This is a genomic window from Nioella nitratireducens (genome assembly GCF_001879715.1).
Classification (GTDB): Bacteria; Pseudomonadota; Alphaproteobacteria; order Rhodobacterales; family Rhodobacteraceae; genus Nioella; species Nioella nitratireducens.
In genome coordinates, this window is sequence record NZ_MNBW01000008.1 from 1 (window position 1) to 112,853 (window position 112,853).

At 61.8% G+C, this 112,853-nt stretch carries 109 protein-coding genes, 1 tRNA gene and 1 riboswitch (1 of these 111 running past the window's edge); of the genes, 57 read left to right on the forward strand and 53 right to left on the reverse strand.

Annotated elements, in window-relative coordinates; all coding sequences use genetic code 11:
- Positions 1-276 precede the first annotated feature (276 nt).
- From ilvD (BKY27_RS09235) to BKY27_RS09245, 3 genes are all read left to right on the forward strand, one after another.
- Complete coding sequence (gene ilvD / locus BKY27_RS09235) at positions 277-2,109, forward strand: dihydroxy-acid dehydratase (RefSeq protein ID WP_071674189.1); 1,833 nt, start codon at positions 277-279, stop codon at positions 2,107-2,109.
- A 15-nt stretch (positions 2,110-2,124) separates the two neighbouring features.
- Positions 2,125-2,988, forward strand: coding sequence for a D-amino-acid transaminase (locus BKY27_RS09240; RefSeq protein WP_071674190.1), 864 nt, complete (start codon positions 2,125-2,127; stop codon positions 2,986-2,988).
- Positions 2,989-3,170: 182 nt separating this feature from the next.
- Positions 3,171-4,193: an aspartate-semialdehyde dehydrogenase gene (locus tag BKY27_RS09245; RefSeq protein WP_071674191.1), complete on the forward strand. Its 1,023-nt coding sequence runs from the start codon at positions 3,171-3,173 to the stop codon at positions 4,191-4,193.
- Here the strand turns inward: BKY27_RS09245 and BKY27_RS19740 are convergent.
- Both BKY27_RS19740 and BKY27_RS09255 read right to left on the reverse strand, forming a co-directional pair.
- Positions 4,190-4,663, reverse strand: coding sequence for a relaxase family protein (locus BKY27_RS19740; RefSeq protein ID WP_084667914.1), 474 nt, complete (start codon positions 4,661-4,663; stop codon positions 4,190-4,192). The genes BKY27_RS09245 and BKY27_RS19740 overlap by 4 nt on opposite strands.
- Positions 4,664-4,698: 35 nt before the next feature.
- Positions 4,699-5,349 carry a carbonic anhydrase gene (locus BKY27_RS09255; protein ID WP_071674192.1) on the reverse strand — a complete coding sequence of 217 codons (651 nt, stop codon included), beginning with the start codon at positions 5,347-5,349 and terminating at the stop codon, positions 4,699-4,701.
- 143 nt (positions 5,350-5,492) lie between these two features.
- On the opposite strand from BKY27_RS09255, the gene BKY27_RS09260 reads away from it, so the two are divergent.
- The 3 genes from BKY27_RS09260 to BKY27_RS09270 all read left to right on the forward strand — a co-directional run bounded on the left by BKY27_RS09260 (position 5,493) and on the right by BKY27_RS09270 (position 8,147).
- The gene (locus tag BKY27_RS09260) at positions 5,493-5,876 is read left to right on the forward strand and encodes a hypothetical protein (RefSeq protein WP_071674193.1); all 384 of its coding nucleotides are present in this window, start codon (positions 5,493-5,495) and stop codon (positions 5,874-5,876) included.
- A 61-nt stretch (positions 5,877-5,937) separates the two neighbouring features.
- Positions 5,938-7,323, forward strand: a complete 1,386-nt coding sequence (locus BKY27_RS09265; RefSeq protein WP_071674194.1) for a leucyl aminopeptidase family protein — start codon at positions 5,938-5,940, stop codon at positions 7,321-7,323.
- Positions 7,320-8,147, forward strand: coding sequence for a C40 family peptidase (locus BKY27_RS09270; RefSeq protein WP_071674195.1), 828 nt, complete (start codon positions 7,320-7,322; stop codon positions 8,145-8,147). The genes BKY27_RS09265 and BKY27_RS09270 overlap by 4 nt, the downstream gene beginning before the upstream one ends.
- A gap of 5 nt (positions 8,148-8,152) precedes the next feature.
- On the opposite strand, the gene BKY27_RS09275 is transcribed toward BKY27_RS09270, so the two are convergent.
- Positions 8,153-8,488 (reverse strand): DUF2794 domain-containing protein, encoded by a 336-nt coding sequence (locus BKY27_RS09275; protein WP_071674383.1) that lies wholly within the window; start codon positions 8,486-8,488, stop codon positions 8,153-8,155.
- Between the two features lie 347 nt (positions 8,489-8,835).
- Between BKY27_RS09275 and BKY27_RS09280 the strand changes: the two genes are divergently transcribed.
- Positions 8,836-9,804 (forward strand): zinc-binding alcohol dehydrogenase family protein, encoded by a 969-nt coding sequence (locus BKY27_RS09280; RefSeq protein ID WP_071674196.1) that lies wholly within the window; start codon positions 8,836-8,838, stop codon positions 9,802-9,804.
- Positions 9,805-9,893: 89 nt separating this feature from the next.
- Here the strand turns inward: BKY27_RS09280 and BKY27_RS09285 are convergent, their stop codons facing one another.
- On the reverse strand, positions 9,894-10,760 hold the full coding sequence (locus BKY27_RS09285; RefSeq protein ID WP_071674197.1) for a branched-chain amino acid aminotransferase: 867 nt from the start codon (positions 10,758-10,760) through the stop codon (positions 9,894-9,896).
- Positions 10,761-10,936: 176 nt separating this feature from the next.
- Here BKY27_RS09285 and BKY27_RS09290 point away from each other — a divergent pair, with 176 nt between their 5' ends.
- From BKY27_RS09290 to dxs, 7 genes are read left to right on the forward strand one after another with little or no spacing between them, the layout of a single operon-like run.
- The gene (locus BKY27_RS09290; protein WP_071674198.1) at positions 10,937-11,452 is read left to right on the forward strand and encodes a MarR family winged helix-turn-helix transcriptional regulator; all 516 of its coding nucleotides are present in this window, start codon (positions 10,937-10,939) and stop codon (positions 11,450-11,452) included.
- Positions 11,449-12,162, forward strand: a complete 714-nt coding sequence (locus tag BKY27_RS09295) for a response regulator (RefSeq protein ID WP_071674199.1) — start codon at positions 11,449-11,451, stop codon at positions 12,160-12,162. The genes BKY27_RS09290 and BKY27_RS09295 overlap by 4 nt, the downstream gene beginning before the upstream one ends.
- Positions 12,163-12,169: 7 nt before the next feature.
- Positions 12,170-13,096 carry a histone deacetylase family protein gene (locus BKY27_RS09300; protein WP_071674200.1) on the forward strand — a complete coding sequence of 309 codons (927 nt, stop codon included), beginning with the start codon at positions 12,170-12,172 and terminating at the stop codon, positions 13,094-13,096.
- Positions 13,097-14,035 (forward strand): histone deacetylase family protein, encoded by a 939-nt coding sequence (locus BKY27_RS09305; protein ID WP_071674201.1) that lies wholly within the window; start codon positions 13,097-13,099, stop codon positions 14,033-14,035.
- Positions 14,032-14,277, forward strand: coding sequence for an exodeoxyribonuclease VII small subunit (locus BKY27_RS09310; protein ID WP_071674202.1), 246 nt, complete (start codon positions 14,032-14,034; stop codon positions 14,275-14,277). Before BKY27_RS09305 ends, BKY27_RS09310 begins: the two co-directional genes overlap by 4 nt.
- Before the next feature lie 3 nt (positions 14,278-14,280).
- A complete protein-coding gene (locus BKY27_RS09315) occupies positions 14,281-15,147 on the forward strand; it encodes a polyprenyl synthetase family protein (protein WP_071674203.1) in 867 nt (288 codons plus the stop codon).
- 28 nt (positions 15,148-15,175) lie between these two features.
- Positions 15,176-17,101: a 1-deoxy-D-xylulose-5-phosphate synthase gene (gene dxs, locus BKY27_RS09320; protein ID WP_071674204.1), complete on the forward strand. Its 1,926-nt coding sequence runs from the start codon at positions 15,176-15,178 to the stop codon at positions 17,099-17,101.
- 63 nt (positions 17,102-17,164) lie between these two features.
- On the opposite strand, the gene radC is transcribed toward dxs, so the two are convergent.
- The 3 genes from radC to map form a co-directional block, all read right to left on the reverse strand.
- The gene (radC, locus tag BKY27_RS09325; protein WP_071674384.1) at positions 17,165-17,866 is read right to left on the reverse strand and encodes a RadC family protein; all 702 of its coding nucleotides are present in this window, start codon (positions 17,864-17,866) and stop codon (positions 17,165-17,167) included.
- Between the two features lie 127 nt (positions 17,867-17,993).
- Positions 17,994-18,680 (reverse strand): hypothetical protein, encoded by a 687-nt coding sequence (locus BKY27_RS09330; protein ID WP_071674205.1) that lies wholly within the window; start codon positions 18,678-18,680, stop codon positions 17,994-17,996.
- A 67-nt stretch (positions 18,681-18,747) separates the two neighbouring features.
- Complete coding sequence (map, locus tag BKY27_RS09335) at positions 18,748-19,578, reverse strand: type I methionyl aminopeptidase (RefSeq protein WP_071674206.1); 831 nt, start codon at positions 19,576-19,578, stop codon at positions 18,748-18,750.
- Between the two features lie 117 nt (positions 19,579-19,695).
- Here map and BKY27_RS09340 point away from each other — a divergent pair, with 117 nt between their 5' ends.
- On the forward strand, positions 19,696-20,550 hold the full coding sequence (locus BKY27_RS09340; protein WP_071674207.1) for a mechanosensitive ion channel family protein: 855 nt from the start codon (positions 19,696-19,698) through the stop codon (positions 20,548-20,550).
- A gap of 15 nt (positions 20,551-20,565) precedes the next feature.
- Here BKY27_RS09340 and sfsA read toward each other — a convergent pair whose 3' ends face one another.
- On the reverse strand, positions 20,566-21,264 hold the full coding sequence (sfsA, locus tag BKY27_RS09345; protein WP_071674208.1) for a DNA/RNA nuclease SfsA: 699 nt from the start codon (positions 21,262-21,264) through the stop codon (positions 20,566-20,568).
- Between the two features lie 47 nt (positions 21,265-21,311).
- On the opposite strand from sfsA, the gene BKY27_RS09350 reads away from it, so the two are divergent.
- Genes BKY27_RS09350 through BKY27_RS09365 form a run of 4 tightly spaced genes read left to right on the forward strand, consistent with a single transcriptional unit; the run spans position 21,312 to position 24,258 of the window.
- Entirely contained in the window at positions 21,312-22,040 is a 729-nt protein-coding gene (locus BKY27_RS09350) for a competence/damage-inducible protein A (RefSeq protein ID WP_071674209.1), read from the forward strand.
- On the forward strand, positions 22,037-22,756 hold the full coding sequence (locus tag BKY27_RS09355; RefSeq protein WP_071674210.1) for a GNAT family N-acetyltransferase: 720 nt from the start codon (positions 22,037-22,039) through the stop codon (positions 22,754-22,756). Before BKY27_RS09350 ends, BKY27_RS09355 begins: the two co-directional genes overlap by 4 nt.
- 3 nt (positions 22,757-22,759) lie before the next feature.
- Positions 22,760-23,335, forward strand: coding sequence for a peroxidase-related enzyme (locus BKY27_RS09360; protein ID WP_071674211.1), 576 nt, complete (start codon positions 22,760-22,762; stop codon positions 23,333-23,335).
- The gene (locus BKY27_RS09365) at positions 23,332-24,258 is read left to right on the forward strand and encodes an OmpA family protein (protein WP_071674212.1); all 927 of its coding nucleotides are present in this window, start codon (positions 23,332-23,334) and stop codon (positions 24,256-24,258) included. Before BKY27_RS09360 ends, BKY27_RS09365 begins: the two co-directional genes overlap by 4 nt.
- Before the next feature lie 65 nt (positions 24,259-24,323).
- On the opposite strand, the gene BKY27_RS09370 is transcribed toward BKY27_RS09365, so the two are convergent.
- The 6 genes from BKY27_RS09370 to ilvD (BKY27_RS09395) form a co-directional block, all read right to left on the reverse strand.
- The gene (locus BKY27_RS09370; RefSeq protein WP_071674213.1) at positions 24,324-25,229 is read right to left on the reverse strand and encodes a LysR family transcriptional regulator; all 906 of its coding nucleotides are present in this window, start codon (positions 25,227-25,229) and stop codon (positions 24,324-24,326) included.
- 261 nt (positions 25,230-25,490) lie between these two features.
- Positions 25,491-27,521 (reverse strand): NADPH-dependent 2,4-dienoyl-CoA reductase, encoded by a 2,031-nt coding sequence (locus BKY27_RS09375; protein ID WP_071674214.1) that lies wholly within the window; start codon positions 27,519-27,521, stop codon positions 25,491-25,493.
- 87 nt (positions 27,522-27,608) lie between these two features.
- Positions 27,609-27,986, reverse strand: a complete 378-nt coding sequence (locus tag BKY27_RS09380) for a hypothetical protein (RefSeq protein WP_071674215.1) — start codon at positions 27,984-27,986, stop codon at positions 27,609-27,611.
- 13 nt (positions 27,987-27,999) lie between these two features.
- Entirely contained in the window at positions 28,000-28,752 is a 753-nt protein-coding gene (locus BKY27_RS09385; RefSeq protein WP_071674216.1) for a DUF6478 family protein, read from the reverse strand.
- 52 nt (positions 28,753-28,804) lie between these two features.
- Positions 28,805-29,566, reverse strand: a complete 762-nt coding sequence (locus BKY27_RS20240) for a hypothetical protein (RefSeq protein ID WP_071674217.1) — start codon at positions 29,564-29,566, stop codon at positions 28,805-28,807.
- Positions 29,547-31,280 (reverse strand): dihydroxy-acid dehydratase, encoded by a 1,734-nt coding sequence (gene ilvD / locus BKY27_RS09395; RefSeq protein ID WP_071674218.1) that lies wholly within the window; start codon positions 31,278-31,280, stop codon positions 29,547-29,549. The genes BKY27_RS20240 and ilvD (BKY27_RS09395) overlap by 20 nt, the downstream gene beginning before the upstream one ends.
- Before the next feature lie 126 nt (positions 31,281-31,406).
- Between ilvD (BKY27_RS09395) and BKY27_RS09400 the strand changes: the two genes are divergently transcribed.
- From BKY27_RS09400 to BKY27_RS09410, 3 genes are all read left to right on the forward strand, one after another.
- The gene (locus tag BKY27_RS09400; protein WP_071674219.1) at positions 31,407-32,297 is read left to right on the forward strand and encodes a CPBP family intramembrane glutamic endopeptidase; all 891 of its coding nucleotides are present in this window, start codon (positions 31,407-31,409) and stop codon (positions 32,295-32,297) included.
- 73 nt (positions 32,298-32,370) lie between these two features.
- Positions 32,371-33,330 (forward strand): acetyl-CoA carboxylase, carboxyltransferase subunit beta, encoded by a 960-nt coding sequence (gene accD / locus BKY27_RS09405; protein ID WP_071674220.1) that lies wholly within the window; start codon positions 32,371-32,373, stop codon positions 33,328-33,330.
- On the forward strand, positions 33,323-34,603 hold the full coding sequence (locus tag BKY27_RS09410) for a bifunctional folylpolyglutamate synthase/dihydrofolate synthase (protein WP_071674221.1): 1,281 nt from the start codon (positions 33,323-33,325) through the stop codon (positions 34,601-34,603). Before accD ends, BKY27_RS09410 begins: the two co-directional genes overlap by 8 nt.
- 117 nt (positions 34,604-34,720) lie before the next feature.
- Here the strand turns inward: BKY27_RS09410 and BKY27_RS09415 are convergent, their stop codons facing one another.
- The 3 genes from BKY27_RS09415 to BKY27_RS09425 are packed head-to-tail and all read right to left on the reverse strand — an operon-like array spanning position 34,721 to position 38,804.
- Complete coding sequence (locus BKY27_RS09415; protein ID WP_071674222.1) at positions 34,721-35,758, reverse strand: lipocalin-like domain-containing protein; 1,038 nt, start codon at positions 35,756-35,758, stop codon at positions 34,721-34,723.
- Positions 35,748-38,144 (reverse strand): ABC transporter permease, encoded by a 2,397-nt coding sequence (locus BKY27_RS09420; RefSeq protein WP_071674223.1) that lies wholly within the window; start codon positions 38,142-38,144, stop codon positions 35,748-35,750. The genes BKY27_RS09415 and BKY27_RS09420 overlap by 11 nt, the downstream gene beginning before the upstream one ends.
- Complete coding sequence (locus tag BKY27_RS09425) at positions 38,145-38,804, reverse strand: ABC transporter ATP-binding protein (protein WP_071674224.1); 660 nt, start codon at positions 38,802-38,804, stop codon at positions 38,145-38,147.
- Between the two features lie 73 nt (positions 38,805-38,877).
- A riboswitch (cobalamin riboswitch) is annotated at positions 38,878-39,093 on the forward strand.
- A 68-nt stretch (positions 39,094-39,161) separates the two neighbouring features.
- On the opposite strand from BKY27_RS09425, the gene BKY27_RS09430 reads away from it, so the two are divergent.
- Together BKY27_RS09430 and BKY27_RS09435 are read left to right on the forward strand one after the other, a co-directional pair.
- A complete protein-coding gene (locus tag BKY27_RS09430; RefSeq protein ID WP_071674225.1) occupies positions 39,162-39,542 on the forward strand; it encodes a hypothetical protein in 381 nt (126 codons plus the stop codon).
- Positions 39,543-39,605: 63 nt separating this feature from the next.
- The gene (locus BKY27_RS09435) at positions 39,606-40,304 is read left to right on the forward strand and encodes an IclR family transcriptional regulator (protein ID WP_071674226.1); all 699 of its coding nucleotides are present in this window, start codon (positions 39,606-39,608) and stop codon (positions 40,302-40,304) included.
- Positions 40,305-40,319: 15 nt separating this feature from the next.
- Here BKY27_RS09435 and zapE read toward each other — a convergent pair whose 3' ends face one another.
- On the reverse strand, positions 40,320-41,405 hold the full coding sequence (gene zapE, locus BKY27_RS09440; protein WP_071674227.1) for a cell division protein ZapE: 1,086 nt from the start codon (positions 41,403-41,405) through the stop codon (positions 40,320-40,322).
- Between the two features lie 127 nt (positions 41,406-41,532).
- On the opposite strand from zapE, the gene BKY27_RS09445 reads away from it, so the two are divergent.
- Positions 41,533-42,777, forward strand: coding sequence for an MFS transporter (locus BKY27_RS09445; RefSeq protein ID WP_071674228.1), 1,245 nt, complete (start codon positions 41,533-41,535; stop codon positions 42,775-42,777).
- 3 nt (positions 42,778-42,780) lie between these two features.
- Here the strand turns inward: BKY27_RS09445 and BKY27_RS09450 are convergent, their stop codons facing one another.
- The 4 genes from BKY27_RS09450 to BKY27_RS09465 form a co-directional block, all read right to left on the reverse strand.
- Entirely contained in the window at positions 42,781-43,698 is a 918-nt protein-coding gene (locus BKY27_RS09450; RefSeq protein ID WP_071674229.1) for an ornithine cyclodeaminase family protein, read from the reverse strand.
- Positions 43,695-44,318 carry an HAD family hydrolase gene (locus BKY27_RS09455; protein WP_071674230.1) on the reverse strand — a complete coding sequence of 208 codons (624 nt, stop codon included), beginning with the start codon at positions 44,316-44,318 and terminating at the stop codon, positions 43,695-43,697. Before BKY27_RS09455 ends, BKY27_RS09450 begins: the two co-directional genes overlap by 4 nt.
- A complete protein-coding gene (fghA, locus tag BKY27_RS09460; RefSeq protein WP_071674231.1) occupies positions 44,315-45,154 on the reverse strand; it encodes an S-formylglutathione hydrolase in 840 nt (279 codons plus the stop codon). Before fghA ends, BKY27_RS09455 begins: the two co-directional genes overlap by 4 nt.
- Before the next feature lie 66 nt (positions 45,155-45,220).
- Complete coding sequence (locus BKY27_RS09465) at positions 45,221-46,153, reverse strand: AEC family transporter (RefSeq protein ID WP_071674232.1); 933 nt, start codon at positions 46,151-46,153, stop codon at positions 45,221-45,223.
- 100 nt (positions 46,154-46,253) lie between these two features.
- Here BKY27_RS09465 and BKY27_RS09470 point away from each other — a divergent pair, with 100 nt between their 5' ends.
- Complete coding sequence (locus BKY27_RS09470) at positions 46,254-46,868, forward strand: TetR/AcrR family transcriptional regulator (protein WP_071674233.1); 615 nt, start codon at positions 46,254-46,256, stop codon at positions 46,866-46,868.
- Between the two features lie 3 nt (positions 46,869-46,871).
- Here the strand turns inward: BKY27_RS09470 and BKY27_RS09475 are convergent, their stop codons facing one another.
- The 3 genes from BKY27_RS09475 to BKY27_RS09485 form a co-directional block, all read right to left on the reverse strand.
- Positions 46,872-47,579, reverse strand: a complete 708-nt coding sequence (locus BKY27_RS09475) for an NYN domain-containing protein (protein ID WP_233491812.1) — start codon at positions 47,577-47,579, stop codon at positions 46,872-46,874.
- A 164-nt stretch (positions 47,580-47,743) separates the two neighbouring features.
- Positions 47,744-48,148 (reverse strand): hypothetical protein, encoded by a 405-nt coding sequence (locus BKY27_RS09480; RefSeq protein WP_071674235.1) that lies wholly within the window; start codon positions 48,146-48,148, stop codon positions 47,744-47,746.
- A 53-nt stretch (positions 48,149-48,201) separates the two neighbouring features.
- Positions 48,202-49,314: an S-(hydroxymethyl)glutathione dehydrogenase/class III alcohol dehydrogenase gene (locus BKY27_RS09485; protein ID WP_071674236.1), complete on the reverse strand. Its 1,113-nt coding sequence runs from the start codon at positions 49,312-49,314 to the stop codon at positions 48,202-48,204.
- Positions 49,315-49,580: 266 nt separating this feature from the next.
- Between BKY27_RS09485 and rimP the strand changes: the two genes are divergently transcribed.
- From rimP to infB, 4 genes are read left to right on the forward strand one after another with little or no spacing between them, the layout of a single operon-like run.
- Positions 49,581-50,171: a ribosome maturation factor RimP gene (rimP, locus tag BKY27_RS09490; RefSeq protein WP_071674237.1), complete on the forward strand. Its 591-nt coding sequence runs from the start codon at positions 49,581-49,583 to the stop codon at positions 50,169-50,171.
- Between the two features lie 3 nt (positions 50,172-50,174).
- Positions 50,175-51,803: a transcription termination factor NusA gene (nusA, locus tag BKY27_RS09495; protein WP_071674238.1), complete on the forward strand. Its 1,629-nt coding sequence runs from the start codon at positions 50,175-50,177 to the stop codon at positions 51,801-51,803.
- Between the two features lie 25 nt (positions 51,804-51,828).
- Positions 51,829-52,458: an RNA-binding protein gene (locus BKY27_RS09500; protein WP_071674239.1), complete on the forward strand. Its 630-nt coding sequence runs from the start codon at positions 51,829-51,831 to the stop codon at positions 52,456-52,458.
- Positions 52,455-54,953 (forward strand): translation initiation factor IF-2, encoded by a 2,499-nt coding sequence (gene infB, locus BKY27_RS09505; protein ID WP_071674240.1) that lies wholly within the window; start codon positions 52,455-52,457, stop codon positions 54,951-54,953. The genes BKY27_RS09500 and infB overlap by 4 nt, the downstream gene beginning before the upstream one ends.
- Before the next feature lie 75 nt (positions 54,954-55,028).
- Here the strand turns inward: infB and BKY27_RS09510 are convergent, their stop codons facing one another.
- A complete protein-coding gene (locus tag BKY27_RS09510) occupies positions 55,029-55,484 on the reverse strand; it encodes a c-type cytochrome (protein WP_084667918.1) in 456 nt (151 codons plus the stop codon).
- Between the two features lie 148 nt (positions 55,485-55,632).
- Here BKY27_RS09510 and hslV point away from each other — a divergent pair, with 148 nt between their 5' ends.
- The 4 genes from hslV (at position 55,633) to BKY27_RS09530 (ending at position 59,894) form a co-directional block, all read left to right on the forward strand.
- Positions 55,633-56,190 (forward strand): ATP-dependent protease subunit HslV, encoded by a 558-nt coding sequence (gene hslV, locus BKY27_RS09515; protein WP_071674241.1) that lies wholly within the window; start codon positions 55,633-55,635, stop codon positions 56,188-56,190.
- A 41-nt stretch (positions 56,191-56,231) separates the two neighbouring features.
- Positions 56,232-57,545 (forward strand): ATP-dependent protease ATPase subunit HslU, encoded by a 1,314-nt coding sequence (gene hslU, locus BKY27_RS09520; RefSeq protein WP_071674242.1) that lies wholly within the window; start codon positions 56,232-56,234, stop codon positions 57,543-57,545.
- Between the two features lie 103 nt (positions 57,546-57,648).
- Positions 57,649-58,671: an alpha/beta hydrolase gene (locus BKY27_RS09525; RefSeq protein ID WP_146636219.1), complete on the forward strand. Its 1,023-nt coding sequence runs from the start codon at positions 57,649-57,651 to the stop codon at positions 58,669-58,671.
- Positions 58,668-59,894: an MFS transporter gene (locus BKY27_RS09530; protein WP_071674244.1), complete on the forward strand. Its 1,227-nt coding sequence runs from the start codon at positions 58,668-58,670 to the stop codon at positions 59,892-59,894. The genes BKY27_RS09525 and BKY27_RS09530 overlap by 4 nt, the downstream gene beginning before the upstream one ends.
- Here the strand turns inward: BKY27_RS09530 and BKY27_RS09535 are convergent.
- From BKY27_RS09535 to BKY27_RS09545, 3 genes are read right to left on the reverse strand one after another with little or no spacing between them, the layout of a single operon-like run.
- Entirely contained in the window at positions 59,877-60,476 is a 600-nt protein-coding gene (locus BKY27_RS09535; RefSeq protein WP_071674245.1) for a Smr/MutS family protein, read from the reverse strand. The genes BKY27_RS09530 and BKY27_RS09535 overlap by 18 nt on opposite strands.
- 1 nt (position 60,477) lies before the next feature.
- Positions 60,478-61,500 (reverse strand): murein transglycosylase A, encoded by a 1,023-nt coding sequence (gene mltA, locus BKY27_RS09540; protein WP_071674246.1) that lies wholly within the window; start codon positions 61,498-61,500, stop codon positions 60,478-60,480.
- A 6-nt stretch (positions 61,501-61,506) separates the two neighbouring features.
- Positions 61,507-62,166, reverse strand: coding sequence for a Tim44/TimA family putative adaptor protein (locus BKY27_RS09545; RefSeq protein ID WP_071674247.1), 660 nt, complete (start codon positions 62,164-62,166; stop codon positions 61,507-61,509).
- A gap of 119 nt (positions 62,167-62,285) precedes the next feature.
- Here BKY27_RS09545 and BKY27_RS09550 point away from each other — a divergent pair, with 119 nt between their 5' ends.
- The gene (locus tag BKY27_RS09550; RefSeq protein WP_071674248.1) at positions 62,286-62,762 is read left to right on the forward strand and encodes an FxsA family protein; all 477 of its coding nucleotides are present in this window, start codon (positions 62,286-62,288) and stop codon (positions 62,760-62,762) included.
- A gap of 55 nt (positions 62,763-62,817) precedes the next feature.
- Positions 62,818-63,330 carry a protein-export chaperone SecB gene (gene secB, locus BKY27_RS09555; RefSeq protein WP_071674249.1) on the forward strand — a complete coding sequence of 171 codons (513 nt, stop codon included), beginning with the start codon at positions 62,818-62,820 and terminating at the stop codon, positions 63,328-63,330.
- On the opposite strand, the gene dnaQ is transcribed toward secB, so the two are convergent.
- Genes dnaQ through BKY27_RS09575 form a run of 4 tightly spaced genes read right to left on the reverse strand, consistent with a single transcriptional unit; the run spans position 63,331 to position 66,077 of the window.
- Positions 63,331-64,068, reverse strand: coding sequence for a DNA polymerase III subunit epsilon (gene dnaQ / locus BKY27_RS09560; protein ID WP_071674250.1), 738 nt, complete (start codon positions 64,066-64,068; stop codon positions 63,331-63,333).
- Entirely contained in the window at positions 64,061-64,654 is a 594-nt protein-coding gene (coaE, locus tag BKY27_RS09565) for a dephospho-CoA kinase (RefSeq protein ID WP_071674251.1), read from the reverse strand. Before coaE ends, dnaQ begins: the two co-directional genes overlap by 8 nt.
- Positions 64,651-65,484 (reverse strand): shikimate dehydrogenase, encoded by an 834-nt coding sequence (locus BKY27_RS09570; RefSeq protein WP_071674252.1) that lies wholly within the window; start codon positions 65,482-65,484, stop codon positions 64,651-64,653. The genes coaE and BKY27_RS09570 overlap by 4 nt, the downstream gene beginning before the upstream one ends.
- A complete protein-coding gene (locus BKY27_RS09575) occupies positions 65,481-66,077 on the reverse strand; it encodes a Maf family protein (RefSeq protein ID WP_071674253.1) in 597 nt (198 codons plus the stop codon). Before BKY27_RS09575 ends, BKY27_RS09570 begins: the two co-directional genes overlap by 4 nt.
- A 416-nt stretch (positions 66,078-66,493) precedes the next feature.
- Here BKY27_RS09575 and hemJ point away from each other — a divergent pair, with 416 nt between their 5' ends.
- From hemJ to BKY27_RS09610, 7 genes are all read left to right on the forward strand, one after another.
- On the forward strand, positions 66,494-66,952 hold the full coding sequence (hemJ, locus tag BKY27_RS09580; RefSeq protein WP_071674254.1) for a protoporphyrinogen oxidase HemJ: 459 nt from the start codon (positions 66,494-66,496) through the stop codon (positions 66,950-66,952).
- A 136-nt stretch (positions 66,953-67,088) separates the two neighbouring features.
- Complete coding sequence (gene rho, locus BKY27_RS09585) at positions 67,089-68,360, forward strand: transcription termination factor Rho (RefSeq protein ID WP_071674255.1); 1,272 nt, start codon at positions 67,089-67,091, stop codon at positions 68,358-68,360.
- Positions 68,361-68,375: 15 nt separating this feature from the next.
- On the forward strand, positions 68,376-69,665 hold the full coding sequence (gene mnmE, locus BKY27_RS09590; protein ID WP_071674256.1) for a tRNA uridine-5-carboxymethylaminomethyl(34) synthesis GTPase MnmE: 1,290 nt from the start codon (positions 68,376-68,378) through the stop codon (positions 69,663-69,665).
- A gap of 11 nt (positions 69,666-69,676) precedes the next feature.
- Complete coding sequence (gene mnmG, locus BKY27_RS09595) at positions 69,677-71,542, forward strand: tRNA uridine-5-carboxymethylaminomethyl(34) synthesis enzyme MnmG (protein WP_071674386.1); 1,866 nt, start codon at positions 69,677-69,679, stop codon at positions 71,540-71,542.
- Positions 71,539-72,165 (forward strand): 16S rRNA (guanine(527)-N(7))-methyltransferase RsmG, encoded by a 627-nt coding sequence (rsmG, locus tag BKY27_RS09600; RefSeq protein WP_071674257.1) that lies wholly within the window; start codon positions 71,539-71,541, stop codon positions 72,163-72,165. The genes mnmG and rsmG overlap by 4 nt, the downstream gene beginning before the upstream one ends.
- Positions 72,158-72,949, forward strand: a complete 792-nt coding sequence (locus tag BKY27_RS09605) for a ParA family protein (protein WP_071674258.1) — start codon at positions 72,158-72,160, stop codon at positions 72,947-72,949. The genes rsmG and BKY27_RS09605 overlap by 8 nt, the downstream gene beginning before the upstream one ends.
- Positions 72,950-72,963: 14 nt before the next feature.
- A complete protein-coding gene (locus tag BKY27_RS09610) occupies positions 72,964-73,866 on the forward strand; it encodes a ParB/RepB/Spo0J family partition protein (protein ID WP_071674259.1) in 903 nt (300 codons plus the stop codon).
- Here the strand turns inward: BKY27_RS09610 and hemW are convergent.
- Genes hemW through rph form a run of 3 tightly spaced genes read right to left on the reverse strand, consistent with a single transcriptional unit; the run spans position 73,863 to position 76,334 of the window.
- Positions 73,863-75,020, reverse strand: coding sequence for a radical SAM family heme chaperone HemW (hemW, locus tag BKY27_RS09615; protein ID WP_071674387.1), 1,158 nt, complete (start codon positions 75,018-75,020; stop codon positions 73,863-73,865). The two genes, BKY27_RS09610 and hemW, sit on opposite strands and share 4 nt — an antisense overlap.
- Positions 75,013-75,621 (reverse strand): RdgB/HAM1 family non-canonical purine NTP pyrophosphatase, encoded by a 609-nt coding sequence (rdgB, locus tag BKY27_RS09620; protein WP_071674260.1) that lies wholly within the window; start codon positions 75,619-75,621, stop codon positions 75,013-75,015. Before rdgB ends, hemW begins: the two co-directional genes overlap by 8 nt.
- Entirely contained in the window at positions 75,621-76,334 is a 714-nt protein-coding gene (gene rph / locus BKY27_RS09625) for a ribonuclease PH (RefSeq protein WP_071674261.1), read from the reverse strand. Before rph ends, rdgB begins: the two co-directional genes overlap by 1 nt.
- Before the next feature lie 120 nt (positions 76,335-76,454).
- Between rph and hrcA the strand changes: the two genes are divergently transcribed.
- Positions 76,455-77,519: a heat-inducible transcriptional repressor HrcA gene (gene hrcA / locus BKY27_RS09630; RefSeq protein ID WP_071674262.1), complete on the forward strand. Its 1,065-nt coding sequence runs from the start codon at positions 76,455-76,457 to the stop codon at positions 77,517-77,519.
- 10 nt (positions 77,520-77,529) lie between these two features.
- Positions 77,530-78,105, forward strand: coding sequence for a nucleotide exchange factor GrpE (locus BKY27_RS09635; RefSeq protein WP_071674263.1), 576 nt, complete (start codon positions 77,530-77,532; stop codon positions 78,103-78,105).
- 76 nt (positions 78,106-78,181) lie between these two features.
- Here BKY27_RS09635 and mutS read toward each other — a convergent pair whose 3' ends face one another.
- Positions 78,182-80,839 carry a DNA mismatch repair protein MutS gene (gene mutS, locus BKY27_RS09640; RefSeq protein WP_071674264.1) on the reverse strand — a complete coding sequence of 886 codons (2,658 nt, stop codon included), beginning with the start codon at positions 80,837-80,839 and terminating at the stop codon, positions 78,182-78,184.
- Between the two features lie 128 nt (positions 80,840-80,967).
- On the opposite strand from mutS, the gene BKY27_RS09645 reads away from it, so the two are divergent.
- Positions 80,968-83,229, forward strand: a complete 2,262-nt coding sequence (locus BKY27_RS09645; RefSeq protein ID WP_071674265.1) for an NADP-dependent malic enzyme — start codon at positions 80,968-80,970, stop codon at positions 83,227-83,229.
- Positions 83,230-83,287: 58 nt separating this feature from the next.
- Here the strand turns inward: BKY27_RS09645 and dnaJ are convergent, their stop codons facing one another.
- Both dnaJ and dnaK read right to left on the reverse strand, forming a co-directional pair.
- Positions 83,288-84,451 carry a molecular chaperone DnaJ gene (gene dnaJ, locus BKY27_RS09650; protein WP_071674266.1) on the reverse strand — a complete coding sequence of 388 codons (1,164 nt, stop codon included), beginning with the start codon at positions 84,449-84,451 and terminating at the stop codon, positions 83,288-83,290.
- 79 nt (positions 84,452-84,530) lie between these two features.
- Entirely contained in the window at positions 84,531-86,447 is a 1,917-nt protein-coding gene (gene dnaK, locus BKY27_RS09655) for a molecular chaperone DnaK (protein ID WP_071674267.1), read from the reverse strand.
- 190 nt (positions 86,448-86,637) lie between these two features.
- Between dnaK and BKY27_RS09660 the strand changes: the two genes are divergently transcribed.
- On the forward strand, positions 86,638-87,261 hold the full coding sequence (locus BKY27_RS09660; RefSeq protein WP_407668415.1) for an alpha-ketoglutarate-dependent dioxygenase AlkB family protein: 624 nt from the start codon (positions 86,638-86,640) through the stop codon (positions 87,259-87,261).
- Here the strand turns inward: BKY27_RS09660 and BKY27_RS09665 are convergent.
- Positions 87,258-87,842, reverse strand: coding sequence for an SH3 domain-containing protein (locus BKY27_RS09665; protein WP_199559094.1), 585 nt, complete (start codon positions 87,840-87,842; stop codon positions 87,258-87,260). The genes BKY27_RS09660 and BKY27_RS09665 overlap by 4 nt on opposite strands.
- A gap of 32 nt (positions 87,843-87,874) precedes the next feature.
- Positions 87,875-88,699 carry an ABC transporter permease gene (locus BKY27_RS09670; protein WP_071674270.1) on the reverse strand — a complete coding sequence of 275 codons (825 nt, stop codon included), beginning with the start codon at positions 88,697-88,699 and terminating at the stop codon, positions 87,875-87,877.
- A gap of 148 nt (positions 88,700-88,847) precedes the next feature.
- Here BKY27_RS09670 and cysQ point away from each other — a divergent pair, with 148 nt between their 5' ends.
- From cysQ to BKY27_RS09710, 8 genes are all read left to right on the forward strand, one after another.
- Positions 88,848-89,630, forward strand: coding sequence for a 3'(2'),5'-bisphosphate nucleotidase CysQ (gene cysQ, locus BKY27_RS09675; protein WP_407668416.1), 783 nt, complete (start codon positions 88,848-88,850; stop codon positions 89,628-89,630).
- A complete protein-coding gene (locus BKY27_RS09680; RefSeq protein ID WP_071674271.1) occupies positions 89,631-90,431 on the forward strand; it encodes a 3-deoxy-manno-octulosonate cytidylyltransferase in 801 nt (266 codons plus the stop codon). It abuts the gene before it with no gap.
- The gene (locus BKY27_RS09685; RefSeq protein WP_071674272.1) at positions 90,428-91,630 is read left to right on the forward strand and encodes a glycosyltransferase family 2 protein; all 1,203 of its coding nucleotides are present in this window, start codon (positions 90,428-90,430) and stop codon (positions 91,628-91,630) included. The genes BKY27_RS09680 and BKY27_RS09685 overlap by 4 nt, the downstream gene beginning before the upstream one ends.
- 129 nt (positions 91,631-91,759) lie before the next feature.
- Complete coding sequence (gene galU, locus BKY27_RS09690) at positions 91,760-92,653, forward strand: UTP--glucose-1-phosphate uridylyltransferase GalU (protein WP_071674273.1); 894 nt, start codon at positions 91,760-91,762, stop codon at positions 92,651-92,653.
- Positions 92,654-92,656: 3 nt separating this feature from the next.
- Entirely contained in the window at positions 92,657-93,883 is a 1,227-nt protein-coding gene (locus tag BKY27_RS09695) for a glycosyltransferase family 4 protein (protein ID WP_071674274.1), read from the forward strand.
- Positions 93,880-94,890: a glycosyltransferase family 2 protein gene (locus BKY27_RS09700; RefSeq protein ID WP_071674275.1), complete on the forward strand. Its 1,011-nt coding sequence runs from the start codon at positions 93,880-93,882 to the stop codon at positions 94,888-94,890. The genes BKY27_RS09695 and BKY27_RS09700 overlap by 4 nt, the downstream gene beginning before the upstream one ends.
- Entirely contained in the window at positions 94,887-96,587 is a 1,701-nt protein-coding gene (locus BKY27_RS09705) for a DUF5927 domain-containing protein (RefSeq protein ID WP_071674276.1), read from the forward strand. Before BKY27_RS09700 ends, BKY27_RS09705 begins: the two co-directional genes overlap by 4 nt.
- Before the next feature lie 3 nt (positions 96,588-96,590).
- Positions 96,591-98,021, forward strand: coding sequence for a hypothetical protein (locus BKY27_RS09710; RefSeq protein ID WP_071674277.1), 1,431 nt, complete (start codon positions 96,591-96,593; stop codon positions 98,019-98,021).
- On the opposite strand, the gene BKY27_RS09715 is transcribed toward BKY27_RS09710, so the two are convergent.
- The 11 genes from BKY27_RS09715 to BKY27_RS09765 all read right to left on the reverse strand — a co-directional run bounded on the left by BKY27_RS09715 (position 98,018) and on the right by BKY27_RS09765 (position 109,678).
- Complete coding sequence (locus BKY27_RS09715; RefSeq protein WP_071674278.1) at positions 98,018-98,482, reverse strand: PTS sugar transporter subunit IIA; 465 nt, start codon at positions 98,480-98,482, stop codon at positions 98,018-98,020. The two genes, BKY27_RS09710 and BKY27_RS09715, sit on opposite strands and share 4 nt — an antisense overlap.
- A 52-nt stretch (positions 98,483-98,534) precedes the next feature.
- On the reverse strand, positions 98,535-99,101 hold the full coding sequence (gene hpf / locus BKY27_RS09720) for a ribosome hibernation-promoting factor, HPF/YfiA family (RefSeq protein WP_071674279.1): 567 nt from the start codon (positions 99,099-99,101) through the stop codon (positions 98,535-98,537).
- Positions 99,102-99,333: 232 nt separating this feature from the next.
- The gene (gene lptB / locus BKY27_RS09725; RefSeq protein WP_071674280.1) at positions 99,334-100,098 is read right to left on the reverse strand and encodes an LPS export ABC transporter ATP-binding protein; all 765 of its coding nucleotides are present in this window, start codon (positions 100,096-100,098) and stop codon (positions 99,334-99,336) included.
- Positions 100,099-100,101: 3 nt separating this feature from the next.
- Positions 100,102-100,587 (reverse strand): LptA/OstA family protein, encoded by a 486-nt coding sequence (locus BKY27_RS09730; RefSeq protein ID WP_084667920.1) that lies wholly within the window; start codon positions 100,585-100,587, stop codon positions 100,102-100,104.
- A gap of 10 nt (positions 100,588-100,597) precedes the next feature.
- Positions 100,598-101,194, reverse strand: a complete 597-nt coding sequence (gene lptC, locus BKY27_RS09735; RefSeq protein WP_071674282.1) for an LPS export ABC transporter periplasmic protein LptC — start codon at positions 101,192-101,194, stop codon at positions 100,598-100,600.
- A 9-nt stretch (positions 101,195-101,203) separates the two neighbouring features.
- Positions 101,204-101,815, reverse strand: a complete 612-nt coding sequence (locus BKY27_RS09740; RefSeq protein WP_071674283.1) for a ribonuclease D — start codon at positions 101,813-101,815, stop codon at positions 101,204-101,206.
- A gap of 320 nt (positions 101,816-102,135) precedes the next feature.
- Positions 102,136-104,988, reverse strand: coding sequence for a glycosyltransferase (locus tag BKY27_RS09745; protein WP_158514971.1), 2,853 nt, complete (start codon positions 104,986-104,988; stop codon positions 102,136-102,138).
- Entirely contained in the window at positions 104,985-107,123 is a 2,139-nt protein-coding gene (locus BKY27_RS09750; protein ID WP_084667922.1) for a glycosyltransferase family 2 protein, read from the reverse strand. Before BKY27_RS09750 ends, BKY27_RS09745 begins: the two co-directional genes overlap by 4 nt.
- Positions 107,120-107,620, reverse strand: a complete 501-nt coding sequence (locus tag BKY27_RS19920; protein WP_146636220.1) for a hypothetical protein — start codon at positions 107,618-107,620, stop codon at positions 107,120-107,122. Before BKY27_RS19920 ends, BKY27_RS09750 begins: the two co-directional genes overlap by 4 nt.
- A 140-nt stretch (positions 107,621-107,760) precedes the next feature.
- Positions 107,761-109,218 carry a mannose-1-phosphate guanylyltransferase/mannose-6-phosphate isomerase gene (locus tag BKY27_RS09760; protein WP_071674286.1) on the reverse strand — a complete coding sequence of 486 codons (1,458 nt, stop codon included), beginning with the start codon at positions 109,216-109,218 and terminating at the stop codon, positions 107,761-107,763.
- Between the two features lie 373 nt (positions 109,219-109,591).
- Positions 109,592-109,678, reverse strand: a tRNA-Leu gene (locus BKY27_RS09765).
- A gap of 179 nt (positions 109,679-109,857) precedes the next feature.
- Here BKY27_RS09765 and BKY27_RS09770 point away from each other — a divergent pair.
- Positions 109,858-110,844 carry a complex I NDUFA9 subunit family protein gene (locus BKY27_RS09770; protein WP_071674287.1) on the forward strand — a complete coding sequence of 329 codons (987 nt, stop codon included), beginning with the start codon at positions 109,858-109,860 and terminating at the stop codon, positions 110,842-110,844.
- Between the two features lie 9 nt (positions 110,845-110,853).
- On the opposite strand, the gene BKY27_RS09775 is transcribed toward BKY27_RS09770, so the two are convergent.
- Positions 110,854-111,657: an undecaprenyl-diphosphate phosphatase gene (locus BKY27_RS09775; RefSeq protein WP_071674288.1), complete on the reverse strand. Its 804-nt coding sequence runs from the start codon at positions 111,655-111,657 to the stop codon at positions 110,854-110,856.
- Positions 111,658-111,885: 228 nt separating this feature from the next.
- On the opposite strand from BKY27_RS09775, the gene BKY27_RS09780 reads away from it, so the two are divergent.
- Positions 111,886-112,853, forward strand: partial view of an NAD(P)-dependent oxidoreductase gene (locus BKY27_RS09780; RefSeq protein WP_071674289.1) — the 5' portion only. The gene runs 466 nt beyond the window's last position; only the first 968 of its 1,434 coding nucleotides appear in the window; its start codon is at positions 111,886-111,888; its stop codon lies off the right edge, out of view.

A 112,853-nucleotide genomic window follows, 5' to 3' on the forward strand; every position in this document is an offset into this window, starting at 1 on the left:
CGACCTTCGCCTTGAACTCGGGCGCGTGCTGCTTGCGTTTCGACATCTCTGATCTCCTTCTCGTCGAAGATCAGCAAACTGCAATTCGTAGCTTATGTCAGTGTCCGAAATTCGGGGGGTAGCTCAGGGTGTTTGAATGATTTCCGACATACCTGTCAGAAATATCCGACAAAGGTGTCGGAAACCCTAACGGCAGCACCCGGAAATATCCGCCGCCGCATATGGCCCTCGCCAGCCTCATGCGCTAAGCAATCCCCGCTCGACAGGAGGACCGACATGCCCAGATACCGTTCCCGCACGACCACCCATGGCCGCAACATGGCCGGCGCCCGTGGCCTTTGGCGCGCCACCGGCATGACCGAAGGCGATTGGGACAAGCCCATCATCGCCATCGTCAACAGCTTTACACAGTTCGTGCCGGGCCATGTGCATCTGAAAGACCTCGGCCAGATGGTCGCGCGAGAGGTTGAGGCGGCGGGCGGTGTTGCCAAGGAATTCAATACGATAGCCGTTGATGACGGCATTGCCATGGGCCATGATGGAATGCTCTATTCCCTGCCCTCGCGCGAGGTGATTGCCGACAGCGTCGAATACATGGTCAACGCCCATTGCGCCGACGCGATGGTCTGCATTTCGAACTGCGACAAGATCACACCGGGCATGCTGATGGCCGCGATGCGGTTGAATATCCCGGTGATTTTCGTCTCTGGCGGGCCGATGGAAGCGGGCAAGATCGACATTGCTGATCTGGAAATGACCAAGGTCGACCTCGTCGATGCCATGGTCGCCGCCGCGAATGACAGCTTCACCGACGCTCAGGTGCAGCATATCGAGGAAAACGCCTGCCCGACCTGCGGGTCGTGTTCGGGCATGTTCACGGCTAACTCTATGAATTGCCTGGCAGAAGCACTCGGGTTGGCGCTTCCGGGCAACGGCTCCACGCTCGCCACCCATGCCGACCGCAAGGGGTTGTTCCTGGAGGCAGGACGCAAGATCGTCGAGATCGCAAAGCGCCATTACGAGGACGAGGAAAAAGGCCTGCTGCCGCGCGAGATTGCCACATACGAGGCGTTCGAGAACGCCATGAGCCTCGACATCGCCATGGGCGGGTCCACCAACACCGTGCTGCACCTGCTGGCTATTGCCCATGAAGGCGAGGTCGATTTCACCATGACCGACATGGATCGCCTCAGCCGCAAGGTGCCCTGCCTGTGCAAGGTCGCGCCCAACACCGCCAATGTCCATATGGAGGATATCCACCGCGCCGGCGGCATCTTCTCAATTCTCGGCGAACTCAGCCGTGCGGGCCTGTTGCACAACGACGTCAGCACCGTGCATTCCCAAACCATGGGCGAAGCCATCGCCAAGTGGGACATCGCCGTAGCCAACAACCCCGAGGCCGAGCAACTGTTCAAGGCCGCGCCCGGTGGTGTGCGCACCACGCAGGCCTTCAGCCAGTCGAACCGCTACAAGGAACTGGACACCGACCGCACCAACGGTGTGATCCGCGACAAGGAAAACGCCTTCAGCCAAGACGGTGGCCTTGCGGTGTTGTTCGGCAATATCGCCGAAGATGGCTGCATCGTGAAAACCGCCGGGGTCGATTCCAGCATCCTGCAATTCACCGGCACCGCCCATGTCTGCGAAAGCCAGGACGAGGCGGTCAGCAACATCCTGACCGGCAAGGTCAAGGAAGGCGACGTGGTCGTCATCCGCTACGAGGGGCCGCGCGGCGGGCCGGGGATGCAGGAAATGCTCTACCCGACCTCCTACCTCAAGTCGAAGGGGCTGGGCAAAGCCTGCGCGTTGTTGACCGATGGGCGCTTTTCTGGCGGCACCTCGGGTCTTTCAATCGGCCATGTCTCGCCCGAGGCGGCAGAGGGTGGCGCGATCGGTCTTGTCCAGGACGGCGACACGATCGAAATCGACATCCCGAACCGCACCATCAACCTCGCCGTGTCGGATGCGGAACTGGCCGAGCGCCGCGCCGCACAGGACGCCGCCGGATGGCAACCCGCCAAGCCGCGCAGGCGCCAGGTGTCGACCGCGCTCAAGGCCTATGCCGCCCTGACCACCAGCGCCGCCAAGGGCGCCGTTCGCCAAGTCTGAAAAGGAACCACGCCCATGACTCGTACCGTCTATGTGAACGGAGAATATCTGCCCGAGACCGAGGCCAAGGTGTCGATCTTCGACCGTGGCTTCCTGATGGCCGATGGCGTCTACGAAGTGACAAGCGTGCTTGGCGGCAAGCTTATCGACTTCGACGGACACGCCGCGCGTCTGGCCCGGTCGTTGGCCGAGCTGGACATGAAGCAATCGGTCACCCACGAAGAGTTGTTGGAAATTCACCGCGAACTGGTGACGCGGAACGAGATCACCGACGGGTTGATCTATCTGCAAATCACCCGTGGCGCGCCGGGCGACCGTGATTTCGCCTTCCCGCCCGAGGACACCGAGCCGACCATCGTGCTGTTCACCCAGAACAAGCCGGGTCTGGCCGATGCGCCGCAGGCCAAGACCGGGATCAAGGTCATCTCGATCGAGGATCTGCGCTGGCATCGCCGCGATATCAAGACGGTGCAACTGCTCTACCCCTCGATGGGCAAGATGATGGCCAAGAAGGCGGGCTGCGACGATGCGTGGATGGTCGAAGAAGGCTTCGTGACCGAAGGCACCTCGAACAACGCCTATATCGTCACCAAGGACGGCACCATCGTCACCCGGCACCTTTCCAACGACATCCTTCACGGCATCACCCGTGCCGCCGTGCTGCGCTTTGCCAAAGAAGCGCAGGTGAAGGTGGAAGAACGCCCCTTCACCATCGAAGAGGCGCAGAACGCGGCAGAGGCGTTCATCACCTCGGCCTCGGCCTTCGTGATGCCGGTTGTCGAGATCGACGGCCAACCCGTGGGCGACGGCAAGGTCGGCCCCCTCGCCCCGCGCATCCGCGAGATCTATCTTGAGGAAATGCGCAAGGCCGCAATCTGAACCACGGCACATGGATCAAGACGGGGCGGCCTTGCGGGGTCGCCTTTTTTCATGAGCGCGTGCGGCTTTGCCCGAATGACACAAAACCGCGCCCCGGGGGCCTGTTTCAGCAGACTCCCTTTTACTTTCCCCTTGGCTGCGATATGTGCCGCGCTGTTCCCAGCAAAGAGGACAAGATCATTATGGGTTACAAAGTTGCCGTTGTCGGCGCCACGGGTAACGTGGGCCGCGAAATGCTGAACATCCTGGCCGAGCGCCAGTTCCCGGTGGACGAGCTTGCCGCGCTGGCATCCCGTCGTTCCCTTGGGACCGAGTGCAGCTTCGGTGACAAAACCGTCAAGACCCAGGACCTTGCCACATTCGACTTCACCGGGTGGGATATCGCGCTGTTCGCCATCGGCTCGGACGCGACCAAGGAATATGCGCCCAAGGCCGCAAAGGCGGGCTGCATCGTGATCGACAATTCGTCGCTCTACCGCTACGACCCGGACGTTCCGCTGGTGGTGCCGGAGTGTAACCCCGAGGCGGTTGACGGCTATTCCAAGAAGAACATCATCGCGAACCCCAACTGCTCGACCGCGCAGATGGTGGTGGCGCTGAAACCGCTGCATGACCGCGCCAAGATCAAGCGCGTGGTAGTTTCGACCTACCAGTCGGTATCCGGTTCCGGCAAAGAGGCCATCGACGAGCTGTGGGACCAGACCAAGGGCATGTATGTGCCGGGTCAGGAAGTGGCACCGTCCGTCTACCCCAAGCAGATCGCTTTCAACGTGATCCCGCATATCGACGTGTTCCTTGAAGACGGCTCGACCAAGGAAGAATGGAAGATGGTCGCCGAGACCAAGAAGATCATCGACCCGTCGATCAAGGTCACGGCCACCTGCGTGCGCGTGCCGGTCTTCGTCGGCCACTCGGAATCGATCAATATCGAGTTCGAAGAGCATCTCGACGAGGAAGAGGCGCGCGACATCCTGCGGTCGGCGCCGGGGATTCTGGTGGTCGATAAACGCGAGGATGGCGGCTACGTCACGCCGGTGGAATGCGTGGGCGACTTCGCCACCTTCATCAGCCGTATCCGTCAGGATTCGACCATCGACAACGGCATCAACCTGTGGTGCGTGTCCGACAACCTGCGCAAGGGCGCGGCGCTGAACGCGGTTCAGATCGCCGAAACGCTTGGAAAGCGGGTGTTGAAGAAGGGCTAATCTTCTTCGATCACCTCGAAATCTTCCTCCATGTCCTCGGGCGCCAGTCGTTCGAGGACATGTTGCATTTTGCGGGGATGACCCGGCATCGGCGCACGGAAACGTTTGACCAGCCGCGTATAGGCAAAGCCGAGATCAGAGCTCTTGCACAACCGCTCGTCCCCCGAAAGGCGATGCACGGTCAAGCCACCGCCCGAAGGGCGCAGCTCGTAGCCGAGATCAGACAGGCGGCGATGCAGATCTTGCCAACTGCGGGCTTCGGCCATGGCCCCCGCCAAAAGGCGCTGAAGCCGTGCCACAAGCCGCCCATCGGCGCAATTGCGCGCCTTGGTATTTGCCTGGCGCTTCAACTCGGACGCGATGAGACCCCGCACGATGAACCCAACGGTTACATCCTGACGGCGCGCCAGCGCGTCCAGAGCCTGCAAATCCCGCGGCGCAAGGCGAATGGTAAGTGATTCTCCGAACATGGTTCGCAGTGTGGCAAACCACGGTTGACGACCGGTTAAACCTGCACAAAGGCCCGGTGCGCCGGGTCATACATCTCTAACCCGCCCGAGCGGATCTCGGTCCACAGCCCATGTAGGCTAAGCTGCCCTTCATGGACCGCCTCGGACACGAAGGGGAAGGTCATCAGGTTTTCAAGCGACACCAGAACACTTTGCTTTTCCAAGACTTTCTGGCGCTCGTCCTTGTCCGTGATATGCGCGGTCGCTTCGCAGGCCGGGCGCAGCATTTCCATCCAGCGGCCGACGAAGCTGGTCGATTTCTCCAGCTCCGGCGCCTCGCCCGAGCACATCTGGATGCACCCGTTCACACCGCCGCAGCTCGAATGCCCCAGCACCACGATATGCGCCACCTTCAGCGAAGAAACCGCGAATTCGACCGCCGCCGAGGTGCCGTGATGGTCGCCATCGGGCGCATAGGGCGGCACGAGGTTGGCGATATTGCGGTGAATGAAGAACTCGCCGGTTTCCGCCCCGAATATCGAGGTCACGTGCACGCGGCTGTCACAGCAGGAAATCACCATCGCCCGAGGATGCTGGCCCTCGTCGGCCAGACGCCGGAACCAAGCCTGGTTCTCGGCATAGTCGGTGGATTTCCATGCATGGTAGCGACGAACAAGGTAGGCTGGCAGGGGGGTTGCAGTCGTCATCCAAGGTCCTCATCTGTCCCGATCCCCCTGATAGGCAGGATTTCTCGAAAGTTCGAGGTTTTTTTCCAAACGCGCCGCAACGGTTTCTTCAGCATGGTCGGGCAAGGTCGCCTCATTCCGTGGGGGCGGAAGGGAAGTGAGTGATGGAGCAACATGTAACCGCTTTGCGGCCAGAAGAACCTGCGCGGTTCAACCCCGACCGGTTGGAACGCCTGTGCGATGAAATAGGAGAGGTGCGCGCCGAGCACGAGGTGGCGCGCGCGCTGGAAACAATCAGCCGTCATATCCGGACCCTCGGCAGTATCACTCCGCTGGACGACGCCGGCGCCTGTTGCGCGCCATTGCGGGCCCTGACCGCCACCTCGGACCGAATCGGCATGGCCACGTTGGCGCGGGTCGCACGCGATGTGCTGGCCTGTATCGAACGGCGCGATCCGGTTGCGCTCTCGGCCACCTACGCAAGGCTCTTGCGGGTTGGAGAACGGTCGCTGCACGCGATTTGGGATCTGGAGGACGTGTCTGGCTGAACCTCCTTGCAGCCGCCACTGGCCACGTTAGGCTGACCCCATACCGAGGTGATGGAGTCCCATGTCCAGACAATTTGCCCCTACCGACCCCGCCGCGATCCCCGTGACCTGCATCGACAGCGACGCGATGGAGGCCGCGCTGGCCAACCTGCCACCGGATCAGGCGGGGTGGGCCGAAACCAGCGGTTTTTCCGGCGCCTTGGGCGAGGTCTGCCCCCTGCCCAATGGCGCAGGCGGCATGTCGCGGGTGTTGCTGGGCCGGGGCGATGTGCCCGCGCGGGCCCGACAGCGCTTTGCCCTTGGCGCGGCGATTGCAGCCCTGCCGGACGGCACTTATCGGCTCGATACCGCCTTGCCAGAAGACGAGATGCGGGAAGCCGCGCTCGGCTATCTCCTGGCTGGTTATCGGTTTGGACGCTACAAGGAAGCCTCTACCCCCAAGGCGCGTCTGGTCGCCCCCGAGGGGCTGGACGCCACCCTGCTGGAAACCATCGCTGCGGGCGAGGTGCTGACTCGCGACCTGATCAACACGCCCGCCAATGACATGGGGCCGGACGCGTTGGAACTGGCTGTGCGCGATCTGGCCAACGCGTTCGGCGCCGCCGTGGACGTGACCTTGGGCGACACGCTGATCGAGGCGAATTTTCCCCTGATCCACGCCGTGGGGCGCGCTTCGGACACTGCGCCGCGCCTGATCGAGATGACATGGGGCACCACCGGCCCGACCCTGACGCTGGTCGGCAAGGGGGTGTGCTTCGACACCGGCGGGTTGAACCTCAAGCCCGGCGCCTCGATGGGGTTGATGAAAAAGGATATGGGCGGGTCGGCCACGGTCCTTGGTCTTGCGCGGATGATCATGGGCGCGGGTCTGCCCGTGCGGCTGCGCGTGCTGATCCCGGCGGTGGAAAATGCTGTCTCGGGCAACGCCTTTCGCCCCGGCGACATCCTGACCGCGCGCAACGGGCTCACGGTCGAGATCAACAATACCGACGCCGAGGGGAGGCTGGTTCTGGCCGACGCTCTGGCGTTTGCCACCGAAACCCCATCCGACCTGCTGATTTGCATGGCGACCCTGACCGGGGCCGCGCGCGTGGCCGTCGGGCCGGACCTTGCGCCGTTCTACACCGATGACGAGCAGGTCGCCGCTGCCCTGTCCGCCAGCGGCGCGGCGCAGGCCGACCCGGTCTGGCGGATGCCCTTTCACGCCCCCTACGAGACGATGATTCAACCGACGATCGCCGATCTCGACAATGCGCCCAAGGGCGGGTTTGCCGGGTCGATCACCGCCGCGCTGTTCCTGCGCCGCTTTGCACGGGCCGCACCGCGGTTTGCACATTTCGACATTTACGGATGGCAGCCCGTTGATGCCCCCGCCCGCCCCAAGGGTGGTGTCGGGCAGGGCGCACGCGCCATCTTCGCCACTTTGCCGGAGGTGCTGAACCTATGAGCCACGACCCCCGCACGACCCTGTCCAACGGAAACGTCGCCCATTTGTCCCTGCGCGGCAAAGTGTCGGCTGACCGCTATGTCGAAGGCCGCCGCCTGATGGTCACACAACCGATGGCCAACATCACCGATGAACCGCGCGGGCGCCGCGTCAGCCAGTTGTTGTTCGGCGAGGTGTTCCACGTCCTCGACACCTATGACGGTTTTTCCTTTGGCCAGGCGGAACGAGACGGGCAGGTTGGCTATGTGTTGTCGGGGGCACTGGTGTCGCCGGAATTGCCGACGCATTGGGTTGCGGCCCCCGCCACGCATCTTTACCCCAAGCCCGACCTCAAGGCCCCGCCCGAGGTGGCAATCTTTTTTGGCTCACCCGTGCGGGTGGTGGGCGAAAGCGGCAATTACCGACGTATCCATACCGGCCACTTTATCCCCAAACCCCATCTGCAACCGATCAAGGCCCGCTTCGGCGACCCCGTGGGCGTGGCGGATTTGTTCCTGGGCTCGCCTTACTTGTGGGGCGGCAGCAGCCGATGGGGCCTTGATTGTTCTGGCCTGATCCAGATGGCGCTGCTGGCCTGCGGCATTCCCTGCCCGCGCGACTCGGATCAACAGATGACGCTTGGACAAGAACTGCCGCAGGGCGACTCGCTCCGGCGCGGGGACATCGTGTTCTGGAAAGGGCATGTCGGTTTCATGGCCAATGACCGGATGCTGCTGCACGCCAATGCCACGCATATGGCCGTGGCCTATGAACCACTGAAAGATGCGGCCGCCCGGATCGAAGAGGCTGGCGAAGGCCCGATCATGGCGCGCCGTCGGCTGTAGGGGCGCTACTCGACGGCGCGGATCAGCTTGCGTTCCAGAACCCGCAGCACGGTTTTCAGGTCGTGGCCGCGTTTCAGGATTTGGCCATCCATGCCGATGACCGAATATTGCCCTTGCCGGTCGCGCAGCTTGGGGCGTTTCTCGATGCGGTAAATCGGATGTTCGGCGGTGCGCCGGAAGATCGAAAAGACCGCCACCTCGCGCAGGCACGATATCCCGTAATCGCGCCATTCCCCCGCCGCCACCATGCGGCCATACAGCCCGAGGATCACCCCCAACTCGGTGCGGTGGAAGGCAACTTGGTCCTGCTGCGGGACGGGGCCGGTCGGCTGAAACTGCATCACCATTATCCAAGATTGGCGCGGTGCAGGGCGTATTTCAAGCGCCGCCATGGAATTGACGCAAAAGAGCCGTGCAGAAACCGTCGCTGTTCCCTCAATTTGCCCGGTGCCGCGGTCAGGTTGGTTGCCGTAGTGATGAGCATTGTCTCACCCCGGCGACGCGGAATTCTTGCCCCCACCCAGTTCGCGTCGTCGGGACTACACCGGATAAGAAAGGCCCCGCGCAAGAATGCCGGGGCCTTTTCTGTTCATATTCGCACAGATCACGTAAAATTCTACCTAATCGTGCGTTCTGAGAGATGAACCTACTTTTTCTCCACGTCAAATTTCATCACAGGAGACAGACGATGAAAGCTGCTGTCATCCGCGTTCCGGGCGCGCCGGGAGTACTGAAAATTGAAGACCGGGAGATTCCAGACAGCCGGGACGGCTGGGTGCGGATCAGGGTGAAAGCCTTTGGACTGAACCGCTCGGAACTTTTCACCAGACAAGGGCATTCCCCCAACGTGTCTTTCCCCCGCATTCTGGGGATTGAGGCCGTGGGAAAGGTTGATGATGACCCGTCTGGCAGGCTGGCCAAGGGCCAGATCGTTGCAACGGCGATGGGCGGTATGGGTCGGATTTTTGACGGCGGATATGCAGAGTACACGTCGGTCCCGGCGTCGCAGGTCATGCCGCTGACCACGTCGCTTGACTGGCGCGTTCTCGGGGCGCTCCCGGAGATGGTTCAAACTGCACATGGTGCCCTGAACACCGGCCTTGGATTGAAGGCGGGCGATAGCCTGTTGATCCGTGGCGGAACGACCTCGGTCGGTCTGACAGCAGCGGGTCTGGCAAAAATGGCCGGGGCCGAGGTGATTGCGACAACACGCAAACCAGACCGCACCGACATGCTTAAAGCCAACGGCGCGGATCATGTCGTGATTGATACCGGAGAAATCGCGGACGCGGTTCGGGCGATCAAACCCGGCGGTGTTTCAAAGGTCCTGGAATTGGTTGGAACCATGACATTGCTGGACAGCCTGCAAGCAACCGGCATTCATGGGACCGTCGCTATGGTCGGGATGGTCGGTAACGCATGGGAACTGGAACGGTTCAGCCCGATGGGTTCAATTCCAACCGGTGTCAACCTGACCACCTACGCAGGCGGGTCAGAGGATTTCATTGCAACGCCTTTGCAAGCGTTTATCGACAAGGTCGAATCTGGAGAGATCAAACCGCCCTTGGGCCCGGTGTTCACGCTTGGTCAGATTGCTCAGGCGCATGAGACGATGGAAAACGATCGGGCTGGTGGGAAGATTGTTGTATTGACCTGAACCCGTCTGCGGGACCGGACGTTGATCTTTTACAAAGGGCAGGCCCCGCGACATACTGCGGGGCTTGCCATTGGTTCCAGACATCCAGACTACACGCGCACCAACTTTTCATATCCTTCCGCGATCTCTCGCGTCAGCGCGCCAACCTCGAAGGTGTCGTCGCCGATCTGGCCAACTGGCGTGACCTCGGCGGCGGAGCCGGTCAGCCAGCACTGTTCGAACCCCTCCAGCTCAGACGGCTCGATATAGCGCTCATGCACGGTGATGCCGCGTTCTTTCAGCATACCGATCACGGTCTGGCGGGTCAGGCCATTCAGGATCGCGTCGGGCAGCGGCGTGTGCACTTCACCATCCTTGACGAAGAAGATATTGGCGCCGGTCGCCTCGGCCACGTAGCCGCGATAATCGAGGAACATCGCGTCCGAGCAGCCTTTGGCCTCGGCTGCGTGTTTCGACATGGTGCAGATCATGTAAAGGCCAGCGGCCTTGGCGGCGGTCGGGATGGTCTCGGGGCTTGGGCGTTTCCACTTGGCGATATCCAGCTTGGCGCCCTTCATCTTGGCGTCGCCGTAGTAATCGCCCCAGGCCCAGGCCGTCACCGCCATGCGCACCTTGTTGCGCGCGGCGGAGACTCCCATATCCTCTCCCGCGCCACGGAAGGCCACGACGCGCACATAGGCGTTGTCCAGCCCGTTGGCCTCTAGCACCGCGCGTTTGGCGGCCTCGATCTCATCCACTGAGTAGGGGATAGGCATATCCATCATCTCGCCCGATTTCAGCAGCCGTTCCGAGTGCTTACGGCTGAGAAATACCTTGCCGTCATAGCACCGCTCGCCTTCGAAAACCGACGAAGCGTAGTGCAGGGCGTGGGTCAGGACGTGCACCTGTGCATCCCGCCACGGCACCAGCATGCCATCCATCCAGATTTGACCGTCGCGATCATCATATGCACTCATCGTCGTACCCTTCCACCGAGCCGCAGGGATAAAATTCCAATTATTGCGCCAAATATGCCCGGTTCGGACATAAAATTTCGCAAAACCGGACTTTCGGTATCAATTGATTCTTGGAAAGTCAATAAGGCTGACATAAACTCGGACCAGAGGCAGAAAACCCAAAGGGGGCCGAGATTATGGCCGAACGCAGCCCGGCGAATAGCGCCAGCAGTGGGGAGAACCTGCTCTTCCTGACAGACGAGCAGTTGCGGCGGGGGATCGAGGCGATGTTCTTCGCCTATCGTGGCTTTACCGCCGATCCAGATCGCATCCTTGAAAACCATGCCTATGGGCGCGCGCATCATCGGGCGATTCACTTCATCAACCGCAGTCCCGGCACCACGGTGAACAACCTTTTGGCGATCCTCGGGGTGACCAAGCAGTCGCTCAACCGGGTTTTGCGCACCTTGGTCGAGGATGGGCTGGTCGAAAGCCGCGTTGGCACGCGCGACAAACGTGAACGCCATCTTTACCTGACTGAAAAGGGCATCGCGCTGGAACGAGAGTTGTCCGAGGCACAGCGCACCCGGATGCGCGCCGCCTATCGTGCCGCCGGGCCCGAGGCGGTGGCGGGTTTTCGCACCGTGCTGGAACATATGATGGACCCGGACCTGCGCCGGCACTACCTTTCTGCCACAGAGGGAGAGAGATGAGCGATCCGGCCGCACACCTGCTGATCGTCGATGATGACGAGCGTATCCGGGGGCTTTTGCAAAAGTTCCTGATCCGCAACAGATTCATCGTGACTGCAGCCCGCGACGCAGCCCATGCGCGGCGCTTGCTGGAGGGGCTGGATTTCGACCTGATCGTGTTGGACGTCATGATGCCGGGCGAAGACGGCATCAGCCTGACCCGATCATTGCGGGAAACGCTCGCTACTCCCATCATGCTGCTGACTGCGCGGGGCGAGGCCAGCGACCGGATTTCGGGGTTGGAGGCCGGGGCGGACGACTACCTGCCAAAGCCTTTCGAACCTCGGGAATTGCTGCTTCGGATCAACGCCATCCTGCGGCGCGTTCCGGCCGTGTCCGAGGACAAATCCGCGCCGAAAATGCTGCATCTGGGGCCAATCCGCTATGACCTCGAACGCGGCGAATTGTGGCAGGGCCAGACCCCCATTCGCCTGACCGCGACCGAGGCCGCCTTGATGCGCATCTTTTCGGCCTGCCCGAACGAACCGGTCAGCCGCACGCAATTGGTGGAAGATCTTGGCCGCGACAAGGGCGCAGGCAGCAGCACCAGCCAGGAACGCGCGGTCGATGTGCAGATTACCCGCCTGCGTCGCAAGATCGAGGCGGACCCGAAACAGCCGCGCTACCTGCAAACAGTGCGCGGCGCAGGCTATATGCTGGCCCCCGATTGAGGTTTCCATGACCATCCTGATGACTAACGACTCGGGCCTTGAACACCAGATGCCGCAAGGCCACCCCGAACAGATTGCGCGGCTGGAATTCGTCAACGCGGCCCTGTCCGCGCCCGGCTTTGACGATCTGGATCGCCGCCCCTCGCCGATGGCGGACGAGACCGACCTGCTGCTGGCCCATCCCGAAGGCCATGTCACCCGCATCCGGGACGCCGCGCCCAAGGCCGGGCTGATCGCACTCGACCCGGATACGTCGATGTCGCCCGGCACATGGCAGGCCGCGTTGCGCGGGGTGGGCGGCTGTCTGGCCGCCGTCGATGCGGTGCTGGCGGGCGAAGCGAAAAACGCTTTCGTCGCCACGCGCCCGCCCGGCCACCATGCCGAAAAAACACGGCCCATGGGCTTTTGCCTGTTCGGCAACGTCGCCATCGCCGCAAAACATGCGTTGGGCCGCCACGGCCTGTCACGCGTCGCCATTGTCGATTTCGACGTGCACCACGGCAACGGCACCCAAGACCTGCTGTGGGATGAAGACCGTGTGCTGTTCATCTCGTCCCACCAGATGCCGCTCTATCCCGGCACCGGGGCCGCGCACGAACGCGGCGCGCATGGCAATATCCTGAACGTGCCGCTGTCGCCCGGATCGGATGGCGAGACAATGCGCTCGATCTACGGCTCGCGCCTGTTGCCGCGTCTACGCGATTACCAGCCAGAGCTTGTCCTTGTTTCAGCCGGGTTCGATGCCCATTCCGATGACCCGCTGGCCAACCTGAATTGGTCCACCGAGGATTTCGCGTGGCTCACGCGGGAATTGTGCAAGGTGGCGGACGAGGTCTGCGAGGGGCGCATCGTCTCGTCCCTCGAAGGTGGCTACAATCTGCCAGCGCTCGCCAATGCGACCGCGGCTCATGTTCTCGCTCTGATGGAGGCATAGGTGGCCACAGGGCTGATCACCCATCCAGATTGCCTGACTCATGTGACGCCCGCGCATGTCCATGAGCAACCCGCCCGGCTGGCCCGTGTGTTGCGCGCGATCGAGGGGCTACCGGTTTTCCATTTTCCCGCTCTCATGGTCGAAGAAGACTACCTGCTGCGCTGTCACAGTCCCGCCTACCTTGCGCGCATCAAGGCCGCGATCCCCGAGACCGGCTTTACCATGATGGACCCGGACACCGACGAAGAAACTTTCCTGTCGCCGACGTCGCTCTATGCCCTTTCCCGCGCCGCGGGGGGCGTGAAGCGGGCGATTGATCTGGTGATGGAGGGCGAGGTCGATAACGCCTTTGCCGCCATCCGCCCGCCCGGCCACCATGCCGAACAGGAATTGCCTATGGGCTTTTGCTTTTACGGCAACGTGGCGCTTGGCGCGAAATATGCGATCCAGCATCACGGCCTGACCCGCGTCGCCATTGTCGATTTCGACGTGCATCATGGCAATGGCACGCAGGCATTGTTGTGGGACGAACCGCGCGCACTGCTTATCACCTCGCAGCAAATGCCGCTCTGGCCCGATACCGGCGACGTGTCAGAGACCGGCGCGCACAACAACGTGCTGAACGTGCCCCTCGCCCCCGGCACGGGCGGCGCCGCGATGCGAGAGGCTTACGAGTCCACGATTTTCCCTCGGCTTGACGCCTACCGGCCCGAATTGCTTCTGGTCTCGGCCGGGTTCGACTGCCACGCCGCCGACCCGCTGTCCGATCTGGCGTGGGTCGAAGAGGATTACGAGTGGCTCACCCACCGGCTTTGCGATATTGCGGAGCGGTATTGCGGCGGTCGGTTGGTCTCGACACTCGAAGGCGGCTATGATCTGGACGCCCTCGCGGCCTCGACTGCCGCCCATGTGCGCGTTTTGACGGAGAGAAGCGGATGAGCGACCAGAAACCGATCGACGACATGAGCTTCGAAGAAGCAATCCGGGAATTGGAAAGCGTGGTCGGCCAGCTAGACCGGGGCGACGTGGCGCTGGAAGATTCAATCAAGCTTTATGAACGCGGTGCCAAGCTGAAAGCCCGCTGCGAGGCCAAGCTGAAGGAAGCCGAGGAAAAGGTCGCCCAGATCACGCTGGATTCCGAAGGCCAGCCCACCGGGGCGAAACCCGTCGAGGGGCTCTGACGCTTGTTCACGGACGCTTTGAAAACAGCGCAGGACGCGATTGCACGCGCCCTGTCGGACCGCATGGCAAAACTCGGACCCGACCGGGTGGCCGAGGGGATGCGCTACGCCACGGCGGGTGGCAAGCGGCTGCGCGGGTTCCTCGTGCTGGAAACGGCGCGGTTGACCGGCGGCGACGCGACGCCGGCAATGCAGGCGGCCTGCGCCGTGGAATGCCTCCATGCCTATAGCCTCGTCCATGACGACCTGCCTTGCATGGATGACGACGACCTGCGCCGGGGCCTGCCGACCGTTCACAAGACCTGGGACGAGGCGACCGCCGTTCTGGTGGGCGACGCGCTGCAAAGTTTCGCATTTGAACTGCTGGCCGACCCCATCACAGGGGACGCCGACCAGCGCGCCGAATTGGTCCTGACGCTGGCGCGCGCCGCCGGGCCGCAAGGCATGGTTCTGGGCCAAGCGCAGGACATTGCAGCCGAAACCGCCGAGAGGCCCCTGACACTTGCCCAGATCACCGAGTTGCAGGCCAACAAGACCGGCGCTTTGCTGGAATGGCCGGCCCATGCCGGGGCCATCCTTGGCCGAGCCGATTCTGCTCCGCTGCGCCACTACGCCCGCGCGCTTGGCCTTGCCTTTCAGATTGCGGATGACATCTTGGATGTAGAGGGCGATGCTGAAAAGGCGGGCAAGGCGCTGCGAAAGGATGCCGAGGCCGGAAAGGCGACCTTTGTGTCGCTGCTCGGGCTGGACGGGGCCAAAACCCGTGCGTCCGCACTGATTGCCGAGGCGGAACAGGCGCTGTCGCCCTATGGGCCGCAGGCCGAGACCTTGAAGCAGCTCGCTCGTTTCGTTATCTCGCGCGATCAATAGGCGCATCGCGCGCGCCCCGGAGAGCCACATGAGCCATCATCCCGACACGCCCCACCTGGACCGGATCCAGTCCCCGGCCGACCTGCGCGGCCTGTCGGATAGCGAGCTGCGCCGCATCGCCGATGAGCTGCGCACCGAAACCATCGCCGCCGTCAGCCAGACCGGCGGACATTTGGGCGCGGGCCTTGGCGTTGTGGAACTGACCGTTGCGTTGCATGCCGTCTTTGACACCCCGCGCGACAAGCTGGTCTGGGACGTGAGCCATCAGTGCTATCCCCACAAAATCCTGACCGGGCGGCGCGACCGGATGCCGACCCTGCGCAAGAGGGGGGGGATTTCGGGCTTCACCAAGCGCAGCGAGTCGCCCTACGACCCGTTCGGAGCTGCGCATTCGTCGACCTCCATTTCCGCCGCGCTCGGGTTTTCCGTGGCCCGCGATCTGGGCGGCGTGCCCGACACTGGCGCAGGCGACGCGATTGCCGTCATCGGTGACGGGGCGATGTCCGGGGGCATGGCGTTCGAAGCGATGAACAACGCGGGCCATCTGGGCAAACGGCTGTTCGTGATCCTCAACGACAACGAGATGAGCATCGCGCCCCCGACCGGGGCCATGTCCTCCTACCTCTCGCGGCTCTATGCGGGGGCACCGTTCCAGGAATTGAAAGCCGCCGCCAAGGGCGCCGTCTCGCTGCTGCCCGGACCGTTTCAGGAAGGCGCCCGCCGGGCCAAGGAACTGCTCAAGGCCGCAACCGTCGGCGGCACCCTGTTCGAGGAACTGGGCTTTTCCTATGTCGGCCCTATCGACGGGCATGACATGGAGCAACTTCTGGCCGTTCTACGCACCGTCAAGGCGCGGGCCGATGGGCCGATCCTGATCCATACGATCACCAAGAAGGGCAAGGGCTTTCGCCACGCGGAAGGCACGCCAGACAGGGGACACGCCCGCGCGCCGTTTGACGTGGTCACAGGCGAACAGCGCAAGGCGCCGTCGAATGCGCCGAGCTATACCAAGGTCTTCGCAAGAAGCCTGATCAAGGAGGCCGAGGCAGACGACAAGATCGTCGCCGTCACCGCCGCGATGCCCGATGGCACCGGGCTGGACCTGTTCGCAGAACGCTTCCCGAAGCGCACCTTCGACGTCGGGATAGCGGAACAGCACGCCGTCACCTTTTGCGCCGGGATGGCGGCGGGCGGGATGAAGCCTTTTGCCGCGATCTATTCGACCTTCCTGCAACGCGGCTACGATCAGGTTGTGCATGATGTGGCGATCCAACGCCTGCCGGTGCGTTTCGCCATCGACCGGGCCGGGCTGGTCGGGGCCGATGGCGCGACCCATGCCGGGTCGTTCGACGTGGCCTATCTGGCCAACCTGCCGGGGTTCGTGGTGATGGCCGCCGCAGACGAGGCGGAGCTTGTGCACATGGTCGCCACTGCTGCCGCGCATAACGATGGCCCAATCGCCTTCCGCTATCCGCGTGGCGAAGGCGTTGGCGTCGAGATGCCGGAGCGTGGTGTTCCACTGGAAATCGGCAAGGGCCGGATGATCCAAGAGGGCAAGGATGTGGCGATCCTGTCCTTCGGCACCCGCCTGTCCGAAGTGCAAAAGGCCGCCGAGGCGCTGTCGGCCAAGGGCATCACCCCCACCATCGCCGATGCCCGCTTTGCCAAGCCGCTGGACCGTGACATGATCCTGCGCCTTGCGGCGGACCACGACGCGCTGATCACCATCGAAGAAGGTGCGGTGGGCGGCTTCGGCAGCCATGTCGCGCACCTGTTGGCGGAAGAGGGCGTGTTCGACCACGGGCTCAAATTCCGCTCGATGGTGCTGCCCGACATCTTCATTGATCAGGCCAGCCCAAGCGACATGTATGCGGTCGCCGCGATGAATGCGGACGATATCGAGGCCAAGGTGCTGGATGTGCTGGGCGTTGCGTCGATGGGCAAGCGCGCCTGAGGTGACGGGGTGTCGCCGCGCTGACGCGCGCCGATCCGGGGGGCCCTGCCGGGCCGCTGGCCGTTACAAATACCCTTCTGACCGGAACGACAGTTCCCGCGCCTTGCCGATGATCAGGTGATCGTGAATCACGATATTCAACACTTCGGCGGCATCGCGGATGGCATAGGTCATATCGACATCCGCTTGGCTCGGCGTCGGGTCGCCAGAGGGGTGGTTATGCACAAGGATGAGTGCCGAGGCATTCAATTCCAAAGCGCGCTTCACCACCTCTCGCGGATAGACGGGCACGTGATCGACGGTTCCTGACTGCTGTTCCTCATCCGCGATCAGCACGTTCTTGCGGTCGAGGAAGAGAATACGGAACTGTTCGATATCGCGGTGGGCCATCGCCGATTGGCAATAGTCCAACAGCGCATCCCATGACGACAGCACCGGTTTGTTCATCACCCGCGCGCGCGCCATGCGATGGCCGATCGCCTCCATCAGCTTGATCTCGAACACCGCGGCATCGCCCACGCCCTTCACCTCCTTCAGCCGGGCAGGCGGGGCGGCCAGCACATGATTCAGGTCTCCGAAGGTTTTGAGCAACCGCTTGGCCAATGGCTTGGTGTCGCCCCGCCGATTGGCCCGGTAGAGCAGCATTTCCAACAATTCGTAATCGGGCACCGCCGCCGCGCCGCCGTTTGTAAAGCGGTCTCGCAATCGTTGACGGTGGAATCGGCGGTGATCTTCTTCGATCTCGTCCAGCGGCTTTGGCGCCATCTTGGGTTGCGGCCCAAGCACAGAAGGCCTGCCGGGATCGAACTCGAATCCCGGCAAGGGTTGTTCACTTAATCGGGTCGCGGCACGGGTCATACCGCAACTCTCGCGCGAAAGGATTAACAGAGGGTTAGGGCTGGCTGGCGCGATACGTCAGGCTGTTGGCCACGCGGGTCGACATGGATTGCAGCAGCGTTTCGCCATTGGTGACCGGCACCATCGACAAATTGATCGCCGAAATGGCGACATAGCTCTGCGCGCCGACCGGGTTGGGATGGGCGGTCAAGCGCAACAGCATCGGCCCAAGCTCTGCGTCCGTGTAGCGCGCGATCAGGTGCGCGCCCATGTATCCCTCGAACGGATAAGCCTCCAGCGCCAGCATCTCGGCCCCCGCCAGACCTTGGGACACCTGCGGGAAAATCACGTCGCGCAGCACGGCCGAGGCGGTTTCGACCCGTGCGCGCACGGGATCTTGCGCATCGTCTGCCGCCATCGGCAGCGGCGTCGGCACGATCAGGACGCTTTCGAGAAACGCGCGCGGGTCGCCCACGGCGAAGGTGAACTTGGCAAGCCCGTTTCCGCCCGGCTCGCCATCCGCGATCACCTCGACAGGGTCTTGCGCCGGGACCGAGACCGAGAAGGGCACCGGCACCTCGACGTCGTGATCCTCGGCATAGACCTCGTCGAACAGGAAGATCCGGTTGGCATAGGCCCCGTCCAACGCGAACAGGTTGAACGGCGCAGGGTCGCTGTCCTGCGCAAGTGCCGCGCCGGACAGGCCGAACGCAGCCAGAGTGAGTGCCAGAATGAACCGCATGATGCCCCCAAGGTTTACAATCAGGCGCACCCTAGGCGCGCCCAAGGGCAGGGTCAAACGGATGGGGTCAGCCGTAGGTCGGGTGGAATTTTCCCGCCGGGGACAGGGTAAAGATCTCGCACCCGTCCGCCGTAACACCGATGGAATGCTCGAATTGTGCAGACAGGCTCTTGTCGCGGGTCACCGCTGTCCAATCATCGGCCAGAACCTTGGTTTCGGGGCGGCCCAGGTTCACCATCGGTTCGATGGTAAAGAACATGCCCTCCTCCAGCACCGGCCCGGTGCCCGCGCGACCGTAGTGCAGAACGTTGGGCGGCGCGTGAAACACCTGCCCCAGACCGTGACCGCAGAAATCGCGGACAACCGACATGCGGTGGCCTTCCACAAAGCTTTGGATGGCAAAGCCGATGTCGCCAAACGTGTTGCCAGGCTTGACCGCCTCGATCCCCTTGAACAGGGCATCATGGGTGATTTCGATCAATCGCTCAGACTTACGGCCCAGTTTGCCCGCCACATACATCCGGCTTGTGTCCCCGAACCAGCCATCGACGATCACGGTGACGTCGATGTTCAGGATGTCACCATCCTTGAGCGTCTTGGGCCCCGGAATGCCATGACAGACAACATGGTTCACGGAAATGCAGGACGCGTGCTGATAGCCCTTGTAGCCGATCGTGGCCGATGTCGCCCCGGCCTCGGTCACACGGCGTTCGATTTCGGCGTCGATGGCCTCGGTCGTCGTGCCCGGTTCGATCATCGGGATGATGTCATCGAGGATGCGCGCAGCCAGCGCCCCGGCCTTGTGCATCCCTGCAAAATCGCCGTCACTATGAATGCGGATGCCGTCCTTGGTCAGACGGCCGTCGAACTTGTCCAACTCAGTCGCTCCTTGGGCCATATCGGGCTGCAACCTAAGACAGGATCGCCCCAGATGCCAGAGGGCGAGCCGATTTGCCGCCGGGGCCGAGTTGGGCTAGCTGTGGGGCCACGCGCATTCGAACAGGACCAAGACCAAATGAACGCTCTATCTACCTTTTTACAAACCGACATCGGCGGGGGCCGCACCGTTGGCGATCTCCTGACACTGGATTTCCTGACGCAGCTGTTCGGCAGTGTCTTTGCCGCGATCCTCATTCTGATCGCGGCCTTCATCATCGGCGGCTGGCTCAAGCGCAAGATCATCAGAATCGCGCTGGCCAGCGAACAGATGGATGACACGCTGTTCACCTTTCTCGGCAATCTCGTCCGCTACATCGTGCTGATCTTCGCGGCGCTGATTGTGCTCAACACCTTCGGCATCCAGACCACCTCGATGATCGCCGCAATCGGTGCTGCCGGTCTGGCGATTGGCCTGGCATTGCAGGGCACGCTGTCGAACCTTGCCGCCGGGGTAATGATCATCATCTTTCGGCCTATCAAGCTGGGCGATTTCGTCACTATTGCGGGGCAATCCGGCACGGTGAAGGACATCACGCTGAACACGACCGAGCTTGCCAGCCTCGACAACGTGCAGATCATCATCCCGAACGCCAGCGTCTGGGGCAGCGTCATCACCAACTACTCGGTCTATGACACCCGCCGGGCGGAATGGACCTTTGGCGTCTCCTACGGCTCGAACCTCGCCACGGCGGAACAGGTGATCCGCGACGCGATCTTGTCCGACCCCCGTGCCCTGACCGACCCTGAACCGTTCTGCCAGGTGAACAACCTCGGCGACAGCTCGGTCGATTTCCTTGTGCGGGTCTGGTGCAAATCCTCCGACAAGTTTTCCTTCGAGGCGGATATGAAGCGCAAGGTGAAGGAAGGGCTGGACAAGGCCGGGATCGACATCCCGTTCCCCACGCAGACGCTCATTCAAGTCTCGGAATAGGCTCTATTCGGCGCTTTAGAGCCTGATTTCACGACCAAGGGTCACCTCTTCGGGGGTGATCCTGCAATCGAAACACAGCGCCTCTACCCCGGCGATCCGGGCCTGTTCAAAGGCCGCCGCATAGACGGGGTCGATGTCCCCGGCGACGGCGAACCGGTCGCAATCGGTGCGCTGGACGAGGTAGAGCATCACGGCCCGGTGCCCTTCTGAAACCATCGCGGACAGCTCGCCCAGATGCTTCGCGCCGCGCGCCGTCTTGCTGTCTGGAAATTCGGCCAGCCCCGGCTCACGGCTCAGCGTCACCGACTTCACCTCGACATAGGCATCCCGCCGGCCGGGGCCGGACAGCAGGAAGTCGATCCGGCTGTTCTGACCGTATTTCACCTCGGGCCGCACGATCTCATACCCGTCCAGCCCCGCGACCTGCCCCGCCTCCAGCGCCGCGCGCAGCATCCGGTTGGGCACCGATGTATCGACGCCGGTGAAATGCCCTTCTCCATGGTCCACCAGCCGCCAGCCGAATTTCAGCTTCTTTTTCGGGTCGTCATTAGGCTCCAGCCAGACGCGCATCCCCGGTTCGGCCAGCCCCAACATGCTGCCGGGATTGGCACAGTGGGCGGTGATCTCGCCGCCGCTTTCCAGGTCGCAATCCGCGAGGAAACGCTTGTAGCGACGGATCAGCCGAGCGGGGACAAGGGGGGTTTGAAAGCGCATGGCCCGGGCCTATACCTGAGGCCAGACTGAGGCAAGGACGAGCGAGAATGACAAACCCAAGCGCCGCCATGCTGGTGATCGGAGACGAAATCCTCTCTGGTCGCACGCGCGATTCCAACATGAACCACCTCGCCAAGCAACTGACCGCCCATGGCATCGACCTGCGCGAGGCGCGGATGATCCCCGATGAGCGGGACGTCATCATTTCGACGGTGCAAACGCTGAGCGCGGCCTACGATCACCTGTTCACATCGGGCGGCATTGGCCCCACCCATGACGACATCACCGCCGAGGCCGTGGCCGCTGCTTTCGACACGCCCATCGGCGTGCGCGACGATGCCCGCGCGATCCTTCAGGCCCATTATGACCGTTCGGGGCGCGAGATGAACGAGGCCCGCCTGCGCATGGCCCGCATCCCCGACGGCGCGATCCTGATCGACAACCCCGTTTCCGCCGCGCCCGGTTTCACGCTGCAAAATGTCCATGTCATGGCCGGGGTGCCCTCGGTCTTCGAGGCGATGGTCGCCTCGATCGTGCCGACACTGGCCGGTGGCGCGCCGGTCATGTCCCAAACCCTCTGCATTCAGCGCGGCGAGGGCGACATCGCGGGGCCGCTGAGCAATCTGGCCGAAGACTACCCGGACCTGTCCATCGGCTCTTATCCCTTTATCCGCGACGGGGCGTATGGGTCCAACATCGTGGTGCGGGGCACGGATGGGGCCCGGATCGACGCGGTGATCACGGCCCTCGCCGCGCTCTTCCCGGGGTCCGAATGACCGTCTCGGCTCAGGCGCTTTTCGATACCGTCGAGGCCACCTGGCCCGCCGCTGAAACCCGGCGGATTGGCCCATGGCTGGTGCGGGATGGCAAGGGCGGCGGCAAGCGTGTGTCTGCCGTCACTCCCCTGCCCGGCTGGACCCCCACGGACATACCGCAGGCCGAGGCCGCTTGCCGCGATCTGGGACAAGACCTGCTGTTCCAACTACGCCCCGAGGAGACCGCGCTTGACTCTGCCCTTGCGGCGCGCGGCTATGAGGTGGTCGACCCGGTCGACCTGCTCGCCTGCCCGGTCGAGGCGCTGACCGCCGATCTGCATCGGCTGGCCGCCATCCCCTGCTGGCCGCCGCTGGCCGTGCAGACGGAAATCTGGGCCACGGGCGGCATCGGCCCCGCGCGTCTTGCCGTGATGCAACGTGCCCAAGGCCCGAAAACAGCCCTGCTCGGTCGCCATGACGACCACGCAGCCGCGACCGCGTTTGTCGCCATTCATGATGGCACCGCCATGCTGCACGGGTTGGAGGTCGCCTCGACAGCCCGGCGTCAGGGCATCGGGCGGGTGATGATGCAGGGCGCGGCCAACTGGGCGGCCCGCCACGGTGCGCGGGATCTTGCCGTTTTGGTTGTCAAAGCAAACAAACCCGCCCAAAGTCTCTACCGAGCTCTGGGAATGACCCCGGTGACTGACTATTTTTATCGCATCAAGAAGGGCTGAGACTTGGCTAAACCGAACCCGAAGAGCACCGCACTCGACCTGCCGCCGATGGACCCGCTGCCAGAGGCGACGCAGAAATATTTTGACATTTGTGACGACAAGCTGGGGCTGATCCCCAACGTGCTGGCCGCCTACGCGTTCGACGCGGACAAGCTCAACGCCTTTACGGCGATGTATAATGACCTGATGCTGGGCGACAGCACCCTGACCAAGCTGGAACGCGAGATGATCGCCGTGGTGGTGTCGGCGGTGAACCGGTGCTTCTACTGCCTCACCGCCCATGGTCAGGCCGTGCGGGCGCTGTCGGGCGACCCGATCCTTGGCGAAATGCTGGTGATGAACTACCGCGTCGCCGATCTGGAGCCCAAGCAACGCGCCATGCTGGATTTCGCGGTCAAGATGACCGAGGCGAGCTACAAGATCGAAGAGGCCGATCGTCAGGAATTGCGCGACGTGGGCTTCTCGGACAAGGATATCTGGGACATCGCCTCGGTCGCGTCCTTTTTCAACATGACCAACCGCCATGCCTCGGCCGTCGATATGCGGCCCAATGACGAGTACCACGGCCAGAACCGGTGATCCGCGCGGCGCTCATATCCCTTTCTCTGCTGGCCGCCCTGCCCGCGCAGGCGCTGCAACTCGACATGCCCGGCGTGGCCGAGCTGTCGCATGAGGAAGATGAGAGCGCCACGAATTACAGCCTGCCGGTCTCGCCATGGGTAGATGGCGGGGCCGAGATGCAGACAGTTCAGGGCGCGCTCAGCCGTTCGGTCTGGCAGATCGCCGACTATGGCGGCAACAGCGCGCAGTTGATGGCCCATCTGCGCAGCCAGTTGGAGGAACAGGGCTACCAGCCCGTCTTTGCCTGTGACGCCACGCTCTGCGGCGGCTTCGATTTCCGCTTTGCCATGGATGTAACGCCGGAACCGACGATGCATGTGGACCTTGGCGACTTCGCCTATCTGGTGGCACGACTGCCGAGCGACGAGGGCGATGAATATATCGGTCTTCTGACCTCTCGCGGCGGCAATCGTGGGTATGTCCACATGGTCCGCATCAGCCCGGCCAGCATGGAACCGGTGGATGTGGCCGTGTCCACCCGCTCGCCCAACGGTGCCGAAATTCAGGATTTGCGCGAAAGCCTTGCGCTTGATGGCCGCGCGACCTTGGGCGATCTCAGCTTTGCCACCGGGTCGGCGACCCTGTCGCTTGGCGAGTATCCGTCACTGGTCGATCTGGCGGGCTATCTGGCCGACAACCCCGATACACGGGTGGTTCTGGTTGGCCACACCGATGCCGAAGGGTCGCTGGACGGCAATATCGCCCTCAGCCGTGCTCGGGCCGAAGCGGTGCGACGCTACATGATCGAGACGCTTGGCGCGGATGGTGCGCAACTGGCAGCGGAAGGCGTGGGTTATCTCGCCCCACGCGCCAACAACAGCAGCGACGAGGGCCGGCAACAAAACAGGCGGGTCGAGGTGGTGATCACCTCAACCCGCTAAGGTGCCCCCGCCCGGACAAGGCAGGGGGGTGGCATGGATATTGAAACGTTGGGAAGGGGTCGGCCTTACCAGTCCTGCGGGCCGACATCCTTGAACTGCTCGACGAGAAAGTCGATGAAAGCGCGCACCTTGGGTTGCGTGTAGCGGCCCGGCGGATAGACCGCGTAAATGCCCTGCACCTCTTCCGGCAGATCTGGAATGGCGTCTTCCAGAAGGCCCTGCCGCATCGGTTCGGCATACAGGAAGCTCGGCAGGTAGGCGATCCCCAGCCCGCCGATGGCGGCGTTGAGCAGCGATTGCCCGTCATTCACCGTCAGCGACCCCGCCGTGCGCACCTGACGCTTTTCGCCAGAGGGGGCCGTGATTTTCCAAACGTTCCCCGCCGCCTGGTTGGAATAGTGCAGCAGCTTGTGGTCGTTCAGATCGTCGATCCGCTCGGGTCGGCCAAATTGCTGGAAATAGCTCGGGCTGGCGATCATCCGCTTGGTGGTTTCCGTCAGCTTGCGGGCCCGCAATGTGCTGTCTTCCAGCTCACCCACCCGGATTGCCATGTCGAAGCCTTCGGAAATCAGCTCTACATAGCGATTGTTAAGCACCATGTTCACGGTGATATCGGGATAGGCATGCAGGAATTCGCCCAAGATTGGCGAGAGGTGATTGACCCCGAAATCGGTGGCCACCGACACTCGCAACATGCCCGAAGGCGCGGATTGCATCGCCGTCACCAGCGCGTCTGCCTCTCCGGCATCGTTCAAGACACGTCGGGCGCGGTCGTAATAGGCCAAACCGATCTCGGTCGGGCTGACCCGCCGCGTCGTGCGGTTCAACAGCCGCGCACCAAGGCGGGTCTCAAGGCTCGACACATGCTTTGACACTGCCGATTTGGAAATGCCCATTTTCTTGGCCGCGTCCGTGAATCCCCCCTGATCCACCACGGTGGCGAAGGCTTCCATTTCCGTCAAACGGTCCATTGGGTCACCTGTATGCTTATACTCATCTCCCCAACGGTATCGTTTCCAAATGCGGCGCGATTGGGGAACGCAACAGGCCAAAGCCGGGTAATACAGCGGATCGTTAAGGGCAGGGAAACAGATGACGCGCCACATTGTCATGCAGTTGTGGACAATGTGGCGATAGCAAAGGTTTTGTTGTCGGCAGGCTTATGAAAGGCGCGGGGTGGGCCATACTCCCTGCGCAGGGATCGCCACCATTCGGCGCCGGTCCCCAACGTGTCAGAGCGCCGCCGCCAGCCGCACCCCCTGGTTGATCGCGCGCTTGGCGTCCAGTTCGGCAGCCACATCCGCGCCGCCGATGACATGCACCGACATACCCGCCGCCTCCAGCGCGTCGCCGAGGCTGCGGTTCGGCACCTGTCCGGCACACAGAACGATTGTATCCGCCTCGATCAATGTCGGGTTTTCCCGCGCCTCGCCAAAGCTCACATGCAGCCCCTTGTCGTCGATCCGCTCGTAGGTCACGCCGCCGATCATCTCGACATCCTTCATCCGCAGCGCCGCGCGGTGAATCCAGCCCGTGGTCTTGCCAAGCCGCTTGCCCACGCGTTCCGCCTTGCGTTGCAACAGCACCACCTTGCGCGCGGGGGCGTCGGGTTGCGGCCCATCGGGCGACAGACCGGCCCGCGCTTGCGCCGGGTCTGCAACGCCCCACTCACGCATCCAGTCGGGCAGGCTTTCGGTCGGGCTGTCCTCTGTCACCAGATACTCGGCCACGTCAAAGCCGATCCCGCCTGCACCGATGATGGCCACGCGATCCCCCACCGGGGCCGCGCCCGACAGGACGTCGACATAGCTCAGCACGTTCGGCCCGTCCTGTCCGTCGATCCGCGGATCGCGCGGCGACACGCCGGTGGCCACGATCACCTCATCGAATGCCGTCAGGTCTTCTGGCCCGACCGTCCGGCCAAGATGCACCGTCACGCCGGTTTCGCGCAGCATGGTGCGGAACCAATCGACCAGCCCGTCGAACTCTTCCTTGCCCGGCACCTTTCGAGCCATGTTCAACTGCCCGCCGATATCGCCCGCCGCGTCGAAAAGGCTGACGTCATGCCCCCGTTCCGCAGCCGTGATCGCGGTCGACAGGCCCGCCGGGCCCGCCCCCACCACGGCAATGCGTTTCGGCGTATCGGTTGGCGTAACCACCAGCTCTGTCTCGTGGCAGGCGCGCGGATTGACGAGGCACGAGGTCAGCTTGCCGCCGAAAGTATGATCCAGACAGGCCTGGTTGCAGGCGATACAGGGCGCAATTTCCTCGGCCCGGCCCTCGGCTGCCTTCTGCACGAAGGCCGCGTCGGCCAGGAACGGGCGCGCCATCGACACCATGTCGGCGCAGCCCGTGGCCAGCACGTCCTCGGCGACCTCGGGCGTGTTGATCCGGTTCGAGGTGATGACCGGTATCCCCACTTTGCCCATCAGCTTCTTGGTGACCCACGCGAAGGCCGCGCGTGGCACACTGGTGGCGATCGTGGGAATGCGCGCCTCGTGCCAACCGATGCCGGTGTTGATGATCGTGGCACCCGCCTTTTCAACTTCCTGCGCCAGATGAATCACCTCGTCCGTGGTCGAGCCATCGGGAACGAGGTCGATCATCGACAACCGGTAGATCAGGATGAACTCCGGCCCAACGGCCTCTCGCACGCGGGCCACCACCGCCAGCGGCAGGCGAATGCGGTTTTCATAGCTGCCGCCCCACCGGTCGGTCCGCTTGTTGGTATGTTTGACGATGAACTGGTTGAGGAAATAGCCCTCTGATCCCATCACCTCGACGCCATCATACCCCGCCTCTTGGGCGCGCACGGCCGCGGTGACGATATCGGCAATCTGCTTCTCGATCCCGTCCTCGTCCAGCTCTTTCGGCGGGAAGGGCGAGATCGGCGATTTGATGGGCGAGGCCGACACACAATCCGGCCCATAGGCATAGCGCCCCGCATGCAGGATCTGCATGGCGATCTTGCCGCCCGCATCGTGCACCGCATCCGTCACCACCCGGTGATTGGCAATGTCCTGTTCCGTATAAAGCCCCGCCGCACCGGGAAAGACGCCACCTTCGTTGTTCGGGGCCATCCCCCCCGTCACGATCAGCGCCGCACCGCCACGCGCCCGTTCGGCATAGAACGCGGCCACGCGCGGCCAGTCCTTGGTTTCTTCCAGCCCGGTATGCATGGACCCCATCAGCACCCGGTTCTTCAGTGTCGTGAAGCCCAGGTCCAGCGGGGCCAGCATATGTGGGTAATGTTCCTGAATCATGCTTGGCGACCTCCCGGCCAGAAAAATGGCGAAGGGCGCAGACCCTGTCACCTGCTACGCCGCGTCATGCGCGAGCCTGCCGAAACGTCAGTCAGTTCCGGTTTCCGTGCAATGACGGCGAAAGGCACGTTTGAGCAGTTCCAGCTCTTCCCGCAAAAACTCCACTTCGGCCCGAATGTCTTCCTCCAGCGGCTCGCCGGTCAGGAATGTCACCCGATCCAACACGTTGCCACTGGCCGCGCTGCGAAATCGGACTGTCTGCACCCCGTCCGACAGCACCGAAACCGGCAGCTCGAAAGACGCAAGGAAATGGCCCGGATGCCCGTCCATCTCGACCAGATCGAGCGTGCCGATCACCTTGTCCACATGCACCGCCTCTACCACCGGCGGCTTGCCCAAGGCGTTCAACAGCCCCTCGTAGCGGCCCGCGGCGAGGCGTGTCTTGCGCAGGGTGGTGTCCGGCATCTGGCTGGTCTCCTTACAGGTCAGCGCGCGGCGCGCGGGTCAAGGTCAGGTCGGAAAGCTCGACCCGGTTCATCGCCGGGTTGTCGAATATCACGTCGATCCACACCTTTTCGACCCGCTTTTCGTTGATGTTGGAATAGGCCAGATCGAACTCGGCCAGCCCGTCCCCATCCCGAATCTCGACCTGCCGCACCATCTGTTCGGTGTTCGGCCCATGCTGCACGTTCAACCGCGCATAAAGCTCGATCGGGTTTTCCCGTTTGATCCGGCACCGCACGCTGTAAAAGTGGTTCCGGGTCAGGCCGGAAATCCCCTCGGGCGGCAAGGACAGCACCAGCGACAGAAACGACCCGTCAAAGCGCAAGACGTCCAGCGCCACGGCATAGGGCGCGGCACTGTCCCATCCGCCACGGGTCTGGCGCAAGGTAATCTCGGATTGGGCGCAGTCGTGAAACAACGTCACGTGGTCCGACAGGTGATAAGGCGAGGCCAGTTCCACGATCCCGCGCGGGTCGCGGCGGTCGATCCATGGCGACGGTCGCCACGCCCAATCACATTGATCGGGGCGCACGATTCCGGCAGCAGGGTCGACGGTATGGGCATTTTCGGCAGCGGCGGAAAACCGGTCAAGCTTGCGCCGCAGCCGCCGCGCCGTGCGATCCAGTTGCTCAAGCTCGCTCGCCGGCAGGCGCTCCGCCCGATCGGCCAGCGCTTGCCAGCGCTGAACGGATCCTTGCAACAACCTCTTTTCAAGAAAACCGCTCATGGCCGTAGGCCACCCCCTGAATACACATGCCGCCGGGCTTATCCGCCGGTCGTTAATTTCCCATTATTCTCCGAAACAGGCCGATATTCCAGAGGGCTCCGCCCGTGGCGGGCGCCGCGGCGGGCGCGGGCGCGGGTCTGGGGCTGGTCGGGGCCGGTCTCGGCTGCGCCGCCGCGACCGGGGGCGCGCCCCCCACGCCATCATTGGCCGCCAGAACCGCATCGGTAAAGGACCGCAAGGTACCAAGGCTGGTCTCGGCGTCGATCGGGCTTTCCTCGGTCCCCAGCACAGTCAGGGTTGCGATGCGGTCGCCCACGTCCAGGTAAGACCGCCAGTAATCATGCGACACGCCCTGCAAGTCGCTGGTGCTGCTGTCGCGGGCACGCAGGAAATACACTTCACCCTGATGAAAACTGTCCAGCAATTCAACCGTGTCAGCCTCGCCCGACCGGCTCAGCAATTGCCGCCCCTCGTCTGAAGAAAAAAAGGCATCCAGTTCAGGGATTGCATCGCGCAGGCTTTGCTCCGGGTCCGCTTCGGAAATCGACGCCGTCAGGACCGCCCGGACCGAGGGCTGCCCGGCACTGCGCCGGTTCGAGATCACCGCGCAATTGCCCAGCAATACAAACGCCGAATCCTCGCTTTCGCGGGTCGAACCGGGGTCGATACAAAATCCGTCCGGTCCGGCCACGATCACCCGGTCCGACGTCACAGCCATCTCGCGCACCGGCGGTGATCCAACGGGGCCAAACCCGCCACATCCCGCCAGCAACAGAACAAGGGCCAGACCGGGCCTAGAGGTCCATATACGCATGTCGTTCCTCTTTTCCGCCGGGATGGGTCACGGCGCCAAACTTTGCCGACCCCACGAGCCGGGCGTATTTCCACAATGCGCCAGAGCCATAAATCGTCTCGCGCGGTCCCGGCCATGCGTCTTTCCGCGCGGCCAGATCCTCGTCGCCCAGCGCCACCGACAATTCGCCCTTGATCGCGTCGATGGTGATCATGTCGCCGTCCTGCAACAGGGCAATCGGCCCGCCATGGGCCGCCTCTGGCCCGACGTGACCAACGCAGAACCCGCGCGTTGCACCGGAAAACCGGCCATCGGTGATCAGGGCAACCTTCTTGCCCATGCCCTGACCGCTCAGCGCCGCCGTGGTGGCCAGCATCTCACGCATCCCCGGCCCGCCTGCGGGGCCTTCGTTGCGGATGACGAGCACGTCGCCTTCCTTGTAGGATCGTGCCTTGACCGCCGCAAAGGCATCTTCTTCGCACTCGAACACGCGGGCCGGACCGGTAAAGACCTGATCCTCGGCACTCATACCGGCCACTTTCACGATGGCCCCATCGGGCGCGATGTTGCCCATCAGCCCAACGACACCGCCGGTTGCGGTCAACGGCGTTTCAATCGGGTGAATCACCTTGCCATCGGCCTGGCGCTCGATCCGGTCCAGCTCTTCGCCCAAGGACCGGCCGCTTGCCGTCATGCAATCCTCATGGATCAGCCCTGCCTTGCGCAGCTCCTTCATGACCACCGGCACGCCGCCGACCTCGTACAGATCCTTGGCCACGTATTCGCCGCCCGGCTTGAGGTTCACGAAATAGGGCGTGTCGTGGAAAATCTCGCACACATCCTGAAGGTTGAAATCAATCCCCGCCTCATGCGCAATCGCAGGCAGGTGCAAACCGGCATTGGTGCTGCCGCCGGTGCAGGCCACGACCCGCGCGGCGTTCTGCAAGGATTTCAACGTCACGATATCCCGCGCGCGGATGTTCTTTTCCAACAGGGTCATCACCGCATCGCCAGAGGCCGTGCCATAAGCATCCCGGCTTTCATAAGGCGCAGGCGCGCCCGAGGAATTCATCAAGGCAAGCCCGATGGCTTCGGACACACAGGCCATCGTGTTGGCGGTAAACTGCCCGCCGCAGGCCCCGGCACTGGGGCAGGCCACCTTTTCCAGCGCGCGCAATTCCTCGTCCGAATTGGCCCCCGCCTGATGGCGGCCCACGGCCTCGAACACATCCTGCACCGTGACGTCCTTGCCCTTGAACCGCCCCGGCAGGATCGACCCACCATAGATGAACACCGACGGCACGTTCAGTCGCACCATTGCCATCATCATCCCCGGCAAGCTCTTGTCACAGCCCGCAAGCCCCACAAGGGCGTCATAGCAATGTCCGCGCATGGTCAACTCCACCGTGTCGGTGATCGCATCGCGGCTGGCCAGCGACGCGCGCATCCCCTCGTGCCCCATGGCGATGCCGTCGGTCACGGTGATGGTGGTAAACTCGCGCGGAGTGCCGCCAGCGTGTTTCACCCCCATCTTCACCGACTGCGCCTGCCGCGACAGCGCGATGTTGCAGGGCGCGGCCTCGTTCCAGCAGGTGGCGACCCCGACGAAGGGCTGCGCGACCTCTTCCTCGCTCAGCCCCATGGCATAGAGAAACGACCGGTGCGGCGCCTTGGCGGGGCCAACTGTGGTGTGCCGACTGGGAAGGCTCGACTTGTCGATCGGGTGTTTCGGCATGGTCAAATCCCTCTGTTCGGTGTCGTTTCCAACAGGAATAGAGACCGCGACTCCACCGCACAAGCGTGATTGCCGCAGACCGCCCGCCGGGTTAGGATGAAAAGAAAAAGCAGGCAGACCCGAGCAATGATCTATCCCGCGCATGACGCCTATGTCGCGCCCGCGCGCGCGCATCCGCAAATCTGGCGGCTCGTTCTGGGCTTTCTTCTGGCGTGCGCGATATCCACGCTCTGGGTGATCGGCCTCTTCGTGCTCGTCTACCTCGTCGCCGGGATCGAGGGCGGCCCGGCCTGGATCAATCGCATGACCATGGCCGACACGCCCACCTCGGCGCTGCTGGTGATCGGCACGCTGTGGGGCCTCGCGCTAGGCGCCATGGCCGCCACCCGCGCCCTGCACCGCCGCAGCGTCTGGACACTTTTCGGCCGTCTGCGCCGGTTGCGCCGGGGCTTTTTCATCGCGGCCCTCGCCTGTGGCGTGGCTCTCGCCCTTTCGTCACTGATCCCGTTCGGCTACACCCCCGTCGCCAATCTCGGCCTCGGCTTGTGGCTCAACTTCCTGCCGCTGGCCCTCGTGGTGATCCTCGGGCAGACGCTGGCGGAAGAACTGTTCTTCCGCGGCTACCTGCAACAACAACTCGCCGCCCGATTCCATTCGCCGCTGGTCTGGATGCTGGTGCCCTCGGCCCTTTTCGGTCTGGCCCATTTCGACCCGTCCAACGGCCCGCTTCTGTCATGGCTCACCGTCGCGGCCACGGGCCTTTTCGGTCTCTGCGCCGCAGACCTGACCGCGCGCACCGGTTCCATCGGTGCCGCCTGGGGCTTTCACTTCGCCAACAACGTCGCCGCGATCCTTGTCGTCGCGCTCAGCGGCTCGCTCTCGGGTCTCGCGCTCTACACCACGCCGTTCGGCCCGGCCGAGGCGGGTATCCTCGCCCCGTTGCTGGCCCGCGACATGGCCACCACCGTGGTGATCTGGGGCGTGATCCGCTTTATCCTGTCCAGAAACGCCCGCTAAGCCACGCCGCAATTGCATTTCCCGGCCATGCGTCATATCTCGCACAGCGAGGACAGACAGCATCGGATCACGCATGAACTGGATCACCAATTACGTCCGCCCGAGGATCAACTCGCTCTTCTCGCGCCGCGAGGTGCCCGAGAATCTGTGGTCGAAATGCCCCGAATGCGGAACGATGCTGTTCCATAGGGAATTGACCAACAACCTCAATGTCTGTCCCAGCTGCGACCACCACATGGCGCTGACCCCGCGCGACCGGTTCACCGCGCTTTTCGACCAAGGCGTGTTCTCCGAGGTGCAGGTGCCAGTGCCGGTGCCCGACCCGCTGCATTTCCGCGATCAAAAGAAATACCCCGACCGCCTGCGCGCAGCGCAGCGCGCCACCGGCGAGCCCGAGGCCATGCTGGTCGCCGAGGGCGAGATCGGTCGCACCCGCATTGTCGCAGCCGCGCAGGACTTTTCCTTCATGGCCGGATCAATGTCGATGTATGTCGGCAATGCCATCCTCGCAGCCGCCGAGCGCGCTGTGGAACGCAAACTGCCGCTGGTGCTGTTCTCGGCCGCGGGCGGTGCCCGGATGCAAGAGGGCATTCTCGGCCTGATGCAGATGCCGCGCACGACAATCGCCGTGCAGATGCTCAAGGAAGCGGGCCTGCCCTACATCGTCGTCCTGACTCACCCGACCACGGGGGGCGTCACCGCCTCTTACGCGATGTTGGGCGATGTCCAGATCGCCGAGCCCAATGCCCTGATCGGCTTTGCCGGGGCCCGCGTGATCGAACAGACCATCCGCGAAACCCTGCCCGAAGGCTTCCAGCGCTCTGAATACCTGTTGGATCACGGCATGTTGGACCGCGTGACACATCGCAAGGACATGAAGGACGAACTCGTCACCATCCTGCGCATGATGCTGGGCGAACCGCCCGCCGTGCGCGGTGACCTGCCGCCGCCCGAACCCGTCGATGACCCCGCTCCGGCCCAAGACGTGACGCCCCCGGCGTCCCAGGATGAGGCGACAGACAAGGATGGCTGAGGCCCGGTCCGACATCCTCCTTGACCGGATGATGTCGCTGCACCCGAAAATCATCGACCTCACCTTGGACAGGATGCACCGGCTTCTGGCAGCGCTTGACCGCCCCGAGGCCAAATTGCCCCCGGTGATACATATCGCGGGCACCAACGGCAAGGGCTCCACCCTCGCCATGCTGCGCGCGGGGATCGAGGGCGCCGGGCAATCGGCCCATGTCTACACCTCGCCCCATCTGGCGCGCTTTCACGAGCGTATCCGGCTGTCGGGCGCCTTGATCGACGAAGACCTGCTGAGTGATATCCTCGACGAATGCCTTGCGGCCAACGGCCCCGATTCGATCACCTATTTCGAAATCACCACCGCTGCAGCCCTGCTGGCATTCACCCGCGCGCCCGCCGACTGGACCCTGCTGGAAACCGGCCTTGGCGGGCGGCTTGACGCGACCAACGTGGTCGACCAGCCGCGCCTGACGATCCTCACGCCCATCGACCTCGACCATCAGCAATACCTGGGCGAGACCCTCGCCGAGATCGCCACCGAGAAAGCCGGGATCATCAAGCGCGGCGTGCCCTGCGTGGTCGGCCCGCAACAGGATGAGGCGCTGGAGGTGATCGAGGCCCGCGCAGAGCGCCTTGGTGCGCCTCTTTTGGCCTTTGGCCAGCATTGGCATGTCTGGGAAGAACGCGGCCGCCTGATCTTTCAGGACGAAACCGGCCTCATCGACCTGCCGCTGCCCAACCTCGTGGGCGGGCACCAGATCGTCAACGCGGGCGCGACGCTTGCCGCGCTGCGCCATCTTGGCTCCGATGAAACAGCCTGCGAGGCCGCCGTCACTCAGGCAGAGTGGCCCGCCCGGATGCAGCGGCTCAAGGCCGGCCCGCTGGTCGAGATCGCACAGGCCGCGGGCAGCGACCTGTGGCTTGACGGCGGCCATAACCCCGCCGCCGCCCTCGCCATCGTCGAATCGCTCTCGCGCCTGCCGGAAAAACCCACGCACCTGATCTGCGGGATGCTCAACACCAAGGACGTGGGCGGCTTCATGCGCCCCCTCGCCGGTGTGGCCGACAGCCTGCACGGCGTGTCGATCCCCGGTCAGGCGGCCACGCTCTCGGGGGCAGAGACCGTGGCCAAGGCCCGAGCCTCCGGCCTGACCGCCGAGACCGCCGATGACCTGGAAAGCGCCCTCCGGGCGATCCTGTCGCAACATCCCGGCGCGCGCGTCCTGATCTGCGGCTCGCTCTACCTCGCCGGAATCGTCCTTCAGCAAAACGGCTGATGTGCCCTTGAACGGGGTGGCGCCCTTACCTGGCGCCCCCGCCGAAACCCGCGTTTTCGGTGTACGCATGGTGTACGGGGGGTGCACAGGGGGTGTACGGGGGGCGACCGCCCATTTTCAGTATCCTGTCATCTCCAGATACCCGCGCCCCGTGTGGCTGCCCGCAATGGAAATCGGCCCTTCCCAATAGGGAAAGCTGACCCCCATCCACGCCTGCGGATTGAGCGCCTCGACAGTCACGTCAACGCCCCTCACCGGCAGTGCGACCCGCCATTCGGTCGGCACCTCTCGTCCCTCTATTTCCACGTGATTCAAGGGGGTTAGCTGCAAAGCCCCGTCCCCGTAAGGCGTCGGTGTGCCGTCCGGTGCGATCCACGTGGCCGAAGTGAACAGCGCCGCCCCGCGCAGCCCGAACCCCATCAACCGCGCGCCCGTGTCAAAGCTGAGCGAGAACCAATCCCACCCGCTCTGATCCTCGGCCAAGGGCTGTGACGACCATTCCCGATCCAACCAGCCCTGCCCTGTCACCGCCACCGGCCCATCCGGCAAAGTCACCACACCGCTAACCTCATAAAAAGGCTGCGAAAAATAGTGGCTTGCCTGCCCGCCCGGTGACTTCACGGAATAGCCCCGGTCGCCCTGCAACACGATGGGCCCGGTCGCGTGCAGCGCCAGGTCATAGGCAAAATCAGCCCCCCGCGCCCGCACCGTCATATCTTCGAGTCCCGCACCCGTTGCGAGCATCTGCCAATCGTCGATAAAGGTTTCAAAAGGCGTGGAAATTACCCCCGCCTGCCCAATCCCCCCGCGCGCCAGACGCTCCGCCACGTGGTGCTCTTCGGCACTCGTTACAGCGGCATGACCCATCCAGACTTGCGGGCTCTGCCACCCCTCTCCCTCACCGGGCCGCATGGCGCTGCGAAACAAGGTCCATTGCACCCCGTATTGCGCCCCGTCGTCGCCCTCTAGCGTCGCGGTCAGATACCACCATTCAATGCGAAAATCCGGGTGCGCACCGTGGTCTTGCGGGAAGCTGATGACATGCTGCGGGTCAGGCATGGCAAAGCCCTCGGCCTCGGTTCCAAGGCCCGAAAACCCCTGTGTCAGAGCCTGATTTGCCCAGAAGATCGCCAGCAGCAGCACCCTAACGTTCATTGGAAAACACCTTCAGCAAATGCGCGGGCGGCATCCGCAAAAGCCCGAGCGCGGGATAGGCCGCCGCCAGCGCCGAAGACAGAACGGCCAGCCCCAGCAACCGCACCCAATCCAGAGGAAACAGCATCATCGGCAACCGCCAGCCAAAGGCCACCACGTTCACCACCGCCAGCAGCACCCACGCCAGCGCCAGCCCCACGGGCAAGGCCACCGCCCAGGTGATCAACACCAACCCAAGGCTGCGCCCCAGTTCGATCCACGCCAACCGCGCCCGTGTCTGCCCAAGCGCCCAAAGCGGTGCGACCTGCGGCAGGCGCATGGTTGCCAAGGTCATCAGGCTCGCCAGCAGTGCAAACCCGGCGACGGCCAAGGTCAGCACGTTCAGCGCGCCGGTGACGCGAAAGGTTTGGTCGAACACATCAATCGACGCCTGTTTGACCCGCTCTTGGTCCACAACGGCCCCATCCGGCAGGTCGAAGCGGTCCTGCAAGGTCGCGATCACCGCGCCACGCCGCTCCGGGTCGATCCGTATCGCGGTGCGCTGCTCTTGCACGTCATCGAACCGATCCCGCAAAAGGGACAGGGCGATCATCGCCTGTCCGGTGGGGTTCCCGTAGTCCGAGTAGACACCGCCAACCGGCAGGGTCAGACCATTCGTCAAGCGCACGGGATCACCCGGCGACAGCCCCTCGCGCAAGGAAAGCTGTTCGTTGATCAGGGCAACCTGTCCGGCTGCCAATGCATCCCAAACATGCGGAACAGAGACTATCATGGGCCAATACTCTCGATAGGTGGCATGATCCGCCACCCCGTAAACACGGCCCGGTGCGCCAGCAATCCGCGACTCGGCGTAGGCGATTGGCAAGGTCGCATCGACCATCGGGGCCAGCATGGCCCGGATCTCCTCGGCCTGCCCGTTGCTGGCGGCGGTGACGTAAAGCTCTGACACCAGCCGCTGGTTGAGCCAACCGAGGAACGTCTGCCGGAACGATCCCACCATCGTGGACACCCCGACATTGGCCGACAGGGCCAGCAGCAGCGCCATAAGCGCCAGCGACAGACCGGGCAATTGTTGGCGCGTATCGGCCAAAATCCACTCTGGCAACGCGCCCCGCACCATCCGCGACAGCCCCGCAAGGATCAAGGACACCACAGGCGGCAACATCAGCGCCGCGCCAAGCAACAGCGCCCCAAGGCAGAGAAACCCAGCGATCAGGCTGCCCCCGGTGGCCCCTGCGACACCGCTTGTTCCGAACAAGGCAAGCGCTCCGGCGACCTGCCAACGCCGCCCCTTGGCGGATGCCATGGCCCAGGCCCGAGGCTGCGCGGGTGCGAGCAGGGGCATTCGCGCCACTTTCCACACGGCCTGCGCCGCTGACAGCCATGCCCCCAACATCGCGATCAGCAGGCCGACCCCGGCCCAAAGTGGCCGGAACGCCAGTGACCCGCCAATATCCGCACCGTATAGGCTGCGCAGCGTGCCCGCCACGTCGGGCAGCAGCGCCGCCGCCACGAAATATCCCAGAAAAACGCCCACCGAACCGGCGATCAGGGCGATACCCGTAACCTCGACCATCAGGGCCCCGACCAGGCGGCCAAGCGGCAGGCCAAGGGCGCGTAGGGTGCGAAAGACCGGGCGGCGCTGCTCAAAGGCCAGCCCGATGGTGGAATGCACGATGAACAGCCCCACGGCAAAGGACAGGAAGCCGAAAGCCGTCAGGTTTAGGTGAAAGCTCTGCGTCAGACGCGAGAGGTCGCGGTCCTCACTTGGTTGCTGTCGGGTCAGGGACGTGACCTCGGCCAGCGCGGGCAGGCCGGCGGGTTGATCGGGCAGGATCGTCAGGAAGGAAGGGTCTTGCTGATCCAAAAGCCGCGCGGCCACCGACAGATCGGTGAGGATGAGGCCCGGCGCGATCCCCTCAACCGGCACGAAATTCGGCATTTCCCGTTGGTCAGAGACGATATTCACCCCCGGCGTGACGAAGGCCTGCCCCGGCCCTGTCAGGAACGCGGTCGGATCGACAAGGCTCTCGCCGGCGGCCTGTGGCAGGATACCCTGCGGCGCCGTCAGCGGGTCGATCCCCAGCAAGCGCCACCGCTCTGCTCCGATCTGCACATGCCCGCCGATCACCGGGGACACCAGCCACCCAGCCCGGCGCAGCGCGATATAATCCGCCATCGGCACGGGCTGGCCATCTGGCGTCACCAACCGGTCATAGCTTTGGGCCGTCACGCTGGCCGCGGCGCGGGCGTAGCTTTGGCGGGCTTCCTCGTTGATCGCTTGCACGCCCGACCAAAGGGCCGTGGCCAGCGCGAGGCCCAGCATCAGTGTGACCAGTTGGCCGGGGTGGCGCCGCCAATGGGACAAGAGCGTGAGCAGCGCCATTCAGGCAGCCTCCAACCGGCCACGGCTGAGATGCACGCGCCGGGAAAACCGCGCGGCGAGGCGGTTGGAGTGGGTTGCCATGATCAGGGCCGCGCCGGACTCGGCCACCAGATCGAGCATCAGGGACATGACCGCATCACCGGTATCCTCGTCGAGGTTTCCGGTCGGCTCATCGGCCAGCACCACCTTGGGATGGTTGGCCAACGTCCGTCCGATGGCGACACGTTGCTGTTGCCCGCCGGAAAGCTGCTCGGGATAGCGCTGTTGCATCCCCGACAGGCCGAGCCGGTCGATCAGCCGTTGCGTCAGGGCGGCGTCAAAACGCCCGGCCAGCCGCGCCTGAAGGGCGATGTTCTGCGCCACGGTCAGCGACGGGACGAGGTTGAATTGCTGAAAGACGAGCCCGACCGTATCGCGCCGCACGGTGGCACGGGCGGTGTCGCCCAGGGCGGTGATCTCTTGCCCGTCGAGGGTGATCGACCCCTTATCCGGCAGGTCCAGACCTCCAATCAGGTGTAACAGCGTGCTTTTCCCAGATCCGCTTTCGCCGGTCAGCGCCACGGTCTCTTTGCTGCCGACGGACAACGACACGTCGCTGAGAACCGCCACCGGGCCCTCGCCCGAGCGGTAGGTCTTGCTCACAGTTTCAACGCGCACCATTGGCCTACCATCCTTTTCCCTGATCTTGGCCGCCGGGCGGCAGTTTCAAGTTGACCAAGCCGAGTGAGAGGCGCAAGGATTCCCCCACGATGGTTTTCCAAAGGGTCAAAGCCCTACGGAAATGAAAAGGGAATGCGGTGCGGGGTCTGCCCCCAAATCCGCAACTGCCCCCGCAACTGTAAGCGGAGAGCGCCCCCACCAATTGCCACTGGCCCCGGGACGGGCCGGGAAGGCACGGGGACCGCATCGACCCGCAAGTCAGGAGACCTGCCATCAGACTGCAAACCCGAGGGCGGGGTGTCCTTCGAGGGGGGTTTCGCACCCTCCCGATCCGTCCATCAAAGCGCGGAGGGCGCGATGATTCTGACTGAACAGGATATGTCCTATAGCTGCACGACCTGCCCCAAGACAGGGCGCCCCTGTCTGGCCGGGCTGAAACTGGCCAAGCAACTGGCCGGGGCGATCCGGGCCAGCGGCGCGATAGTGGATGAGACTTTCGAGATGACCGGCCACGGCGCGTTGGAGGGCTGCGATGGCGGCGCGTGTGATGTGGTTTATCGTCTCTGTAAAATGGAAATCAGTGTCTTTTGCGGTGTCGATCAGGGGGCAGACCCGGATCAGTTGCAGGCGTTTGCCAACGCATTTCTGGGCGGCGGGCCGATCCCATCCAGCCCCATCCCCCGCGCCATGATCGTGGCCGAACGCCGCACGGCAGAGACGGCCCACGCACACGCCTGAACACGGCACTGGACAGCGCGGGCCAAGCTGGCACTCTTTGCGGATCAGCGAAAAGGAGGGCCCATGCCAAACGGACGCATCGATTCAGTCGAACGGGCGATGTCCATCCTGTCGGCCTTTTCAAGCCAACGCCGCCGCATGACGCTGGCGGAACTGGCCGAGGAAACCGGCCTGCACAAAAGCACCGTCTCGCGGCAGGCGCGGTCTATGTTGCTGTACGGGTTTTTGACGCGGGATGCAGACGGGCGGTTCGGAATCGGGGCGTCGGTCTGGCGCTTGGGGCTGATCTTTCGGCAGGATTACCAGAACGGCGCCATCATTCGCCCCGCCTTGCGCGATCTGGTCGCAAAAACCGGGGAAACCGCATCCTTTTACGTCCAGGCGGGTGACGACAGGGTATGCCTCTACCGGGAAAATTCACCCAACCTGATCCGCTATCACCTGGAAGAAGGGATGCGGCTGCCGATGGATCGGGGGTCGGTTGCGATGGTGCTGCGCCGGGCCGCTGGCGAAGAGGTGCCGAAGGGGATCACCTTCACCCCGGCCGGGTCCGTGACGCTTGAAGGCGGACGCAACCCCAACATCGCCTCGGTGGCGACGCCGGTCCATGACGGCGATGGCCGGTTGCTGGGCGCCTTGGCGGTGTCGGGGCTGACCACGCGGTTTACGGCGGACCGTCGGACCGCCGCCCTCGACCTGTTGGAAAGTCACGCGGCCGCGTTGCGGCTACGGTCTGGCGATCTGGGTGAAAACAGTCTCTAAAATGGGGTTTAGAGACTATTCCGCACCCCAATCAGCGCTCTGCATTTCTCTAAGCCGAGAGGCCGTGCGTTCAAATTCGAAACTGCCCGATCCTTCGAGGTAGAGCCTTTCCGGCTCATCCTCGGCCGAGAGGATGACCCGCGTGCGCGCTTCATACAGTGCATCCACGAGGGTCACAAACCGCTTGGCCTCGTTAAATTTTCCACTGTCCAGACGCGGCACGTTTTCCAGCACCAGGAGCTTTACCGCCCCCGCCAGTGCAAGGTAGTCGGCTGGGCCAAGGGGACGCCCGCAAAGATCCCAGAAATCCACCCGCGCCATGCCCGCCCAATAGCTGGGCAGATGCACCTCGCGGCCCTTGACCTCCAGCACCAGTTCCTCGCTCTTGCCGCCGGTCAGGTCGCGCCAGATTTCGTCTATGGCCTTGCGCGCGGCAGCATCGGCGGGGGCGAAATACGTCCGCTCTCCGGCCAGACGGTCTTGGCGGTAGTCCGTCAGGCTGGCGATTTCGTGCACTTCCAGCGTGTCGTTCAGCAGGTCGATGAAGGGCAGGAAAAGCTGCCGGTTCAGCCCATCCTTGTAAAGGTCGGCAGGCGGGCGGTTGGACGTTGTCACCACGACGACCCCGGCCTCGAACAACAGGTCGAACAGGCGGCCCACGATCATCGCGTCGGTGATATCGGTGATCTGCATCTCGTCAAAGCAAAGCAGGCTGACATCCTTGATCACCGCCTCGGCGACCGGTTTCAGCGCATCCTCGACACCCGTTTTGCGGGCCTCGTGCAGGGCCGTCTGGATTTCCTGCATGAAGCCGTGAAAGTGCACGCGGCGTTTGCGGGTGATCCCGGTATGTTGAAAGAACAGGTCCATCAGCATGGATTTGCCGCGCCCGACCCCGCCCCACAGATACAGACCACGCATACCGTCCGGCATCGTCGGTTTGAAGAACCGGCCAAGGAAACCCGTCGGTTTGGCGGGCCTCTCTTCCAGTTTCTCGCGCAGCTCTTCGAGCACCAGAAGAACTTCTCGCTGGCCGGGATCAGGACGCAACAGACCCTCGGCCACGCGGGTATCGTAGATGGCTTGCAAATGCTGTGACATGCCCCGACCTAGCCCGAAGCCCCCGCGCGGTGCCATAGGAAATTGATGACTGCCATCACGCTTTGGCATTTGACAGGACAGAAACCCTGACCGATTGTCACCGCACGCGACAACAGGACCGACGCCGATGCCCGACCGCAGCCCCGTTTTCACGCCCGTCCTGATCGGCGGGTGCCTGATCATCTTGCTGAGCTTTGCCATCCGGGCGAGTTTCGGCGTGTTCCAGATCCCGATTGCCGAAGAATTCGGCTGGCCGCGGGCAGAGTTCAGCCTTGCGATTGCCATCCAGAACCTTGCCTGGGGCATCGGCCAGCCGATCTTTGGCGCGATTGCCGAGAAATTCGGGGATCGCAAGGCCATCATCATGGGGGCGGTGCTTTATGCCCTAGGGCTGGTTCTGTCGGCGGGGGCCACCCTGCCGATCCAGCATCAGGCGCTGGAAATGCTGGTGGGGTTCGGCATCGCGGGCACCGGCTTTGGCGTGATCCTTGCCATCGTGGGCCGCGCCAGTTCCGATGAAAACCGGTCGCTGTCGCTTGGCATCGCCACTGCCGCTGGCTCGGCCGGGCAGATCGTGGGTGCGCCGTTTGCCGAATACCTGCTGACGCAAATGACATGGCAGAGCGTCTTCCTGATTTTCGCGGTCGTCATCCTCGCCACGCTTCTTGTGCTGCCGATGCTGCGGGCCCCGGAAATGGCCAGCAAGGCAGAGATCGAGGAAAGCATGGGTCAGATCCTGCGCAAGGCATTCCGCGACCCATCGTTCACGCTGATCTTTGTCGGGTTCTTTTCCTGCGGCTATCAATTGGCCTTCATCACCGCGCATTTCCCGGCGCTGGTGACCGAGATGTGCGGGGCCATCGTGCCCGGCTCGATGCTGCACAATATCGGCATTACCTCGACCTCGGCGCTTGGGGCCGTGTCCATTGCGCTGATCGGTTTGGCCAATGTGGGGGGGACCGTTCTAGCCGGTTGGCTTGGCACGCGGTTTCCCAAGAAATACCTGCTGGCGCTGATTTATACGGGCCGGACGATCACCGCCTCGATGTTCATCCTGATGCCGATCACGCCCACGACCGTTATCGTGTTTTCCATCGTCATGGGGTCGCTCTGGCTGGCCACCGTGCCGCTGACCAGCGGGCTCTTGGCCTATCTCTACGGCTTGCGCTACATGGGCACGCTTTACGGGATCGTCTTCTTCAGCCACCAGTTGGGCGGCTTCCTCGGCGTGTTGCTTGGGGGGTGGATGTATGACCTATACGGCAATTACACCGCCGTCTGGTGGATTGGCGTCGGCGTGGGGGCACTGTCCGCCGTGGTTCACTTGCCGATCACCGAAAGGCCCCTCAATACCCGAGGGGCCCCGGCGTGATCGTTACCGGCCCTGCCACGCAGACAGGATGTAACGGCTGGTCATCAGATCCAGATGCGCGCCGCCGCCGTTCTTGAAGAAGGTGATTTCCGCGTCGTCCTGGCGGGTCATTTTCCCGGCGGCGAGGTCATAAAAATCCGACACGATATCGGCCTCGGTGATCACGCCCCGATCAAGTGGGATCTGGATCTCGCCAATATGGCCAATGGTGGTGGCGCGGCTGTCGACATGGACCGAGGCACGGCGCAACACCTCGTCATCGACTTCGCGCATGTCGGGGCGGTAGGCACCGATCACGTCAATATGCTGACCGGGACGTAACCATTCGCCCTTGAGCAGCGGTTCCGTGGACATGGTGGCAGAGGTGACGATATCGGCCTGCCCCACGGCCTCGGCCAGATCGGGCGCGGCGCTGGTGTTGGGGTAGTCTGCTGCAAACGCCTCGGCCTTCGCCACGGTCCGGTTCCACACAAGGAACCGCGCGTCGGGGAAGAGCGCGCCATAGGCCTGCCGCAGCGAATGGCCCACGGTGCCCGCGCCGACGATCAGGATCACGTCGCTGTCCTTGCGCGCCAGTTGCGCGGCGCCGAGCAGGCTGTCCCCTGCCGTCTTCCACTTCGTCACGAGATGGAAATCCACAAGCGCGGCGAGCGAGCCGTCTCCATCGTCATAAAGGTTCACCGCCCCCTGGATCATCGCGACGCCCTTGTCAGGGTTGCCGGGAAAGACATTGGCGGTTTTCACCAGCGATCCCATCCCGTCGATCCAGGCCGCGCGCGACAGCAACGTGTCCTTGCCGCGATACAGGAATGTATCGCCGATCTCGGCCTTGGGCAGGCGGTGACCGGCGCGGAAGGACTCGATCAGGTCGAGCCAGTTCAGTTGTGCTTCGGCCTCCTTGCCGATGATCTCGAACGTCATGGGGTGGACTCCTCTTGTGTCAGCAGGCCGTGGGCAACAAGTTGATCCGCCAACCCTTGCGGACCCTCGAACAGATGTCCATGCCAGCCGCGATCCAGCGCGGTGGCGATGTTTTCGGGCCGATCGTCGGTGAAGAACAGCGCCTGCGGGGACAGGCCCGATTCAGTCTCTAACACGGCATAAAACGCAGGGTCCGGCTTGGCCAGGCGACGTTGGCCCGAAATGAATTCGCGGTCAAACTCGGTCAGGAAATCATACTCTCCTTGCGCGATTTCGTAGGTTTCGACACCGAAATTGGACAGGGCGAAGATTGGAATACCCTTGGCACGCAGGGCGCGCAGCAGGTGCACGCTGTGCGGAATCGCGGGGCGGGCCATCTCTATCCAGCGATCATGCCAGAGGCGAATTTCGTCTCTAAACCGGGGGTTTTCGTCTGCAAACGGGTAAATGACCTCTTGGAAGCCGTCCCCCATATCCAGCCGCGCGTTCATTGCGTCGAGGTCGACAGAGGCGAACAACTCTCGCCGCCGGTCCTCTCCGATCTCGCGGTCGTAAAACGCGACCGGATCCCAGTTGATCAGAACCCGGCCAATGTCGAAAACAACTGCCTCGATGGTCATGCACTGACACCGTAGAGCGCCTCGGCATGGAAGCTGACGTGATCTTCCATGAAAGTGGAAACGAAGAAATACGAGTGATCGTACCCCGGCTGCATCCGCAGCGTGGCAGGCTGACGGCGGGCGGCGATGGCCCCGGCCAGAGCCTCGGTTCCCAACAGATCGCCGAATTGATCGGCGGTGCCGGTGTCGATCAGGATCGGGCCGGGAAACCCGGTTTCGCGCATCAGCATGGTGGCGTCATGCGGCTCCCATAGCGCGGTATTTTCACCCAGATAGGCCGTTAGCTGCTTCTGGCCCCAATCGCTTTCCATCGGGTTGCAGATCGGCGCGAAAGCCGAAACGCTGGCAAACCGGTCGGGGAAGTTCATGGCGATGGTCAGCGCGCCGTGGCCGCCCATGGAATGGCCGGTGATGCCCTGCCGCTCGGGGTCCAGTGCAAAGCGTTTGAACAGTTGGGCTGGCAGGTCTTCTGCGATGTAGTCCCACATCTGGAAATGCTCGGCCCACGGGTCTTGCGTGGCGTTCACGTAAAAACCGGCCCCCTGCCCCAGATCATAGGCCTCGTCATTCGGCACACCGGCCCCGCGCGGGCTGGTGTCGGGAAAGACCAGCGCAATGCCCTGCTCGGCGGCCCAAAGTTGCGCACCCGCCTTCCCCATCGCGTTTTCATGGGTGCAGGTCAGGCCCGAAAGATACCAAAGGACGGGAACCGGCCCATCCTCGGCCTCGGCGGGCAGGAACAGCCCGAAGGTCATGTCGGTGCCGGTCGCGTCCGAGGCGTGGGAATAAACCCCTTGGGTGCCCCCGAAACAGCGGTTCTCGGAAATCGTTTCCATCGGATCTGATCCTTGTTCTGATTGACCGCCCAAGGGGTAACGCGGGCATTCCGGGGCGGCAAGCTTTCAGAGCAGCGGCGTTACCCATGCGATGACAAGCGACACGGTCAGGATCGACACGGCGGTCGAAATCAGGATCGCGGCGGACACCCGCTGCGGAGCGACGCCGTAATGTTGCGCCAACATATAGACGTTGCCCGCCACGGGCAGCGAGGCCGCCGAAATCATCACCGCCGCGTCGAACAGGGGCACCGGGAAGATCAACAGGGCCGCAACCGCGACAGCAGCAGGGTGCAGCACCAGCTTGCAAAAGCTCAGCCAGCCCGCAACCGAAAGGCGTTCGGCCGATTTCCCCGCCAGCGATGCCCCGATGGCAAAAAGCGCGCCGGGGGTGGCGGCGTTGCCAAGCAGCGCGAGAAATTCATTCACGACATCGGGGATCGGCAGGGCAAGGCCCGAGACCAGCAGACCCAGACCAATCGACACGATCATCGGGTTGCGCAGCAGCCCGCCGCCGATGGTGCGCAAAACGCCGATTGACATCTGCCCATCACGCGACCCGGTAATGAGAATGGTGATCAGGCTGGAAAACACGATCAGGTCGATGGCCAATACCATCAGCACCGGGCCCGCCGCCTCGGGCCCCATCAGCACCACAAGCATCGGCACCCCGAGAAACCCGGTATTGCCGATCACCGCGCATTGCGCCTCGACCGCCGCTTCGGCCACGCTGACCCCGCGCAGGAACGCCACAAAGGTCGCCAACAGATAGACCACGGTGCAACCAAGCAGATAGGCCGCGACGAACCACCAATCGAAGATTTCGGACAATGAAAGGTTGGCCGAGAACCGGAACAACATGGCTGACAGGGCGAAATAAAAGACAAACTTGGTCAGGTAGGCCGTCGCCTCGCCCGAGAAAAAACCCGTGCGCCCCGACTGGAAGCCCAATCCGATCAACGCAAAAAACGGCAACGTCTTCAGAAAAATCTCGATCATGTCGTCTTCGCTAGGACAAGTCCCGCAGACTGTCCAGCGCGGGCATCGCTTGATGAACTGAACTGGTCGGTTTATTCATGATCTGGGCAGGAGGACACCGATGAATATCAACGCGCCGCTCAAAAAGGGACGCAAGTACGATCAGGTGGTCGCCGGGGCGCGCGAGGTCTTTCTGAAAGAGGGCTTCGAAGGGGCTAGCGTTGACCAGATTGCGCGGGATGCGGGCGTGTCCAAGGCAACGCTCTACAGCTATTTCCCGGACAAACAGGCCCTGTTCATGGCCGTTCTGACATCGCAATGCATGCAGCAATCGGACGAGGCCATGGGGATCGAGATCCTGCAACAGCCCGTGCCCGAGGCGCTGTATTCCATTGCGCGGTCTTTCCTTGGCTACCTGATGTCCGATTTCTCGGTGCAGGTGTTCCGGGTCTGCGTCGCCGAATCGGCCCGGTTTCCCGACCTTGGCCGCGCGTTTTACGAGAGCGGGCCACAACAGGCGCTGGATCAGATCGCAAGCTATTTCGCCAGCGAAAAGGTGCAGCAAGACCTGACCATCGACGACCCTTACCTTGCCGCGGACCAGTTTCTTCAGCTTTGCCGCGCGGACATGTTGCTGCGCAAGATCCTCAACGTCGAAACCGATGTCTCGGATGAGGCCATCGAGCGTATCGCGCGGGAAACCGTCAAGATGTTCCTTGCCCGCTATCGCCGCTAGGCGTCAGTCGATTCGCCGCACGAACAGTTGATTTCCCTCGGCACGCTTGGTTTCCAGCGTCCTGATTTCCTTGACCAGATCCGAAAGCTTTTTCTTGCCGTAACTGCGAGTATCAAAATCCGGATGCGCCGCCACGATCTGCTGGCCGAGCGTGCCAAGGTTGAACCATTCGCTGTCCTGATCAATGCCATCCATGGCGTGATAGATCAGGTCGCGGGCCTCGTTGATCTTGCGCATCGAGGTATCCGCACGCTGCGTCTTGTCATCTTCCTGCTCGATATTCTCGATGAAGATGAACCGCTTGCAGGCTTTACGGAAGGCTTCGGGCGTTTTCTTCTGGCCGATGCCATAGACATCGAGGCCCTGTTCCCGGATACGGCTGGCGAGCCGGGTGAAATCGCTGTCGGAACTGACCAGAACAAAACCGTCAAAGCGGGCGGTGTGCAGCAGGTCCATCGCGTCGATCACCAGCGCGATGTCGCTGGCATTCTTGCCCACGGTATTGGCGGGCTGATGGAAGGGAACCAGCCCGTGCTCTGCCTGCACCCGGTTCCATCCCGCCATCTGCTGCGACGAGAAGTCCCCGTAAATGCGGCGCACGCTGGCCTCTCCAAAGCGGGCGATTTCATCGAAAATCGCCTTGGTGTGCTTGGGCGACGTGTTGTCGGCGTCCACGAGGACGGCCAGCAGCGGGGTTGTTGTTTCGGCCACGAGGGGGCTCCTTGTTTCTGCGCGATCTCGCGTCATGCGCAGGCGCACGGCATCTGTCGAGAGATGGTATGCACGAGGTCGGCCATCTCTTCGACCGTGAAATTGCCGTTGAACGCGATCTTGCCGCTTGAAACCGCCTGACGGATCACCCGTGAGGCATCCGGTTACTTGTTGCCGCCGGGGTTCGGAAACCCGGTGCCGCTGCGAGGCACTTGTTGATCCCAGAGGTTCGTCAACCGATCGGCCACGGTCTCGCGGGCGTCGTTGTCAGAGTCGCTGTTGTAAACAACCAGGAACGGGGCCACCAGGCCGGCCTCGATCGGGCAAATGAATAGCGCATCGACGACATCCCCCCGCAGGTCGTAGCCGCCAATCGTCCATTCGCTGCGCCCGGTGAATCCGTCCCCGCCATAGGTCGCGCGATAGGCATCAACAGTGGCCTCGGCCAGACGCATACATTCGGCCCGCTCATCGACAGACCCTAGGTCATTCACGGTCCAGCCTTCGGCGCTGGCCACGGTTGCACCCATGAAAAGGGCGGATGCGGCGAGAAAAGACGTGAGCTTCATGAAATCCTCCTGACCAAAACGGGCCGACCCCGACTCAGGGGTCGGCCTCGGGATCAGTATACCACGACCGAGCGGATCGATTCGCCGGCATGCATCAAGTCGAAGCCCTTATTTATGTCGTCGAGCGACAGAGTGTGGGTGATCATCGGGTCGATCTCGATCTTGCCCTGCATGTACCAGTCCACGATTTTCGGCACATCGGTCCGGCCACGCGCACCGCCAAAGGCCGTGCCACGCCAGACGCGACCAGTGACCAGTTGGAACGGACGGGTCGAAATCTCGGCGCCAGCGGGTGCCACGCCGATGATCACGCTTTCACCCCAGCCCTTGTGGGCCGATTCCAGTGCCGCGCGCATCACCTGCACATTTCCGGTGGCATCAAAGGTATAGTCCCCTCCGCCGCCGGTCAGCTCGACCAGATGGGCCACCAGATCACCCTCGATTTCCGAGGGGTTCACGAAGTCGGTCATGCCGAACCGTTCGGCCATCGGCTTCTTGTCGTTGTTCAGGTCAACGCCGACGATCCTGTCAGCGCCCGCCAGCCGCAGACCCTGAATGACGTTGAGACCGATACCCCCCAGACCAAAGACGATACCAGTGGCGCCGATTTCGACCTTGGCGGTGTTGATGACCGCGCCGATGCCCGTGGTCACACCACAGCCGATGTAGCAAATCTTGTCGAAAGGTGCATCCTCGCGCACTTTTGCCAGCGCAATTTCCGGCAGGACGGTGTGGTTGGCGAAGGTCGAGCAGCCCATGTAGTGCAGGATGGGGGTGCCATCGAGCATCGAGAACCGGGTGGTGCCGTCGGGCATAAGGCCCTGGCCCTGCGTGGCGCGGATCGCCTGACACAGGTTGGTCTTGCCAGAAAGGCAATATTCACATTCCCGGCATTCCGGCGTGTAAAGCGGGATGACATGATCGCCGGGCTTGAGAGACGTCACGCCGGGGCCCACCTCGACCACCACGCCCGCGCCTTCATGGCCAAGGATGGCGGGAAACAGCCCTTCGGGATCGGCACCGGACAGGGTGAATTCGTCGGTGTGGCAAATGCCCGTGGCCTTGATCTCGACCAACACTTCGCCCTCTTTCGGGCCTTCAAGGTTGACCTCCATCACTTCCAACGGTTTTCCGGCCTCTAGGGCGACGGCGGCACGGGTGCGCATGCAAATTCCTCTCTTCGATTTTGCGTTGGTCCAAAGCCTGTGCCAAAGTGGCGGCGGTTTCAATGCAGATAGCCTGCGCTTGGGTATCTTTTTGCGCTGTGCCAAGGCCGTATTTCACCGGGTACGACCGCAGGGTGCCGCCATCCCTTGCGTTCCCTGCGGAATCCTCCTATATGCCCTGTCAACAGCGGCGCGCCGGTCTCTGACCGAACGTTCCACCGGGAAATATCGACGGGCCGCGCGCCCGTTTTTTTGTGTTTGGAAACATGTCAGACCTGATTGCCAAAACCGCGATGGACCAGCGAATGGCCGAAATCATCACCCCCGTGATCGAGGGAATGGGATTCGAGCTGGTGCGCGTCCGCCTGATGAGCGGCAAGACCAAGACGTTGCAGATCATGGCCGAACGGCCCGAGGGCGGGATAGAAGTGGACAATTGCGCCGACATCTCGACCGCCGTCAGCGCCATCCTCGACGTTGAAGACCCGATCGAGGACAACTACACCCTCGAAGTCTCGTCCCCCGGAATCGACCGGCCTTTGACCCGGCTGAAGGATTTTGACACGTGGCAGGGCTACGAGGCCAAGCTGGAAACCGACGACCTGATCGACGGTCGCCGCCGCTTCAAGGGTGTGCTGGCGGGGATCGAGGGCAGCGAGGTGCTGATCAACCTGCCCGACCAGGACGGTCAGGACGTGACCCTCGGGCTTGAATTCGACTGGTTGAGCGATGCGAAACTGGTCCTGACCGATGAACTGATCACCGAAATGCTGCGCCAACGCAAGGCCGCCGGCACCATCGACGAAACCCAATTCGACGAGATAGAAACCGAAGAGCCTGGAAAGGCGGAGGACTGACCCATGGCAATCACCAGTGCAAACCAGCTGGAGCTTTTGCAAACCGCCGAGGCCGTGGCCCGCGAAAAGATGATCGACCCCGGTCTGGTCATCGAGGCGATGGAAGAGTCGCTCGCCCGCGCCGCCAAATCGCGCTACGGCTCCGAGCTTGATATTCGCGTCCATATCGACCGCAAGACCGGCAAGGCCACCTTCACCCGTGTCCGCACCGTGGTCGAAGAGGTCGAGAACCACTTTACAGACCTGACCCTCCGCGACGCCCGCGCGTTCAAGGAAGACGCCGAGATCGGCGACGAGATCATCGACGAAGTGCCGCCGGTTGACATGGGCCGGATCGCCGCGCAATCGGCCAAGCAGGTCATCCTGCAAAAGGTCCGTGAAGCCGAGCGCGACCGCCAGTTCGAAGAGTTCAAGGATCGCAAGGGCACCATCATCAACGGTCTGGTCAAGCGCGAGGAATACGGCAACGTCATCGTCGATATCGGTCGTGGCGAAGCGGTTCTGCGCCGGAACGAGAAGATCGGCCGCGAAAGCTATCGCCCCAATGACCGGATCCGCGTCTACATCAAGGACGTGCGCCGCGAACCGCGCGGACCGCAGATCTTCCTCAGCCGCACCGCGCCGGAATTCATGGCCGAGCTGTTCAAGATGGAAGTGCCGGAAATCTATGACGGCATCATCGAGATCAAGGCCGTCGCCCGTGACCCCGGTTCGCGCGCCAAGATTGCCGTCATTTCCTATGACAACTCGATCGACCCGGTCGGTGCCTGCGTCGGTATGCGCGGCAGCCGCGTTCAGGCCGTCGTGAACGAGTTGCAGGGCGAAAAGATCGACATCATTCCTTGGAACGACGATCAACCGACGTTCCTTGTGAACGCGCTGCAACCTGCGGAAGTGTCCAAGGTCGTGCTCGATGAAGACGCCGGCAAGATCGAAGTGGTCGTGCCGGATGAACAACTGTCGCTGGCGATCGGTCGCCGTGGTCAGAACGTGCGCCTCGCCTCGCAGTTGACTGGCCTCGACATCGACATTCTGACCGAGGAAGAAGAAAGCGCCCGCCGTCAGGCCGAATTCGCCGAGCGGACCCAGATCTTCATGGATACGCTCGATCTCGACGAATTCTTCGCCCAGCTTCTGGTCTCCGAAGGCTTCACCTCGCTGGAGGAAGTGGCCTATGTCGAACTGGACGAACTGCTGGTCATTGACGGTGTGGACGAAGACACCGCCAACGAACTTCAGGCCCGTGCCCGCGACTACCTCGAAGAACAGAACAAGAAGGCCCTGGAACGCGCCAAGGAACTGGGTGTCGAGCAGAGCCTTATTGATTTTGAAGGTCTGACTCCCCAAATGCTGGAAGCATTGGGGGAAGACGGCATCAAGACGCTGGACGACTTCGCCACTTGCGCCGACTGGGAACTGGCCGGGGGCTGGACCACGGTCGACGGCCAGCGCGTCAAGGACGATGGCCTGCTGGAAAAATTCGAAGTCAGCCTCGAAGAAGCCCAGAACATGGTGATGACCGCCCGTCTGCAACTGGGTTGGGTCACCATCGAAGAGCTTGAAGCAGACGCCGCCGCTGCCGCCGCCGCAGAAGACGACGCAGAGCCCGCCGAAGAGGAGGCCGGGTCCTGAGCGCAGGTCGCGGAGGGTCTGGTCGATGACGCGGGGCGGCCAAATGAAATCGCGCGATGACGCCGAACGGCGGTGCATCGCCACCGGAGAAACCCAGCCCAAGGCCGGGTTGATCCGCTTTGTTGTCGGGCCGGGCGATATTGTCGTGCCCGACATCCTTGAAAAGCTGCCCGGCCGGGGCATCTGGGTTTCGGCGGAACGGGCGGCGTTGGACCTCGCTGTGAAGAAATCGCTTTTCAGCCGTGGTGCGAAAAAGAAAGTGACGGTGCCGGACGACCTCATCACGCAGGTCGATACCGTGCTGTCACGGCATGTTGTGGACCTGATCGCGCTGGCCCGAAAGTCGGGTGTGGCCGTGGCCGGGTTCGAAAAGGTCAAGACCTGGCTCGCAGAGGGTCGGGCGCGTGTCCTGTTTCAGGCCATCGACGGTTCTGAGCGGGGAAAAACGAAACTTTGGACGCCGGAAGGTGGCCGGTTTTTCGGCTGTTTGACGGCCGATGAATTGGGTTTGGCATTCGGGCGCCAACGTGTGATACATGGCGCGCTTGCGACTGGCGGACTCGAGCGACGTGTTGTAGAGGAGGCCTCGAAGCTGCGAGGCCTGCGCGGCACATACGGCGAATATCTCGCCGGGAAGGATACGAAAGACGTATGAGCGATCAAGACGGTAAAAAACCCCTCGGACTTTCTGGCGGCGCCCGGTCGGGCCGCGTGAACCAGAGCTTCTCTCGCGGGCGGACAAAAAGCGTGGTCGTGGAAACCAAACGCAAGCGCGTTGTGGTGCCCAAGCCCGGCGCGTCCGGCGCAGGGTCCGATGGTCCCAAGCGGCCTTCCGGGGTGTCCGACTCCGAAATGGAGCGCCGGTTGAAAGCGCTACAGGCCGCCAAGGCCCGAGAATCTGAAGACGCGGAACGTCGTGAGCGCGAGGAACGCGAACGCGAGGAAGAGCGTGCCCGCCGCAAGGCCGAGATCGAAGCCAAGGAGCGCGAAGAGCGTGAGCGCGAGGACGCGCTGAAAGCCAAGGCAGAAGAAGACGAGCGCCGCAAACGCGAAGAGGAAGAGCGTCGCAAGGCGGAAAAGGCCGGCACTTCTGCACCGCGCCCGGCCGCGCCCGCCGCCGAACCGAACGCTCCGAAAGAAGAGCGCGCGGCACGGCCGACGCCGACCAAGACCGGCGCGCCGACCCCGGCGAAGCGGGACAAGGAACGCGACGACAAGAACACCCGCAACAAGGGTGACCGCGACGGTCGCCGGTCCGGCAAACTGACCGTGAACCAGGCGCTTGCCGGTGGCGAAGGCGGTCGGCAACGGTCGATGGCCGCGATGAAGCGCAAGCAGGAACGCGCCCGTCAGAAAGCCATGGGTGGTCAGCAGGAACGCGAAAAGATCGTGCGCGACGTGCAGGTGCCCGAAGCCATCATGGTCTCGGAACTGGCGAACCGCATGGCCGAGCGTGTTGCGGACGTGGTCAAAGAGCTCATGAAAATGGGCATGATGGTCACGCAGAACCAATCCGTCGACCAAGAAACCGCCGAACTGATCGTCGAGGAATTCGGCCACCGATTTGTGCGGGTGTCGGATTCGGACGTGGAACAGGTGATCGACACCGTCAAGGACAAGGACGAAGACCTGCAATCGCGGGCCCCCGTGATCACCATCATGGGCCACGTCGACCACGGCAAGACCTCGCTTCTGGATGCGATCCGGAACGCCAAGGTCGTTGCAGGCGAGGCGGGTGGCATCACCCAGCACATCGGCGCCTATCAGGTGAATACCGACAGTGGCTCGCTGCTGACCTTCCTCGATACGCCCGGCCACGCCGCGTTTACGTCGATGCGGGCGCGCGGCGCTCAGGTCACGGATATCGTGGTTCTGGTGGTGGCTGCCGATGATTCGGTCATGCCGCAGACCATCGAAGCCATCAACCACGCAAAGGCAGCGGGTGTTCCGATGATCGTTGCGATCAACAAGGTCGACAAACCGGCCGCTGATCCAATGAAGGTGCGCACCGAACTGCTGCAACACGAAGTGGTCGTCGAAGCGATGTCAGGCGAGGTACAGGACGTGGAAGTCTCTGCCCATACCGGGCAGGGCCTCGATGAATTGCTGGAAGCCATTGCGCTGCAAGCCGAGATCCTTGAACTCAAGGCCAATCCCGAACGCGCCGCACAGGGTGCCGTGATCGAAGCGCAGCTCGACGTTGGTCGGGGTCCGGTCGCCACTGTTCTGGTTCAGAACGGCACGCTCAAGCAAGGCGATATCTTCGTCGTGGGCGAGCAGTGGGGCAAGGTCCGCGCGTTGGTCAACGACAAGGGCGAACGTGTCAAAGAAGCCGGTCCTTCGGTTCCGGTCGAGGTTCTGGGTCTCAACGGCACACCCGAAGCGGGCGACGTGTTGAACGTTGTCGACACCGAAGCGCAGGCGCGTGAAATCGCGGAATACCGCGAAAATGCCGCCAAGGAAAAACGGGCCGCTGCCGGGGCTGCGACCACGCTCGATCAGCTCTTGGCCAAGGCCAAGGCAGACGAGAACGTGGCCGAACTGCCGGTTCTGGTGAAGGCCGACGTGCAAGGGTCTGCCGAAGCCATCGCGCAAGCATTGGAAAAGGTCGGCAACGACGAGGTGCGCGTGCGGATGCTGCATTCCGGCGTGGGCGCGATCACCGAATCCGATATCGGCCTGGCCGAAGCGTCGGGCGCGCCGGTCATCGGCTTCAACGTCCGGGCCAACGCACCGGCACGCAACGCCGCGAACCAGAAGGGTGTCGAGATCCGCTATTACTCGGTGATCTACGACCTTGTGGACGACGTGAAGAAGGCGGCCTCGGGCCTCCTGTCTGCTGAAGTGCGCGAGAACTTTATTGGCTATGCCGAGATCAAGGACACCTTCCGCGTGTCCGGCGTCGGCACGGTTGCAGGCTGTCTGGTGACCGAAGGCATTGCCCGCCGGTCGGCCGGGGTGCGCCTGCTGCGTGACAACGTGGTGATCCACGAAGGCACGCTTAAGACGCTCAAACGCTTCAAGGACGAGGTCAAGGAAGTGCAGTCCGGTCAGGAATGCGGCATGGCCTTCGAGAACTATGACGACATCCGCAAGGGCGACGTCATCGAGATCTTCGAACGCGAAGAGGTCGAGCGCTCGCTCGATTGATCGCCAGAGACTCCATCAAGAAAAAGGCGCGCCCGGTTGGACGCGCCTTTTTTGTTTCTGGATCGACGCGCCCGATTATTCCGACGCGGTGTCTTCCTCGACCAGCGAGGCAAGGAAAGCGTAGATATTCGCGGCATCCTCTTCACTGATTCGCGGCTGCGGCGTCATCGTCGAGCGGCCACGCTCGCCGGTGAACTCGGTCAGGAAGGCCGAGGCGTTCGGCACATAGGAAACGAAATGCTCTTCGGTCCAGACCAGTTCGGCATCATGGGCGGCCTGCATAAGCGGCGAATAGCGGAAATCCTCGACCGATCCGGCGGTGCGGCCCGGCAGGCCATAGAGGTTCGGCCCGACGCGCCCGTTCCGACCCGCCAGAACCTCACCGGCGGGGTTGCGGACGACGTGGCAGGTAATGCAGGTGTTGAACGCCTCTGCGCCAGCCTCGGGATCGCCGCTCATGTCGCCGTGGCCGTCAGCAAAGGCCATGGGTGCTGCGAGGATCGCAGTTGCAAAGGTCAGTTTGCGGATCATTGACTCGTCTCCTTTAATTGCGTCGCATTGGAATATAGCGCCTCATGCAAAAATTTCGTGTCTCGATTTGTCACGGTCTTCGCAGGGACCGCGCCCCCCTTGTTCGCGCCACGCACGGGGGTCATATACGAGGAAACAAGGAGACCCTATGAGCAATTCCGACTTTCCCGGCTGGCACGGCACAACCATCATCGGCATCCGCAAGGGCGACGAGGTCGTCGTGGCGGGCGACGGACAGGTCAGTCTTGGGCAAACCGTGATCAAGGGCACCGCCCGCAAGGTGCGCCGCATCGCCCCCGGTGGATACGAGGTGGTGGCAGGCTTCGCCGGGTCGACCGCCGATGCCTTTGCCCTGCTGGAACGACTGGAAGCCAAGTTAGAGGCGACACCGGGCCAGTTGCAGCGCGCCAGCGTCGAACTGGCCAAGGATTGGCGCACTGACAAGTATCTGCAAAAGCTGGAGGCAATGCTGATCGTCACCGATGGCCGCGACCTCTATGTCATCACCGGCGCGGGCGATGTGTTGGAGCCTGAATACGGGATCGCGGCGATCGGATCGGGCGGGAACTATGCCCTCGCTGCTGCCCGCGCGCTGATCGACAGCGACATGGACGCCGAAGGCATCGCCCGCCGCGCCATGTCCATCGCTTCTGACATCTGCGTCTACACCAACGGCAACCTGACGGTAGAGCGAATCAAGGCCTGATCGCCGCCACCGCCTTGGATACACATCCCGAAAGGACCGGAATGACCGACCTTACCCCCCGCGAAATCGTGTCCGAGCTGGACCGCTTCATCATCGGCCAGAAAGACGCCAAGCGCGCCGTTTCCGTGGCTCTGCGCAACCGCTGGCGGCGCAAGCAACTGGGCGATGACCTGCGCGATGAAGTATACCCCAAGAACATCCTGATGATTGGGCCCACCGGGGTCGGCAAGACCGAGATCAGCCGCCGCCTTGCGAAGCTCGCCCGTGCGCCATTCATCAAGGTAGAGGCAACCAAGTTCACCGAAGTGGGCTATGTCGGCCGCGATGTGGAACAGATCATCCGCGACCTGGTGGATTCCGCGCAGGTGATGGTGCGCGAACACATGCGCGAAGAGGTCAAGGCCAGCGCGTACCAAGCCGCGGAAGACCGCGTGATCGAGACCTTGGCGGGCACGGATGCCCGCGACCAGACGCGCGAGATGTTTCGCAAGAAGCTGCGTTCTGGCGAGTTGGACGACAAGGTGATCGAGCTTGAGCTGACCGAAAGCTCCAGCCCGATGGGCGGCATGTTCGAGATCCCCGGCCAACCCGGTGGCATGGGCGGCGGGATGATGAATCTTGGGGATATCTTCGGCAAGGCCTTCGGCGGGCGCACCGTCAAGCGCAAGATGACCGTCGCCGCCAGTTACGAGATCCTGATCGACGAAGAGGCCGACAAGTTGCTCGATCCCGAAACCGTCGCCCGCGAGGCCGTTCGCGCGGTCGAACAGAACGGGATCGTGTTCATTGACGAGATCGACAAGGTCTCGGCCCGGTCGGACGCGCGTGGCGCGGATGTATCGCGGGAGGGGGTGCAACGCGACCTGCTGCCATTGATCGAGGGCACGACCGTCAGCACCAAGCACGGCCCGGTCAAGACCGACCATATCCTGTTCATCGCGTCGGGGGCGTTCCACATCGCCAAGCCATCGGACCTGCTGCCTGAATTGCAAGGGCGTCTGCCGATCCGGGTGGAACTGCGCGCGCTGACCGAAGAAGATTTTGTGCGTATCCTGACCGAAACCGACAATGCGCTGACCCGGCAATACACCGCCCTGATGGCCACCGAAGAGGTCGCCGTCAGCTTCACCGACGATGGCATCGCGGCTCTGGCCAAGATCGCGGCGGATGTGAACCAAAGCGTTGAGAACATCGGTGCGCGGCGTCTTTATACGGTCATGGAGCGTGTATTCGAAGAATTGAGCTTCACCGCCCCGGACCGGACCGGCGATACCGTGGTCGTGAATGCCGATTTCGTCGAAAAGAACCTTGGCGAGCTGATGCGCTCTGCCGATCTGGGGCGCTACGTGCTATAGGCGGGGAATTCCGTCCCCGCCTTTTTGGTGCCCTGTGCTGCGTCCCCTTCTTTTCGCCCTCCTGACCTTGCTGGCCGCCTGTGGCGCCACCCCGCGACTCGTCGTGACACCCGATGTTGCGCCGGGCGCGGGGCAGCGGACGGTCTATGTTGCCACCAACCGCACCTACGAAGATCGGCACTTCTCTGCCGGTCGAGAGAGGGCGCTGGAATATACGCGGTTCTCCGTCTCTATTCCGCCGAATAGAGAGGTCGGGGAAATCACTTGGCCGCGCGGGCCGGTGGCCAACCCCGAGACGGATTTCACCGTGACCGAGGCCGACCGCTACAGCGGCGCCGAGGCCTTTCGCAACGATATTCACAATGCCCTGATGGCCCTGCCGCCCAGTGACCGAGAGGTCGTGGTGTTCGTGCATGGCTATAACAGCAACTTCGCCGCCGGGCTGATGCGGGCGGCGCAGATGGCCCACGATTATGACACGCCGGGGCTGGTGACACATTTCGCGTGGCCCAGTGCGGGCCAGCCGCTTGGCTATGCGTTCGACCGGGAAAGTGCGATGTTCTCACGCGATGCGCTGGAGACGTTCTTGCGCGATCTCGATCGGGCAGGCGCGACCCGCATCCTGCTGGTCGCCCATTCCCTCGGCGCACATCTGACGATGGAAACCCTGCGCCAGATCCGCCTGTCGGGCAACGACGCGGTTCTGGACAGCCTGTCGGGCGTGGCGCTTGTGTCGCCCGATATCGACATCGAACTCTTCCAGTCACAGGCCCGCGCCGTCAGCCCGCTGCCGGAACCCTTCGTGATCATCACGTCGCGCAATGACCGGGCGCTGCGGGTGTCGGCTGGCCTGACCGGGCGGCAGAACCGGCTTGGCAATCTGGGCGAACCAGAGGATGTGGCAGAGTTTCCCATTACCCTGATCGACATTTCCGCCTTTCGGTCAGGGGCAGGGGATTGGTCGAACCATTCCACCTTTGCCACATCGCCGTCGCTGATCCACATGTTCCGGGGGCTGCCCGAGATTGGGCGTGGCGAGATAGACGTGCCCGTCGACCTGTGGACCGGCACGGTCCTGACCGTCAGGAATGCGACCCAGATCCTTTTGACACCGGTGACACAGTGAACGCGGGCCTTGCCTTTCTGCGCGCCAACGCGGCGTTTCTACTGGCCGGAGTGTTGCTGACCTTCACCTCCAGCTTTGGGCAGACGTTTTTTATCTCGATCTTCGCAGGCGAGATCATGGGGGCGTTTTCGCTGACGGATGGCCAATGGGGCCTGATCTATTCGGCGGGCACCACAGCCTCGGCCCTTGTCATGGTCTGGTCCGGGGTGCTGACCGACCGTCTGCGTGTCCGGGTGTTGGGGGCGGTTGTTCTCGCGGCCCTATCCGGGGCCTGCCTGTTCATGGCGGTGAACCCATGGGCAGCGCTGTTGCCTGTCTCTGTCTTTCTTTTGCGTTTCACGGGGCAGGGGATGACCAGCCATATGGCCTCGGTCGCCATGGCGCGGTGGTTCGTGGCGACGCGGGGCAAGGCGTTGGCGATTGCCACGGCTGGATTTGCGCTTGGCGAGGCGATCCTGCCGTTGCTCTTCGTATGGGCGATGACGGTGATGGACTGGCGCTGGCTCTGGATCGGGGCGGCCGGGTTCGTTCTGGCGATGCTGCCGCTGATGCAGCGCCTTCTGCGGCAGGAACGCACGCCGCAATCCTTGGCAGCGGACGATGCGGGCATTGGCATGGACAACCGCCACTGGACCCGGATGGACATGCTGCGTCATCCGCTGTTCTGGTTCGTGCTGCCGTCGATCCTTGGCCCATCGGCCTTTGTCACCGCCCTGTTTTTCCAACAGGTGCACCTTGCCGAGGTAAAAGGCTGGAGCCATGTGAGCTTCGTCGCGCTGTTCCCGCTTTATACGGTGGTTTCAACCCTGTTCATGGCACTGGCGGGATGGGCCTTGGACAAGTTCGGGACCAGCCGTTTGATGCCCTTTTATCAACTGCCCATTGCTGCGAGTTTCATCGTCATGGCGAGTGCTGGCAGCCTTTGGGGCGCGGCCGTGGCCTTTGCCCTGATGGCGATGACCACCGGGGCCAATTCAACGCTTCCCTCGGCCTTTTGGGCAGAGTTCTACGGCACGCGCCATATCGGCGGGATCAAGTCGATCGCCACCGCGGCGATGGTTCTGGGGTCGGCCATCGGACCCGCGATTTCCGGTGTCTTGATCGACGCGGGCATCACGTTCCCCGAGCAGATGCTGGGTATCGCGCTTTGGTTCCTTCTGGCGTCCGGGCTGATGTGGGTCGGTGTCGCCCAAGCCGCGCGGGCGCTACCGCGGGCGGCGTAGATAGACATAATAGGCCCCGGTGCCGCCGTGCCGGATATGGGCCTCGCGGATGTCCAGCACAACCATGCCGAGCGGCGGCATATGCAGCCAGTTCGGCACCTGATGCTTCAACACCCCGCGCCGGATCGGGATCGGGCCAGGATCGTCGCGATCCTTGCCCTTGCCCGTAATCACGAGAACCAAGCGCAATCCGTCGTCATAGGCATCGAGGATGAACCGTGTCAGCGCCGGATGGGCCTGGGCCAGCGTCATTCCATGCAGGTCAATCCGCGCCTCGGGCTTCATCTTGCCGCGCACCATCTTCTTGTGGGTGGAATGGTCCATTCGCACCGGGGCATGGGCCAGGCGGTCCGACACGGACGGTGCCAGGTGGCTGCCGGGCAGGGGGCCGGTGGCGGTTTCACCAATGCGGAAATCGCTGACTTCAAAGCTTTGCTTGCGCTTTGGCTTGGCGTGAACCGGCTCTGTCGGGCGCTCTTCTTCGCGCGGCTTTTCGGGGCGCGCGGAGGTGATCGTTTTGGCCACGGCGGACCAGATCTGCCGATCTTCTTCGCTGAGTTTTCCGGGTTTGCGGCGGGCCATGTCAGACGTCCGGCGCCATCAGGTTGGCCAGCTCGATCGGCATCAGCACAATCATCCGCCCAGGGTCACGGATGCGCCCGGCCTCTTGCCCCGCCGCATCGCCGAACCCATAGAAGATATCTGCCCGCTGCGCCCCCTGAATGGCCGACCCCGTATCCTGCGCGATCATGAGGCGGCGCATCGGAGTTTCGCCATCCTTCTCGATCCAGACCGGTGCCCCAAGCGGAGTGAACACGGGGTCCACCGCGATACTGCGCATGGCCGTGATCGAGCGGTTCATCGCCCCAAGGGGCCCGTCGTTTTCATTTCGGGTCCGGATCACCCGGAAAAAGACGTAGGCCGGGTTGTGGTAGAGCAATTCCCGCCCTTCAGCCCCGTGCCGCCGAACCCACGACTGGATGACCTGGGCTGACACCTGATGCGCCTGATAAACCCCCCGCCGGACAAGCTCCTGACCGACAGACCGGTAATTGCGACCATTGCGCCCGGCATAGCCGACGCGGATCACATGACCGTCGGTCAGGCGAATACGGCCCGAGCCCTGAATCTGCAGAAAGAACAGCTCCACCGGATCATCGACCCAGGCAATTTCCAGACCGCGCCCGTCCAACACCCCGTCCTGGTCGATCTCGCGGCGGGTATAGTAGGGTTCCGCTATATCGGGGGGCAGGCGATAGACCGGATAGCGATAGCGCCCGGTGCGCGTTCGCGATCCGTTCAGTTCCGGCTCGAAATAGCCGGTGAACAGGGCCGGGTCTTCGCCACCGATCAGGACCGGGCGAAAGAACAGCTCGAAAAAGGTGCGTGCGTTGGGTTCCTGTTGCGCCACCGCGCAGAGACGCAGCCATTCGCCATCCATGTCAGGACAGGTGTTGAGAAAGACCCGAAGCGCGGCTTCGTGGTCATCCTCGGCCCATCCCTCAAGATCGTCGAACGACAATATCTGTGCTGTCTGCTGTGCCATGACGGGCGCAGAAAACAGAACCGCGGCGGACAAGACCAGCGAAAAAAGCCCGCCGCGCATGAAGGATTACCCTCCGGTCGCGACCAGAACCCAGTTGGGGTTATCGCTGCCCATAGTGCGGCCGAACGTCCAGGCGTCCCGCTGGCGCTTTATTTCCGAGGGATCGCCCTCGATCACGTCCCCGGCGGCGTTGCGCACGACCGAGGTCAGTTCACCAGCAAAGCGCACCGTGATTTCCGCCTCGCTCGTGGCGCGGTCGAACGTCGCATCATCGAGGGTTAATTCCCGCAGGCCGACAAAGCTCGCTTCGATGGACAAACCCTGACTCTCTCGCTGGCGGATTACCTCTTCGAAGGTTTCCAGAACATCCGGTGCAAGGAACGGACGCAGACCGTCAAGGTCGCCATTTTCGAACGCCATAAGGATCATTTCATAAGCGCCGCGCGCGCCTTGCAAAAACTCGGATACACTGAACCCCGGCTCTGCCATTTTCATGGCGGCCAATGCCTTGGCGGCTTCGCTGCCGTCATCGACATGGTCGATGATATCGCGATCCGGGCCGCCTTCGATCACCTCGAAATCCCGGCGCGCAGTGTTGCTACGTTCCGCGCGCTCTTCGGGCGGGGTTTCATAACCATCCCGTGTTCCCAGAACGTTGCGCAACTTGAGGATCAGGAAAATCGCGATCCCGGCAAGCACCAACAGTTGCAACAGGGATGAACTCATTAGGTAACCTCTTCGTGGAAGGTGGGGTTAAATCTTTCCGACCGATGGCACATATGTAGGCAAGGGGACGGGTCAAGTCCATGTCACACACCCCGTGCCCGAAGACGAAAGGACGCATTATGTGGTTGTTACTTCTGTTCATCGCCGTGCCGTTGATCGAAATCGCTCTTTTCATTCAGGTGGGCGGATTGATCGGCTTGTGGCCGACCTTGGGTATCGTCGTTCTGACGGCGGTTCTGGGGACGTCCCTTGTACGGTCGCAAGGGGCGCAGGCCATGGCTCGGCTGCGGAACAGTTTTGACGATCTGCGTGATCCGACCGAACCCTTGGCCCATGGGGCGATGATCCTGTTTTCGGGCGCGCTGTTGCTGACGCCGGGCTTTTTCACCGATACGCTTGGTTTCGCCCTTCTGGTACCCGGCGTGCGAAACTGGGTGCTGCGCGAATTGCGCAAGCGGGTGAAGGTCGAGTCCATGGTTGCCGGTCAAAAGCAGTGGCGCGCGCAAGGGTCTGCCCCCGGCGACGTGATCGACGGCGAGTACGAAGTCGACGATTCTTCGCCGCGCAACGGTCCCTCTGGATGGACACAGCATTGAGGCCCGCATGTTTGCCTGATAAACGGCAAACAACCTTATAACCTTGGAGATCCCAATGGCCGAAGAAAACGGGACCGATACCCCCGAAGCAGCAGACACAGCAGCACAGCAACCCGTCCTGCCCAAGATGCAGGTTCTGGCACAGTTCATCCGCGACATGTCGTTTGAAAACATCGCGGCCCAGAAGGCGTTGCAGGGCAATACGCAGCCCGAGATTCAGGTTCAGGTCGGGGTCGAGGCGCGAAAGCGGTCGACGGAAAACCAGTATGACGTGATCGTCAAACTCAAGATCGACAGCAAGACCAAGGAAGATGGCGCACAGATCTTCCTGATCGAGCTGGACTATGCCGGCGTCTTCCAGGTCGAGAACGTGACCGAGCAGCAGTTGCACCCGTTCCTGCACATCGAGTGCCCGCGGATGTTGTTCCCCTTCATTCGCCGTATCGTGTCGGACCTGTCGCGCGACGGTGGCTTCCCTCCGCTGAACCTCGACAACATGGATTTCGTGCAGATCTATCGTAACCAATTGGCCCGCGCCGCACAGGCCAAGCCGCACGCCGACGCCTGATCAGCCGAATTTCTTCCAGACAGCGCCGTCGCCCAACTCTTCTACGAAAGAGACATGGGCGGCGGCTTCTTCTTGCGTGATCCGCGCGGGCAGGGGCGTTGAGCGCGGGCGCGGGCGCCAGTCTTCGGTCACTTGTCCCTCGGTTTGGCGGCCGGTGGTCACTTGGAGTGCGAAATCAGGCTGCCGCCCGCCGATCAGCTCCAGATACACCTCTGCCAGAATTTCCGAGTCGAGCAATGCCCCGTGCTTTTCACGGCTGCTGTTATCGATTCCAAAACGGCGGCACAGCGCATCGAGGGATGCCGGCGACCCCGGAAACCTGCGCCGCGCGATGGCCAGCGTATCCAGGGCCCGATCCCAGGGGATTTGTGGCAAGCCAAGCCAACGAAGCTCGGCGTTCAGGAATTTCATGTCAAAACTGGCGTTATGAATGATCAACTTGGAATCGCCACCGATGAATTCCAGGAACTGTTGGCCAAACGCTGAAAAAACAGGTTTGTCCTTGAGTGTGATCTCGCCGGGCTTTGCGTCCCGCGCCCCGGATTCCAGAAGGTCAGGGCCGATGCCGTGCACGCCAAAGGCCTCATCCGGCATTGACCGATCAGGGTTGATATAGACGTGAAACGTGCCGCCCGTGGGCAGGTGGTTATAAAGCTCGATAGCCCCGATTTCGACGATCCTGTCACCGCTTTCCGGGTCAAAACCCGTCGTCTCTGTATCGAGTACGATTTCACGCATGGGCGCCCTCGTTCAGCTTGGCGATCAGGGCCTGAACCTCGGCCCGCGCCTCTTCCATTTCGTAGGTTTCAATGACGAAATCGGCCTTGGCGCGTTTTTCCGCATCGGATGTCTGCCGGGCAAGGATCGACTCCAGCATGGCCGGTGTCATCGTGGCCCGTTCCAAGACACGGCGACGCTGTTCTTCAGCATCGACCGAAACGACCAGAACACCATCCATTTTCTCTGCCCCCCCGGTTTCGAACAGCAACGGGATGTCCAGCACCACCAGCGGCGCGTCGGCGTTCCTGCTCAGAAAATCCGCGCGGTCCTTGGCCACCAAGGGGTGAACAATGGCCTCGATCCGGGCCAGCGCCGATGCGTCCCTTGCAATCCAGTCCTTCAACGCGGCCCGGTCCACCTTGCCGATGGCTGTGGCGTCCGGGCAGATGTCCCCAATTGGGCCGACTGCCGCCCCGCCCTTGGCGTAGAGCCGGTGAACGGCTGCATCCGCGTCCCAGACCGGAACACCTGCGTCGCGGAAAAACCCGGCTGTGGTGGATTTTCCCATCCCGATAGAGCCGGTCAGGCCAAGGACGTAGCTCATCCTTCCAAAACCACCGTGCGCAATTCATCGTCCACCTCGGGTTTCACACCAAACCAGCGCTCAAACCCCGGTGCGGCCTGATGCAACAACATGCCCAAGCCATCCACTGTATGACACCCTCGCGCAGCCGCTTCTTGTAAAAGATCGGTCTGCAAGGGCGCATACACGATGTCATTGACCACCGTTTGCGGGCTGAGCCGGTCAAGGTCGATGTGCAGCGGCTGTTTGCCCGTCATCCCCAGCGACGTGGTGTTCACCAGCAACGCAACCTCTTCCAAGGCATCTGGTATACGGGTCCAGTCCGCAACCTGCACGCGGGCCCCGAAATTATCCTGCAATGCCTCGGCCCGCGCGCGGGTGCGGTTGACCACGATCACATGCGGGCAGCCTTCGGACAGCAGGGTCGATACCACCGCCCGCGCCGCACCACCTGCACCCAGAACCAGCGCCGGGCCCTCGGCGGCGCTCCAACCCGGTGTGTATTGCTTGATATTCTGGATAAAGCCTTCGCCGTCGGTGTTGTCTGCCTGAAGCTTGCCATTGGCGGTGAACGTCAGTGTATTCGCCGCCCCGATCAACGCCGCGCGGTCGGTTACCGAGTCTGCGATCTGAAGCACCGTTTCCTTGTGCGGGATTGTGACGTTGATACCCTTGAACCCAAGCTCTGGCAGCAGGCGCAGCGTATCGTGCAGGGTATCGCGGGTGACATGCAGCGGTACGTAATGGCCGTCGATTCCGTAGCGCCACAGCCAATGACCATGCAACAGGGGCGAGCGGCTATGAGCGATCGGATCCCCGATCACGCCTGCAAGCAACAGCTTGTCCGTCATCCCTCGATCTCCTCCCTCTGGGTCAGGAAGCCGATGACTTCCAAGAGTGGCAACCCCAAGACGGTAAAGTAGTCGCCTTCGACCCGGCTGAAAAGCCGCGCGCCTTCTTCTTCAAGCTTATAGCCGCCAACAGAGTCATCAATACCGGGCCAGTTCCGCTCAAGGTACCCTTCGAGGAAAGCATCGCTGATGTCGCGCATCAACAGCCGCACTTGTCCGACATAGCGCCAGAGCGGTTCCCTTCCGGCATAGATCACAACGGCAGACAGCAGCTTGTGCTGCTTTCCCCGCAACGCGCGCAATTGATCGGCGGCTTCGTCCCGGCTGGCGGGTTTGGACAACACCTGGCCTTGAAACTCCAGCACCTGATCACAGCCGATTACCACGGCGTCCCAATGCTTTTCCGAGATCTTGCGCGCTTTGAATTCGGCCAACGCATCGGCGATGTCGCGCGGTGTGGCATCTTCGGCCAACAGTGCGGCCTTGATCGCTGCCTCATCTATGCGGGCGGGCAGGGCGGTTACGGGCACCCCGGCGTTCGCAAGCAGGGTTTTCCGGATCTCGGAGCCGGAGGCCAGGATGATCTGCGACATTGGATAACTCTCTGAACAACTCTGGGGTCAGGCTGGGGGTGGACCTTTGTATAAACGGGGGTAACTCGCCCGTCCCCCGCAAGGAAGGGGAAAAGCCATGAGTCGCACACCGGTTTTCCACGGGGATAGCTTGCCAACAGGCCGATGTGGCCATGTGAACGAATTTGCCAGCTATCCCAGAGTCGCCGAGAGGATATCCAAGCCGGTTATCATCGACAACACCTTGTATTTAATGTAAATTTCTCGATCCTTGGGATAAGGTCAGAAATCCCTGCCACCGCGCCAAGCCTGTGGAAAAACCTTGGGACAAGATCCGGGTAACCCGCCTATCCCAGTTATCCACGCTACAACAACAACAACATCTTTTCTTTAATATAGATTCTATTATTGAGGGGGCGACGGTTAAGGAGAGCATAATGATCGGCGATTTCCTTGCGGCAGCCTATCCCTGGACCAAGAGTTTGCATGTCATCTCGGTCATCGCGTGGATGGCAGGCCTGTTCTATTTGCCAAGGCTCTTCGTCTATCACGCCGAACAGGTTGGTCAGGGCACCGACACCGATGCGCTGTTCCAGACGATGGAATACAAACTGCTGCGCCTGATCATGAACCCGGCCATGATTGCCACATGGGTCTTCGGTCTGGCCTTGGTCTTCACCCCGGGAATCGTTTATTGGGGCGAGGTCTGGCCTTGGACCAAAGCTGTGGCCGTGCTGGGGATGACGTGGTTTCACCACTGGCTTGGACTGCGCCGCAAGGACTTTGCCAAGGGTGAGAATATTCGCACCGGGCGGACCTATCGGATGATGAACGAACTGCCGACCCTGTTCCTGGTGGTGATCGTGATTTCTGTGATCGCCCGACCGTTTTCCTGAGCCCGGTTGACTCGGAAGGGGCTTTTGCCTATCTGGCAATTCAACGGGGCCGTCCGGCCCTGCTGTTTCCCTATTCAAATCTATTCGCGGCACGCCTGATCACCCGGGCAGAGCCAGCCCGAGGGACGATCTTCCCATGACCACCGAAACGCTGAATCTGGCCGATCTCAAGGCCAACTCCCCCAAAGACCTGCTGTCGATGGCAGAGGAACTCGAAATCGAGAACGCCTCGACCATGCGCAAGGGCGAGATGATGTTCCAGATCCTCAAGGAGCGCGCAGACGAGGGCTGGGAAATTTCCGGCGATGGCGTACTTGAAGTGTTGCAAGACGGGTTCGGGTTCCTGCGCTCGCCCGAGGCGAACTATCTGCCGGGCCCCGATGACATTTACGTCTCGCCCGAGATGATCCGCCAGCATTCCTTGCGCACCGGCGACACGGTGGAGGGGGTCATTCACGCCCCGCGCGAAAATGAGCGGTATTTCGGGCTGGTAAAGGCCACGCAGATCAACTTTGAAGATCCCGAAAAGGCCAAGCACAAGATCAACTTCGACAACCTGACGCCGCTCTATCCCGATGAGCGGCTGAAAATGGAACTGGACGATCCGACCATCAAGGATCGCTCGGCCCGGATCATCGACCTTGTAGCGCCCATCGGCAAAGGCCAGCGGTCGCTGATCGTGGCGCCGCCGCGCACGGGCAAGACGGTTCTCTTGCAAAACATTGCAAGCTCGATCGAGAAAAACCACCCCGAGTGCTACCTGATCGTCCTGTTGATCGACGAACGTCCCGAAGAGGTGACGGATATGCAGCGCAGCGTGAAAGGCGAGGTGATCTCCTCGACTTTCGACGAACCTGCAACACGTCACGTTGCCGTCTCGGAAATGGTGATCGAGAAGGCCAAACGCCTTGTTGAACACAAGCGCGACGTAGTGATTCTGCTCGACTCGATCACCCGCCTTGGCCGCGCTTACAACACCACCGTTCCCAGCTCTGGCAAGGTTCTGACCGGCGGTGTCGATGCGAACGCCCTGCAACGGCCCAAGCGCTTCTTTGGCGCCGCGCGGAACATCGAAGAGGGGGGATCGCTGACCATCATCGCGACCGCCCTGATCGACACCGGCAGTCGTATGGATGAAGTCATCTTTGAAGAGTTCAAAGGCACCGGCAACAGTGAAATCGTGCTGGACCGCAAGGTGGCCGACAAGCGTGTGTTCCCGGCGATGGACATCCTGAAATCCGGCACCCGCAAGGAAGACCTGCTGGTCGAGTCCAAAGACCTGCACAAAACCTTCCTGCTGCGCCGCATTCTGAACCCGATGGGCACCACCGATGCCATCGAGTTCCTGATTTCCAAGCTCAAGCAGACCAAGTCGAACGCCGAGTTCTTCGATTCTATGAACAGCTGACCCCGCGGAGGGGCTATGGATACCATCTTTGCGCTGGCCACGGCGCCGGGGAAAGCCGGCGTTGCCGTGATCCGTATTTCGGGTCCGGCGGCATTTGGCGTGGCCGGGGCCTTGGCCGGGTCGGTTCCCAGTGTCGGAACGGCACGTCTGCGCAAGCTGCTGGATGGGCAGGGCGGCCATCTGGACGACGCATTGGTGCTGGCCTTCCAAGGCCCCCGCAGCTTTACCGGTGAGGATGTGGTAGAGCTTCACACCCATGGTAGCCCCGCCACGGTCAGATCTGTTCTTGCGGCTATTGGTGCAACCGATCTGGCGCGAATGGCAGAGCCGGGGGAATTCACCCGCCGCGCGTTGGAAAACGACCGGATGGACGTGGCCCAGGTTGAAGGCCTGGCCGATTTGATCGACGCCGAAACCGAGGCGCAGCGCGTTCAGGCATTGCGCGTTCTGTCAGGCGGTCTTGGCCAGCTGGTAGAGCAATGGCGCGAGAACTTGCTGCGCGCCGCAGCGCTGTTAGAGGTCACGATCGACTTTGCCGACGAGGAGGTGCCTGTTGATGTCACGCCCGAAGTCACTTCGTTGCTGACTCCGGTCATGGCCGATCTGCGCAGGGAAATCGCTGGGGTTGATGTGGCTGAACGTATCAGAGACGGTTTTGAGGTTGCCATCCTGGGCGCCCCAAATGCGGGAAAATCCACACTTCTCAACATGCTCGCAGGGCGAGAGGCGGCCATCACGTCCGATATCGCCGGCACAACCCGCGACGTGATCGAGGTGAGGATGGATCTGCGCGGATTGCCAGTGACCGTGCTGGACACCGCTGGCCTACGAGAGTCCGGCGACGCGGTCGAACGCATCGGGATCGACCGGGCCCGCACCCGGGCCGAGGGGGCGGACATCCGCGTATTCCTGCAATCTGAACCGGGCGAGGTGCCGCCGATCTCTATGCGCGACGGGGATATCGTGCTGCTTGGCAAAGGCGATCTGCATGGGAACACCGAGTGCGCGATTTCCGGGGTGACTGGGCTGGGGGTCTCATCCCTGATCGACCAGTTGGCCGATACACTGTCGACCCGCGCTGCGCGTCAGGTTACCGCCACACATGCCCGCCACGGCGAGGCGATGGCAGATTCACTCCGGTCTTTGGTCGCGGGAATGGATGAGGTACAAGCAGGGCCAGATCGAACCGAACTGGCGGCAGAGCATTTGCGCAGCGCGATTAGACGGCTGGATTCCCTGATTGGCCGGATTGATGTGGAAATGGTCCTGGGCGAAATCTTCTCGCGCTTCTGCCTCGGGAAATAGGAGTGTTTCACGTGAAACATCTGGACTTCGATGTCGTGGTGATCGGCGGCGGTCATGCCGGATCAGATGCGGCCCATGCGGCAGCCCGCGCCGGTGCGCGTGTGGCGTTGCTGACCCTGCGGGCCGACACCATCGGCGTCATGTCGTGCAACCCTGCAATTGGAGGATTGGGCAAGGGCCATCTTGTCCGGGAAATCGACGCGCTTGGTGGGGCCATGGGCCGCGTGGCCGATGCGTCCGGTATCCAGTTCCGGCTTTTGAACCGCCGGAAAGGTCCAGCCGTTCAAGGCCCACGCACTCAATCCGATCGCAAACTCTACCGCCTCGCCATGCAGGCAGAGTTGGCCTGTTTGCCAAGTCTTTCGATCATCGAAGGTGAAGCCGCCGATCTGATCATGAACGCGGGCCGGATCGGTGGCGTCCGTTTGGAAGACGGGTCCGAGATCCGGGCCGGGGCGGTGGTGCTGACCACTGGCACATTCCTGCGTGGGATCATCCATATCGGTGACGTCCAGCGCCCCGGTGGGCGGATGGGGGACAAGCCCTCTAACCTGTTGGCAGAGCGGATCGACGCGTTCGGCCTGCCGCTAGGCCGCCTGAAAACCGGCACGCCGCCGCGCCTGAACGGCAAGACGATCAACTGGGGCATTCTCGACAGCCAGCCTGCTGATGACAATCCGGTCATGTTTTCTTTCCTGTCGAAGGGGCCGCAGGTGCGTCAGATCGCCTGTGGGATCACCCATACCAATGCCGCGACGCACCGGATCATCCGCGACAACCTCGACCGATCGGCGATGTATGGCGGGCATATCGAGGGGATCGGCCCGCGCTATTGCCCGTCGATCGAAGACAAGATCGTGCGGTTTGCCGACAAGGAGTCTCACCAGATCTTCCTCGAACCCGAGGGTCTGGACGACGACACGGTCTATCCCAACGGCATCTCGACCTCGCTGCCGGAAGACGTGCAGCACGACTACGTGCATTCGATTCGCGGGTTGGAGCAGGCCGAAATCCTGCAACCGGGGTATGCCATCGAATATGATTACGTCGATCCACGGGCGCTTAGCCCAGTGCTTGAGGTCAAGGACGTGCCGGGCCTGTTCCTTGCCGGGCAGATCAACGGAACAACGGGATATGAAGAGGCTGCGGCACAAGGCCTTGTGGCAGGCCTGAATGCAGCACACCAGGTTTTGTCTAAGGATCCGGTAACGTTCAGTCGAAGCGACTCCTACATCGGTGTCATGATCGACGACCTCGTGACTCGGGGCGTTGCGGAACCTTACCGGATGTTCACCTCGCGGGCAGAGTTTCGACTGACCTTGCGCGCCGATAATGCAGACCAGCGGCTGACCCCGCGCGCGAAGGAGCTTGGCATTGTCAGCCAGGAGCGGGTGCAAACATTCGACGCCAAGATGGAGCGATTGGCCAGGGGCTATGACACCATGCGCGCCCTGTCTGTCACGCCGACCGAGGGGCGGGCGCATGGACTCAACATTAACCAGGACGGGCAGCGGCGCACGGCGCTCGACCTGTTGTCCTTTCCGGATATCACTATCGAAAACCTCGCGGCGATCTGGCCTGATGTGAATGCATTGAACACTGAGACCAAGGCGCAGCTATCGCGCGAGGCGCTCTACGTCAGCTATATTGAACGACAGCAGCGCGACGTTGCGGCTCTGAAACGAGACGAAGCGCAACGGATTCCCGATGGTTTCACCTATGACGCGATTGACGGTTTGTCGAATGAGCTGCGGGGTAAGCTCAGCCACATTCGTCCGCAAACCTTGGGGCAGGCGGGGCGGATCGAAGGAATGACCCCAGCAGCTTTGACGCTGCTGTTGACCAAGATCCGGCAGCATGAACGGAAACGGGCATGACCGAAGACGATGCGCGCGCCCGGCTGCAGGCCAGTGTTTCACGTGAAACATTCGACCGGTTGCAGACCTATGCCGACGCGCTTGTGAAGTGGCAAAAGGCCATCAACCTGGTTGCGCCAAGCACGATCCCCGAGCTTTGGAGCCGCCATTTCCTCGATTCTGCCCAAGTGTTCGATCTTTGCCCGGTCAAAGAGGGGCTTTGGCTGGACATCGGGTCGGGCGCGGGGTTTCCGGGCCTCGTGTGTGCGGCCGTTGCAGCCGAACAGGCCCCGGAGCTGCGGTTTACCTTCATTGAGAGCGATCTGCGTAAAGGCAGCTTTCTGCGTACCGTTGCGGCGGAAATGGGCCTGAAGGTCGGAGTTCTAACCCGGAGAATCGAAGAGGCGCCGCCCCAAGGCGCGGCGGTTCTGTCGGCACGGGCTTTGGCCTCTCTCGGCAAACTTCTTGGGCATGCAGAGCGTCACCTGTCGCCCAATGGCACCGCCCTGTTCCTAAAAGGCGCGACACATGCGCAGGAAATCGAAGAAGCGCTTGAGACATGGCGGATGAGCGTGGATTCTGTTTCCAGCCAGACGGCCGAGGGGGCCGTGATTCTGAAAATCGGAGATATTCACCGTGCTTGAGTCCAGCCGACCTCGTTGTATTGCCATTGCCAACCAGAAGGGCGGGGTTGGAAAGACCACGACCGCAATCAACCTTGGGGCCGCGCTCGCCGCCGAAGGGCAGCGGGTGCTGGTGATTGATCTTGATCCGCAAGGGAATGCGTCTACCGGGCTGGGGATCGACACCGAACAGCGCAATTTTACGACCTATGACCTTTTGATCGAGGGGATGTCGCTGCGGGAAATCCTGCTGCCGACGGGCGTAGACAACCTCTGGATTGCACCATCGACCACCGACCTCAGCTCGGCCGATGTGGAGCTTGTGAGTAATGAAAACAGGGTTTTCCTGCTGAAAGATGCTCTTCAGCCGGCCTCCGTGGCCGGGTTCGACATCATCTTGATGGACTGCCCACCGTCGTTGAACCTGTTGACGGTCAACGCCATGGTGGCGGCCGACGCGGTTCTGGTGCCTCTGCAATCGGAATTCTTCGCATTGGAGGGGCTGTCTCAATTGATGCTGACGATCCGAGAGGTTCGCCAGTCTGCAAATCCAGCCCTGCGAATTGAGGGTGTGGTGTTGACCATGTATGACACTCGCAACAACTTGTGTCGGCAGGTCGAAGAAGATGCCCGCGACAATCTTGGGGAACTGGTGTATCGCACCCGGATTCCGCGCAATGTTCGGCTGAGCGAGGCCCCGTCCTATGCCATGCCGATTCTGCAATACGATCCCACCTCGAAGGGCAGCGAAGCCTATCGTGATCTGGCGAGAGAGGTCTTGGACCGTCAGTTGCAGCAAGCCTGAGAAGGAAACAAGAAATGGCAAAGCAGAGCAGGGGCCTTGGGCGCGGGTTGTCGGCGCTGATGGCGGATATAAACGAGCCGACAGCGTCGTCCCAGGCAGAGATGCCGCAACCGGCCCGGGCCGACCGGACTGTTCCGATAGAATCGGTGCGCCCGAACCCCGAACAGCCCCGACGTGCCTTTACGCAAGACGCGCTTCAGGAATTGTCGGATTCGATTGCCGAAAAGGGTATCATCCAACCACTGATCGTGCGCCCCGATCCGGCGATGGCCGACATGTTCCAGATCGTTGCTGGCGAACGACGCTGGCGCGCGGCGCAGATGGCGCAGTTGCATGAGGTGCCCGTGATTGTCCGCAACTTCAACGACACCGAAGTGTTGGAAGTTGCGATCATCGAGAACATTCAGCGCGCAGACCTGAACCCGGTAGAAGAGGCCATGGGCTATCGCCAGCTTATGGACCGTTTCAACCACACGCAGGAACGCTTGGCCGAGGCTATGGGGAAAAGCCGGCCGCATATCGCGAACCTGCTGCGCCTGCTGACCTTGCCGGAAGAGGTGCAAGGTTATTTGCGGGATGGCAAGCTGACCGCGGGCCATGCCCGCGCCTTGGTTGGCAGTGACCGGGCCGCCGAGATTGCTCGGGACGTGGTGAACAAGGGACTGTCTGTGCGCGAGGTCGAGCGCCGGATGAAGCACGAACAGGGCCAGAGCGCCACACCGACCGGGCGCCCTGCGCCAGGTGCCGGGTCGAAAGACGCTGACACCAAAGCCTTGGAAGGGGATCTTTCAGCCGCGATCGGTCTGACGGTGACGATCGAGCACCACGAGGCGACGGGCGGTGGCAAATTGTCGATCAAATATGACGATCTTGCGCAGCTCGACGATTTGATCAAGCTGCTGAACAGCGGATCTTAAACCAGCAGTTCCCGCAGAATAGCGTTGAGAAGAGGGCGGCCCGCAGCGGTCGTCCTTAGTCTGTCGCCGTCCTGAATGACAAACCCTTCCTCTTGCAGCATGTCGAGTCGGTCTTTTGGCACGGATGCGCCGTTTAGAGCCTCAAATCTGGACAGTGACGACCCTTCTAGCAGGCGCAGACTCATCATCAGGTACTCAACGGCTTGATCGGGCCCCGAAATCTGTGTGCGCTCACGCTCTCCCTCGCCGCGCTCATTGACGCGGGTCAACCAGTCCCCAGGCGAACTTGGCGTCTCAGTCGCGAATTTCAGACGGTCTTTGGTGATCCGACCATGCGCGCCTGGCCCAATTCCGACGTAATCACCGTAACGCCAGTAGATCAGGTTGTGCCTGCTCTCTGCCATATCGCGGGCATGGTTGGAAATCTCGTAGGCGGGCATACCGGCGGCCTCGCAAATCTCCTGCGTCGCCTCGTACATCTGTGCGCCAAGATCGTCTGAGGGCAGACCGGGCAGGCGTCCGATGGCATAGCGATCCCCGAAAGCGGTTCCGTCCTCAATTGTCAGTTGGTAGAGCGACAGGTGGTCGATGGCCATCGACAGCGCTTCACGCAGTTCAGCTGTCCAATCGGGCAAGCATTGGTGCTGGCGTGTATAGATCAGATCAAAGCTGACCCGCTGGAACAGGCTGCGCGCAGTATCGAAGGCTGTCCGCGCCTCGGCCACGCTGTGCATTCGGCCCAGGCGTTTCAGGTCGGCATCGTTCAGCGCCTGAATGCCCATCGAAATCCGGTTCACGCCAGCATCTCGATATCCGGCAAAGCGCCCGGCCTCGACCGACGTTGGGTTTGCCTCTAGCGTAACCTCGAAACTGTTGGAAATCGGCCAGGTTGCGCGGATCTTGTCAAGCACTGCATGAACAAGGTCCGGGTCCATCAAGGAGGGTGTGCCACCCCCAAAGAACACAGTATTTAGTGTTCTTCCTGATGTCTCTACACCGTATCTTTCTATTTCAGACAGATAGGCGGCTTGCCACTGCGCTTGATCGACCGCAGCCGACACGTGGCTGTTGAAATCGCAATAGGGGCACTTTGCCAAGCAGAAGGGCCAATGGATATAGAGCCCGAAGCCGCCCTTCTGCCAATCGTCACTCACCAAGCGCGGCCACCAGTTTGCGGAAGGCGTCGGCGCGGTGGCTGATCTTGTTCTTTTCCCAACGGTCCATCTCGCCAAAGGTGATTTGGTAGCCCTGCGGTTGGAAGATCGGGTCATAGCCATGGCCCTGATCGCCGCGCATCGGCCAGACGACTTGGCCCTCCATCACGCCGGGGAAAACCTCGTCATGGCCATCGGGCCATGCCAGGACCAAGGTGCAGCAGAAACGCGCGGTGTGCGGGGCAGGGGTGCCGGTCTTTTCAAGCTCTTTGTGGGTCTTGTTCATCGCCATGATGAAATCGCGGCCCGAGGGTGTTTCGGCCCAATCGGCGGTGTAGACACCGGGCGCGCCGCCAAGCGCGTCAATCTCGATGCCCGAGTCGTCGGCCAGAGCGGGCAGCCCCGTCGCCTTGGCTGCGGCGTGGGCCTTGATCCTGGCATTCTCGACAAATGTCGTGCCGGTTTCCTCGGGCTCAGGCAGATCATGCGCCTTGGCGGAGGTGACAGATATGCCAAGCGGCTCTAACAGATGCGCGATCTCTTCGAGCTTGCCTTGGTTGTGCGTGGCGACAAGCAAGGTCTTGCCGGTGAAGGTCCGCATCAGGACGTGGCCTCTTTCTGTGCAGTGACCAGCTCGGCAACGCCTGCTTCGGCCAGATCCATCAGTTCGTTGAACTGAGGGCGGCTGAAGGTCGCGCCCTCGGCACTGGCTTGCAGCTCGATCAACTGGCCTGCGCCGGTCATGACGAAGTTGCCATCGGTTCCGGCCTCGGAATCCTCGTCATAGTCGAGGTCCAGAACCGGCTGACCGGCAAACACGCCACAGGACACGGCGGCGACGTGATCCATGATCGGATCGGAAATGACATCGCCTGCCTTCATCAGCTTGTTCACGGCCAACCGAAGGGCGACCCAGCCCCCAGTGATCGCGGCGCAACGGGTGCCCCCGTCGGCTTGGATCACATCGCAGTCGATGGTGATCTGACGTTCGCCAAGCGCCACCCGGTCAATTCCCGCCCGTAGGGAGCGACCGATAAGCCGTTGAATTTCTTGGGTTCTTCCAGATTGCTTGCCTGCCGACGCCTCTCGCCGCATCCGTGTGTGGGTGGCGCGCGGCAGCATCCCGTATTCTGCTGTCACCCAGCCAAGGCCGGTATTGCGCAGGAAGGGGGGCACGCGTTCCTCCAGCGAGGCGGTGCACAGCACATGGGTGTTGCCAACCTTGATCAGGCAAGAGCCCTCGGCATGGCGCGTCACGCTGGTTTCAATGGAAATCGGACGCATCTGGTCTAGGTTTCTGCCGGATGGGCGCATATCTATCTCCTGCTGGTGTTCGGCGACCGGGATAGTCTGTCGGCCCTGCGACACGCAAGCCCGATTGACCTTGTCGTGCGACCACCGCTTAATGTTTTCGGTCCGTAACCTAAGTCAGACATGCCTGAAAAAGAGAACATCCTTTCCGAAATGAATGATCGCTCGCGCGAGGTGTTTCGGCGCGTTGTCGAGGGCTATCTGGAAACCGGTGCCCCGATGGGGTCACGCACCCTGACGCGGAACCTGTCTGAAAAGGTTTCGGCGGCGACGATCCGCAACACGATGCAGGATCTGGAATATCTTGGCCTGCTGGACAGCCCCCATGTCTCGGCTGGGCGCATCCCGACCGAACTGGGCCTGCGAATGTTCGTGGATGGGTTGTTGGAGGTCGGCGACCTGACGATTTCCGACCGCGCCAAGCTGGACGCGACGGTTGGCGGCAATGACTCGGATGTCTCGAAAAAACTGGATCGCCTCGGGTCGGCCCTGTCGGGCGTGACCCATGGGGCCAGCCTTGTCCTGACCCCCAAGCACGAAGCGCCCATCCGCCATATAGAGTTTGTCTCGCTGTCGCCCGGTCGGGCACTGGTGGTGCTGGTCTTTGCCGATGGCCATGTGGAAAACCGGATATTCACGCCGCCGCCGGGGCAGACCCCAAGCTCGATGCGGGAGGCAGCGAATTTCCTGAATGCTTTGGCAGAGGGCAAGACGGTCAGCGACCTCAAGAGGTTGATGGAAACCGAGGTCAGCACGCGGCGCCAAGAGATCGACAAACTGGCGCAGGAATTGATCGAAAGCGGCGCGGCGATCTGGGAAAACGAAGGTGCGGATACAGAGCGGTTGATCGTGCGCGGTCGGTCACACCTGTTGGATGCCGGCGGGGAAAGCGAAGAGTTGGAGCGAATCCGCAACCTCTTCGACGACCTTGAGCGCAAGCGCGACATCGCAGAATTCCTTGAACTGACCGAGGAAGGCGACGGTGTGCGCATTTTTATCGGCTCGGAGAATAAACTTTTCTCACTTTCGGGTTCCTCTCTGGTGGTTTCCCCATATATGAACGCGGATCGAAAGATCATCGGTGCGGTTGGCGTTATCGGGCCCACGCGGCTCAACTACGGACGGATCGTTCCGATTGTGGATTATACGGCGCAACTGGTCGGGAAACTGATCTCGGACCAGGCATAAGAGGTTGAGAATGGCAGACCCCAAGGAAGATTCGTTCCTGGATGACCCCGAGGCCCTTGAGGCCGAAATGGACGCGGCGCTGGAAGAGGAAGAACTGGACGAGTCCGATCCTCTCGCGCTGGAACTGGACGCCCTGCGATCTGAGCGGGACGAGTTGAAGGACCGCCTTCTGCGCACGCTGGCGGAGTCGGAAAACGTTCGCAAACGCGCGGACCGGGATCGGCGTGAAGCCGAGCACTACGGCGGCACCCGGCTGGCCCGTGACCTGCTGCCGGTTTACGACAACTTGCAGCGGGCGCTGGAAGCGGCGAACAAGGAAGAAAACGAGGTCGCGAGCGCGGTGATCGAGGGTGTGGAACTGACGTTGCGCGAATTGCTCAACGTGTTCTCCAAGCACGGCGTGACCCCGATCGCTCCGCAAAACGGTGACGTTTTCAACCCGCAAGAACATGAAGCCATGTTCGAAGCTCCGGTGCCCGGCACCAAGGCTGGCGAAATCATCCAGGTGATGACTGTTGGCTTCATGCTGCACGACCGGTTGCTGCGCCCGGCGCAGGTCGGCGTGTCTTCTACCCCGGCGTCGTAAGGGCGGACATGGTGGGCAGTGGGGGACAGCCCCCGCGCCCAGACCATTTCGGCGAAGATGTCGGGCGCAGAGAAATTCAGACGATTTCTGTGCCTCCGTCTTCGTCGAGGGCCTTCAGCTCGTAGATCAGATCGAGCGCCTGTTTGGGCGTCAGCATGTCGGGGTGAATGTCCATCAGCCGCTCTGACAAGGCAGACTGTTTCACTGGTTGCGGGGTGGCGACCGGCGTGGCTGCGAACAGCGGCAAATCGTCGATCAGCGCCTTTTGGCGATCGCCGCCCTCGCGTTCGCCTTTTTCCAAGGCATCCAGCACCTCGTGCGCCCGCGAAACGACAGAACCCGGCAAGCCCGCCAGCTTGGCGACCTGCACGCCGTAGGACCGGTCGGCAGCGCCGGGGCGTACCTCGTGCAGGAAGATCACGTCGCCGTCCCATTCGCGCACCGCGACTGTGGCGTTCTGCACACCCTCCATCCGGTCAGCGAGGCTCGTCATCTCGTGGTAGTGCGTGGCGAAAAGCGCGCGGCAGCGGTTTACCTCGTGCAGGTGTTCCAGCGTGGCCCACGCAATCGACAGGCCGTCATAGGTGGCGGTGCCGCGCCCGATTTCATCGAGGATCACAAGCGCGCGCTCGTCTGCCTGATTCAGGATCGCGGCGGTTTCGACCATTTCGACCATGAAGGTGGAGCGGCCACGGGCGAGGTCATCCGACGCGCCGACGCGGCTGAAGACTTGGCTGACGAGGCCGATATGGGCCGACTTTGCAGGCACGAAGCTGCCCATCTGGGCGAGAATGGCGATCAGCGCGTTCTGGCGGAGGTAGGTCGATTTACCCGCCATGTTGGGGCCGGTCAGCAGCGTCAGTGCGGCCTTGTGGCCCTCGGCCGTCAGGTCGCAATCGTTGGCGATGAATGGCTCACCGGCCTTTTGCAGGGCGCGCTCCACCACCGGGTGGCGGCCCGAGTCGATCTCGAAGGCGCGGCTGTCGTCGATCTGGGGGCGAACCCAGTCTTCTGATCGGGCGAGGTCTGCGAGGGCGGTGATCAGGTCAATCTCTGCCAACGCGGCAGCGGCGGCGCCGACGGCCTCGTTCTCGTCCAGAATTGCCTGTCTTAGAGACTGAAACAGGGTTTTTTCGATCTCCAGGGCACGGTTGCCGGCGTTCAGAATACGGGTTTCCAGATCACTCAATTCCACCGTGGTGAATCGCACCGCGTTGGCGGTGGTCTGACGGTGAATAAACGTCTCTGACAGAGGCGCAGAGAGCATTTTCTGCGCGTGTGTCGCGGTCGTCTCGATGAAATACCCCAGCACGTTGTTGTGCTTGATCTTGAGCGAGGAGATGCCGCTTTGTTCGGCATAATCGGCCTGCATACCGGCGATCACGCCCCGGCCTTCGTCGCGCAGGCGTCGGGTTTCGTCGAGGTCCTGGTGAAACCCTTGAGCGATGAACCCGCCGTCACGGGCCAGCAGCGGCGGTTCGGCGACCAGCGCAGCGTCGAGGAGGGATCGCAGCGTCTGGTGTCCATCGAGCGCCCGTGCGGCGCGCTGAAAGACCTCTGGCAAGCCGGACGCCGCCAATTGGTCGTGGATGTGCTCGGCCTCGGCCAGCCCGTTGCGAATGGCGGCAAGGTCGCGCGGGCCGCCCCGGTCAAGGCCAAGGCGTGATAGGGCGCGGTCCATGTCGGGCACCTTGCGCAGCGCGTCGCGCAGAGCATTGGACAGGCGGTCATTCTCCAGACTGGCGCTGACGGCCTCGTGCCGTTCTTGCACAACTGCGATCTGGGTGGAGGGGCTGGACAGCCGATGTTCCAGCAGGCGCGCGCCGCCAGCCGTCAGGGTTCGGTCGATCGTGGCCAGCAGTGACCCGGCGCGTCCGCCATGCATGGAACTGGTCAGTTCGAGGTTGCGCCGCGTGGCCGCGTCGATCTGCATCATCCGCTGCGCCAGCGTGCGAGTGGGCGCGCGCAAGAGCGGTAGTTTGCCTTTCTGCGTCATCTCCAGGTAGTCGATGATTGCGCCCATGGCGGCAAGGTCGGGGCGGTCGAATTGACCGAAGGACTCGAGCGACTTCACCTGAAACAGGGCCTCGATCCTCCGTTCAGCCGAGCCACTGTCAAAACTGGACGGGGCCAGCGGTGTCACGGAGGCTCCGGCCTCCTCTATGATCATCAGTGCCGCGTCGTCGGTGCCATCGGCCACCAGCACCTCGCGCGGGGTCAAGCGCGCCAGTTCCGGCCCAAGGCGCACAAGCGGGCAGGGCATCACGTGGAATGCGCCGGTGGAAATGTCGGTCCATGCGAGTGCGGCCTCGCCCCGGATATCGGCATAGGCGGCAAGGTAGTTGTGGTGGCGTGCTTCCAGCAGCGTGTCTTCCGTCAGTGTACCGGGGGTGACAAGCCGCACGACCTCTCGCCGGACCACGGATTTCGAGCCGCGCTTTTTCGCCTCTGCGGGGTCTTCCGTCTGTTCGCAGACCGCGACGCGAAAGCCCTTGCGGATCAGCGTCAGGAAATACCCCTCGGCGGAATGGGCCGGCACGCCGCACATGGGGATGTCGTCGCCCTGATGCTTACCGCGCTTGGTCAGGGCGATGTCCAGCGCCTCTGCGGCGGCCACCGCATCTTGAAAGAACATCTCGTAGAAGTCGCCCATCCGGTAGAACAACAGCGCATCGCGGTTCTGCGCCTTGATCTCCAGATACTGCGCCATCATGGGCGTGACTTGTCCCGTCATATGCATCCCCTTGCCTGCGGCGATCACCCTACTAAGGCCGGTTGACAGGTAAAAGGGCGCATTCGCATCTGTTGAGCCGCGCGGCCCTTGGCGATAAGAGGTTTGGGGTTGAGGAAGGGACAGGACTTATGAAGAGCAAATCCAAGGTCACGCGCGAAGAGGCATTGGCCTATCACCTGGAACCGCGTCCGGGGAAAATCGACATTCAGGCGTCGACCGCGATGACAACGCAGCGGGATTTGAGCCTTGCCTACAGTCCCGGCGTGGCAGTGCCGTGCGAGGCCATCGCAGAGAACCCGGAGACCGCCTATGACTACACGACCAAGGGCAACATGGTGGCGGTGATCTCGAACGGGACGGCGGTACTGGGGTTGGGAAACCTTGGCGCACTGGCATCCAAGCCGGTGATGGAGGGCAAGGCGGTGCTGTTCAAGCGCTTTGCCGATGTGAATTCCATCGACATCGAGCTGGACACCGAAGATCCGGCCGAATTCATCAACGCGGTCAAGCTGATGGGGCCGAGCTTTGGCGGCATTAACCTTGAGGATATCAAGGCGCCGGAATGCTTCATCATCGAGCAGCAGCTCAAAGAGATCATGGACATCCCGGTGTTTCATGACGATCAGCACGGCACTGCGGTGATCTGTGCGGCGGGGCTGATCAACGCGTTGCACCTGTCGAACAAGAAGATCGAGGATGTGAAAATCGTTCTCAACGGCGCGGGGGCGGCCGGGATTGCCTGTCTTGAGTTGCTCAAGGCCATGGGCGCACGGCACGAAAACTGCATCATGTGCGATACCAAAGGGGTGATCTACCAAGGCCGCACCGAGGGTATGAACCAGTGGAAATCGGCCCATGCGGTAAAGACAAAGGCCCGCACGCTGGATGAGGCGATGAGGGGCTGTGACGTGTTCCTTGGTGTATCGGCCAAGGGCGCCGTGACGCAGGACATGGTGGCCAGCATGGCCGACAACCCGGTGATCTTCGCCATGGCCAACCCTGACCCGGAAATTACCCCGGAAGAGGCGCATGAGGTGCGGGTGGATGCCATCGTCGCCACGGGGCGCAGCGACTACCCCAACCAGGTGAACAACGTTTTGGGCTTTCCCTACCTGTTTCGTGGGGCGCTGGATATTCATGCGCGCGCCATCAATGATGAGATGAAGATCGCCTGCGCCGAAGCGCTGGCCAAACTGGCGCGAGAGGATGTGCCCGATGAGGTCGCCATGGCCTATGGTCGCAAGCTCACCTTTGGGCGCGATTATATCATTCCGACGCCCTTCGATCCTCGGCTGATCTACACGATCCCGCCAGCGGTGGCCAAGGCCGGGATGGAAACCGGCGCAGCCCGGCGTCCGATCATCGACCTTGACGCCTATGCGCAAACCCTGAATGCACGGATGGACCCGACGGCGTCCGTCCTGCGGGGGATCAACGCAAGGGCGCGCGCGAAACAGGCGCGGATGATCTTCGCAGAGGGTGACGACGTGCGGGTGCTGCGGGCCGCCGTATCCTACCAGCGCAACGGGCTTGGCAAGGCCATTGTCGTGGGCCGCGAGGCCGATGTGCGCGAAAAGCTGGAAAGCGTCGGACTGGCCGATGCCGTGCGCGAGCTGGAGGTCGTGAACGCGGCCAACACCTCGAACCTCGATACCTACAAGTCGTTCCTCTACGATCGGCTTCAGCGCAAGGGGTTCGACCGGACCGACATTCACCGACTGGCCGCGCGCGACCGACATGTGTTTTCATCGCTGATGCTGGCCCACGGCCATGGTGACGGGCTGGTCACCGGGGCCACGCGGAAATCGGCCCATGTTCTTGGGCTGATCGGCCATGTCTTCGACGCCGGGGCGCAGGATGGCGCGGTTGGCGTGACGGTGCTGATGCACAAGGGCAAGATCGTTCTGATCGGCGACACGCTGGTGCATGAATGGCCCGAGGCTGACGACCTGGCCCTGATCGCACAGCGCGGCGCAACCGTTGCCCGAGGGCTGGGAATCGAGCCGCGCGTCGCGTTTGTCAGTTTCTCGACCTATGGCTACCCGGTCTCGGAACGCGCCGAGAAGATGCATCTTGCGCCGAAGGTGTTGGACAAATGGGGCGTCGATTTCGAATATGATGGCGAAATGACCGTGGACGTGGCGCTGAACCGGGACGTGATGGCGCAATACCCGTTCACCCGGCTGTCCGGTCCGGCCAACGTGCTGGTGGTGCCTGCACGGCACTCTGCCTCGATCTCGGTCAAGCTGATGCAGGAAATGGCGGGCGCGACGATCATCGGGCCGATCCTGACGGGGCTGGAGCATCCGGTGCAGATCTGTTCGACCAACTCGACCGCGAACGACATTCTGAACATGGCGATGATGGCGGCAAGCCGCATCGGCCACTAAACGAAAGGCCCGCCGGATCATCTCTGGCGGGCCTATTGTTTCATGGGAAACGAGCGAGTCAGCCCTTCATGTCATCCCAGAAGCTTTTGACCTTCTCGAAAAAGCCGCTCGAATTGGGCGTATTCGAATGGGCGCAGCTTTCCTCGAACTCGCGAAGCAGCTCTTTCTGCTTGCCGGTCAGTTTCACCGGGGTCTCGACGGCCAGTTCTATATACATCTCGCCAAATCCGGCGCCGCGCAGGGCGGGCATGCCCTTGCCACGCAGGCGCATCTGGCGACCGGACTGGCTGCCTTCCGGCACTTTCACCCGGCTACGGCCACCGTCGATCGTCGGTACCTCGATCTCTCCGCCAAGTGCGGCCTTGGTCATCGAGACCGGCACCCGGCAGAACAGGTCCATGCCGTCGCGCTGGAAGATCGGATGGTCGGCCACCTCGATGAAGATGTAGAGGTCGCCCGGAGGCCCGCCGCGCAGGCCGGCCTCACCCTCGCCCGACAGGCGAATGCGGGTGCCGGTTTCAACGCCAGCGGGGATATTGACCGACAGCGCCTTCTCGGTTTCCGTCCGACCCGAGCCGCCGCATTTCTTGCAGGGGTTCTTGACCACTTGTCCGGCACCCGAGCAGGTCGGGCATGTCCGTTCGACGGTAAAGAAACCCTGCTGCGCGCGGACCTTGCCGATGCCCGAGCAGGTTGGACAGGTCTGGGGTTCTGCCCCACCCTCTGAACCGCCGCCATCGCAGGCGTCACAGGTGACAGAGGTCGGGACCGAGATCGCCTTTTGCAGGCCTGCATAGGCCTCTTCCAGCGAAATGCGCAGGTTGTAGCGCAGGTCCGAGCCGCGAGAGGCCCGTTGCCGTGTGCCACCGCCGCGCTGGCCGCCCATGAAATCGCCGAACAGATCCTCGAACACGTCCGAAAAAGCGCTGGCGAAATCGCCTTGCCCGCCGCCGCGTGGACCGTAGCCACCAGCGCGGGGACCAGCCCCCATACCGCCGTCGAACGCCGCGTGACCATAGCGGTCATAGGCGGCCTTCTTGTCGGCGTCTTTCAGGACGTCATAGGCCTCGTTCACTTCCTTGAACTGGGACTCAGCATCCGGATTGTCCGAGTTGCGGTCCGGGTGCAGTTCCTTGGCCTTCTTGCGGTAGGCCTTTTTCAGCTCCTCCGCCGAGGCCCCCTTGGAGACGCCGAGAACCTCGTAATAATCGCGTTTTGCCATTTGGATTGCTGCCTTCCTGAAACGCGCAGACCGGCCAAGGGGGTGCCTCGACCGGTCGCACGTGGGTCAGTTCACGCGATTACGACCGGCGTTCGTCGCCGTCGAGATCTTCGAAATCCGCATCGACGATGTCGTCATCGACACCGCCGGGCTCGTCCGCGCCTTCCGGAGCGTCCTCGCCAGCGGATTCTGCCTGAGCCTTGTAGATGGCTTCACCCAGTTTCATGGCCGCTTCGGTCACGTTCTGGATGCCGCCTTTGATCTTGCCCGCGTCTTCGGTCTCGATCTGCTCTTCAAGGTTCTTGATGGCCAGTTCGATGGCTTCGATCGTGGTCGGGTCGACCTTGTCGCCATGCTCTTCCATCGACTTCTGGGTCGAATGGATAAGGCTCTCGGCCTGGTTCTTGGCTTCCACCAGTTCCTTGCGGCTCTTGTCGGCCTCGGCGTTCTCCTCGGCTTCCTTGACCATGCGTTCGATGTCGTCATCCGACAGACCGCCAGAGGCCTGGATCGTGATGTTCTGCTCGCGGCCAGTGCCCTTGTCCTTGGCGGACACGGACACGATGCCGTTGGCGTCGATATCGAAGGTCACTTCGATCTGCGGCAGGCCGCGGGGTGCGGGCGGGATGTCTTCGAGGTTGAACTGGCCGAGCATCTTGTTGTCGGCCGCCATTTCCCGTTCACCCTGGAACACGCGGATCGTCACGGCGTTCTGGTTGTCTTCCGCAGTCGAGAAGATCTGCGACTTCTTCGTCGGGATCGTCGTGTTGCGGTCGATCAGGCGGGTGAAAACACCCCCGAGCGTTTCGATGCCGAGCGACAGCGGGGTCACGTCCAGAAGAACCACGTCCTTGACGTCGCCTTGCAGAACACCGGCCTGAATGGCGGCGCCCATGGCGACCACTTCGTCGGGGTTCACACCCTTGTGCGGTTCCTTGCCAAAGAAGTTGGACACTTCCTCGATCACCTTGGGCATCCGGGTCATACCGCCGACCAGAACGATCTCGTCGATATCACCTTTGCCGAGGCCTGCGTCTTTCAGAGCGGCCTGACAGGGCTTGAGCGAGTTCTTGATCAGGTCACCCACCAGCGATTCCAGCTTGGCGCGGGTCAGCTTCATGACCATGTGCAGCGGCGTGCCGTCCTTGCCCATCGAGATGAACGGCTGGTTGATCTCGGTCTGGGTGGCCGAGGACAGTTCGATCTTGGCTTTCTCTGCGGCTTCTTTCAGGCGTTGCAGGGCCATCTTGTCCTTGGTCAGATCGACGCCGTGTTCCTTTTTGAACTCGTTGGCGAGATAGTCGACAATGCGCATGTCGAAGTCTTCACCACCAAGGAAGGTGTCACCGTTGGTCGATTTCACTTCGAACAGACCATCGTCGATTTCGAGGATGGTGATGTCGAACGTACCGCCACCAAGGTCATACACAGCGATGGTGCGCGATTCTTTCTTGTCGAGGCCATAGGCCAGCGCAGCCGCGGTCGGCTCGTTGATGATGCGCAGCACTTCGAGGCCCGCAATCTTGCCGGCGTCCTTGGTGGCCTGACGCTGAGCGTCGTTGAAATAGGCGGGCACAGTGATCACGGCCTGCGTCACCTCCTCGCCGAGGTAGCTTTCGGCGGTTTCCTTCATCTTTTGCAGGATGAGGGCCGAGACCTGCGACGGCGAATATTTCTCGCCCTTCACTTCCACCCAGGCGTCACCGTTGCCACCATCGACGATGGAATAGGGGACCAGCTTCTTGTCTTTCTCGACGGCGGCGTCGCCGACGCGGCGGCCGATCAGGCGCTTGACGGCGAAAATGGTGTTGTCGGGGTTGGTGACGGCCTGGCGCTTGGCAGCCTGACCAACCAGCTTCTCGTCATCGGTGTAGCCGACGATCGAGGGGGTGGTGCGGGCGCCTTCCGCGTTTTCGATGACGCGGGCTTGCGAGCCGTCCATGATGGCAACGCACGAGTTCGTGGTGCCGAGGTCGATACCAATTACTTTGGCCATGTTGTTCGTCCCTTCTTCAAGGCGATGTTGCAGGGGGCGGGTCCGATTTCGGCCCCCGGCCCCTTATCCCAGTGGCCGGGGGAGTGTCCCCGACCGCGCTTCGCAGGGTATATAAGTGGGGCTCCGGGTCGCTGCAAGCGGGCCGGCGCGTTGATTTGCACGCAAATGTGAACAAGTTCTCTCCAGACCGGTGCATTGGAGGCGTCACGAATTGGAACGGATCGACATAAACGGTTTCGAGATTTTTCCCGGCGCGCTGGATGTGCAGAGGCAACAGGCGGTGTTGAATGATCTGCGCACGGTGGTTCAGGCGGCGCCCCTGTTCCACCCGGAAACGCCGCGCGGGCGAAAAATGTCGGTGCGCATGACCTCGGCGGGTCGTGTCGGTTGGGTCACGGATCGGCGTGGCTACCGCTATGAACCGCACCACCCGAACGGCACTCCTTGGCCACCGATTCCGGACAGCGTGCTGGCAATCTGGTGCGACGTGGCCGGGATCGACCGACTGCCTGATTGCTGCTTGGTGAACTTCTACGGCGAAGATGCGCGCATGGGGATGCATCAGGACAAGGACGAGGGCGATTTCTCTTATCCCGTGGTGTCCGTCTCGTTGGGCGACGAGGCACTGTTCCGGATGGGAAATAACAGGCGCGGTGGCAAGACGGAGTCGATCTGGCTGCGGTCGGGCGATGTGGTCAAGATGGGTGGCGAGGCGCGGTTGAAGTTTCACGGCGTGGACCGCGTGCGGTTCGGCACGTCAACGTTGTTGCCCAAGGGCGGGCGTATCAACCTGACCCTGCGTGTCGTCGATTAACGCACCAACGCGCAGCAGCCTTCCAGAACCTCTGTGCCTTGGCTGGTGCGCCGCAAGAACATGCCGCTGATGCCAAAGTCGCGGTCGCTCATCCCGTCGGAACAGATTTCCCGCCGTATGATCGCGGTCATGGTCGAGGTGCCACTGTCCAGCACAATACCGAAGGCCTGTGGGCCACGGCCCGAGGGCGTGCCGCTCCAAAGTTCTGCATAGGGGACGGGGGCGGGTTCCGCGACGCTGGAAAAGGTGCCGCCGCCGATGGCGCGCTCATAGCTCCAGAACGGCTCTGTCCCGTGACAATAGAGCGGGGCGGGCAGGCCTGCGTTCCAGTCCGGCCCGATCCGGTCGAGATAGCGCATCGAGACCCAGCCCGATACCTCGCCCAGGGACACGCGGCCCCAGCCGCGATCCTGCGTCGTGCCCACGATTTCGACCTGTGTCGCAGATGGGGGCAACGCGCCGACGATCCGGTTTTCCACGCCCGGCCCCGAGCGCACGTTCAACACATCGTCACTGGCAACGCCGGTCACCCGATAGAGCGCGGGATAGTCATGCACCTGTGCCGAAGCCATCGAAGTCATGGCGAGAAAGAAAAGGGAGAAAAGGAACCTGATCATCGTCCTGCCGTCCAACTCGCTGAAACATGCTTTCGGGTATAGAAATCACCCATCAGCCCGAGGATCACGAAACCGACGGTGAAATAAATCGGGTAAACCCAGTTGGTATAGTGCGGGAAGTAGTTGTTGAAAGCAAATCCGCGCGCCTGGTCGATCAGGTGGAAAAGCGGGTTCCAGTCGAACCACGAAATCATCATCGTCGGCAGGGCATTCGCCACGAACATCTTGCCCGAAGCGATCATGTTGGCCCGCGCATAGACCGTCTGGATGATGCCGATGACATCGGGAATCCACGGCTTCAGGGCCAACAGGACCAGCCCGACGGCGCAGCCCGAGGCCCAGGACAGAAGATACATGAACATGACGCCGGCCCAGTCATGGATCACGACCGGATTCAAGATGGTATGAACGCCAAACAGGATCACGCAGAGCGATAGTGTCTGGATATAGAGCGACGCGAAGGCCGACGAGGCGATTGCCACAACCGTGTTCATGGGCGCGTGCAACATCATGGCCGAAGCCGCGCCTTCGGACCCAAGCACCGCGCCGAGCGCCTTGATATGCGTGAGATACAGGAAGATTCCAGTAATCAGGTAGATCATGAAATCGCCACGGATCATGACGCGGCGCGATCCCATCACGGTGAACATGAAGTAGAAAGCCACGATGAACAAAAGCGCCTGCATCATGTTCATGACCAGCGCCATAATGGCATTGCCGTGGCTCTGCCGAACCTTGCGCGCGGTTGACGTGAAGGTCAGTTCGGCGAGGTTCCAGATGATCGAAAGAGTCGTCTTTCGCGTGCTATGCTTGAACTTCATGCGACCACCTCAAAGAACCTGCTCTGCCCGGACCCACCCTGTCTTTGTTGCAGGGATGTCTTGCCCTTTGGCTGATAGCTGACGATAACGGCGAAAAGTGGATTTTTCAATGAAACTCCCAAGGAGGATGGCTTTGGATTTTGAGAAGATGGAGCAGGTATTCCGCACTTTGGCGCTGCAAGCCGGCGCGCGGATCATGGAAATTTACGATGCGGATGATTTCGAGGTAAAGGCCAAGTCGGACGACAGCCCGGTGACCGAGGCTGATGAGGCTGCCGATGCGCTGATCTCCGCGGGTATCAGGGACGCCTTTCCCGACACGACCCTCGTGACCGAAGAACAGGCGGCCAGCCATAGCCAGACAGCCAGCAGCTTTGTCATCGTCGATCCGCTCGACGGCACCAAGGAATTCGTGAAACGGCGCGGTGATTTCACCGTGAACATTGCCTATGTCGAAAACGGCGTGCCGGTGCGCGGTGTGGTCTATGCCCCCGCCAAGGGCCGCTTGTTCTATACCGATGCCGATGGCCGCTCGGTCGAGGAAACCGGGGCATTCTCGGTGGATACCAAGGGCGATGTCAGCCCGATTTCCGTCTCGAAACCGGATAATTCCGCGCTTCTCGTGGTAGCGTCCAAATCGCATCGCGATGCCGCGACCGACGACTATATCGGCAAATACTCGGTTGCCGATATGAAAAGCGCTGGCTCATCGCTCAAGTTTTGTCTGGTGGCAACAGGCGAAGCCGACCTCTACCCGCGCCTTGGGCGCACCATGGAATGGGATACCGCCGCAGGCGACGCCGTGTTGCGTGGGGCCGGTGGGCATGTGATCCGTTTCGACGACCACAGCCCTTTCATCTATGGCAAGGCAGGCTACGAAAACCCGTTCTTCATCGCCCATGCCCCCGGCGTCGATCTGAAAGCTGGCTGAATGTCGGTCGTCTGCATCATCCCCGCACGCTACGCTTCCAGCCGTTATCCCGGCAAACCGCTTGCGGAATTGCGCGGGGCGACTGGCGTGTCACGCAGCCTGATCGAGCGAAGCTGGCTGGCGGCGCAAGAGGTGGCGGGGCTGGATGCGGTCTATGTCGCCACCGATGACGACAGGATACGGGCAGCGGCCGAAGGCTTTGGCGCGCAGGTTTTGATGACGTCCCAGGCCTGCCGCAACGGCACCGAACGGTGTGCCGAGGCGCTCGGGCTGCTTGAAGATGGCGTCGAGATGGTGGTGAACCTGCAAGGCGACGCGCCCTTGACGCCGGCGTGGTTCCTGGAAGACCTGATCGCCGGTCTGCGTGCCGACAGTCAGGCCGCGCTGGCCACCCCGATCCTGCGTTGCGACGGCGAAACGCTGGCCGCGCTCAAGGCCGACCGTGCGGCGGGCCGGGTCGGTGGCACAACGGCGGTGGCAGATTCCGAAAGCCGGGCGCTCTATTTCTCCAAGGAAGTGATCCCCTACACGTCCAAGGCCTATGCCCCCGATGCGCCGACCCCGGTTTTTCATCATGTGGGTGTCTACGCTTACCGCCCGTGGGCCCTGCACGCCTATCCCGATTGGGAGGTCGGCACATTGGAAACGCTGGAAGGGCTGGAGCAACTTCGCTTCCTCGAAGCGGGCCATAAGGTGCATTGTGTCGAGGTCGAGGCCAAGGGGCGAAAGTTCTGGGAGCTGAACAACCCCGAAGACGTGCCCCGGATCGAGGCGATGCTGGCGGAAATGGGGGCGCCTTGACCCAACCCCCCCCGGTCAGCGTGATTGTCGTCAGCCATGGGCGCCCCGCCCTGCTGCGACGCGCCCTGATCGGGATAGGACAGCTGTTCTACCGGCCGTTCGAGGTGGTCGTTGTCGCAGACCGGTCCGGGTTGGGGGCGATTGCAGATCTTCCCTTTGCAGACCGACTGAAGACGGCCGAACAGCAAAGCCCAAACATCTCTGCCGCCCGAAATGCCGGGGCCGCCTTGGCCGGTGGGGACATCCTTGCCTTCATTGATGATGACGCGGTGCCCGAGCCGACCTGGCTGCATCACCTTGTGTCCAAGATGTCCGAGCCAGGCTGCGCCGCTGCCACTGGCACGGTTCTGGGCCGCAATGGCATCTCTGTCCAATGGGCCGACCGTTGGGTCGATGCCACCGGCGTCGCCTGTCCGGCAGCACCGGGGCCGGTGCCCGACGGGATGGCGGTGAAGCTGGAAGGCACCAACATGGCCGTGCGCCGCGATGTGTTGGCCGATCTGGGCGGCTTTGACGAGGCGTTCGCGTTCTTTCTGGATGAGACGGATCTAGCGTGGCGGTTGAAGGAAGCCGGGCAAAAAATCGCGTTCGCGCCGCTTGCAACCGTCCACCATGGCTATGCCGAAAGCACGCGTCGGAGGGCCGACCGGGTGCCGCTGGACCTGCGTCCCATCGGTGCAAGCGCGGTGCACTACCTGGCCAAACACGCGAGCGCCAAGGACCGATCGGCCGCACTGGCGACGCTTCGGGCTGAACAAGTGGCTCGGCTGGATGGTTGGGTCGCGCAAAAGCGCTTGACCAAGCAAGAGCGCGCGGCGCTGCTGGCGGGCCTTGACGCCGGAATGGCCGAAGGCGCCGCCGCCCCGATCCTGCGAGACATACCGCCCGCCACGCCGTTCAGGCCCTTTCATGAGGCCCCTTCACCGGCGCCCTTGGTGTTGTCCGGCCGCTGGTTCAACCACCGTCGTCTGACACGACAAGCCCACGCCGCCGCCGCACAAGGGGTATCCGTCAGCCTCTTTCTGTTTGACCACACGGTGCGCGCACAAAAGGTGCAATTCCAACCGCCCGGCGTCTGGATTCAAACCGGGGGCCTCTTCGGGCCGTCACAGCGGGACAACCCACGGTTTCAGTTGTGGACTTTCAGGCAACGTGTGCGTGCCGAACAGGCAAGATTGGCCAAAATTCGCTGGATTTGACGCCAGTGTAGGGTCCATAAGGCGGAAGTCGGACCGATTTTCCCTGTGGTGGTGAAAGTTCTGCCACAGTCTGGGTATAGATGAATTGAGAAACGGCAATATTAGATGCCAAGTGAATTCAAGGGGTGAGTGATGAAGAAGGTTACAAAAGCGATTTTCCCGGTTGCGGGCATGGGGACGCGGTTTTTGCCTGCGACCAAGTCCGTTCCGAAGGAAATTATGACGCTGGTTGACCGCCCTCTCATCCAATATGCAATCGACGAGGCGCGCGCCGCCGGCATCAAGGAATTCATCTTCGTGACCGCGCGCGGCAAGAGCGCGCTGGAAGACTATTTCGATATTGCCCCGGAGCTGGAAGCAACCCTTCGCAAGAAGGGCAAGGATGAGCTACTGAAGGTGCTCAAATCCACCAACATGGACTCTGGCCAGATCGCCTATATTCGCCAGAACAAGGCGATGGGGCTCGGTCACGCTGTCTGGTGTGCCCGACGTCTCTTGGGCAACGAGCCCTTTGCCGTGATCCTGCCCGATGACGTGATCGCCGCCGAGAAGCCGTGTTTGCAACAGATGGTCGAAGCGCATGCCGAAACCGGTGGCAACATCGTCGCCGCGATGGAAGTCCCGAAAGACAAGGCGTCGTCCTATGGTATCCTCGATGTCAAAGAGGACATGGGGTCGGTCGTGTCCGTGAAAGGCATGGTCGAAAAGCCCGCGGTGGACGATGCGCCGTCCAACCTCGCCGTGATCGGCCGGTATATCCTTACGCCGGATGTGATGAGAAACCTGAACAAGGCGAAATCCGGTGCGGGTGGAGAAATCCAACTGACGGATGCCATCGCGCAGGAAATCCAGAATTCGGACAATGTTTATGGCTTCCGCTTCCGGGGTCAGCGATACGATTGCGGGTCCAAGGCCGGGTTCCTTCAGGCCACGGTTGCCTTTGGTCTGGCCCGGGAAGATCTGCGGGATGAGTTCTCGGGGTTTCTTGAATCGATGGTCGCCACCCGGACGGCCGCCCAGTAATCCATGACCAGCCCGGCCCTTTGTCTCGACCTGACGCGGCTATTATCCCGTGTCGGGCGGGGGCCGTTGACGGGTGTGGATCGGGTCGAACGCGCCTATGCCGACTGGGTGCTGGGGGTAGATCCCGGCGCCCAGTTTCTTTTTCGGACGTCGCGGGGCTACCTGATGGTCAATGCAGGGGGCGCGCGCGCCTTTCTGGCGGGGCTGGACGGGCGATTGGCGTGGCCGAAACCGGATGTTCTTTCCCGCCTGACGGGCAAAGGCGATCTTGCGCGCCACCGGGCCGAAGCATTGCTTCGGCGCAACGCGCTTGGGCGGTGCTTGCCGTCCAGCTTGTTTCGGCTGCTGTCGCAAACCCTGCGGGAAGGCACAATATACCTCAACACCGGGCATTCCAACCTGACGGCAGATTGCCTGCGGGCGTTCAAGGCCAACCCGGATGTCAGCGTTGCCGTGCTGATCCACGACCTGATCCCACTGGACCACCCGGAATTTTCGCGCGCCCATATCCCGGATCACTTTCGCGCAATGCTAGGGGCGACGCGGGACCACGCCGATCTGGTGATCTGCAATTCCGCAGATACAGAACGGCGGTTGGCGGACTGGATGGCGCGAGACAAGGCAATGGTCGCCGCACATCTGGGGTTGCCTGAATTGGTTGAAAAACAGCCTCTAGACCGCCCGATAGAGACTAATGCACCGCGCTTTGTCGTGCTCGGCACGATCGAGCCGCGCAAGAACCACGCGGTTTTGCTTGATGCGTGGACGCAGCTGCCGCAAGACGCGCTCCCGCATCTTCATATCGTGGGGCAGCGCGGATGGGCCACGCAGGATTTGCTGGATCGTCTGGATGCCCACCCGCTGCGCGACGTGGCGATCTTCGAGCATAATGACCTGTCGGATGGGCAAGTGCGCACCTTGCTTGAAGGTGCGCATGGCCTGCTCTTCCCTACTCTGGCCGAGGGCTTTGGCTACCCCCCGCTTGAGGCCGCCCGGCTTGGCACCCTGCCGATCTGTTCGGATCTGCCGGTGCTGCGGGAAACGCTTGGTGACTGCGGCGTTTACCTTGAACCCCTAGATGCGTATTCTTGGGCGCAAACGATAAAGAAACGATCTGAGGGTAGTCTGGTCGACACAGCCGGACCCGCTTTCGACGGGCCGACATGGCAGGCACATTTTGAAGCCGTCTCGCGCGCATTGGCCGAGATCGGGCAGGGGACACGAACATGAGTGTGGTTCAGCGCTACCAGCTGCGCCTTGAAAGGAAGCGGTTTCTTGTGCGGGCATGGCGCAAGGCTCGCGACCTGCTGCTAGTGGCTGACCGCACCGATCAGATCCGCCCTTCAGACGTGTTGTGCTTTGTTACCCTGCGCAACGAACGGATTCGTCTGCCCTATTTCCTGAATTACTACCGCGATCGGGGCGTGTCGCATTTCATCTTTGTCGACAATGACAGCACCGATGGCACGCGTGACTACCTGGCCGCACAGCGCGACTGTTCGGTCTGGACGACATCGGCCAGCTACAAACGCTCGCGTTTCGGGATGGATTGGCTGAACGCCCTGATGCGGGAATATGCGCATGGCCACTGGTGCGTGGTGGTCGATCCGGATGAATTCCTGCTCTATCCCTTTTGCGACACACGGCCCATTCCGGCGCTGACGGACTGGCTGGAAAGCTCGTCGATCAAAAGCTTTGGCGCCATGCTGCTGGACATGTATCCCAAGGGGCCGATCACGGCACAGCCCTATCAAGAGGGACAAAACCCGTTCGAGATCGCCTGTTGGTTCGACTCCGGCAACTACATGATTGATCGGAATTGGGATTTTGGAAACCTGTGGATTCAGGGCGGCCCGCGCGCGCGACTGTTCTTTCCGGACAATCCTGAACGCGCCCCCGCGCTGAACAAGATTCCGCTGGTGAAATGGGACAAGAGCTATGCCTATGCCAGCTCGACCCACATGATGTTGCCGCGCGGCCTGAACCTTGTTTTTGACGAGTGGGGCGGCGAAAAGGCGTCGGGTGTGCTGCTGCACGCCAAGTTTCTCGATACGTTCACGCACAAAGCGCGCGAGGAACTGGCCCGCAAGCAGCATTATGCCAACAGCCATGAATACAAGGCCTATGCCGCCGGGTTGCAGGATGATCCGAACCTCTGGTGCAAGTGGTCGGAACGCTTCATCAACTGGCGACAGCTTGAAATCCTCGGGCTCATGTCCAAGGGGAACTGGGCATGAGCGTCGGGTTCGTCATGATGTGCCACACGGCGCTGCACCGCGCAGCGCAGGTGGCGCGCCATTGGGCCGAGCGGGATTGCCCGGTGGTGATCCATGTCGATCAGCGGGTGCCACGATCCGCCTATAACGGGCTGAAATCCGATCTGGCAGACTTGCCGAATGTGAAATTCTGCGGGCGCCATAAATGCGAATGGGGAACGTGGTCGCTGGTCGCAGCATCGCAGACCGCGTCCGAGATGATGCTGGCCGAGTTTCCGTCGGTCCGGCACGTGTTCCTTTCCAGCGGCTCTTGCCTGCCATTGCGCCCGGTGGATGAACTGCGCGCCTACCTGATGGCCCGCCCGCGCACCGATTTCATCGAGAGCGTCACGACCGAAGACGTGGAATGGACGGTCGATGGCCTGCATTCCGAACGGTTCCAACTGCGGTTTCCGTTTTCGTGGAAACGCCACCGGCGGTTCTTTGATGGCTACGTGGAATTGCAGCGCAAGATCGGATTCACCCGCAGGATTCCCGATGGGCTGGTGCCGCATCTGGGCAGTCAATGGTGGTGCCTGACCCGTCAGACCCTGTCCGCGATCTTGCAAGATCCTGCCCGCAAGGCGCATGATCGCTACTTCAAGCTCGTCTGGATTCCGGATGAAAGCTACTACCAGACACTGGTTCGCAAATATTCGACCCAGATCGAAAGCCGTTCTTTGACCCTGTCGAAATTCGATTTTCAGGGCAAACCGCACGTGTTCTACGATGATCACCTGCACCTGCTGAAGCGGTCTGATTGTTTTGTCGCGCGCAAGATCTGGCCCAGGGCGGATCGCTTGTATGAGACCTTCCTGACCGATCCTGACCGTGGCCCGGTGATGGCCGAGCCTGCGCCTGGCAAGATCGACAGGGTATTTTCCAAGGCGCTGGAACGGCGGACGCGGGGCCGGGCAGGTATGTATATGCACAGCCGGTTCCCCAACCCCGATTGGGAAAACGGCAAGACTGCCGCGCCGTTTTCCGTCTTTCAAGGCTTCAACGACCTGTTCGAGAATTTCGAGACATGGCTGGAACGGCGGCTTGGCACGCGGGTGCATGGCAACCTGTTCGATCCGGCCCGGGCGCGGTTCGCGGGCGATGCCGATGTTTATGCCGGGTGCCTGTCGGCTGCGGCCAAGCTGCGCGATTACAATCCCGAACGCTTCCTGACCAGCCTGATCTGGAATACGCGCGGCGAACGGCAGGTTTTTCAGCTCAGCCCGCGTGATCGGCAGCGGATCGGGGCGTTCCTGGCCTCGGACGGGAATGCGCAGATCTCTGTCATCACCGGGGCATGGGCGGTGCCGCTGTTTACCTCGAACAAGGATTTCCAGACCATCCGCAAGACCGCCGCTCTGTTGCAGAAATCCGAGGTGGATTTCGTCAATGTGCTGCGCCGGGTGCAGACACGGGCCGATGTGCGCATCTGGAGTCTGGCGGAATTCATCGAGGAGCCGATGGAAAACCTTCAGACCATCTTGGATTCGATTGGCGGCCCGTCCTCGGGGGCCCGGATCACCGAAGCGCCGCGCATGGTTGACCTGACCGGCTTTGGCCAGTTCCTGCAAAACCTAAAGAACCAGGGGATGAACCCCCATATGACCGGCGATTTCCCGGTCGAATACATGCAGCCCCCGTCGCAGACCGATGGCGCGCGCCCCTATCTAGTCAGGTAAGTCATGACCCGTCGTTTCGATGCATTTGTCATTTTCGCCGAGATGCGCACAGGGTCCAATTACCTCGAAGCGACGCTGAACGACCTGCCGGACATTGATTGCCTGGGCGAGGTCTACAACCCCACCTTCATGGGCCATCACAACACGTTCGAGATACACGGCATCGACATGGATCGGCGCGAGGCCAAGCCGCTCGACCTGTTGGAGGCGATTATCGACAACGCTGGCGACGTGACGCCGGGCTTCAGGTTCTTTCACGACCATGACCCGCGCGTTCTGGACCGGGTTCTGCCCGATTCGGCGATTGCCAAGGTGATCCTGACCCGCAACCCGCTGGAAAGCTATGTCAGCCGTCGGATCGCCACGGAAACGGGGCAATGGCGGTTGACGGACATGAAGAACCGCAAGAGCGCCAAGATCGAGTTCCGCCTTTGGGAATTCGAGAACATGCTGGCCGATTTGCAGGCGTTTCAGGAAAAACTGCAACGCGGGATGCAGACCACCGGCCAGACGGCGTTTTTCATCCGCTACGAGGATATCAACGATGTCGATGTGGTGAACGGGCTGGCCAGGTTCCTTGGGTCCGACCACGCGCTTGAAGCGACGAATGCCAAGCTCAAGCCACAAAACCCGAGCGATCTGAGCCAGAAGGTCGAAAACTATGACCACATGGTGCGGTCGCTGGCAAAGATGGACAAGTTCGATCTTGGCCGAACCCCGAATTTCGAACCTGCCCGCCACGCCGCCGTGCCCAGCTTCGTCGCATTGCCGGAAACGGGGCTGGTCTTCATGCCGATCCGCGGCGCGGCCGTGGAACCGGTCAAAGCGTGGATGGCCGGATTGGACGGGATCGGGCCCGACGCATTGTTGACTGACCTAAAGCAGAAGGACTTGCGACAGTGGATGCGAAAACATCCGGGTCATCGCAGCTTTACCGTGCTGCGCCATCCACTGGAGCGGGCCTATACCGTTTTCAACACTTGTATCGTCCCGAACGATCGCCCTGCCTTTTCCAACATCCGCCGGGTTCTGAAGAAACGCTATGGCCTGCCAATCCCTTCGGATGGGTGGATCAAGGGCTACTACGCCGATCAGCACAAAGAGGCGTTCATCGCCTTCCTGAATTTCCTCAAGGGCAACCTCGCCGGGCAGACCAGCCTCAAGGTCGAACCGGTCTGGGCCAGTCAAACGGCGGTGTTGGAGGGGATGTCGCAGTTCATGCTGCCCGACCATATCCTGCGGGAAGAGGACATGATCGAAATGCTGCCACGTCTGGCGGCAGAGCAGGGGCGGAGCGGGGCCGATTTCGACATGGCCCTGCCGGACAGCCCAATCGAGCTGTCAGACATTTACGACCCCGAGATCGAAGCGCTGATCAGCGATGTCTATCGCAAGGATTTTCTGAATTTCGGCTTCGCCCCGTGGCAGGGTTAGGCTGCCTGCGTCGCACGTGTTTCTGTCAGCAGGGCGTGCAATGTGACCGGGTCCGAATTGGCCCGCAGCTTTTCACACAAAATCGGGTCGCGCAGCGTGCGCGAGACAAGAGCCAGCGCCTTGAGGTGTTCGGTTCCCGATTCTTCAGGGGCGAAGAGGGCAAAGATCAGGTCCACCGGCTGCCGATCCACGGCGTCGAAATCAATCGCCCGGTCCAGCTTTATGAAGACCCCCATCACACCGGACAGACCGGACAGGCGGGCATGTGGCAGGGCGACACCCTTGCCAAACCCGGTCGGTCCAAGGTTCTCACGCTCCAGAAGGGCCGACGAGATTTCGCTCACACCGATGCCCGTCAGTGGCGAGGCCACTTCGGAAATCGTTTGAATCAACCTCTTTTTGCTGCTCACGTCCGCAAAAATATGAACGGCCTGCGGATGCAGAAGCGACGCTAGATCCATGGTTATGTCCCAGTGCGGGGCCGGTCCGTTGGGCCGGCCCCTGATGTTTCGTTCAACGGGGATCTATCCAACCGACGTTCCCGTCTTCGCGGCGGTAGACCACATTCAACCCGTCATGTCCCTCATTTCGGAAGATCAGCACGGGCGCCCCAGCCAGTTCCATCTGCATGACCGCTTCGCCAACCGAGAGAGACGGGATTTGCGTCTCCATCTCGGCAATGATGATCGGTTGCAGCGAATCCGGCTCAGCGTCATCCGTGCCTTCCGAGCCCGCGAGGATATACGAGGAACCGAGGAAAGTTTCAACGGGTTCAGAGCGTGTGATATGATGGTCTTTCAGGCGCCGTTTATAGCGGCGTAGCTGTTTTTCCATCTTTTCGCAGCATTTGTCGAACGAAGCGTAAATTTCGTGGTCAGTTGCCTTGGCCGACGCGGTCAGGCCGGTCGACAGGTGTACGCTTGCCTCGCAGACATGCTCGTGACCGCTGCGTGAAAAAACAACTTGCGCGTCGGTCGGGCGTTCAGCGTATTTTTGAACGGCGGCGCCAAGGCTATCCTTGACGTGAACCTGTAGGGCATCGCCGATGTCGATTTGTTTTCCGCTGATCTGGTAGCGCATGGGACCTCCATAAATGCGAACGGCCGGCGGGGGATGCCCCCGACCCGGCCGCCAGTCAATGCTGCGATGAACAGGATGGCGCCGGAAGTATATTGCGATAGGCCGACCGGCCCCCAGGGGCGGTGAGCGGCACGGCAAGATCTAAGGCGCTGTTGAACATCCCCTTCATTTGGCGCTGAATCGGGGCGGGCTGTCAACGCAAACCGGCAGGGCTGCGACGCGGCAGCGGGGTTCATCCGATTCGAAAGGTATCGCCCAGGTAGACGCGACGGACATTTTCGTCAGCGATCACTTCTTCGGCAGTGCCGCTCATCAGGACGGTGCCGTCATGCAGGATGTAGGCGCGATCCACAATTTCCAGCGTTTCCCGAACGTTATGGTCGGTAATCAGCACCCCGAGGCCCCGCGTCTTGAGGTCCGAGACCAGGGCCCTGATCTCGGCCACCGCGATCGGGTCGACACCAGCAAAGGGTTCATCCAGCAGCAGATACCGCGGGTTGGAGGCCAGGCACCGCGCAATTTCCGCACGCCGCCGCTCGCCGCCCGACAGGGACAGCGCTGGTGCGGCGCGCAGGTGAGTGATGGAAAATTCCGACAACAACTCTTCCAGTCGCTCGTGCCGTTTGTGGCGGTCCTTCTCGGTGAATTCGAGGATGGCCGAGATATTGTCCTCGACCGTCAGACCTCGAAAAATCGACATCTCCTGAGGCAGATAGCCGATCCCGGCCTTGGCCCTGCGATACATCGGCAGATAGGTGATGTTTTGACCATCCAGCATAACGGTGCCAGCCTCGGGCGCGACCAAACCGGCGATGGAATAAAAGCAGGTCGTTTTGCCCGATCCATTGGGACCGAGCAGTGCCACGACCTCGCCCCGATCCAATGACAAAGTCACGTCGCGGATCACCGGGCGACGTTTGTAGCTTTTGCGCAGATTGGTAACGCGCAATCCATGGGCACCGTCACCCGGCGTCGCGGCGTGTCGTCCGTCTGCCATCTATTACTCTTCCGGCTGAAGCACAGTGCGCACCCGCCCCTCGACGGTGCCGTTGCCAGTGGTGAGGTCGATATTCAGGCGATCCCCGGCAACGGTGGTGCGGCCTTGGGTAATCAGCACATTGCCACTGACAACCACCAAAGAGTCGGTGACCGAATAGTCGGCGCGGTCCCCTTCGGCGGCGTCCTGCCCGCGGGTCATCATAACACCACCGGTCGCCACCACTTCGCGGATTTGCTGGGCACCGTCCGTTTCGGCGTAGATCACCGATATCTCCTCGGCTGCCATCCGCAGATCCCCTTGGATCACGATGACATTGCCCGAGAACACGGCGTTCCCGGTCGTCTGATCCACGCGCAGACTGTCCGACGTGACCTCGATCTGCTGGGTCGGGTCATGCGGCACGCCACCGAACCCCACGGCCATCTGCGCGGCGGCTGACAGTCCCGAAACGAATACAAGAAACACGGCGGAAAAAAGGGCGCGCATGAAAACTCCGTCAATTCTGTGGGTCATATAACACCCGAACACCATTATTAAAAAGAACTACATTGTCGCCATCAACAGTGCTGGCCTGCATCGTCCCGGCGGTCAGGTCGAGGCCGGGACCGGTTACATGCACGTCGCCCGGCGATGATACCTGCGAGGCGCCGAGGTCGAATTGAAGGCGATCCGTCCGCAGGTGCATCCCGTCCGAGGTGGTCAGATGAACGTCATCGCCCAGATCCGCGCGTTCTCCGGGCAGGTCGAAAAGGGCGTTCCCGGCCACCACCATCAGCAGGGAATCGGGGGAAAGATCGAGGCGCGCCTCGATCTGCTGGGCTTCGATGAGGTCCGAGTTCCCTACGACCGGCGCGGCGCGGTCGGCGGTGAAAATCACCTCTCGCCCATCGGCCAGCGTGCCCGCGATACGAGGATTGCCAAGGCGTTGTTCGCGCGCCAATTCCTCGACATCCACCTCCGCAAAGGGAATGGCCCGGTTGGGGTCTGGCGTGCGTGACAGAAGAAACAAGGTCGAAAGCAGCGCTAGCGCCAACAAAGGAAGGATCACCTTCACCCAGGCAACGACCCGCGAATAGGTGTTGGTCGCGGCCATCCTCGCCCCTCAGTGCGAAAAGATGTCGATTTCGGGCCATCCCGCCAGATCGAGCTTGGCGCGGGTCGGCAGGAAATCGAAACAGGCTTGCGCGATCTCGGTCCGGTCTTCGCGGGCAAGCCGCCGGTCGAAGATCTCTTTCAGACGGTGCAGGTAAAGAACGTCCGACGCGGCATAGGTCATCTGCGCGTCGGTCAACTTGGGTGCCCCCCAGTCCGAGCTTTGCTGCTGCTTGGAAATATCGACATCCAGCAACTCTTGGCACAGGTTCCGCAGCCCGTGACGGTCAGTATAGGTGCGCACCAGTTTCGACGCGATCTTGGTGCAGAAGACAGGGGCCGCCAGCGCCCCGAAGGCATGATACATCGCGGCAATGTCGAAGCGGCCGAAATGGAACAGCTTCAGAACATCGGGGTTCTCCAGCATCGCGGCGAGGTTCGGCGCCTCGGTCTGGCCTTTTTCGATCTGCACCAGATGGGCATTGCCGTCCCCACCGGACATTTGCACAAGGCACAGCCGGTCACGGTGCGGGTTCAGACCCATCGTTTCGCAATCAATAGCGACGATGGACCCAAGGTCCAGCCCGTCGGGAAGGTCATTCTTGTAAAGGTGGATCGTCATGTCATTCCATCTCAATCGTGACCTTGGCGGAAAGGCCGGCGCACAATCACGTCAAAGTCCAAGTTAGTGACCATACAGCGTACACCAGCCCATTCAATTCATCGGTTCATGGCAGTTTTCGCTGAAGTTGGCAACTTGGCTACCCTGCTTCGCAAGGTCTGCTCGGTCTTGCCGACCTGACGGGCACAAGCCAATAAAATGCAAGAGACGCGATATTGGCAAATGATCGTTTCGCGTGACCCGTACGGCCGCCGGTCTGGGTGCAGACCAAGTCTTGATCCTTATGAGAATTTCAGCTGGTGCAGTAGGCCCTTTGCCTCCTATGCGCTCGCGCTCAAAACTGCGGAGACCGTAGAATGCTTGCAGTCAGCGGCCCGCCTTCGCGCAGCGCGGCTCATATCCGCTAGCTTTAGCCTCGCGACTGAGAGGGCCAGAACAGCCCGCGCCACGGCCTCTTGATCGTAAGGAGGAACCGCAAAGCCGGTTTGGCCCTGGGCGATGAGTGTGGGCGGTGTACCACGATTATAGCAAATGACCGGGCGTCCAGCGGCCATAGCTTCTAGCGCCGTGCGGCCGAACGATTCGGCGAAATGGGACAGGATCAGGACAACATCTGCCTGTTTGATCGCGGCCACTGGCCCCTCTGCGTAGCCGGTGTGGGTGGTATTGCTTGGCAGGGGGAAGAGGGTCTGGAGATCTGCCGAGTCTGGCCCAATCAAAAGAAAACGGCAACGGGCGGAAGGTGGCAGTCCATCTTCAACTTCGGCTTTGCCCACCAGCTGCGCGACCTTCACGAAATCCGCGATGCCTTTCTTGGCGAGGTTGCTGCTGATGAGCGCAACTCGCAGCCCCTTGCCCGGCGTGTGGGGCAAATCGAACAGTGCCGGGTCGACTTCATTTAGGCGAATCGTCACTCTTTCCGGGCAATTCAGCCAGTTGGCTACTGCCGACGAATTTGCAACGAACCGATCTGTCTCGGCCAGAATGCTCCGACGCAGACCATGGGAGCTATCGCCAAGGATCTGACACAGCGCAGGATCTTCGGCCGGAAGTTCACGAACATGTACAACAGAGGGGCAGCCCTCAATCCGAGCGGCGATAAGCGGGGCGTTCAAGACAAGGGTGTTCACGTGGAGTTCGAGCGGTTGATAGAGTTGAATCATCTTCCGAATGACCGCTACGGTTTCGGGCGCCACCTGGCGGAAACGATGCCGCCAGAGTTGCGGGAGGATTTCCACTGCTATTGCCCGCGCGCGAATCTCGTCCAGATAGTCCTTATTAACCGCCGAAGGCAGCACGACCACTGGCGCCATCTTTGGACCATCCGTTCCCTCGGCGAGATGTTCCAGAGTCCGTAGCAGGCTTCGCTCGGCACCAAATACGCGTCGATCAGCGGAGTGGGCAAACACCAGTACATTCGGGCGGTCATTCGGAACAACCTTGCCCTCAAACCGCAACGGACGCGCCTTTTCACAGTCAGAAGAACGCTCATAGTCCAGTAATGGAACGTCCGTTTCCAACAGCCCGCGCAAGCGTCGCCAGCCCGAGTCGGAAAAGAGCGGACCGGGGTCACGATCCTCGCGTCCTCCGTCCTGAAGATAGTGACGAACAGGGTCGGCGTCAGCGGAAAGCACATCCGGATTATGGGCTAGGTACCACAACGGATCAAAGTGAGGTGACGTAGCTATGGTCGCATAGTCGCTTGGAACGGTATTGGCATCCGACGGCCGGGTTGCTGCCGGGGCCGGAAAGGGGCGTCTATCCGGTATCTGCGGTAGATAGAGTGCCGCGGTCCGCGCGCCAATATCAGCATCGTCTTTCAAAGCAGAAATCTGACCAGCTTGCCAATATAGAGCGGAGTCCAGATACGCCCGCCGTGGCCCACGAAACTGGGTTGAAAGGTGGGTCTCTGAAGAAAGTGTCAGAGATTGTGGTGCATTGCGTCCGAAAGCCAAAGGGACGCCGGCTTGCTGCTCGGCTATGGCTTCCTTCCCAAATGCGGCGATGATGCGATGGTAGTATTCGGTATCTGCATTGATGCGAACACGATCCCAATAGCCAATGGCCTCGCGCATCTCGGCCCTTACCATGAGTGACGACACGTTCCGATAGACCCAGCCGTCCTCAATTCGCCAAAGCGTCATAGACAGGTCAGGCCCTACGCGCACCCAGTGAGAGGTACTGGCTATGCGGCTCTTGTCTTTGAGAAGCGGGCGCAATTGCTCCTCGATCTTTTGTGGGTGCGACCAGTCATCTGCGTCATGAACCGTAAAGAATGCTCCATTCGCAACCGCCAGTCCGGAATTTCGCGCGACATAGGCGCCCTCGTTCTCGCTTTGCCGGATAACGCGGATACGCGGGTCGAATTTGGCAGCACGGTCGGCCACATCAGCGGTGCCATCAGGGCTAGCATCATCGACGACGATGATCTCTAGATTGCGCCAGCTCTGTGCGGTCAGACCGCGAAGGCAGGTGGGAAGCGTTCCTTCCGCACGGAAAGCTGGGATAATGACACTTACCAATGGACCGTTTTTCACTGGAGCGGGGTCAGATTTGGCAGTCAGACGGTCGAAGCGCGGGCCTGATCCCCCGGACAGTCCTACCGGTACAAGATCAGTCCCATCATAGACCCTTTGAAGATGTTCTGAGAGAACGCCATCCGAAGTGTCCTCGGCTAGGGCAATCTCCATGTCGCCTAGGGCGAAATCCGCGTGAGCGCCAAAACGATCGCGAGCTCGGGCCAGAACCTTGCGGGCAAGGGTGGTTTCGCCACAGACCGCAGCTGCCTTGATCGCCAAAACCCACGGCCCGCGGTGGGAAACGATCTGGAGACCTTCATCGCTATCCAAGAAAATTCGTATGGCGGAGAGTGCTGTCTTCCAGCGGCCTTGGGAGCTGGCGTGTCGGGCAACGAACCAACCAGCTAATGCGCGTTCCCTAGGGGATCCATTCCTAAGAAGAAGCCTCAGTTCCGGCAGGGCCATTTCTTCGAAGCCACGCCACAGGATGTGGTCGAGTTCCATGGCCCGTACTGGCGCGCCAAGGCGCCCTTCATCGCGACCGTGTGCAAGGTAGTGCTCCCAAGGATCTACGCCGGCTGCCTTCACGTCTGGATATGTTGCAAGATACCAGCCGGGATCAAAGTCTATACGGGACGAACCGGGATCTGTCATCGAAGCACTCTCCCGGGATCGGTGACGGTCAATAGCTTTCGGCCAACATTCGTTGCTCCTGCCCTCGTCAGAGCAGCTCGGATCGTTGGGGTAAGAGCCCACCATTCAAACGCGCCGCTAGCCATGTTTCGGATGGCCGCCTCACAAGCGACCGGGTCATAACGTGTGACTTGACGGCCCGTGGAGGGCAGCACCGAGACTGGTGAATGATCGGCCAACAGTCGCACACGTTCCGTGAGAAGTGACGGCAAGGCGCCGGGAAGTTCCACCAAGGCCTCGGGATCGGGCACGATGAGGAGTGAGGCTGATGCAGTTTCTCCGGGGCAGAGGTGCCGCAGTTTTCCAGCACTGAGCGCTCTGAGCAGGGCGGGGCACACACGCGGCGGCGGATCGAGCTGGCATGGCGGGATCGGGCGGACCAAAGGAATGAATCCAACTGAACCGGCGGCAGCATCAATCAGTTGCAAGCAGGTTTGCATCACGCGGTCAGGGCGACGTGGGTCAGCCGCAACCAGAAGAGACAGCGTTTGCGTGTCTATATTTCCGCGCAGGATTTGCGGTGCCGGGAAGGGGCGGTCGCCAGGTGCATAGCACAGTGCCGAGGGGTGTGCGGTCCGGTGATGGTGTTCCTGCGCGTCGAGATAGGCTAACCGTGCTCCGGTCACGTAGCCATCAATAGAAAGTGGCCCGCCACGTACAGCAGACCCGTGTTGATCCCTGAGCAGTGCAAGCGGTCCGGTCTCTGCTGAGATGACCGCTTTCGAGCCGAAAATTCGACGCATTCGGCGAATGAATTCATTGTCTGCGGCGACACGCACCTCGTCCCAACAGCCAAGCGCCTCAACCACTGGCAATCGCTCGAACAACAACGAGGCGGTATTTTCGGTCAGGAAATGTGCCTCGGGGCTTAAGCGGGTCAAGGTCAGGTCGGGCTGAATTCGGACATGTTCCGAAGTGCAAGCTATTGCCCCTTCCGTCTCGGTCAGGATTGCCATTTGTCGCGAGATGCGCTCCGGGTGGCACCAATCGTCGGCGTCGTGGATGGTGACATAAGCGCCACGGGCGGCAGCCAGTCCAACATTCCGTGCGGCGTATGCACCTCCGTTTTGCGACTGACTAATGAGGCGTATGCGCCCGTCAGCTTCTGCGGCGTCACGGGCTATTTCTGCCGTATGATCGCTGCTTGCGTCGTCAATGACGAGGATTTCCAAATTGCGCCAACTTTGGCCACGCATGGCGCGCAAGGCCGTTTGCAAGGTTGCCTCGGCATTGTATGCCGCGATCAGAACCGTCACGAGCGGGCCGTCCACCGGATTGGCTGGAGATGCCGAATCCAGACGGTCATAAAGGTTGCTCGTCGCATTGGGACGCAAAGCAAGCGGTGCCAGGTCATAGGCGCGGAGTGCTTGATTGATTTTCGATAACCGATCTGCCTCCGTGCTCTCGAACCCGGTGAGCGCGAACCAAATCTCAGGGGTTAAACGCCCCTCTTCGGCCCAAGCTCCCAATTGCGCCTGCGACGGAGGCTGCATGCCAGAAATGGCTTCAGCAACCAGTCGAACCGTCAGCAGTCGGCCACGTAATATCGGATCAACGGCAGATTCAGACGCTAAATTGGCCCAATGACGTGCCGTTTTGGCCGTTTCCAATCGCTCGGACTCGCGCCATTGGCGCAGGTGCCACAGTGCTAGATCTCTTGCGGCAAATGCCGCCTGATCGCCGTGCTCATCACAAGCCACACGTTGCAGCGCCCGCAAGGCAGATCTCTGACCGAGCACGTTCAACCTGATCCTAAGCATGTCGCTCAAGGCGCGTGCACTTAGAACTGGGTCATCTGCGAAGGGGTTGGCGGATCGCCCCTCCTTAGCGCCGTGCAGAAGGTAATGTGTAAGTGCGTCCGTCTCGCTTCCCAATACATCGCAATAGCGTGTCAGATAAGCTCTCGAGTCGAAGGTCGGCCCGGGATCTCGACCCAAATCCCAGCCAAAAGCCAGAAAATGCGTCCAAGGATCCAAGCCGGACCGCGCAGCATCATCGTAACGCGCAGCATACCATTCGCTGTCGAACAGGCCCGAGTCGGCTAAGAGGCGTTCTCGCAATGCAGCGGCATCAGGATCCCAAGGCAACCGGTTCATCCCCCCGAGATCAACCGAACGCGCCGATCTTCGGTTTCACCGTGCAGCACGAAATGCGCCAGTGCCGGCCAACCAGCGGCGGCGACATCAGGATTGGCGCGATAGTAGGCGGCAGTGTCAAAATTCGGCCCCGGATCGTGCCCCGCGAATGCGCCCTTCAAGAGGTAGTGCACCGCAGCTTTTTCCGGTCCGCCGCATTCCGGGTAGTGTCCGGCATACCAATCCGCGTCGAATAGGGGGCTTGCGGACAGAGCCGCAACCTGACGTCGCAATACCAACCTGTGACGGAACCGCTGTAGGCGAGGTCGCAGCCAGCCCTTTAGGCTGCCGCTCAACTCTTTCTCAGCGATGTCCTGTACGGCCTGTGCGTCGGATTGCTGCAACAGGGCAGCTATTTCGGCATCACGACGCGCCAGTTGCGATCGCAACTCGAGAATTTCCGCCCGGAGCATGACCTGCAAGTCTACGTCCGTCTGATACTGATCCGTGTCACGCATCGGCAATCCATCGGAATTCGAGCCTGCTTGTTGACAGCCTCCCCCAATTTTCATCAGGAAACCTGCGCCAATAACACACAGGCGAAGCTAACATGTCCGCAGCTTGGGGGCTATGTTGCGAATCGAGCAATGCCGCCCGACTACCCTTTTGCCCCCTGACCACGTGCATAAACGTCTTCGTAGCGAATAATGTCATCCTCGCCAAGGTAGCTGCCAGTTTGAACCTCAATTAGAACCATGTCGACTTTTCCCGGGTTCTCCATCCGGTGGACAGCCCCGAGCGGAATGTAGACGGACTCGTTTTCAGTCACCAACGTGACGGATTCGTTCACGGTCACCTTGGCTGTGCCCCGCACGACGATCCAGTGTTCGGACCTGTGATGATGGCTTTGCAAGCTGAGGCTGGCGCCTGGCTTGACCACGATCCGTTTGACCTGAAACCGGTCGTCCAAAACTAGGGTCTCGAAATGTCCCCAAGGTCGGTAATCGACAGGCAGGGCTTCGGCCTGCTTAGCTCCCTTGGCGGCGAGGCTTTTTACGGCGAGCTTCACATCTTGCGTCCGGCTTGCGTCGGCGACCAGTACGGCATCGGGCATGGCGATCGCAACAATTCCGTTCAAACCAAGGCCAACCAGCTCCTGGTCAGGGTTTTCTGAACGCAACAGCGAATTCTTGCAGTCAATTGCGGTCGCGGGACCGGATACCGCGACCCCGTTGGCGTCGATCGCACTCTGCTCGCGTACAGCGCTCCAGCTACCCAGATCGCTCCATTGGCCACGAAAGGGCACTGCACTAAGGTTGCCAGCCTTTTCCATTACCGCGTAATCGATGGAGATATCCTCCACATCGGCCCAAGGCTCTGGTGCAAGACGGAAGAACCCGAGATCGGGCTCACCAAGGTCCACAGCTTCGCGGACTGCATTCATAAGTCCAGGCGCATGCAGTTCAAAGGCTGCAATGATGTCCTTTGCGGCAAAAAGGAAGATGCCAGCATTCCACAGGTATGCACCATCAGCCACCATACGTTCGGCGTTTGCCAGATCGGGCTTTTCGACGAACCGTTCCAACTTTCGGGCGCCGCCCGCGTCTCCGTTCTCGGCCAGTTGCAGATAGCCGTATCCGGTTTCTGGGCGATCGGGGGTGATCCCGAAGGATACCAACTCCCCGCGCTCAGCTGCGTCGGCTCCTTGGGCGACGGCCTCTGCAAACGCATCCGCGTCGGGCAAAACGTGATCTGAAGGTGCGACGAGTAAAAGAGCCTCGGGCGAAGTCTTGGCAATGTAGAGGGCTGCGGCAAGGACGGCAGGTGCCGTATTTCGTCCCTCAGGCTCGATCAGAACTGGACCGGGTTCGATACCAATAGCGTGCAACTGCTCAGTCACCACAAAACGGAAATCAGATCCAGTAAGGATGGTCGGCGACGCAAAGCTGACGCTGCCACGCGTGCCCGCCATCCGCCCAGCACATTGCTGGTACAAAGAATGCTCGCCGATCAGTGGTACGAATTGCTTAGGGTAGCTCTTTCGCGAAAGCGGCCAAAGCCGCGTACCCGACCCGCCGCACAAAATCAGGGGAAAAATCTCGAACGAAGTCTTCATTGGTCAAATTCCTTTGAGTCCATGCATGATCTGCATTTCCTGTGAATGAAAGCTGTGAAATCGATAAATCACAAGTTCCCATTGATGAGAAGGGTCCGGCTGGTCGCGGCAAAGGATCTGAATGTTTTAGCGAGGGCTCGTCGGGCACAAGTGCTTGAAAATAGAGCCTGAACCCGAACGAAGGACGTGGAATCACGTTAATTGCCAAAACCAAGCATGAGATGACTCCGTTTCACCCGTTCACTCTCCACGATCGCAAACATGGGAACATGCCATCGCGCCAGTGGCATCCACGGCCTTGGCATTACGTCACTGTCGCATCCGTTGGCACACCTGTGGATGGCGGTTGCTGTTCAACACTGTGATGGGATAATGGTGCCCAGGAGAGGACTCGAACCTCCACGTCCATACGGACACTAGCACCTGAAGCTAGCGCGTCTACCAATTCCGCCACCTGGGCCGGTGTCGTGAGACGGGCAGATATCGCCACCCAAAGGTGGTGTCAACGGGCCTCGATGTAAAAAAGCGCAAACTTTTTCGCCGCTGCGTTTTCGCCTTTCGAACCGGGACGTTTTGCGCCTTGTCCTGTGGGGTTTGGCCGCGTATCACACCAACGAACCGAGACCGGAGGGACCAGGTATGTCGAAACTCGTGACGATCTTTGGCGGGTCTGGCTTCGTGGGCCGCTACATTGCGCGGCGCATGGCCAAGGAAGGCTGGCGCGTGCGCGTCGCCGTTCGCCGACCGAACGAAGCGATCTTCGTGCGTCCCTATGGTGTTGTCGGTCAGGTCGAGCCCATCTTGGCCAATATTCGCGACGATGCCTCGGTTTCAGCCGCGATGGCCGGAGCGGATGCGGTGGTGAACTGCGTCGGCGTTCTGACAGAACGCGGCAAGAACAGCTTTGAGGCGGTCCAGACCGAAGGCGCGGAACGGATTGCCCGTATCGCGGCGCAAAGCGGTGTGTCGAGCTTGGTGCATCTGTCGGCACTTGGCACCGATGCCGAGTCGGACAGTGACTATGCCCGGACCAAGGCCGCAGGCGAGGCGGCGGTGCAAGAGCATTTCCCGAATGCTGTGATCCTGCGCCCCTCGGTCGTCTTCGGGCCCGAAGATGAATTCTTCAACCGGTTCGCCAAGATGACCCGCTTTGGCCCGGTCCTGCCGATCGTTGGTGGTACCTCGCTGTTCCAGCCGGTTTACGTGGATGATGTGGCGCAAGCCGCTGTTGCCGGCGTTCTCGGGTCGGCGCCCGCTGGCGTCTATGAGCTTGGCGGGCCGGACGTGGCCAGCCTGCGTGACCTGATGCACAAGATGCTCGGTGTGATCCGCCGCCGTCGTCTGATCGTGAACCTGCCGTTCTGGGTGGGGTCGATCATGGGGTTTTGTCTTGGCGCGGTGCAGTCGGTCACCCTTGGTCTCATCCACAACGGAATGCTGACCCGCGATCAGGTGCGCCAGTTGCGCAAGGATAACGTCGTGTCCGAGGGTGCCAAGGGTTTTGCCGATCTGGGCATCGCGCCGACCGATATGGATGCGGTACTGGACGAATACATGTGGCCCTACCGTCCGGGCGGACAGTATTCGGTGTTGCAAGACAGCGCCGCCAATCTGCGCAACACCTGACTGGACGGCCTAGGCATAGGCCATCACCAGCAGAATCACGCCAAGGATCACCCTGTAAATCACATACGGGGTGAAACTGACGCTTCGCAGCAACCGCATCATCAAGGCCAAGGCCCCGAGGGCCGACAGAAACGCCAGACCGGCGGCAATTGCGCCATCTCGCGCGGCGGCAGCGTCTGCCGTGGCAATCACTTCCGCCCCGAGCAGCACGCCCGAGGCGAGGATCGTAGGGATCGACATCAGCATGGAGATCCGCGCCGCATCGGTGCGGTCGTAGCCAAGGCCACGGGCGGCGGTGATGGTGATCCCCGAGCGCGATGTGCCGGGGATCAAGGCCACGGCTTGCCACAGGCCCATGATCAGCGCGTGACGCGGCCCCCAATCCTTGGTGGCCAGCTGAGAGGCCCCTCGTTGGTCCGCCCAATACAGGACGAGTCCGAAGAGGAGCATGGTCCAGCCAATCACGGTGATGGACCGCATCGCCTCATCCAGACCGGTGATTTTCAACAGCAGTCCGAACAGGACGACCGGGATCGTCGCGATGATCAGGCCAAGCGCCAGCCGTGCCTCGGGCGTGTCGCGTCGGCCAGTCGCCAGTTGCCCGGTGCCGATGAGGGCCATGCGCACCTCTCGCCAGAAAAACAGGACCACGGCGCCGAGTGTGCCGACGTGAACCGCCACGTCGATCACCTGGCCCTGATCGCTCATCCCGGTGAGTTGCGGCAAGAGAATCAGGTGCCCAGAGGAGGAAATGGGCAGAAATTCGGTGATGCCCTGGATGAGAGCGACGAGGAAGAGGTGGAAGAGTGTCATCTTGTTTTCCGGAGTGAGGGGCGAAACGGGTATTTAAGCAATTGATAAAAAACAAAAATGTATTTTTATGGAAACTATACTGACCCTTTAATTGCAAGGTCGTCGGCAAAAAACACCAAAGAGAACATAATTTCCAACAAATAGGTCAGCATAGCTGTCTTTTCATGTTTGAAGAGCCCGTTTATACGGGCGGCCTAGCTGACCCTGAGGGAACCTGAAAGGCACGCCATGGCTGAACAGAAGATGCTGAAATTCGTGACGGTGGGCAAGGCCATGCCGGAGAAGCGCGCGGCAGAGTCGCGGACGCATGATTTCAACGAGATCTATGGGGAATTCGTAGAGGCGAAGGCCGAGGAGCAGGCTGGCCGCTGTTCACAATGCGGTGTGCCCTACTGTCAGTCGCATTGCCCGCTTCACAACAACATCCCCGACTGGCTGCGCCTGACCGCCGAAGGCCGGTTGCAGGAAGCGTACGAGATCAGCCAAGCGACCAACACCTTCCCCGAGATTTGCGGCCGCATCTGCCCGCAGGACCGGCTGTGCGAAGGCAACTGCGTGATCGAACAATCGGGCCATGGCACCGTGACCATCGGGCAGGTCGAGAAATACATCACCGACACCGCATGGGAGAAGGGTTGGGTCAAGCCCATCACCCCGGCGCAGGAGCGCCCGGAAAGCGTGGCTATCATCGGCGCGGGCCCCGGCGGGCTGGCGGCGGCAGACCGGCTGCGCCGCGAGGGGCTGCAAGTCACGGTCTATGACCGCTATGACCGCGCGGGCGGACTGCTGACCTATGGCATCCCCGGTTTCAAGCTGGAAAAAGATATCGTCCTGCGCCGCAATGCCCAGTTGGAAGCGGGCGGCGTGCGCTTCGTTCTGAACTGCAACGTGGGCGACGACATTTCCTTTGCAGAGATCCGCGAACAACATGATTTCGTGGTTATCGCAACCGGTGTCTACAAGACTCGCGATCTGCAAGGCCCCGGCGCGGGCGCAGCTGGCATCGTGCGGGCGATCGACTACCTGACGGCTTCGAACCGTCGCAGCTTTGGCGACGCGGTGCCAGAGTTCGAGTCTGGCGAGTTGAATGCCGAAGGCAAGAAGGTCGTCGTGATCGGTGGTGGCGACACCGCGATGGACTGTGTGCGCACAGCGATCCGGCAGGGTGCCGACAGCGTGAAATGCCTGTATCGCCG

What these genes read in the sequence shown, in the direction of transcription:
- ilvD (WP_071674189.1), top strand. Translation starts at nt 277, where the DNA reads ATGCCCAGATACCGTTCCCGCACGACCACCCATGGCCGCAACATGGCC.
- BKY27_RS09240 (WP_071674190.1), top strand. Translation starts at nt 2,125, where the DNA reads ATGACTCGTACCGTCTATGTGAACGGAGAATATCTGCCCGAGACCGAG.
- BKY27_RS09245 (WP_071674191.1), top strand. Translation starts at nt 3,171, where the DNA reads ATGGGTTACAAAGTTGCCGTTGTCGGCGCCACGGGTAACGTGGGCCGC.
- BKY27_RS19740 (WP_084667914.1), bottom strand. Translation starts at nt 4,663, where the DNA reads ATGTTCGGAGAATCACTTACCATTCGCCTTGCGCCGCGGGATTTGCAG.
- BKY27_RS09255 (WP_071674192.1), bottom strand. Translation starts at nt 5,349, where the DNA reads ATGACGACTGCAACCCCCCTGCCAGCCTACCTTGTTCGTCGCTACCAT.
- BKY27_RS09260 (WP_071674193.1), top strand. Translation starts at nt 5,493, where the DNA reads ATGGAGCAACATGTAACCGCTTTGCGGCCAGAAGAACCTGCGCGGTTC.
- BKY27_RS09265 (WP_071674194.1), top strand. Translation starts at nt 5,938, where the DNA reads ATGTCCAGACAATTTGCCCCTACCGACCCCGCCGCGATCCCCGTGACC.
- BKY27_RS09270 (WP_071674195.1), top strand. Translation starts at nt 7,320, where the DNA reads ATGAGCCACGACCCCCGCACGACCCTGTCCAACGGAAACGTCGCCCAT.
- BKY27_RS09275 (WP_071674383.1), bottom strand. Translation starts at nt 8,488, where the DNA reads ATGCAGTTTCAGCCGACCGGCCCCGTCCCGCAGCAGGACCAAGTTGCC.
- BKY27_RS09280 (WP_071674196.1), top strand. Translation starts at nt 8,836, where the DNA reads ATGAAAGCTGCTGTCATCCGCGTTCCGGGCGCGCCGGGAGTACTGAAA.
- BKY27_RS09285 (WP_071674197.1), bottom strand. Translation starts at nt 10,760, where the DNA reads ATGAGTGCATATGATGATCGCGACGGTCAAATCTGGATGGATGGCATG.
- BKY27_RS09290 (WP_071674198.1), top strand. Translation starts at nt 10,937, where the DNA reads ATGGCCGAACGCAGCCCGGCGAATAGCGCCAGCAGTGGGGAGAACCTG.
- BKY27_RS09295 (WP_071674199.1), top strand. Translation starts at nt 11,449, where the DNA reads ATGAGCGATCCGGCCGCACACCTGCTGATCGTCGATGATGACGAGCGT.
- BKY27_RS09300 (WP_071674200.1), top strand. Translation starts at nt 12,170, where the DNA reads ATGACCATCCTGATGACTAACGACTCGGGCCTTGAACACCAGATGCCG.
- BKY27_RS09310 (WP_071674202.1), top strand. Translation starts at nt 14,032, where the DNA reads ATGAGCGACCAGAAACCGATCGACGACATGAGCTTCGAAGAAGCAATC.
- dxs (WP_071674204.1), top strand. Translation starts at nt 15,176, where the DNA reads ATGAGCCATCATCCCGACACGCCCCACCTGGACCGGATCCAGTCCCCG.
- radC (WP_071674384.1), bottom strand. Translation starts at nt 17,866, where the DNA reads ATGGCGCCAAAGCCGCTGGACGAGATCGAAGAAGATCACCGCCGATTC.
- BKY27_RS09330 (WP_071674205.1), bottom strand. Translation starts at nt 18,680, where the DNA reads ATGCGGTTCATTCTGGCACTCACTCTGGCTGCGTTCGGCCTGTCCGGC.
- map (WP_071674206.1), bottom strand. Translation starts at nt 19,578, where the DNA reads ATGGCCCAAGGAGCGACTGAGTTGGACAAGTTCGACGGCCGTCTGACC.
- BKY27_RS09340 (WP_071674207.1), top strand. Translation starts at nt 19,696, where the DNA reads ATGAACGCTCTATCTACCTTTTTACAAACCGACATCGGCGGGGGCCGC.
- sfsA (WP_071674208.1), bottom strand. Translation starts at nt 21,264, where the DNA reads ATGCGCTTTCAAACCCCCCTTGTCCCCGCTCGGCTGATCCGTCGCTAC.
- BKY27_RS09350 (WP_071674209.1), top strand. Translation starts at nt 21,312, where the DNA reads ATGACAAACCCAAGCGCCGCCATGCTGGTGATCGGAGACGAAATCCTC.
- BKY27_RS09355 (WP_071674210.1), top strand. Translation starts at nt 22,037, where the DNA reads ATGACCGTCTCGGCTCAGGCGCTTTTCGATACCGTCGAGGCCACCTGG.
- BKY27_RS09370 (WP_071674213.1), bottom strand. Translation starts at nt 25,229, where the DNA reads ATGGACCGTTTGACGGAAATGGAAGCCTTCGCCACCGTGGTGGATCAG.
- BKY27_RS09375 (WP_071674214.1), bottom strand. Translation starts at nt 27,521, where the DNA reads ATGATTCAGGAACATTACCCACATATGCTGGCCCCGCTGGACCTGGGC.
- BKY27_RS09380 (WP_071674215.1), bottom strand. Translation starts at nt 27,986, where the DNA reads ATGCCGGACACCACCCTGCGCAAGACACGCCTCGCCGCGGGCCGCTAC.
- BKY27_RS09385 (WP_071674216.1), bottom strand. Translation starts at nt 28,752, where the DNA reads ATGAGCGGTTTTCTTGAAAAGAGGTTGTTGCAAGGATCCGTTCAGCGC.
- BKY27_RS20240 (WP_071674217.1), bottom strand. Translation starts at nt 29,566, where the DNA reads ATGCGTATATGGACCTCTAGGCCCGGTCTGGCCCTTGTTCTGTTGCTG.
- ilvD (WP_071674218.1), bottom strand. Translation starts at nt 31,280, where the DNA reads ATGCCGAAACACCCGATCGACAAGTCGAGCCTTCCCAGTCGGCACACC.
- BKY27_RS09400 (WP_071674219.1), top strand. Translation starts at nt 31,407, where the DNA reads ATGATCTATCCCGCGCATGACGCCTATGTCGCGCCCGCGCGCGCGCAT.
- accD (WP_071674220.1), top strand. Translation starts at nt 32,371, where the DNA reads ATGAACTGGATCACCAATTACGTCCGCCCGAGGATCAACTCGCTCTTC.
- BKY27_RS09410 (WP_071674221.1), top strand. Translation starts at nt 33,323, where the DNA reads ATGGCTGAGGCCCGGTCCGACATCCTCCTTGACCGGATGATGTCGCTG.
- BKY27_RS09415 (WP_071674222.1), bottom strand. Translation starts at nt 35,758, where the DNA reads ATGAACGTTAGGGTGCTGCTGCTGGCGATCTTCTGGGCAAATCAGGCT.
- BKY27_RS09420 (WP_071674223.1), bottom strand. Translation starts at nt 38,144, where the DNA reads ATGGCGCTGCTCACGCTCTTGTCCCATTGGCGGCGCCACCCCGGCCAA.
- BKY27_RS09425 (WP_071674224.1), bottom strand. Translation starts at nt 38,804, where the DNA reads ATGGTGCGCGTTGAAACTGTGAGCAAGACCTACCGCTCGGGCGAGGGC.
- BKY27_RS09430 (WP_071674225.1), top strand. Translation starts at nt 39,162, where the DNA reads ATGATTCTGACTGAACAGGATATGTCCTATAGCTGCACGACCTGCCCC.
- BKY27_RS09435 (WP_071674226.1), top strand. Translation starts at nt 39,606, where the DNA reads ATGCCAAACGGACGCATCGATTCAGTCGAACGGGCGATGTCCATCCTG.
- zapE (WP_071674227.1), bottom strand. Translation starts at nt 41,405, where the DNA reads ATGTCACAGCATTTGCAAGCCATCTACGATACCCGCGTGGCCGAGGGT.
- BKY27_RS09445 (WP_071674228.1), top strand. Translation starts at nt 41,533, where the DNA reads ATGCCCGACCGCAGCCCCGTTTTCACGCCCGTCCTGATCGGCGGGTGC.
- BKY27_RS09450 (WP_071674229.1), bottom strand. Translation starts at nt 43,698, where the DNA reads ATGACGTTCGAGATCATCGGCAAGGAGGCCGAAGCACAACTGAACTGG.
- BKY27_RS09455 (WP_071674230.1), bottom strand. Translation starts at nt 44,318, where the DNA reads ATGACCATCGAGGCAGTTGTTTTCGACATTGGCCGGGTTCTGATCAAC.
- fghA (WP_071674231.1), bottom strand. Translation starts at nt 45,154, where the DNA reads ATGGAAACGATTTCCGAGAACCGCTGTTTCGGGGGCACCCAAGGGGTT.
- BKY27_RS09465 (WP_071674232.1), bottom strand. Translation starts at nt 46,153, where the DNA reads ATGATCGAGATTTTTCTGAAGACGTTGCCGTTTTTTGCGTTGATCGGA.
- BKY27_RS09470 (WP_071674233.1), top strand. Translation starts at nt 46,254, where the DNA reads ATGAATATCAACGCGCCGCTCAAAAAGGGACGCAAGTACGATCAGGTG.
- BKY27_RS09480 (WP_071674235.1), bottom strand. Translation starts at nt 48,148, where the DNA reads ATGAAGCTCACGTCTTTTCTCGCCGCATCCGCCCTTTTCATGGGTGCA.
- BKY27_RS09485 (WP_071674236.1), bottom strand. Translation starts at nt 49,314, where the DNA reads ATGCGCACCCGTGCCGCCGTCGCCCTAGAGGCCGGAAAACCGTTGGAA.
- rimP (WP_071674237.1), top strand. Translation starts at nt 49,581, where the DNA reads ATGTCAGACCTGATTGCCAAAACCGCGATGGACCAGCGAATGGCCGAA.
- nusA (WP_071674238.1), top strand. Translation starts at nt 50,175, where the DNA reads ATGGCAATCACCAGTGCAAACCAGCTGGAGCTTTTGCAAACCGCCGAG.
- BKY27_RS09500 (WP_071674239.1), top strand. Translation starts at nt 51,829, where the DNA reads ATGACGCGGGGCGGCCAAATGAAATCGCGCGATGACGCCGAACGGCGG.
- infB (WP_071674240.1), top strand. Translation starts at nt 52,455, where the DNA reads ATGAGCGATCAAGACGGTAAAAAACCCCTCGGACTTTCTGGCGGCGCC.
- BKY27_RS09510 (WP_084667918.1), bottom strand. Translation starts at nt 55,484, where the DNA reads ATGATCCGCAAACTGACCTTTGCAACTGCGATCCTCGCAGCACCCATG.
- hslV (WP_071674241.1), top strand. Translation starts at nt 55,633, where the DNA reads ATGAGCAATTCCGACTTTCCCGGCTGGCACGGCACAACCATCATCGGC.
- hslU (WP_071674242.1), top strand. Translation starts at nt 56,232, where the DNA reads ATGACCGACCTTACCCCCCGCGAAATCGTGTCCGAGCTGGACCGCTTC.
- BKY27_RS09535 (WP_071674245.1), bottom strand. Translation starts at nt 60,476, where the DNA reads ATGGCCCGCCGCAAACCCGGAAAACTCAGCGAAGAAGATCGGCAGATC.
- mltA (WP_071674246.1), bottom strand. Translation starts at nt 61,500, where the DNA reads ATGCGCGGCGGGCTTTTTTCGCTGGTCTTGTCCGCCGCGGTTCTGTTT.
- BKY27_RS09545 (WP_071674247.1), bottom strand. Translation starts at nt 62,166, where the DNA reads ATGAGTTCATCCCTGTTGCAACTGTTGGTGCTTGCCGGGATCGCGATT.
- BKY27_RS09550 (WP_071674248.1), top strand. Translation starts at nt 62,286, where the DNA reads ATGTGGTTGTTACTTCTGTTCATCGCCGTGCCGTTGATCGAAATCGCT.
- secB (WP_071674249.1), top strand. Translation starts at nt 62,818, where the DNA reads ATGGCCGAAGAAAACGGGACCGATACCCCCGAAGCAGCAGACACAGCA.
- dnaQ (WP_071674250.1), bottom strand. Translation starts at nt 64,068, where the DNA reads ATGCGTGAAATCGTACTCGATACAGAGACGACGGGTTTTGACCCGGAA.
- coaE (WP_071674251.1), bottom strand. Translation starts at nt 64,654, where the DNA reads ATGAGCTACGTCCTTGGCCTGACCGGCTCTATCGGGATGGGAAAATCC.
- BKY27_RS09570 (WP_071674252.1), bottom strand. Translation starts at nt 65,484, where the DNA reads ATGACGGACAAGCTGTTGCTTGCAGGCGTGATCGGGGATCCGATCGCT.
- BKY27_RS09575 (WP_071674253.1), bottom strand. Translation starts at nt 66,077, where the DNA reads ATGTCGCAGATCATCCTGGCCTCCGGCTCCGAGATCCGGAAAACCCTG.
- hemJ (WP_071674254.1), top strand. Translation starts at nt 66,494, where the DNA reads ATGATCGGCGATTTCCTTGCGGCAGCCTATCCCTGGACCAAGAGTTTG.
- rho (WP_071674255.1), top strand. Translation starts at nt 67,089, where the DNA reads ATGACCACCGAAACGCTGAATCTGGCCGATCTCAAGGCCAACTCCCCC.
- mnmE (WP_071674256.1), top strand. Translation starts at nt 68,376, where the DNA reads ATGGATACCATCTTTGCGCTGGCCACGGCGCCGGGGAAAGCCGGCGTT.
- rsmG (WP_071674257.1), top strand. Translation starts at nt 71,539, where the DNA reads ATGACCGAAGACGATGCGCGCGCCCGGCTGCAGGCCAGTGTTTCACGT.
- BKY27_RS09610 (WP_071674259.1), top strand. Translation starts at nt 72,964, where the DNA reads ATGGCAAAGCAGAGCAGGGGCCTTGGGCGCGGGTTGTCGGCGCTGATG.
- rdgB (WP_071674260.1), bottom strand. Translation starts at nt 75,621, where the DNA reads ATGCGGACCTTCACCGGCAAGACCTTGCTTGTCGCCACGCACAACCAA.
- rph (WP_071674261.1), bottom strand. Translation starts at nt 76,334, where the DNA reads ATGCGCCCATCCGGCAGAAACCTAGACCAGATGCGTCCGATTTCCATT.
- hrcA (WP_071674262.1), top strand. Translation starts at nt 76,455, where the DNA reads ATGCCTGAAAAAGAGAACATCCTTTCCGAAATGAATGATCGCTCGCGC.
- BKY27_RS09635 (WP_071674263.1), top strand. Translation starts at nt 77,530, where the DNA reads ATGGCAGACCCCAAGGAAGATTCGTTCCTGGATGACCCCGAGGCCCTT.
- mutS (WP_071674264.1), bottom strand. Translation starts at nt 80,839, where the DNA reads ATGACGGGACAAGTCACGCCCATGATGGCGCAGTATCTGGAGATCAAG.
- BKY27_RS09645 (WP_071674265.1), top strand. Translation starts at nt 80,968, where the DNA reads ATGAAGAGCAAATCCAAGGTCACGCGCGAAGAGGCATTGGCCTATCAC.
- dnaJ (WP_071674266.1), bottom strand. Translation starts at nt 84,451, where the DNA reads ATGGCAAAACGCGATTATTACGAGGTTCTCGGCGTCTCCAAGGGGGCC.
- dnaK (WP_071674267.1), bottom strand. Translation starts at nt 86,447, where the DNA reads ATGGCCAAAGTAATTGGTATCGACCTCGGCACCACGAACTCGTGCGTT.
- BKY27_RS09665 (WP_199559094.1), bottom strand. Translation starts at nt 87,842, where the DNA reads ATGACTTCGATGGCTTCGGCACAGGTGCATGACTATCCCGCGCTCTAT.
- BKY27_RS09670 (WP_071674270.1), bottom strand. Translation starts at nt 88,699, where the DNA reads ATGAAGTTCAAGCATAGCACGCGAAAGACGACTCTTTCGATCATCTGG.
- cysQ (WP_407668416.1), top strand. Translation starts at nt 88,848, where the DNA reads ATGGAGCAGGTATTCCGCACTTTGGCGCTGCAAGCCGGCGCGCGGATC.
- BKY27_RS09680 (WP_071674271.1), top strand. Translation starts at nt 89,631, where the DNA reads ATGTCGGTCGTCTGCATCATCCCCGCACGCTACGCTTCCAGCCGTTAT.
- BKY27_RS09695 (WP_071674274.1), top strand. Translation starts at nt 92,657, where the DNA reads ATGACCAGCCCGGCCCTTTGTCTCGACCTGACGCGGCTATTATCCCGT.
- BKY27_RS09700 (WP_071674275.1), top strand. Translation starts at nt 93,880, where the DNA reads ATGAGTGTGGTTCAGCGCTACCAGCTGCGCCTTGAAAGGAAGCGGTTT.
- BKY27_RS09705 (WP_071674276.1), top strand. Translation starts at nt 94,887, where the DNA reads ATGAGCGTCGGGTTCGTCATGATGTGCCACACGGCGCTGCACCGCGCA.
- BKY27_RS09710 (WP_071674277.1), top strand. Translation starts at nt 96,591, where the DNA reads ATGACCCGTCGTTTCGATGCATTTGTCATTTTCGCCGAGATGCGCACA.
- BKY27_RS09715 (WP_071674278.1), bottom strand. Translation starts at nt 98,482, where the DNA reads ATGGATCTAGCGTCGCTTCTGCATCCGCAGGCCGTTCATATTTTTGCG.
- hpf (WP_071674279.1), bottom strand. Translation starts at nt 99,101, where the DNA reads ATGCGCTACCAGATCAGCGGAAAACAAATCGACATCGGCGATGCCCTA.
- lptB (WP_071674280.1), bottom strand. Translation starts at nt 100,098, where the DNA reads ATGGCAGACGGACGACACGCCGCGACGCCGGGTGACGGTGCCCATGGA.
- BKY27_RS09730 (WP_084667920.1), bottom strand. Translation starts at nt 100,587, where the DNA reads ATGCGCGCCCTTTTTTCCGCCGTGTTTCTTGTATTCGTTTCGGGACTG.
- lptC (WP_071674282.1), bottom strand. Translation starts at nt 101,194, where the DNA reads ATGGCCGCGACCAACACCTATTCGCGGGTCGTTGCCTGGGTGAAGGTG.
- BKY27_RS09740 (WP_071674283.1), bottom strand. Translation starts at nt 101,815, where the DNA reads ATGACGATCCACCTTTACAAGAATGACCTTCCCGACGGGCTGGACCTT.
- BKY27_RS09745 (WP_158514971.1), bottom strand. Translation starts at nt 104,988, where the DNA reads ATGACAGATCCCGGTTCGTCCCGTATAGACTTTGATCCCGGCTGGTAT.
- BKY27_RS09750 (WP_084667922.1), bottom strand. Translation starts at nt 107,123, where the DNA reads ATGAACCGGTTGCCTTGGGATCCTGATGCCGCTGCATTGCGAGAACGC.
- BKY27_RS19920 (WP_146636220.1), bottom strand. Translation starts at nt 107,620, where the DNA reads ATGCGTGACACGGATCAGTATCAGACGGACGTAGACTTGCAGGTCATG.
- BKY27_RS09760 (WP_071674286.1), bottom strand. Translation starts at nt 109,218, where the DNA reads ATGAAGACTTCGTTCGAGATTTTTCCCCTGATTTTGTGCGGCGGGTCG.
- BKY27_RS09770 (WP_071674287.1), top strand. Translation starts at nt 109,858, where the DNA reads ATGTCGAAACTCGTGACGATCTTTGGCGGGTCTGGCTTCGTGGGCCGC.
- BKY27_RS09775 (WP_071674288.1), bottom strand. Translation starts at nt 111,657, where the DNA reads ATGACACTCTTCCACCTCTTCCTCGTCGCTCTCATCCAGGGCATCACC.